Here is a 106,792-nt window from a genome sequence, read left to right as displayed (position 1 = left end):
CAACGGGCCCTAGAGGAGACCCCTGAGGCCCCCCGGCTTTCCTGGGAGGCCATCGCCGAGGTCCACCGGTACAAGACGGACCTCTACCTGAGGCTTTTGCGGGAGGAAGGGGTGGCGTTGCGCCCAGGGGTCCGCCGGGTGCTTGCCGAAGCCCGGGAGGTGGCTGCCCTCCTCCCCCATCTTGGGGAGCCAGGGAACCCGGCCCCTGTGCTCCAAGGGCCAAGGGCGGGGGAAAGGGTGGTGGTGGACCTGGCCTACCTGGAAGAGGTGAGAAGGTGGTGGAGCACCTGATCGTGTTCAACGCCGAGGCCAGCCCGGAGGAGGTGAGGGAGATGGTGCGGAAGGCCCGGGAGGTGTTGCTCCAGATCCCGGGGGTCTGCGGGCTCCGCTACGGGGAGGCCCTTTCCCCAGGGGCCCGTTACCGTTACTGGCTTTCCATCCTCTTTGAGGGGCCGGAGGTGGTGGCCTTCTACCGGGACCATCCCCTGCACGTGGAGTTCGCCAACCGGGTGTTCCGGCCCCTGGCCCCCGACCGGATCACCACCGACTACCTGGTGCTGACGGAGGTGCCATGCGGCAACTAGCCCACCGGGAGGCGGAGGCCAGGGCCGTGAAGGTCCTGGTGGATGGGGTAGGGGAGGGGCTGGTCCTCGAGGGGGAGGGGGGGTACTATGCCCTCTACTACTTCTACAGCTGGTACGGGCGCAAAGCCCCCGATCCCGAGGAGACCCCGGACTGGGTGGAGGGGCCCAGGCCTTCCCCGGAGGGCTTTCGCGAACCTTACGATCAAGCCCGCTGGCTGGAGGACAATGGGTACACCCTCTTCATCAACGAGTCCAAGTAGAGGTGGGTATGGACTACTCGGAGATGCCCTACCAAGAGGCCAAAAAGCAGGCGGTGAAGGTGCTGGAGGATGGCTACGGGGATGCGGTGGTTCTCAAGGATGAGCATGGCTACTGGGTCCTCTACTACCTTTACGGTTTTCAGACCCCGCCCCCAGAGGCCCCGCCCCACTGGATGGAAGGGCCTTTCCCAGGGGAGGAGGGGATCCGTTCTCCCTACGAGATGCAGAAGTTTTTGGAGGAACAAGGGGATTTCACCTATCTCAACGACGTAGACTAAAACGGTGAAGCGGGACGCCTACCAGATCCTGCAGACCACGGAGACGGTCATCTACCTTTTTGCCGGCTTCCTCATCGCCGGGGGGGCGGCGGTTCTCCTCCTTACCACCCTGGTGGAAGGGGTGCACCACCTGATGGCGGGGGATTACGGGGAAGTGGCCCTCGGCCTCCTGGATCGGGTACTCCTGGCCTTGATGCTGGCGGAGATCCTCTACACCCTTTTGCGTTTCGCCCGGGAAGGGAGCCTCGAGGCTACCCCCTTTCTGGTCATCGGCCTCATCGCCGCCATCCGCCGCATCCTGGTCCTGACCGCGGAGGCGGTGGAAAAGTTTGACCTGGCAGACCCCGCCTTTATGGCGGTCCTGGCCGAGCTGGCGCTCCTTTCCCTCATGGTGGTGGCCCTGGCCTTGGCCATGCGCCTCACTAAGAACGCAACAGGGCGATGAGGGCTTGGGCCGCGGGGTTGGCCACGCTCTTGGGGTGGACCAGCCAGAAGTAACGCCTGATCTCCCCCACGGGCTCGGAAAGCCGCAGGGCGCGGAGGTTCCCCACCTTCAGGTTGGGCTGGACCACCACCCGGCTCACGATCCCCACCCCGGCCCCTGCCAGCACCAGGCGCTTGGTGACCTCGTTGTTGTCGGTGTAAAAAATCGGGTTCAGCTCGAGGCCCACCTGCTCAAAGGCCCTTTCCAAGGCTCGCCAGGTCATGGAGCCCGGCTTGCGCACGATGAGGGTTTCCTCCTTTAGCCACCCCGGGGGTACGGCTTCCCGCCCCGCCCAGGGGTGGTCGGGGGGCACGATGAGGACCAGCTCGTCCTCGTAGAAGAGGTGGCGCTCGTAGCCTTCCCAGTGCTCCACCCCTTCCAAGATGGCGAACTCCACCTCCCCCATGCGCAACCTTTCCGCCAGGCGCTCAGAGGAGCCGCTTTCCACATGCACCCGAACCCCCGGGTGGGCCTCGTGGAAATCCTTAAGGAACGCGGGAAGCACGTAGGTGGCCATGGTGGTGGCGGCGCCCAGGGTCACCTCCCCCAACTCCAGCCGGCCCATGGCCTGGGAAACCCGCTGGAACTCCTCCAGGGCCTGCACCACCCGCCTGGCCTCGGGCAGGAGGGCTTCCCCCACCCGGGAGAGAACCAGGTGGCGCCCCTGGCGCTCAAAAAGGGGGTGGCCCACCTGTTCCTCCAGGGCCCTCAGGTACTGGCTCACCGCGGGCTGGGTGATGCCCAGGGCCAAGGCGGCCCGGCCCACGCCGCCTTCCTCCACCACGGTGACAAAAACCCGTAATGCGGCAGGGTTCGGCAGTTTAGCGTTTTTAGATATGAGCATGAGCTTATGTTAGGCCGAGAAACATATGATTGCAATAATAAAACCCCCCTTCTAAGGTAAGCGCATGGCTATGCCCACGCGCAACCTGGGCCTGGACCTGATGCGGGCCACCGAGGCCGCCGCCTTGGCCTCGGCCCGGTATGTGGGCCGGGGGGATAAGGAAGGGGGGGACCGGGCGGCGGTGGAGGCCATGCGCCTTCTCCTGAATAGCCTGGACTTCCGCGGCCGGGTGGTGATCGGGGAAGGGGAGAAGGACCAGGCCCCCATGCTCTACAACGGGGAGGTGCTGGGCCAGGGGGGAGGGCTCCTTTGGGACCTGGCGGTGGATCCCGTGGAGGGCACAAGGCTTTTGGCCCTGGGCCGCCCGGGGGCCATCAGCGTGATCGCCGCCGCGCCGGAGGGCACCCTCTTCAACCCTGGGCCAGCCTTTTATGCGGCCAAGCTGGTGGTGGGGCCTGAGGCCAAGGAGGCCATTGACCTAAGGGCCTCGGTGGCCGACAACCTCAAGGAGATCGCCCGCGCCCTGAAAAAAGAGGTGCGGGAGCTTACGGTTTTCGTCCTGGATAAGCCCCGTCACCAGAGGCTCATTGAGGAGATCCGCCTGGCGGGGGCCCGCATCAGCCTGCAGACCGATGGGGATGTGGGCGGGGCCCTGGCCGCGGTGCTGCCCGACACGGGCATTGACGTGCTCATGGGCACGGGGGGTACCCCCGAGGGGGTGATCGCCGCCGTGGCGGTGCGGGCCTTAGGGGGCGGGATGCAGATGCGCCTGGACCCGCAAAGCGAGGAGGAGCGCTGGAACGTGATCCATGCCGGCTATGACCTGGATCGGGTGTACACCTTGGAGGAACTCTGCTCGGCGGAGGACACCCACTTCGCCGCCACCGGCATCACCGACGGGCCCTTCCTCCGGGGGGTGCGCTACGGGGAAAACCGGGCCTGGACCGAGAGCCTGGTGATCCGCGGGGCCACCCGCACCCTCAGGAAGGTGGAAGCCTGGCACCGGCTTGAAAAGCTTCGGGGCATCAGCCCCGTGGCCTATTAGGAGGGAAGCATGACGGATAAGAAGGCCATCTACAAGAAGGGCGGGGTGGTGGAGTACAAACAGATGGGCTATTGGCAGCCCGACTACGAGCCCAAGGATACGGATACCATCGCCCTTTTTCGCGTGACCCCGCAGCCGGGGATTGAGCCCGAGGAGGCGGCGGCGGCGGTGGCCGGGGAATCCTCCACCGCCACCTGGACCGTGGTCTGGACCGACCGCCTCACCAGCCTGGACCGTTACCAGGCCAAGGCCTTCCGGGTGGAGCCGGTTCCTGGCAACCCCGAGCAGTACTTCGCCTGGATCGCCTACGACCTGGCGCTTTTTGAGGAGGGGTCCATCGCCAACATGACCTCCTCCATCATCGGGAACGTCTTCGGCTTCAAGGCCCTTAGGGCGCTGCGCCTCGAGGACCTCCGCATCCCGGTGGCCTACCTCAAGACCTTCAAGGGCCCGCCCCATGGGATTCCCGTGGAACGGGACATGCTGAACAAGTACGGCCGCCCCCTCCTGGGGGCCACGGTGAAGCCCAAGCTGGGCCTTTCCGGCAAGAACTACGGCCGGGTGGTCTACGAGGCCCTGGCAGGGGGCCTGGACTTCACCAAGGACGACGAGAACACCAACTCCCAGCCCTTCCAGCGCTGGCGGGACCGCTTCCTCTACGCCCAGGAGGCGGTGATGAAGGCGGAGCAGGTCACGGGGGAGCGCAAGGGGCACTACATGAACGTGACCGCCGCCGACATGGAGCAGGTCTACGAGCGCCTGGAGTTCGCCAAGGAGATCGGCGCCATCGTGGTCATGGTGGACCTCACCATGGGCTACACCGCCTTGCAGTCCGTGTCCAACTGGTGCCACAAAAACGGCATGCTCCTCCACATGCACCGGGCTAGCCACTCCACCTTTACCCGCCAGAAGAACCACGGGGTGAACTTCCGGGTGGTGGCCAAGTGGCTTCGCATGCTGGGGGTGGACCACCTCCACGCCGGCACCGCCGTGGGTAAGCTGGAGGGCGATCCCAACCTGGTGCGGGGCTACTACGACATCCTGAGGGAGCAGTACGTGAAGGCGGACCCGGTGAAGGGCATCTACTTTGACCAGGACTGGGGTTACTTGGCCCCGGTTATGCCCGTGGCCTCCGGTGGGATCCACGCCGGCCAGATGCACCTTCTCCTTTCCCTCTTCGGGGACGATGTGGTCCTGCAGTTTGGCGGCGGCACCTTCGGCCACCCCATGGGCATCCAGGCGGGGGCCACGGCCAACCGGGTGGCCCTGGAAGCCATGGTGAAGGCCAGAAACGAGGGCCGGGACATCCTGGCCGAGGGCCCCGAGATCCTCAAGAAGGCTGCCCAGCACTCCCCGGCCCTGGCGGCGGCTTTGGAAACCTGGGGCAGCGTCACCTTTGACTTCGCCTCCACCGATACCCCGGACGTGGTGCCCACCCCCAGCAACTAAGGGAAGGAGGGTGTGAAGATGCGCATTACCCAAGGTACCTTCTCCTACCTGCCCGACCTCACGGACGAGGAGATCCGCGCCCAGATTGAGTACATCATCCGAAACGGCTGGGCGGTTTCCATTGAGTACACCGACGACCCCAGCCCCTACAACGTCTACTGGAACATGTGGGGCCTGCCCATGTTTGACCTGGAGGATGCCGCGGCGGCCATGTACGAGTTCCAGAAGTGCCGCGAGGCCTTCCCCAACTCCTACATCAAGATCAACGGCTACGATTCCTCCCCCATGTGGCAGGCGCAGAGGGTTTCCTTCATCGCTCACCGGCCCAAGAAGGAGCCTGGCTTCCGCCTCCACCGGCAGCTTTGGAGCGATGGGCGCAGGCTGAAATACACCTTGGAACCCTACGCCACCATGAGGCCGGAGGGCGAGCGCTACCAGGAGTAATCCCCGGGATCTAGGGGCCCCGGCCCCGGCCGGGGCCCATTCCCAAAACCCTAAGGAGGGCCATGCAGGAAACCCAAGGCCAAAACCTGGCGGTGGTGAAGAACCCCGAGATCGAGGCGGTGCTGGACACCTTGGATCGGGAGCTGGTGGGCCTTCATCCGGTGAAGCGCCGGATCCGGGAGATCGCCGCCTACCTCTCCGTGGACCGGCTCCGCCGGGAGCTGGGGCTTACCGCCGACCGCCCCACCCTGCACATGGCCTTCGTGGGCCCCCCGGGCACGGGGAAGACCACCGTGGCCATGCGCATGGCCACCATCCTGCACAAGCTGGGCTACATCCGCCGCGACCACCTGGTGGTGGCCAGCCGCGATGACCTGGTGGGGCAGTACATCGGCCACACCGCTCCCAAGACCAAGGAGGTCTTGAAGCGGGCCATGGGGGGTGTCCTCTTCATCGACGAGGCCTACAGCCTCTACCGGGCGGAGAACGAGCGGGACTACGGCCAGGAGACCATAGAGATCCTCCTGCAGGTCATGGAAAACCAGCGGGAGGACCTGGTGGTGATCCTGGCCGGTTACAAGGACCGCATGGAGGAGTTCTTCGCCCTAAACCCGGGGATGCGCTCCCGCATCGCCCACCACATAGAGTTTCCCCCCTACAGCGCCGAGGAGCTCTTCCAGATCGGCAAGCTCATGCTGGAGAGGCAGGGCTACCGCTTCACCGAGGAGGCGGAAAAGGCCTTCCTGGAGTACTTGGAAAGGCGCATGCGGCTTCCCAACTTCGCTTACGCCCGAAGCGTGCGCAACGCCCTGGACCGCTTCAAGCTTAGGCAGGCCTACCGGCTTTACCAGAAGGCAGGCCCCGTGACCCCAGAGGACCTCATGACCATTACCGCGGAGGACATCTACGCCAGCTCGGTATTTAAGGAGGAGGGAAGGGAGGAGGAAGATGCCCCATAGGCCCTTTATGTTAGGCATTGCCGGCGACTCGGGGGCGGGGAAGACCACCATCTCCGGGGGGATCGCCCGGCTTCTTGGGGTGGAGCGGACCACCAACATCTGCGTGGACGACTACCACAAGTACGACCGCAAGCAGCGCAAGGAGCTGGGCATCACCCCCCTGAACCCCGAGTGCAACTACATGGACATCATGGAGCAGCACGTGCGCCTCTTGTCCGAGGGGGAGCCCATCCTGAAGCCCGTGTACAACCACTCCACGGGCACCTTTGACCCGCCCGTCTACGTCCCCGCTCCCCGGGCGGTGGAGGAGGAGGGGAGGCTTGTTCCCCGGGTGGTGATCCTCGAGGGGCTCCTCACCCTGTTCTCCCCTGCCCTTAGGAGCCGTTACCACCTCACCGTCTACTTGGACCCCGAGGAGGAGCTGAGGCGCGAGTGGAAGGTGAAGCGCGACGTGGCCAAGCGGGGCTACACCCCGGAGGAGGTCATCGCCGACATCGAAAGGCGCATGCCCGATTCCCGGGCCTTCATCTGGCCCCAGAAGGAGCACGCGGACATCATCGTGCGCTTCTACCGCCCCGCGGGCTACGACCCCGAGAACCCCAGCACCCTGAACGTGCGCATCGCCCTCAAGCACACCCTGCCCCGTCTGGACCTTTCCGAGGTGCTCCACTCCGCCTACGAGGACGAGGCCCTTATCCGCCTGGAAACCCGGAAGGAGGCGGACATCCTGGACATCACCGGCAACGTGACCCCCGAACGGGCCCAGGCCTTTGAGCGGATCATCTGGGAACACCTGGGGGCTCACGCCGAGCACTTTGACCCCAGCCTGGTGGGCACCTTCTGGGACAAGGCGGGGCAGAGCTACCCCCTGGCCCTGACCCAGCTCATCATCGCCTACTATCTGGTTAAGATGCGGGAGCTGGCCATCGAGCGGGGACACCTGCGGGTGGCCTAGGGGGATGGGAATGCTCAAGTTTGCGCCCTCCATCCTGACGGCGGACCTGGCGAGGCTTAAGGACCAGATCCAGGAGGCGGAGGCGGCCGGGGTGGACTGGATCCACCTGGACGTGATGGACGGGGTCTTCGTCCCCAACCTCACCTTCGGCCCCCTTTTGGTGGAGGCGGTGCGGCGGGTAACCTCCCTGCCCTTGGACGTGCACCTGATGATCGTGCAACCGGAGCGCTACCTGGAGGACTTCGCCCGCGCCGGGGCCGACCTCATCACCGTCCACTACGAGGCCACGCCCCACGCCCACCGGGCGGTGCAGAAGGTGAAGGAGCTGGGGAAGAAGGCGGGGCTGGCCCTTAACCCCGCCACCCCCCTGGAGGCCTTTGAACCCCTTTTGCCCGAGCTGGACCTGGCCCTCCTCATGAGCGTGAACCCGGGGTTTGGGGGGCAGAGGTACATCCCCAGCGCCACGGGGAGGCTTCGCCGCCTCAAGGAGATGCGGGACAGGCTTAACCCTTCCTGCCTCATCCAGGTGGACGGGGGGGTGAACCGGGAGACCGTGGCCGAGGTGTACCGGGCGGGGGCGGACGTGGCCGTGGCGGGGAGCGCCCTTTTCAACCAGCGGCCCGTGGCTGATAACCTTAGGGAGCTAAAGGAGGTGCTGTATGCCCTTGGTGATAGGTAAGGAGGTTCTGGACAAGGCGCGGCGGGAAGGCTATGCGGTTCCCAGTTTCAACACCAACAACCTGGAGATCACCCAGGCCATCCTCGAGGTGGCCGACGAGCTCCGGGCCCCCGTCTTCATCCAGATTTCCGACGGGGCCCGGAAGTACGCCGGGATGGAGAACCTGGCCAACCTGGTGAAGGACATGGCCAGCCGCACCAAGGTGCCCGTGGTCCTTCACCTGGACCACGGGGCCGACTTCAAGATGGTGATGCAGGCTCTGCGGGCGGGCTTCACCAGCGTGATGATTGACGCCAGCCACCACCCCTTTGAGGAAAACGTGGCCGAGACCAAGAAGGTGGTGGAGGCGGCCCATGCGGTGGGGGTGAGCGTGGAGGCGGAGCTTGGGCGGCTTCAGGGCATTGAGGACAACATCCAGGTGTCCGAGGCCGAGGCCTTCCTCACCGACCCCGAGGAGGCGGAGCGCTTCGTGGCGGAGACGGGGATTGACTACCTGGCCATCGCCATCGGCACCAGCCACGGGGCCTACAAGGGGAAGGGGCGGCCCTACATTGACCACAAGCGCCTCGAGGAGATCAGCAAGCGGGTTTCCATCCCCCTGGTGCTCCACGGGGCCAGCGGGGTCCCCGCCTGGCTCAAGGAGAAGCTCCTGGCCACGGGGGCTGAGCTCAAGGAGGCCACGGGCATCCACGACGAGGACATCCGTAAGGCCATCCCCAAGGGGATCGCCAAGATCAACATCGACACCGACCTGCGCCTGGCCATGACCCTGGGCATCCGCGAGGTGGTGCTGGGGAACCCCAAGGAGTTTGACCCCAGGAAGATCCTCGGGAAGGGCAGGGACTACCTGAAGCAGGTGATCCGGGAGAAGTTTGAATTGATGGGCACGGTGGGCCGGGCATAGACCCCCCCACCCTGGCCATGCCAGGGTGGGGACCCAAGCCCAATGACCAAGCCCCGCCCGTTTGGGCGGGGCCTTTTGGTCGGGGAGGCCGGATTTGAACCGACGACCACACGCACCCCAAGCGTGTGCGCTACCAGGCTGCGCTACTCCCCGGCGCGCAAAGGTTAGTCTAGTGCCCTCTGAGGCCTCCGTCAAGTAGACTCGGAAACATGGAGATCAAGGACCTGAAAAGCCTCGCCCGCTTCAGCCCGGAGAAGATGGCCAAGATCCCGGTGTTTGAGTCCGAGCACATGTTCTTTGACCTCTACGCCCTCCTTCCCGGGCAGGCGCAGAAGGTGCACGTGCACGAGGGCTCGGACAAGGCCTATTACGTCCTGGAAGGGGAGGTGGTGGTGAGGATTGGGGAGGAGGAGGCGCTTCTGGTTCCCGGGATGGCGGCCCTGGCCCGCTCCGGGGAGGCCCATGGGGTGCGCAACGAGTCCGCCAACCCGGCCCTTCTCCTGGTGGTGATGGCCCCGAGGCCCTAAGTACCCCGTCGTGGCGCAAGCCACGACGGGGACCCCAGAAAGACTTTGGGCATCGCCCTTCTTCCCGGTCTATTGCGGCAACCTCCACCTTAGGTTTCACAGGGCCTTCACAGGCCCGGGGTAGCCTGAGGACAGATGCTCAAGGCCCCTCCCGCTGACCTGGGTTTTCTCACGCAGCTTCTCCAGCGCTATCCCGTGCGCTTGGTCTTCCGGGGGGAGGTGCTCCCCCAGGGCCCGGTGCGTGGGGAGAAGCTCCTGGAGGAGGGGGACCTGGTCCTCTACTGGGAGGGCCCCGCCCCTTCCCGGGAGGTCCGGGAGACCTTGTCCCTCCTCCTGCGGGCCTTTCGGGAGGTCCTGGAGCTCAGGGAGCGGGAGCTCGCCCTTTTGAAGAGCCAGGAGGAGAGCGCCCGGCTCCTGGGCCTCCTGCTCCACGAGATCAAGAACCCCCTGATGAGCGTGCTGGGGGCCCTGGAGCTGGCCCTGGAGACCGAGGGGCTACCGGAGGAGGCCAGGGAGCTCCTGGGGATCGCCGAGAAAAGCGCCCGGCGGATCCAGGAGCTTTTGCAGAAGGCACGGGAGTACCTGCGCCTGGGGCAGGGGGTGCGGCTCAAAAGCGAGCGGGTGGACCTGAGGGAGCTTCTGCGCCAGGTGGCGGAGGAGATGCGGCCCGTGGCCCGGCGGAAGCGGATCGCCCTGCGCCTGGTCCTGCCCCGGCGGGAGGCCTGGGTCTATGGGGACCGGGAGTGGCTGTACCAGGCGGTCCTCAACGTGGTCAACAACGCGGTGAAGTACACGCCCGAGGGGGGGCGGGTGAGCCTGCGCCTTCTGGTGGGGCAGGACCGCTACGGGGTGGCGGTGTCCGACACCGGCCCCGGCATCCCCGAGGAGGAGCAGGCCAAGGTCTTTGAGCCCTTTTACCGGGCCTCCACCCGTGGGGAGGTGGAGGGGACGGGTTTGGGCCTGGCCTTGGTGAAGCGGGTCCTCGAGGCCCACGGGGGGGAGGTGCGCCTAAAAAGCCGCCTGGGCCGGGGGAGCACCTTTCTCCTCCTCCTGCCCAGGCCTAAGCCCGGCCAGCGGGCTCCCGTGGGCAGGCTCCTCCTCCTGATGGTGGCCCTCATCGCCCTGGCCCGCATGCCCATCTTCCCCGCCCCTTTGGGCTCCCGGGGCTTCGGGGAGGTGCCCGCGGGGGAGGTGGTCCGGCTCCGGGGGTTGACCCTGGCCTTTAGCCCGGAGGCGCAAGGGGAGGTGAAGCGCTGGCGAAGCCTCTTTGGGGGTGGGGAGCGCCTCCAGGTGGCCTTGGAGGCGGGTGGGGTGGAGGCGGTGCGGGAGGCCCCGGTGCCCCTGGCCCTCATCACCCCGGAAGGGGAGGTGCGGCCCACGGGCACCCACCTGCGCCTTTTCCGCGAGGAAACGGCCCGGGTTTCCCTCTACCGGGGGCGGGTGGCCTTGGGCCGGGAGGCCCTGTCCGCCGGGGAGGGGGCGGTGTTGGGCAAGGGGGTGCGGCGCAAGCTCCTCCCCGCGCCCCTGGTGCGCCCGGTGCCGGGGGCGGGGGGGGGGAGGTGGTCTTCCGCCTCCTCCTGCCCGAGGGGGCCAAGGGGTTCCGGGTGGAGGTGCAAAGCGGGGACCGGGTGGTCCTCGCCGCCAAGGGGGAGGGGAGCGTCTTCCGCTACCTGCCCCAGGGGGATCGCCTGAGCCAGGTGCGGGTCATGGCCTTGGACGAGGTGGGCCTGGAGGGCTACCCCTCGGACCCCGTGCCCTTCCGGGAGCGGAGGAGCTTCCACGAGGGCAAAAGGCGGCTTCCCCAGGACCCTAGGGGGGCGGAGGCCTACTTGCGGAAGGCGGTGGCCGCTTTCCCCGACGACGCCGAGGCCATCGGGGAGCTGGCCTTCGCCCTTTACCTCCAAGGCCGCCACGCCGAGGCTAAACCCCTGTTTGAGCGCTCCTTGGCCCTCCTGGACAGCCCCGACGTGCGGGTGCGCTACGCCCGGCTCCTCTACCACATGGGGCGCTATGGGGAGGCGGAGGAGAACTACCGCAGGGTCCTTGGGGAAGACCCGGGGAACCTGGATGCCCGCTGGGGCCTGGCGGAGGTGGCGTTGGCCCTGGGGCGGGCCAAGGAGGCGGAGCTTTTGGCGCGGCAGGTCTTGGCGGTGGCTCCGGACTACCCCTTGGGGCGCTTCACCCTGGCCAAAGCCCTCCTGGAGCAAGGCCGGGTGGAGGAGGCCAAGGAGCTTTTGCAGGCAGAGCTTCGCCTTAGGCCCGACGAGGAGGTGGCGGCGCTGTTGAGCCGGCTTCCCTAAGGAGGATAAGATGAGCGGGATGGCAAAGGTTCTGTTGGTGGAGGACGATCCCACGGTGGCCCGGGTGCTGGAGGTGGCCCTGAAGCGGGCGGGCCACGGGGTGGGGCTTGCCCGGGATTTCCTTGAGGCCCTCGAGGCCCTGGGCCAGGACTGGGACGCCATCGTGCTGGACCTGAACCTGCCCGGAGGGTTCGGTCTGGACCTCCTTCGCCACCTGCGCCAGGAGCTAGGGAAGCCCACCCCGGTCCTGGTGCTTTCGGGTCTCAAGCAGGAGCGCACCGTGGTGGAGGCCCTGCGGCTTGGGGCCCAGGACTACCTCACCAAGCCCTTCAGCCCCCAGGAGCTGGTCCTCAGGCTGGAGCGGTATGTGGCGGCGGGGTGAGCGGCTTTACGCCCTTTTGGTGGCCTTGGTGGTCCTGCTGGAGGCCTTGGCCCTGGGGGGTCTGGCGGTGGCCTTTTCGGGGCGGCTCTTTAACCTCTTTGCCTACCCGGTGGTCTACCGGGCCGTTTTCCAGGCCCTGGTCCTGACCGGGCTGGCCTTAAGTGGCCTCTCCGCCTACATCCTTCTCTACCACGCCTACACCGCCCGCAAGGAGCTTCTGGAGCGAAGGGCGTATGAGGAGTGGCTGACGCGGTTCACCCAAGCCCTCTTCGGCGGGGAGCCGCCCCCGCCGCCCCCTTGGCCCCGGGCGGCCCTCGAGGCCCTTTTGAACCTGCGGGAGATGCTCAAGGGGGAGTTTTCCGACCGGATTGCGGCTTGGCTTCGCCAGGCCAGACCTCCCTGGCCCCGGGTCCTGAGGGCCCGCTACGCCTCCCGGCCCCTGCGGCTTGAGGCCCTAGACGCCCTGGCCCAAGCCCGCTTGCCGGAGACCCTGGAGGTCATCCTCCCCTACCTCGCCCACCCGGATCCGGTCCTGCGCCTGGCGGCGGCCCGGGCCGGGGCCCGGGTGGCCCAGGAGGAGGGGCTCGTACCCTTGGCGGAGGCCCTCCTTCAGGCGGGTCTACCCCGCGGGGCCCTTTTGGAGGTCCTCCTCCTCCTGGAGGAGCGGGCAACCCCCGTGGTGGAGGCTTTCCTCGCCCGAGGGGGAAGGGAGGAGGTGTGGGCAGCCCTGGAGGCCGTGGGCCGGCTGAAGCTTTTGCCCTTGGTGGAAAGGGTTCTTGCCTTCCTGGACCATGCGGATCCAGAGCTGAAGGCGGCGGCCATGCGTGCCCTTTACCGCCTGCGCTACCCACCCCAGGGTTACGAGGGGTCTTTGCTGGCGGCCTTGAAGGACGAGCGGGAGTTCCTGCGGGCCCATGCCGCCAGGCTCATGGGCCTTTTGGGGAACCCCCTGGCCCAGAAGGCCTTGTGGAGGGCCCTTTCCGACCCTTCCTTTTACGTGCGCCGGGCGGCGGCGGAGGGGCTTTGGCTCATGGACCAGGGCCTTTTGGCCCGGGCTGCGGAAAGCCACCCCGACCCCTTTGGCCGGGCCATGGCAGGGCAGGTGCTACGGGAGGGGGCGTGAACCTCCTTTTGGATTTCTTGTTTTTTTACCAGGTGGTTATCCTTTGGTATTTCGCCTTTTTGAACTTCTTTTATGCCCTCTTCGCCTTCTTCGGCCTGGGAATGGTGGCCCGCTATGCCCGGGAGCTTTCCGAGCTTTCCCTAAAGGATCTTCTGGAGCGGGAGGCGTACCTCCCGGTGTCCATCCTGGTGCCCACCTACAACGAGGAGAAGACCATTGTCCCCTCGGTGCGTTCCTTTTTGGCCTTGCAGTATCCGGAGTTTGAGGTGGTGGTGGTGGCGGATGGGCCCAAGGACCGCACCTTGGAGGTGCTCAAGGAGGCCTTCCACCTGGTGGAGGTGGACTGGGTTTACCGCCGGGTTCTTCCCACCAAGCCCGTTCGGGCCGTGTACCGTTCCCTGTCCCATCCCAACCTCATCGTGTTGGACAAGGAAAATGGGGGTAAGGCCGACGCTTTGAACGCCGGGCTCAACCTGGCCCGCTACCCCCTTTTCTGCGCCGTGGATGCGGACAGCCTCCTGGATGCCCAGGCCCTCCTCCGGGCGAGCCGTCTTTTCCTGGAGGAGGACCGGGTTCTGGCGGTGGGGGGAACCATCAGGCCCTTAAACGGGGCGGTGGTGCGGGGAGGTGTGGTGGAAGCCCTGCACCTTCCCCGGGGTTTTCTAGAAATAATGCAAATCATAGAGTACGCCCGGGCCTTTTTCATGGGCCGGGCGGGCTGGAGCGCCATGGGGGCTTTGCTCATCATCTCGGGGGCCTTTGGCCTCTTCCGCCGGGAGGAGGTCCTAAGGGTCGGGGGGTACCGCACGGACACCGTGGGGGAGGACATGGAGCTGGTGGTGCGCCTTCACCGCCGGGCCCGGGAGGAGGGAAGGGAGTACCGCATTCTCTACACCCCGGACCCCATCTGCTACACCGAGGTGCCCACGGACTGGGCCACCCTAAGAAGGCAACGGAACCGCTGGCACCGGGGGCTTTGGGAGGTGCTTTGGACCCACCGGGTCATGCTCTTTAACCCCCGGTATGGCCGGCTGGGCCTTCTGGCCATGCCCTACTTCCTTCTCTTTGAGGCCTTGGCCCCTGTGGTGGAGGTCTTGGGGTATGTGCTTTTGCCCGTTTTCTACCTTCTGGGCCTTTTCAACGCGGAGTTTGCCTTCCTCTTCCTTCTCCTCGCCCTGGCCTACGGGGTGCTTCTTTCCCAGCTGGCGGTGGGCATGGAGACCTTGCTCCTCCAGCGCTATCCCCGGCTCAGGGACCGCTTGGCGCTTTTGCTTTTGGCCATCCTCGAGGGCCTGGGCTACCGGCAGATCCTGGCCTGGGAGCGTTTTCTTGCCACCTTCCAGGTCTGGCGTAAGCGGGGCGTCTGGGGGGAGATGCGGCGCAAGGGCTTAGGGCCTCCGTAGGCGGAGGGCCACCCCAAGCCGCAGGCCTAGGGAAAGCAGGATGGGAAGGTGGTAAGGGCTCGGTCCCCAACCGAGGCTGGCCACGCTCCCCGCCAGCAAGCTTCCCAAGAGGCCTCCCAGGCCCAAGGCCAGCCAAAAGAGGACCAGGTAGCTGTTTCTTACTTCCTTGGGGGCATGGGCCAGGGCGGCGTTGGCCAGGGCGGTGCCCAGACCGCTCCAGGCCAGGGCATCGGCCAGGGCGGAAAGCCATATGGGCCAGGGGAACTCCCTCGAGCCCATGAGCCAGAGCCCCGGCATGAGGGCGGCCACCAGGCTGGTCCACCGGAGGACCACCCCGTGCCCCCTTCGGTCCGCCAGGCGGCCCCAGATGGGGCCAAAGAGGAGGCCGCTGGTGGCGGATATCACCGTCCAAAGGCCCACCTCGGTCATGGAGAGGCCACCCACCCTTACGAAGTAGGGGATGACGTAGGGCCCTCCCACCATGACCGCCCCGTACCAGAGGAAGACGAGCCCCAGGTAACGTCGGTAGGCCAGGTCCTGCCAGGCGATGGTTAACGCCTTCTTGGCGGGCGGGGAGGGGGATTCCGAGGGTTCGCTTTGCAGGCGTAGCAGCAAGACGGAAAGGAGCCCGGCCCCCACCCCCAGGAGGAGGATGGCCTGGTAGCCCAGGGGCAGGGGGAGGCGGTCGGCCACCAGGCCTCCCCCGAGGTTCCCCAGGGTGCCCACCAGGCCCAAGAGGGCGTTCCTGAAGCCGAAATACCGGCCCCGCCGTTCCTCGGGCACCAGGTCCGCCATCCAGGAGAGCCAAAGCACCCCCACCGGGGCCGCCAGAAGCTGGGAAAGACCCGCAAAGAAAAGCAGGGTCGGGACCCTCCAGCCTTCCGGCAAGAAACCGGCCAAGGCCGCGGGCAGGAAAAGCACCCGGGAGAGGAGGTTGAGGCGCCCCGCCAAGGCTTTGCGGTTTCCCCTGAGGAAAAGGGCCAGGGGGGTTAGGAGCTGGGCCAGAAAGGGAAGGGCCCCCAAGAGGGCCAGGGCCTTGGGGGAAGCCCCCAGGGCCAGGGCGTACCCGGTGACCATCACCCCGGTGCTCCAGTTGAGGAAGAGGATTGCCAAGACGCCTTCCCAGATGGAGAGCCTGAGGGAGCGCTCCGGTTCCACCCCACGATTATCCTTGAACCCGGTAAAATCCTCCCCATGGAGACCGCCATCACCCGCATGCTGGGCATCCGTTATCCCATCGTGGCCGCTCCCATGTTTTTGGTGTCTGGGGCCAGGTTGCTCCAGGCGGTGGCCGAGGCCGGGGCCATCGGGGTCATCCCCAGCCTGAACTTCCGCACCCATGCGGGCTTTCGGGAGTTTTTGGAGACCTTTCCCCCAGGGCTTCCCTTCGGGGTGAACCTGATCCTCAAGGACAACCCCCGCCTCGAGGAGGACCTGGAAGCGGTGGCCGAGCGCCGGGTCCCCTTGGTGGTCACCTCCTTGGGGGATCCCACCCGGGTGGTGGAGCGGGTCAAGGCCTATGGCGGGGTGGTCTGGTGCGACGTGGTGGGCCTAAGGCACGGCAAGAAGGCGGTGGAGGCCGGGGCCGACGCCCTGGTGGCGGTGGCCAGCGGGGCCGGGGGGCACGCGGGGACGGTAAGCCCCTTTGTGTTGGGGCCCTGGTTGCGGGAAGAGCTGGGGGTGCCCGTGCTCATCGCCGGAGGCATCGCCACGGGAAGGCAGCTTTTGGCGGCCCTGGCCCTGGGGGACGGGGCCTACGTGGGCACCCGCTTCATCGCCACCTTGGAGTCCGAAGCCCCCTTGGAGTACAAGGAAGCCCTGCTCAGGGCCACCCCCGAGGACATCCAGTACACCCCCGAGGTGACCGGGGTGCCCGCCAACTTCCTAAGGGAGTCCTTGGAGCGCTTCCGCCAGGGTGGGGGCAAGGCCTGGAAGGAGGTCTACTCCGCCGGGCACGGGGTGGCCTTCATCCGGGACCTCCCCTCCGCCAGGGAGGTGGTGGAGCGGCTGGTGGCGGAGTACCAGGAGGCGAAGGCCCACCTCCCTTGAGGTGGGATCCGGGACCGCTGGCCAAGCGCATCGGCCCATGCGTTTTCTTCTCCTAGCCTTTGTTTTGGGGTGGGGTCTGGCCTGGGCCCAGTACGACCTGGTGGTCTACGGGGCCACCCCCCAAGGGGTTATGGCGGCGGTGGCCGCCGCCCAGGAGGGCCTTAGGGTTTTGCTGCTGGAACCCGGCCGGGGGGTAGGGGGGGTGCTCACCCAAGGGTGGTTGGCCACCCTGGACCTGGCCAAGGACCAGGAGGGCCTTCTCCAGGGAGGGCTGTTTCGCGAGTTTTACCGCCGCATTGGGCAAGAGGCCTCCTTTGATGTGAAGCGGGCGGAAGAAGCTTTCTGGGCCATGCTCCGGGAGGCAGGAGTGGAGGTTAGGCTCCAGGCCTTCTTGGACCGGGTGGAGGTGGAGGCGGGCCGCCTGGCCCTGGTGGCGACCCCGGAGGGTCCCGTTTCCGCTCCTTACTTCGTGGACGCCAGCGATACCGCCGAGCTGGCCTTCCGCGCCGGGGCCAGCTTCACCCAGGGCAGGGAGGACACCGGCCTGGACTCGAGGCGCATGGCGGCCACCTTGGTCTTCCGGCTGGAGGGGGTTCCCTGGGGGGCGGTCTTTCTGGCCCTGAACTACGAGGGCCAGGTGCGGCGCACGGGGGCCGGGGCCTGGGGGAGGAGCGGCTGGGGCTTTGCGGGTCTGGTGCGGGGTTACCTTCCCTCCGACCCCAACCGCTATGCCCTCCGGGGCCTGAACCTGGCCCGCCAGGACGACGGCAGCCTCCTGGTGAACGCCCTCCTCCTCTTTGGGTTGGAGGGGGCGGATCCCCTGAGCCTGGAGCGGGTGCGGCAGGAGGCGGCCCTCGAGGCCGAACGGGTGGTGGCCTACCTAAGGGAAAAGGATCCCCTGCTCTTTGGCACCGCCCGCATGAGCGGGGTGGCCCCGGACCTTTACCTCCGGGAAAGCCGCCACCTCAAGGCCCTTTACCGCCTAAGGGCGGAGGAGGTTCTCCTGGGCCGGACCTTTCCCGACGCCGTGGCCTTGGGGGGGTACCCCTTGGACGGCCAGGCTTACTTCCCCGGGGAAACCCCTTACCTCCTGGGTACCCCGGCGCCCTACGGGGTGCCCTTCCGCAGCCTGGTGCCCCAGGAGTTGAGGAACCTGCTGGTGGTTTCCCAGGCGGCGGGGTTTGACAGCGTGGCCGCCTTCTCCGCCCGGGTGGTCCCCTTACAGATGGCCCTGGGGGAGGCGGCAGGGGTGGCGGCGGCCCTCTTGCGCAAGGCGCCCCAGGCGGGGCTTCTAAAGGTGCCCCTGGCCAGCTTCCACGAGCTGGCCCAAAGCCCAGGGGGCCTGGAGGCCTTGCGCAGGCGGCTTCTGGAGCGGGGGGCACGCCTTGACTCCCCGGAGAAGGGGCGGGTGGAGGCGGACCGGCCGGGCTACCGGGAGGCGGTGGCCCTCCTGCGGCGGGGCCTCTTCGCTGGGCCCTACTACCTCAAGGGGTCCTTGGGCCTCTCCCAGCCCATCCTTTTGGGGGATTTCCTGGCCAACCTGGAGCACTACCACCGGGCCAAGGGGTCTGAGGAGCGCCTTAGGGTGGTGTTGAAGGCCCGGGAGCTTTTCCAGGAGGAGTTGCAGAGGCCCATGGGGAGGTCCCTGCTGAACCAGATCCTGCAGGCCTTGGGGGAGGGCAGGTTTTCCGGTGGCGATCCCGTGACCCGGGGGGAGGCCGCCCTTCTCCTCTACCAGCTTCTGCGGTGACGGCCTGCGGTGCTAGGATGGTCCAAAGTGCTGGCCGTTTTGCTCCTTCCCGAGTTTGCCGAGCTGGAAGCGGCCATCGCCCTGGAAGCGAGCCGGCGCTTGGGGCTTCCCGCCTACACCGTGGCCAAGGGACGCAAGGGAACCCCGGCCCTGGCGGGCTCCGTTTGGACCCCCACCTACGCCTTCCCTGCGGCCCCACCCCCGGAAGCCCTCCTCATCCCGGGGGCCCAAAGGCCGGCCCGGATGGCCCGGGACCCCACCTACGTGGCCTTCGTGGAGGAGGTGTGGGAGGGTTTGCGGGCGGTGTTTTTGGGGTTCAACGCCCACCTCTTCCTGGCGGAGGTGGGCCGGCTGCCTCCCCGGGTGGCGGCCAGGGGCGAGGTGGCCCAGGTCTTGGCCAGGCAAGGCTACCAGGTGGTGGAGGCTCCCTTCCACCGGGAGGCCAAGGTCTATTCCACCCTCGGGGGGTTGTCCCTGTGGAAGGCCTTGGAGGATTGGGCACAAAAAGCGATTGAACTATGAGTTTATACGGTAGTACACTACCCCCATGACCGTGAGGGAGTATCAAAAAAAGCGCCGCCGCGAGCGGATTTTTCAGGCGGCCATGGCCCTTTTCCGCCAGCGGGGCTTCCGGGAAACCACCGCCACCGATATCGCCAAGGCCGCCCACGTGTCCCGGGGCACCTTCTTCAACTACTACCCCTACAAGGAGGCCGTGCTCCTGGAGTACGGAAGCCTCCTGTTGGCTGACCTTCGGGAAGAGGTGCGGCGTGGGCTTGCCCAGGGGGAAGAACCCCTGGCCCTGTTGCGCCTCCTCTTCCAGAGGCTTGCCGCCTTTACCCAAGGGGAGAAGGACCTCCTCTTGCCCCTCCTCTATGAGCTTTTAAACCCCGACCCCATCCGGGCCAAGGCGGCCTTCATGGCCCTGCCCTTGGGGGATTTGATCGCCGAGGTGCTCAAGCCCCTGCGGGACAGGGGGGTGGTGCGGCAGGACCTTTCCCTGGAACGCATGGGCCGCACCTTGGCCGATCTCTACTTCCTCGCCGCCTTGCGCTGGGCGGCCTACACCCCTAACCGGGACTTCGGGGAGGAGTTGGAAAAATCCATGTCCTTGGCCCTGGAGGGGATCCTGGCCCGCCACCAGCCTCCCCAGGCTTCCAGGAAATCCGCCAAGGCCTAAGGGTCCCCCTCAGGAGAGGGGCAGTTAATCCGCCGCCACCTTCAGCCTCTCGGCGATTTCGGGGATCTTGGCCAGGAAGAGCCCCGTGGGGCTTCCCGAAAGGGCCACCTCCTCCGGGGTGCCCTCGGCCACGATCTCCCCGCCCCGGTCGCCCCCTTCTGGGCCCAGGTCGATCACCCAGTCAGCGGTCTTCACCACGTCCAGGTTGTGCTCGATGACCACCACGGTGTTGCCCGCATCCACCAGGCGGTGGAGCACGGAGAGGAGCTTGGCCACGTCCTCAAAGTGGAGGCCGGTGGTGGGTTCGTCCAGGATGTAGAGGGTGCGGCCCGTGGCCTTGCGGCCTAGCTCCGTGGCCAGCTTGATCCGCTGGGCCTCGCCCCCGGAAAGGGTGGGGGAGGGCTGGCCCAGGCGCATGTACCCCAGGCCCACGTCCACCATGAGCTGGAGCTTGCGGGCGATGGTGGGAACATTTTGGAAAAACTCCAGGGCTTCCTCGACGGTCATGTCCAGCACGTCGGCGATGCTCTTGCCCCTGAGCTTGACCTCAAGGGTTTCCTTGTTGTAGCGCTTGCCCTTGCACACCTCGCAAGGCACGTAGAGGTCGGGCAGGAAGAGCATCTCGATCTTCACCGTGCCGTCCCCGCCACAGGCCTCGCACCGCCCCCCCTTCACGTTGAAGGAGAAGCGGCCTGGGCCGTAGCCCCGCTTGCGGGCCTCCGGGGTCTTGGCGAAGAGGTCGCGGATCTCGTCAAAGATCCCCGTGTAGGTGGCGGGGTTGGAGCGGGGGGTGCGGCCGATGGGGGACTGGTCGATCTCGATCACCTTGTCCAGGTGCTCGAGGCCCTCCAGGGCGTCAAAGGCTCCGGGGGTGGCCTTGGCCCGCATGAGCCTTTGCGCCAAGGCGGCGTAGAGGATGTCGTGGATCAGGGTGCTCTTTCCCGAGCCCGAAGGCCCCGTCACCGCCACGAAGCGGCCCAGGGGGATGCGCAGGGTGACGTTTTTCAGGTTGTGCTCCCGGGCCCCCCTTAGGACCAGCCACTTGCCGTTTCCCTTCCTGCGCTCCCTGGGCACGGGGATCCGCTTCTCCCCCCGCAGGTAGGCCCCGGTGAGGCTTTTGGGGTTCCGTAGGATCTCCTCCAGGGGGCCTTGGGCCACCACCTCCCCCCCGTGGATCCCGGCCCCGGGCCCCATGTCCACGATCCAGTCCGCGGCCCGCATGGTCTCCTCGTCGTGCTCCACCACGATCAGGGTGTTGCCAAGCCCCTGGAGCCGCTTCAGGGTTTGGATGAGGCGCTGGTTGTCCCGGGGGTGGAGGCCGATGGAGGGCTCGTCCAGCACGTACAAGACCCCGGTGAGCCCCGACCCCACCTGGGTGGCCAGGCGGATGCGCTGGGCCTCGCCCCCGGAGAGGGTGTTGGCCGCCCGGTCCAGGGTGAGGTAGTCCAGGCCCACCCCCACCAAAAACCCCAGGCGCTCCACGATCTCCCGCAGGATGGGCCGGGCGATCTGGGCCTGGAAGGGGCTGAGCTCCTCCTCCAGGTTCTGGAAGAAGGCCAGGGCCTCCCGCACCGGCAGGGCGGAAACCTCGGCGATGTTCTTGCCCGCCACCCGCACCGAGAGCACCTCCTTCTTGTAGCGGGTGCCCCCGCACGCGGGGCAGGGCTTCAGGGACATGAAGCCCTCCAGGAACTCCTTCACCCCCTCGGACTCCGCCTCCTGGTACCGCTTGGTGAGCCAGGGGATGACCCCCTCGTAGTGGACCTCCACCCGGAAGGTCTCCTTTCCCCCGCGGCGGAAGACCACCTCAAAGGGCTCGGGAAGCCCGTGGAGCACCGCCTGCTTGGCCTCCTCCGGCAGGTCCTTGAAGGGGGTCTTGAGGTCAAAGCCCAGGTGCTCCGCCAGGGCCCTAAGCCGGTCCCAAAGGTAGCTACGGCCCGTGTCCCGCCCCCGGGCCCAGGGCAGGATGGCCCCCTCGGCCAGGGAGAGCTCGGGGTTTACGATCAGCTCGGGGTCAAACTCCTGCTTGTACCCAAGGCCGGAGCAGGCGGGGCAGGCCCCGTAGGGGGCGTTGAAGGAGAAGATGCGGGGCTCCAGCTCCTCCAGGACGCTTCCGTGCTCGGGGCAGGCGAACTTCTCGGAGAAAAGCTCCTCCTGGCCGGAGTCCGGGTAGAGGACCCGCATGAGCCCCTCCCCCCGGAGGAGGCAGAGCTCCACCGCCTCGGCGATGCGGGGGCGCTCCTCCTCCTTGAGCACCACCCGGTCGATCACCAGGTCAATGTCGTGCTTCTCGTACTTTTCCAGGTTCAGCCCCTGGGCCTCCTCCAGGAGGTAGATGACCCCGTCCACCCGCACCCGGGCGTAGCCTTCCTTCAGGAGTTGCTGGAAAAGCTTGCGGTACTCCCCCTTCCTGCCCCGCACCAGGGGGGCCAGGAGGATGGCCCGGGTGCCCGGAGGCTTCTGCAGGAGGCGGTCGGTGATCTCGCTGGCGGACTGCTTCTCAATGGGGCGGCCGCACTCCGGGCAGTAGGCGGTGCCGATGCGGGCGTAAAGGAGGCGGAGGTAGTCGTGGATCTCCGTCACCGTGCCCACGGTGGAGCGGGGGTTGTGGCTGGTGGTCTTCTGGTCAATGGAGATGGCGGGGGAGAGGCCCTCGATGCTTTCCACCTCGGGCTTGTCCATGACCCCCAGGAACTGGCGGGCGTAGCTGGAGAGGCTTTCCACGTAGCGCCGTTGCCCCTCCGCGTAGATGGTGTCAAAGGCCAGGGTGCTCTTGCCCGAGCCCGAAACCCCGGTGATGACGATGAACTTGCCCCGTGGGAGCTCCAGGCTGATGTTCTTGAGGTTGTGCTCCCGCGCCCCCCGGATGACGATGCGGTCCATCCGTGGAAGTATACCACCACCTTCGGGCAAGGACCAGGTGGCAAGAGGGAACTTCCCCATGGCCTATAGTGGACTCATGGCCTCTTGGATGCGCGCCGAGGCGGAGGAGGCGCCTAAGGTCATTGAGCATCTCCTTAGGGAAAACGAGGCTGAGGTGCGAAGCCTGGCCCGCTTCCTGAGGCGGCGCCCCCCGGCCCTCACCCTTACCGTGGCCCGGGGGAGTTCCGATCATGCGGCCCTTTTCGCCAAGTACCTCCTCGAGGCCCGCCTGGAATGGCCCGTCCTCTCCTTGGCCCCTTCCGTCCTCACCCTTTACCGGGCCAGGCCCCGGGTGCCCTTTCCTTCGCTTCTCCTGGCCTACAGCCAAAGCGGGGAGAGCCCGGACCTCCTGGAGGCCGTGGCCGCCTACCGGGCCCAGGGGGTTCTCACCGTGGCCTTGGTGAACCGGGAGGATAGCCCCCTGGCCCGCGGGGCGGAGGTGGTCCTTCCCCTCCATGCCGGGGAGGAGAAGGCGGTGGCGGCCACCAAGAGCTTTCTTGCCATGCTGGCCGCCACGGTCCACCTCCTGGCCCACCTGGTGGAGGCCTCCCACCTGCGCCAGGCCCTGCCCGCCTTACCCGAGGCCCTGCACCGGGCCTTGGACACCGTGGGGGAGCTGGATTACCTGGTGGATGCGGAAAACCTTTTCCTCCTGGGGCGGGGGTTCACGTATCCCCTGGCCCTCGAGGCGGCCTTGAAGCTCAAGGAGGTGGCGGGGCTTCATGCGGAGGGGTTTTCGGCGGCGGAGTTCCTGCATGGTCCCCAAGCCCTTTTGGAGGCGGGCTTTCCCGTGCTGGTCTTGGCGCAAAGGGATGAGACCCTGGAGGGCCTGCTGGCCACCTTGGCGGGGCTAAAGGCGAAGGGGGCTCACCTCCTCCTTCTCTCCCCGGAACCCGATGCCCTGGCCCTGGCGGACTCCCCCCTGGCCCTGCCCGTGGCCTCCGAGCCCGAGCTCACCCCTCTTCTTCTGGCCCAGGCCTTCTACCCCAAGGTGGAGGCCCTGGCCCGGGCCCGGGGCCTGGACCCCGACCGGCCCCGGCACCTCACCAAGGTGACCCGGACCCTTTAGAAGACCTTCTCCCCCAGGGGCACCTCCCGCTCCACGGTGAGGAGGACCACCCGGCCCTCCCCATCCTTAGCCCCCAGGACCAGCACCTCGGAAAGGAAGCCGGCAATGGAGCGGCTTCCCAGGTTCACGGCACAGACCACCAGGCGGCCCACCAGGTCCTCGGGGCGGTAGAGTTCCGTGATCTGAGCCGAGCTTTGCTTAACCCCCAAGGGCCCCAGGTCAATCCAAAGCTTGTAGCTGGGTTTGCGGGCTTTCTCGTGGGGTTCGGCCCTCAGGATGCGGCCGATGCGGAGGTCCAGGACTTGGAAGGCTTGCAGGGCGTCCACGCCCTGAGTTTAAAGGTGGGTTCGTGCCCCTTGGGCGCAAGACCCGCCCCCTGGCGAGGGCGGGTCCCGTCCTTGGTGGGCCGTGCAGGACTTGAACCTGCAACCAACCGGTTATGAGCCGGCCGCTCTGACCGATTGAGCTAACGGCCCTAGCCGAAGGCCTATTGTAGCACAAGGGGGCCTGAGGCCAAACTGGGGGTCTAGGGTATAAGCTAAAAGCGGAGGTGGAACATGACGGTGAACGAGAGCACCACCGACCGGGTCATCCGTTTCGTCTTGGCCTTGGTCCTCTTCTACTTCGCCTTCCAGTCGGCCTCGCCCTGGAACTGGATCCTGGGCATCGTGGGCGTGGTTTTGCTCTTCACGGCGGTCACCGGCTTCTGCGCCCTTTACAGGGTCCTGGGCATCAGCACCAAGAAGTAGGCCACCGGGTGCTTTAGGTTTTGCGGATGGGGGCCGCGGTCTGGCCGGTTGCCCCCGGGGATTGGGTACGGGTGGAGTTTTACAAGTACCCCGGGGATAGCCTTCACTACCTCTGGGAGGCCCAGGTGGTGGAGGTGCGGCCCGAAGGCGTCCTGACCCTTTTGCCCCAGGGGGGCGTTTTCCACCACGTGGCCAAGGGCAAGAAGGCGGTGCTGGACCACGATGCCTATGTGGCCTTCTTCCCTGGGGCTTGGTACTCCGGGGGGCCGGACGTGCGCCAAGGCCGGGTGTTGGAGTACTACTGGAACGTCCAGACCCCCGCGGAGTGGACGGGAAGGGGGTTTCGCCAGTACGACCTGGAGCTGGACGTGCGTTGCCGCGCCGACCACGTCTGCCAGGTGTTTGACCGGGAGGAGTTCTTGGCCAAGCTTCCCCTTTACCCCAAGGCTTGGGTGGAGGAAGCGGAAAAGGCCGTGGAGGCCATCTTCCACCACATGCGGCAAGGGAGGTGGCCGGTGCTCCCCCCTGGGGAACCCCTTCCCTGGATGGAGCGGATCTAAGCGCCCCGCCCTGGCTTGGGCCCCAGAAGGGCTTAGGGGGTGAGGGCGGGTAGGGAAGAGGGAGGCGTCTCCTTGGCTCCCGGCCCCCAGGCCTTGAGGGGGATCAGGGTCTGCCCTGCCAAGTGCCAGCGCCCCTCCAGGGCCACTTGGTAAAAGAGGCCCTTGAAGAAGCCGTGGAAGCTGTCCTCCCAGGTTTCCAGGTTCTGGGCCCTAAGGGGGTAGTTGTGCCAGGCGGGGCCCAGGTAGTAAAGCCAGGGGTCCTCCAGGGGGCGGGTGTCCCATGGGGGAAGGCCGAGAAGGGCGTTGAAGTACCCCCGGAGCCGGCTTGCGGTGAAGAGGAGGTTGAGGTAGGGGTTCTCCAGGGCCTTCCTGGCCTCGGTTTCGGTCCTGGGAAAGGGTTGGGCCGGGTCCCAGGCCCCGAAGAGGCGCAGGCGGTCTTGTTGCTTGAGGGCGTCCTCCCAGCTCATCTGGGCCAGGCCCAGGGTGCGGCTCAAGGGGGCGTGGCCCTGGACCTCCGCCAGCCCTTGGGCGAGGCCGTCCGCCGCTTGGCGCACCCCCCGGGAAAGCCCCAGGGCCTTGTCCCCGCCGTACTGCTCGTTGTCCACGATGGCGGCCAGCACCCCGTAAGGGATGCCGAGGGCGTAGGCGGCGGCGCGGATCTCCTGGGCGTGGGGGAGCACGTGGTGGGGGGCGGTGGGCAGGCCCTCGAGGTCCACCTTCTGCCCCCGCCGGGCCTGGCCGATGGCCTCCACCCAGCGCTTGGCGGCCAGGAGGGCGCCCTTGGGCTCCGGGTAGGCGGACCGCTTGCCGGAGCGCTGGTTTCTGAGCTCGAGGCGGAGCAGGCGGTCGTAGGCCCGGGCGGCCTTCTCGTCCAAAAGGAGGTGCAGGCTGGCCTTCAAGCCCAGGTGGAGGCTGACCCAGGCTTCCCGTTGCGCCTTGGGGTAGGGGAGGAGGTCCCTGAGGCTGGGGGAGGGGGGTAGGGTAGGGGGAAGGGGAAGGGCCAGGTACAAAAGGCCCGCTGCCAACAGCACCAGCCAGGGGCCTGGGGGCATGGGTTAGGGCTGGGCGTCCTCCACCGGGGCAGGGAGCACCTCCACCGTGGCCTCCACGGGGTAGCCCACATAGGTGCGGCGCCCCCCCAGGGTTCTCTCCAGCACCTCCCGCCACTCGGGGAGGTTTAGGAAGCGGTCCGCCTGGTTGCGGAGCTCGAGGTCCGCAAGCTCGTGCACGCCCAGGAGGTGGATCTCCTTGCCCATGGCCCGCAGGGCGCTAAAGGTGTGGGCCAGATCCCCCGAGCCGCTGGCCACGATGGCCCGGTCCCAGCGGGGGGCGGTGGTGAGGAGGTCCGTGGCCATCATGGCCTCAAACCGGGCATCCCCCCGCACCAGACGGCTACGCACCGTGTACCCCATGAAGACCAGGGCGTCGATGAAGCGTTGCTGGCGTTCGTCCTCGGGGTCGGTGATGGGGACGTAGTAGAAAGCGTTGTAAAGCTGCTCCGGGGTGGCGAACTGGGTGAGAACCCGGCGGTGGTCCACATTCCAACCCAGGCGTTTGGCGGCCAGGTACATGTACGACCCGTCAATGAAAAGGGCAACCCGCATATGCCCCATCTTAGGACAAAGAGGGGCCCCGGGGTAGCCCGGGGCCTGAAGGGAGGAGGGGTCTTTAAGCGGGGGCTTTCTCCTCGGCCTTTTCCGAGGAGTGGCCGGGGTTGACCTTCAGGGCGGGGTTGGCGTAGGCGGCGGCGTGGTTGGCGGCGATGGCGGCCTCGCCGAAGCCCAACACGATGAGGGGGAGTTTCCCCGGATAGGTGACGATATCCCCGCAGGCGTAGACCCCGGGGATGCTGGTGGCCATGGTGGTGTCCACCTTGATCTTGTTCTTTTCCAGCTCCAGCCCCCAGTTGGCCAAGGGCCCCAGCTTGGTGAGGTAGCCCGCCAGGATCAAGACGGCGTCCACCTCCAGCTCCTTTTCCTCCTGGGTGGCGTTGTGGAAGATCACCGCCTTTTCCACGCGCTCCTTCCCCTCAATCCGCCGCACCTCGTAGGGGGTCAGCACGGTGAGCCGCCCTTCCTCGTGCGCCTTGAGGAGCTCCTTCACGCTGGCCTCGTGGGCCCGGAACTGGGGCCTCCTGTGGATCAGGGTGATCTCCCGGGCGGTACCCAGGAGGTTCAAGGCCCAGTCCACGGCGCTATCCCCACCCCCCACGATCAGGACCCGTTTCCCCTGGAACTCGGCCTTGGTTTTGACCGCATAGTAGACGCCCTTGCCCTCGAGCTCCTTTTCCCCTGGAGCCCCCAGGCGCCGGGGTTCAAAGGCCCCCACCCCGGCGGCGATGATCACCGCCTTGGCGGTGTAGGTGTTGCCGGAGGAGGTGGTCACCTTGAAGAGTTCCCCGTCTTTTTCCAGGGTTTCCGCCCGCTCCCCCAGGCTGTAGATGGGGTGGAAGGGGGCCACCTGCTCCACTAGCCCCTTCACCAGGTCCTTGGCATACACCTTGGGAAAGCCCGCCACGTCGTAGATGTACTTCTCTGGGTAAAGGGCGGCGAGCTGCCCCCCTGGTTCCGGCAGAGGGTCCAGGAAGCGGAAGGTGAGCCCCCGCATGCCCACGTAAAAGCCCGCGAAAAGCCCCGCTGGCCCGGCGCCGATGATGATCACGTCTGTGTGCTCCATGGCCTCACCTCTCCCCGGCATTTTACGCGCTCCGCTAGGGAAACGTGTCCTCAGTCCACCTGCAGGACCACCTTGCCGAAGACCCGCCTCTCTTCCAGGAGGCGGTGCCCCTCGGCCGCCTCTTCCAGGGGGAGTACCTGCCCCACCACCGGCTTGAGCTTGCCTTGCTCCACGAAGCGCAGGATGGGGAAGAGGCGGCTTTTGGAGCCCATGGTGGAGCCTAGGATGGAAAGTTGCCGGAAGAACACATGGGCGAAGGGAAGGGTGCCCTCGTACCCCGAGGAAGCTCCGGCGATGGCAATCCTGCCCCCATTGGCCGTGGCCCGGATCACCCCCTCAAAGTAAAGGGCCCCGGTGTGGTCCACCACCTTGTCGGCGCCCTTCCCGCCGGTTAGGCGGCGCACCTCCTTGGGCCAGTCGGGGTGGGTGTAGTTCACGGTTTCATCGGCTCCCAGCTCCTTGGCCTTCCTGAGCTTTTCCTCCGAGCCTGCGGTGGCGATAACCCTGGCCCCGAAGAGCTTGGCGATCTGGATGGCGGCCACGCTCACCCCGCTGCCCGCAGCCATCACCAATACCTCTTCCCCAGGACGCACCTGGAGCTTGTCCACCACCATCTGCCAGGCGGTGAGGAAGGTGAGGGGAATGGCGGCCGCCTCCACGAAGGAGAGGTTTTGCGGTTTCCTCACGAGATTGACCTCGGGCACCACCAGGTACTCCGCGTAGGCTCCCCAGCGATGCTCCCCCAGGATCTCGTACCGGGAACAGAGGTTATCCTCCCCCGCCAGGCAGCGCTCGCAGTGCCCGCAGGAGAGGCCGGGGTTCACCACCACCTCGTCTCCCGGAGCGAACCCCGTGACCCCAGGGCCCACCGCGTCCACTACCCCGCTGGCGTCAGCCCCTAGCACGTGGGGTAAGGGAAGTTTGGGGCTGGCCACCCCCTTGCGTACCCAGATGTCCAGGTGGTTGAGGGCTGCAGCCTTTACCCGGAGGCGCACCTCTTTGGGACCGGGCTCGGGGGCGGGGACCTCCCCGGGCTTGAGCACCTCCGGGCCGCCTCGAGCCTCCATCAGGATTGCCCGCATGTCCCCTCCTTATAGAGGGGATTTTTCCATGGCCCCCTTCTGGGGTCAAGGTTGGCCCCTCACCCTTGACAGGGTCCAAGGAGTGGGGGTACCTTGACCAGCGTAAGGTTTCGGGAGGAGACCTATGAGGAAAGCTTTCTGGTTGGCGGCGGCTTTAGCTTTAGCCGGCGTGGCCAGCGCCCAGACCTTTGTCTGGCCCCAGAAGTGGACCGTGGCCAAGCCCTCTGAGGTGAAGCGGGGAGGTACCCTGAGGCAAGCGACGATCTCCGACTACCGCACCTTCAACCCCTTCATCACCGCCGAGGCGGATAACGTGCCGGCCACCATCTCGGGGGCCAGGGGCCTGGTCATCCGCGACCCCACCACTGGGGACTGGATCCCCTACATGGCGGAGTCCTTCAGCGTAAGCGCCAACAAGCTGGAGATCACCTTCAAGATCCGCAAGGGCATGAAGTGGTCGGACGGCCGTCCCATCACCGCCGACGACTGGATCATGACCTGGCGCATCCACACGGATAAGGCGGTGGGGTCCAACAGGTACGATGACTTCTTTATTGACGGCAAGCCCATCACCCTGCGCAAGATTGACGACTACACCATCCGCTTCATCTACCCCAGGACGGATGCGGATGCCTTTAGGGTGGCCAGCTTTGCGCCCTGGCCGGCCCACATCTTCGGGCCCGTTTACCAGAAGGATGGGGCGGAGGGCATCAAGAAGATGTGGACCCTGAACGAAAAGCCCGAGAACATCGTGTCCGGGGGTCCCTGGCTCATCGAGAGCTACCGCCCGGGGGAGCGCCTGGTGCTGAAGCGCAACCCCGCCTTCGGGGAGTGGAACAAGGACGCGGCGGGCAACCCCCTGCCCTACCTGGACCGCTACGAGATCAAGATCGTCAAGGACACCAACGCCCAGCTGGCCGAGTTCCTGGCGGGGAACATCGACGTCTTTGCCCCCTCCACCGTGGACCACATCTCCCAGGTGCGCCAGGCCATCCAGCAAGGCCGCTTGGACGCCACCCTCAAGGTGAACGCTTCCCCGGTGGCCAGCAGCCAGTTCATGGTCTTCAACTGGAACAAGGCCTCGGATCCCTTCAAGCAAAGCCTTTTCCGCTCGGATAAGTTCCGCCGGGCCATGAGCCACATCGTGAACCGTCAGGCGGTGGTGGACATCGTCTACGGCGGTCTGGGCACCCCCATGTACACGAGCGTTTACCCCGTGCTTACCCAGTGGATCAACCCCAAGGTGCCCAAGTACGAGTATGACCTCCGGCAGGCGGCCAAGCTCCTTGCCGAGCTCGGCTTCATCAAGAAGGACCGGGAGGGGTACCTGGTGGACTCCCGGGGGCGGCGGATTGAGTTTAACCTCGCCACCAACGCCGGCAACACCCAGCGGGAGCAGATCGCCAAGCTGATCGTGGACGAGGCCAAGAAGGTGGGGGTCAAGGTCAACTTCCAGGCCATAGACTTCAACACCCTGGTGGGCCAGCTCCTCTCCTCGGGCCCCGACCGGCCCTTTGACGCCATCATCATCGGCCTCACCGGCGGCGGCCTCGACTGGCCCTTTGGCCCCAACGTGGTGCCCTGCAAGGGTAACCTGCACATGTGGAACAAGTCGGGCCAGTGCCTGGATCCCAGGGAAACCCAGCTGGATGCCCTTTACTCCCGTGGCCGCACCGAGCTGGACTTCAAGAAGCGGGTGGAGATCGGCTACCGCATGCAGGAGATTGAGGCCCAGCTCCTGCCCGTCATCTACATCGCCGGGCCCAACTACCACCCCGCCTGGAACAACCGCCTGGGTGGGGAGCACCCCGATGCCATCATCAGCAGCATCTGGGGCCAGCGGGAGCTGGAGCTGACCTTCATCAAGAAGTGAGCTAGCCGTAGGGTATCCCCGGGGTCTATCGGCCCCGGGGATACTTTGGGAAGCCATGACCGCATATATCCTTCGCCGAATCCTGTACCTGATCCCCACCTTCTTCGGGGCTACCTTCCTGGCCTTCCTCATCATCCAGCTGGCCCCGGGGGACTACCTGACCCAGCGGGAGCTGGATCCCAAGGTAACCCCGGAGACCATCGCCCGCCTTAGGGCCCAGTTCGGCCTGGACCGGCCCATCTACGAGCAGTACCTCCTCTGGATGAATAACCTCCTCCACCTCAACCTGGGCTACTCCTTCGCCTTCCAGGCGCCGGTCCTGGAGGTGATCTGGCCCCGGGTGGTGAACTCCATGGTAATCGTCATCCCCTCCACCCTTCTTCTGTACCTGGTGGCCATTCCCATCGGCGTCTATGGGGCGGTGCGCCAGTACTCCTTGGGGGACAGGATCCTTTCCTTTCTGGCGTATATCGGGCTTTCCGTGCCCAGCTTTTTCCTGGCGCTCATCGCCATCTACGTGCTTCTCCAGATCAAGTTCCGCACGGGTACCCTTATCTTTCCGGTTTCCGGCATGACCAGCAGCGGCTTTGAGCAGATGCCGCCCTTGCGCCAGATCCTGGACATCGCCTGGCATGCGGTGGTGCCTGTGCTGGTGGCCACCGCCAACGATATCGCCGGGCTTTCCCGCCTCATGCGGGGGCAGATGCTAGAGGTCTTGGGGCAGGACTACATCCGGACCGCCCGGGCCAAGGGCTTGGCCGAGCGGGTGGTCCTCTACAAGCACGCCTTTCGCAACGCGGTGATTCCCTTTGTGGCCACCTTGGGCGGGCTTCTTCCCAGCCTGATCTCGGGAGCGGGGTTCGTGGAGGTGGTTATGGCCTGGCCGGGTATTACCCCCTTTTTCCTGGACGCCATCGCCAACCAGGACCTTTACGTGATCGCCGGTTTTCTCACGGTGAGCCTGGTCCTCTTGATGATCGGCAACCTCATCTCCGATCTCCTCCTGGCCTGGGTGGACCCCAGGATCCGCTACGAATAGGGGTGATCTGTGGAACGCCTTTCGTCTTCTACCGCCCGCACCCAGCTGGTTTTGCGCCAGTTTCGCAAGCACCGCCTGGCGGTCTGGGGCGGGCGCATTCTTCTGGTGCTTTACCTGATGGCCGCCTTCGCCGGGTTTTTCAGCCCCTACGATCCCAACTACTATGAGCTCTATCCCCCCAAGGGGAACCACCCGCCCACCCGAATCCACTTTGTGGACCCCGAAACGGGAAGGCTCAGTCGGCCTTTTGTCTACGCCACCAAACCCAGCATTGATCCGGTAACCCTCCAGCCCCGTTACGAGGAGGATCCATCCCAGGGCAAGTTCTACCTGCGCTTTTTCGTGCGAACCCCCGACCAGCCCTACACCGTCTTCAAGGTGTTCCGCTCCGACCTAAGGCTCATTGGGGTGGATCCCCCGGGGCGCATCTTCCTTATGGGTACGGATAACTTTGGCCGGGACCTCTTCAGCCGCATCGTCTACGGTGGGCAGGTTTCGCTCACCATCGGGATCCTCTCGGCCTTGGTCTCCTTCGCCTTGGGGCTCCTTTTAGGGGGGATCGCCGGCTACTTCTCCGGGCGCCCCTTCGCCCTCTCCCTTCCCCCCAGGGCGTGGCGGGGCCTTGGGTTGGTGCTGGGGCCTTTGGGCCTCCTTCTGTGGGTGGCCGTGGCCATGGGGGCCTTGTACCTGGCCTGGTCCTTCGTGCGGCTGAGCCCGGGCAAGGAGTGGTTCTCCTACGGGATCGACGGCTTGGTTTTGGCCTTGGGGGTGGGGGCGGCGCTGGCGATCCTCCGGCGGGTCTTCCGGGAGCCCCTCCGCTTGGACCCCGACGACCTCATCATGCGCACGGTGGAGATCATTGCCGCCATTCCCAGCCTTTTCCTCCTCATCTCCTTGCGGGCGGTCTTCCCCACCAACGTGGATCCCCTCCTCACCTTCTACCTGGTGGTGGGCCTGCTGGGCTTCATCGGCTGGGGAGGGCTGGCCCGGGTGGTGCGGGGGATCGTCCTCAGCGTGCGGGAGATGGACTACGTGCAGGCGGCCAGGGCCCTAGGGGCCTCGGATTCCCGCATCATCGCCCGCCACATCCTGCCCGCCACCGCCAGCTACGTGATCGTGAGCCTTTCCCTCACCATCCCCGGCTTTATCCTGGGGGAAAGTGGGCTTTCCTTCCTCGGGCTTGGGGTCACGGAGCCCTACACCAGCTGGGGCCTCCTCCTCCAGGCGGCCCAGCAGGGGGGGTTTGCCTCCTTTACCGACCGGCCTTGGGTGTTGTGGCCCGGGTTTTTCATCTTCCTTTCGGTGCTGTCTTGGAACTTTTTGGGCGATGGCCTGCGGGATGCCTTGGACCCCAGGCGGAGGCAGTAGGCCCTTCTCTTTTGGCCCGGTATGGCGTATAACGGGTGAGGTGTTTTGAGGGCAGAGCCCGAAGGAGTGCGCATGGACGAAAAGCGGTTACTGGAGGTGAGAGACCTTAAAGTCCACTTCTTCACCGACGATGGGGTGGTGAAGGCGGTGGACGGGGTTTCCTTCCATGTGGACAAAGGGGAAACCCTGGCGGTGGTGGGGGAGTCCGGTTCGGGGAAGAGCGTGACCGCCCTCTCCATCATGCGGCTCATCCCCACGCCTCCAGGCAGGATCGTGGGCGGGGAGATCCGCTTCCGGGGCAAGGACGGGCAGGTGCGGGACCTGGCAAAGCTTTCGGAGGCGGAGATGCGCCGCATCCGGGGCAACGACATCGCCATGATCTTCCAGGAACCCATGACCTCCTTGAACCCCGTGTACACGGTGGGGGACCAGATCGCCGAGGCCATCATGCTCCACCAGGGGAAAAGCCGCAAGGAGGCCATGGAGCTGGCGGCCCACATGCTGGACCTGGTGGGCATCCCTGAGCCCAAGAAGCGCCTTGCCAACTACCCCCACCAGATGTCCGGCGGGATGCGCCAGCGGGTGATGATCGCCATGGCGCTTTCCTGCAACCCTTCCTTGCTCATCGCCGACGAGCCCACCACCGCCTTGGACGTGACCATCCAGGCCCAGATCCTGGAGCTGATGAAGAAGCTCCAGGAGGAGATCGGCATGAGCATCCTTTTCATCACCCACAACCTGGGGGTGGTGGCGGAGATGGCGGACCGGGTGGTGGTGATGTACGCGGGCCGGGCGGTGGAGCAGGCGGACGTGGTGCCCCTCTTCAAGGAGCCCCTGCACCCCTACACCCGGGGGCTTCTCCACTCCGTGCCCCGGCTGGACCTGGCGGCGGAGCATCGGGAGCGCCTCGAGGCCATCCCGGGCAACGTACCCAACCCCTTGTACCTGCCCCCGGGTTGCGCCTTCCACCCCCGGTGCAAGCACCACGTGGAAGGCCTTTGCGACCGGGAGGTGCCCCCCTTGGAGGAGACGGGTGATGGCCGCCAGGTGCGGTGCGTGCGCTGGCGGGAGATCCGGGAGGTGCGGGCATGAGGGAAAACCATGTCCTCCTGGAGATCCAGGACCTAAAAAAGCACTTCCCCATCCGCGGCGGGATCCTCTCCCGCGTGGTGGGAAGCGTCAAGGCGGTGGATGGGGTTTCCTTCGCCATCAAGAAGGGGGAGGTTTTGGGCCTGGTGGGGGAGTCGGGTAGCGGCAAGACCACGGTGGGCCGCACCCTCCTGCGCCTCATCGAGCCCACGGGGGGGCGCATCCTCTTTGACGGGCAGGACATCACGGACCTTCCCAAGGACAAGCTCCGCCCGTACCGCCGCCGGATGCAGATCATCTTCCAGGACCCCTTTAGCTCCTTGAACCCCCGGATGACCGTGGGGGATATCATCGCCGAGCCCCTCATCATCCACGGGATCGGCAAGACGCCCCAGGAGCGCACGGAGAGGGTGGCGGAGCTTTTGAAGCTGGTGGGGCTTTCCCCGGACCACATGCGCCGGTATCCCCACGAGTTCTCGGGTGGCCAAAGGCAAAGGATCGGCATCGCCCGTGCCCTGGCGGTGGCCCCGGAGTTCATCGTGGCCGACGAGCCGGTTTCCGCCCTGGACGTGTCCATTCAGGCCCAGGTGGTGAACCTCCTCATGGACCTGAAGGAGGAGCTGGGCCTCACCCTCCTCTTCATCGCCCACGACCTGGCGGTGGTGGAGTACATCTCCGACCGGGTGGCGGTGATGTACCTGGGCAAGGTGATGGAGATCGCCTCCTCCCGGGAGCTTTACCGCAACCCCAAGCACCCCTACACCGAGGCCCTGCTTTCCGCGGTGCCCATCCCTGACCCCACGGTGAAGCGGGAGCGCATCGTCCTCCAAGGGGATATCCCCTCGCCCATCAACCCCCCGTCGGGCTGCGTTTTCCGTACCCGGTGCCGGTACGCCCTTCCCGAGTGCGCCCAGGTGGTGCCGGAGCTTAAGGAGGTGGCCCCCGGCCACTTCAAAGCCTGCATCCGGGACGACATCCTGTAGGTCTTGGGGGAAAGGCCCCGGCGGGTCCCGCCGGGGTATACTTTTTTTATGCTGGTTCAGGATGTGATGCGCTTCCCCGTGGTCACGGTGGAGCCCGGGGTGACCCTCGAGGAGGCCTACCGCCTCCTCCTGCAAAAGGGCATCCGCCACCTGCCGGTGGTGGAGGAGGGCAGGCTGGTGGGGATCATCACCGACCGGGATATCCGTTTGGCCACCAGCCGCCTCAACCCCAAGGGCGCCTGCCCGGAGTGCGCCCCGGTGGCGGAGGTGATGACCAAGGAGGTGGTCACCGCCCATCCCCTGGACCCGGTGGAGGAGGCGGCCCGGGTGATGCGGGAAAGGAAGATCGGCTCCCTACCCGTCCTGGAGGATGGTGCCTTGGTGGGGATCGTCACGGGGATAGACCTTTTGGATGCCCTCCTGAAGCTCACCGGGGTCACCGAACCCTCGGGGCGCCTCGAGGTGCGCCTTCCCGACCGGGTGGGGGAGCTGGCCCGGCTTACCGGGTTCTTGGCGGGCCGGGGGATTAACATCCATTCCCTGCTCTCCTATCCGGAGGATGGGGACCGGGTGCGGGCGGTGGTGCGGGTGAACACCTTGGAAACCCACCTTCTTGCGGAGGGGCTACGCCAGGAGGGGTTTGAGGTGCTTTGGCCTCCCAAGAAGCCATGGTGATCTACCGGGACGAGTACCGCCTCTACGACTTCGGGCCCCACCACCCCTTCAGCCCCGTACGCCTGGAGATGCTGGTCTCGCTTCTTAAGGCCCTAGGGGTGTGGCGGGAGCCCTTAGCCCCAGGCGAGGCCACCCGGGAGGACGTGCTTTCCGTGCATTCCGAGCGTTTGGTGAAGCGGGTGGAGGCGGCGAGCCGGGGGGAGCGGGTGCCGGATCTGGAGCACTACGGCCTCGCCACGGGGGACACCCCGGTCTTCCCGGGCATGGACCGGGCGGCCAGGATCCTGGTGGGGGGCACCCTGGAGGGGGCGCGGCGGATCCTGGCCGGGGAGAGGCGGGTCCTGCAACTGGGCGGGGGGCTACACCACGCCCAGTACGACCGCGCTTCGGGTTTTTGCGTGTACAACGACCTCTCCGTGGCCATCCGCCATCTGACCCGGGCGGGCTTGCGGGTGGCGTACCTGGACATTGACGTCCACCATGGGGACGGGGTGCAGTGGATCCACTACGAGGAGAAGGAGGTCCTGACCCTGAGCCTCCACGAGTCGGGGCGCTACCTCTTCCCGGGGACGGGCCACGTGCACGAGATCGGGCGGGGAGAGGGGTTGGGGAGGAAGCTGAACCTTCCCCTGGAGCCCTTCACCGAGGACGAAAGCTACCTGGAGGTCTTTGAGGCCCTGGTGCCCTGGGCCCTAGGGGCCTTCCGCCCAGACGTGCTGGTGGTGCAGGCGGGGGCCGACGCCCACCACCAGGACCCCTTGGCGGACCTTCTCCTCACCACCCGGGCTTATGAGAGGATCTTCCGCCTGATCCTGGAGTATGCGGATGCCTACACGGGGGGCCGGGTGCTCATCACCCTGGGGGGTGGGTACAGCTTGGACGCCGCCGTGCGGGTCTGGGCGCTCCTCTACCACACCGTTCATGGCCTGCCCCTTCCCGGGGCGCTGCCAGAGGGGTGGCTTCGGGCATGGGAGGCCAGGTTGGGGAAGCCCCTTACCCCCACCTTGCACGATCCCGAGGCCCCTTACCCGGAGATCCCCCGGAGGCGGGAGATTGAGAAGCGAAACCGCCTCACCCTGGAAAGGCTCATGGAGCTTTTGCGGACCCACCTGATACACTAGCAGGATGAAGGTGGTGTTGCGCCTGCCCGAGCGCCAGGAGGTGGAGGTGAAGGGGGATAGGCCCCTGAAGGAGGTTCTCCTGGAGCTCGGCCTGAATCCCGAAACGGTGGTGGTGATCCGCGGGGAGGAGCTTCTCACCCTGGACGAGAGGGTGGGGGAGGGGGATACCCTCGAGGTCCTGTCCGCCATTTCTGGGGGCCATGGTGTGTAAGGTCTGCGGCCAAAAGGCCCAGGTGGAGCTCCGGGGCCGGGGCTTTGCCCTGTGCAAGGAGCACTACCTGGAGTGGTTCGTCAAGGAAACCGAGCGGGCCATCCGCCGCCACAGGATGCTCCAACCCGGCGAGCGGGTGTTGGTGGCGGTTTCCGGGGGGAAGGATTCCCTGGCCCTTTGGGATGTGCTTTGGCGGCTGGGCTACCAGGCGGTGGGGCTTCACCTGCAACTGGGGATCGGGGGCTACTCGGAGCGGAGCCTGGAGGTCACGCAACGCTTCGCCCAGGACCGGGGCCTCCAGCTTTGGGTGGTGGACCTCCGCCAGGCCTATGGCTTTGGGGTTCCGGAGCTGGCCCAGCTTTCGGGGCGGGTGGCCTGTTCCGCCTGCGGCCTTTCCAAGCGGTACATCATCAACCAGGTGGCGGTGGAGGGGGGCTTTAGGGTGGTGGCCACCGGCCATAACCTGGACGACGAGGCGGCGGTCCTCTTCGGCAACCTCCTGAACCCCCAGGAGGACGCCCTGGTCCGCCAGGGGCCGGTGCTTCCCGAGAAGCCGGGCCTGGCTGCCCGGGTCAAGCCCTTTTACCGCTTTAGCGAGCGGGAGGTGCTCTCCTACACCCTCCTGAGGGGGATCCGCTACCTTCACGAGGAGTGCCCCAACGCCCTGGGGGCCAAGAGCCTCCTCTACAAGGAGGCCCTAAACCGGGTGGAGCAGGAGCTGCCCGGGGCGAAGCTGCGGTTCCTCGAGGGCTTTCTGGAAAGAATACAGCCCAAACTCCAGGCGGGCGAAGAAGTGGCCCTAAGGGCCTGCGAGCGGTGCGGCTACCCCACCACGGGGGCGGTGTGTTCCTTTTGCCGCATGTGGGATGCGGTCTACCGCCGGGCCAAGAAAAGACGCCTACTTCCCGAGGAGGCCCAGTTTGCACCCCAGGCGCCGCTGGCCTCCAAGGGATGAGGAAACCCCCGGGGCCAGCCCCGGGGGTTCTTGGTGGGCGCGAGTGGACTTGAACCACCGACCCCTACCGTGTCAAGGTAGTGCTCTGGCCACCTGAGCTACGCGCCCACGTTCTGGAGGCGCCGGCCGGATTCGAACCGGCGAATGGAGGTTTTGCAGACCTCTGCCTTACCACTTGGCTACGGCGCCAAGCCGTAAGGTATGGTAACACGCGGGGAAAACCCCTGTCAAGAAAGCCCTTGCCCATGGGTAAAGTGCTATGATGCCAGAGAGTGGCTGAGGTTTTCGTTCGCCTACGCAGAGGAAGGTGGCCCCTTTCCAAGGGCCTCTTGGTGGAGGCCCTCCTGCCCTTGGGGGTGCCCCTGGAGGCCGCCCAGGCCGTGGCCCATACCGTGGAGGAGCGTTTGAAGGCGGAGGGGGCTTCGGCCGTGGCCCCGGGGGTCCTGCGCAAGGTCTTCCTGGAGGAGGTAGCCCGGGCCCTGGGGGAGGAGGCGGCGGGGAGGCTTGCCAGGCAGACCCTTCCCTTTGAGGAGATCCTGGTCCTGGAGGGGAAAAGGCGCCGCCCCTTCTCCAAGGGCCTCTTGGCGAGAAGCCTCGAGGACGCGGGCTTTTCCCTCAAGGAGGCCCACGAGCTGGCCAAGGCGGTGGAGGGGCATCTCAGGCAGGAGGGCGTCAAGCAGATTTCCGCCCGACGCCTGGAGGAGGTGGTGGCCCAGGTGGTGGGCCGGGCCCTGGGGAAGGGGGCCAAAAGGCGCTACCTCCAGCGCCAGGCCTTTGCCGGGGAGCTTTTCGTGGAGGAAGAAAGCGGTGAGCCCCGCATGCCCTTTTCCAAGGGCATCCTGGCCCAGTCCCTGATGGGCATCGGCTTTTCCCCCGAAGGGGCGTACCGGCTGGCCCGGGAGATGGAAAAGGCCCTGCGCCAGGAGGGGCGCAGGGTGATCCGGCGGAATGAGCTTCGGGAAAGGGTGTACCAGGCGCTTCTCAAGGAGGCGGGGGAGGAGGTGGCCAGGCGGTACCTCCTCCTTCGGAGCCTGAGGCGAAGCGCCCGCCCGGTGCACATCCTCATCGGTGGGGTGACCGGGGTGGGGAAGAGTGTCCTGGCCTCGGCCTTGGCCTACCGCCTGGGCATCACCCACATCGTTCCCTCGGACGCCGTGCGGGAGGTGTTCCGGGCCTCCCTTTCCCGGGACCTTCTTCCCACCCTCCACCTCTCCACCTTTGAGGCCTGGAAGGCCCTTTTGCCAGACCTGGGCGGGGAGGAAAGCCACGAGGAGCGGGTGATGCGGGGCTTCCTGGACCAGGTGGCCCGGGTGGCGGTGGGCCTTAGGGCCATCCAGGAACGGAGCGCCCTCGAGGGGACCTCCATCGTGCTGGAGGGGGTTCATGTGGTTCCCCGCTACCTGGACCACCCTTACCGGGACAGGGTGCTCACGGTTCCCATGCTGGTGGCGCTTCAGGACGAGAAGCTCCACCGGGACCGGTTCCTCCTTAGGGACCAGGAAACGGCCCATGCCCGGCCTGGGGAGAAGTACCTCACCCATTTCTCCGAGATCCGCCTTATCCAGGAACACCTCCTCCGTTGGGCCCAGGAGGAGGGGGTTCCCGTGATCCCGGGCGAGGACCTGGATGAGGCGGTGGAGAAGGCCTTGGAGGTCCTGGTGGCCTACCTGGAGGCCCATGGCTCCCGGGAGGTGGCCCGTGCTTGAGGTCTTGGGGTTCGTCCTCCTCCTCTTCCTGGCCTTCCGCTGGCAGCACCGCCTGCCCCTTTGGGCGCTGGGGGTCTGGCTCAACCTGATCTGGTTCGTGTACGAAAACGAGCTGGGCTCGGGGTGGCTGGCCTACCTGAGAGGGCTTGGGGCCGGGGTTTTCCTGGCGGCGGGTTACGGGCAGCCGGGCTTGGCCTGGACCCTTCTCCCTTGGCCCCTCCTGCTCCACCTGCGCCTGGACGTGCGGGAGCTCCTCCTCTACCTGCCCGCCCTGGGGGAGGGGATGCTTCTGGGGGCCCTCCTCTACTTGGCGGGTTTTCGCAGGCGGTAGGCCAGATAGGGGAGGCCCACCCCCAAAGCCCCCCCGGCCAGGAAGGGGAGGGGGTGGCCAAAGAGGAGCTGCAGGAGGAAGAGCAGGGCGTAAAGGCCCAGGAAGAAGGGCACGGGAAAGGGCTTCTCCCCATAGGCCACGCCCATGGTGCCCACGAAGAGGCCCACCGCCAGGGCCATGCCCTCCTGGGTGGGGCGGAGGAAGAGGAAGTAGGCGTAGGCGGCCACGCCCAGGAGGGCCAGGCTTTGGGATAGGCGGTTAGGGTTCATTAGGTCCAGTTGAGGCGTTTGACCAGCACCTGGGAAAGGGCCAGGGCCACCCCGCCCCAGGCCACCTGGGGCTCCTGCCCCAAAAAGCCCATGGCCGCGGAGAAGACCCCCGCCACGAGGAAGAAGGGGACGTACTTGGGGTTGACGGTAAGGCCCAGGACGAAGGCCACCAGGAACCCCGCCACCCCCGCCGGAAGGGTAGCCCCGAGGATCAGGAAGAAGAGCATGAGGGTGAGGGTGATGGCCCCGGCCAGGTAGTAGGCCCCGGGGAAGGGTTCCTTGGGCTTCCTGGGGGTGTTTTTCGCCTCGGACATGGCCCAAGCTTATCACACCAGCCCCGCGGCCTGGGCCACCGCCTCGAGGGTCGCCGGCACCGGGGGCAGGAGCCCCGCCACCTTCTCCGCGGTGGCCGGGTCCTTGAGGCCGTGGCCCGTGAGGGTGAGGACCACGGTGCTTCCCGGATCCAGCCGGTCCTCCCGCAAGAGCTTCCACACCCCGGCCATGGCGGCGGCGGAGGCGGGTTCGCAGAAGACGCCCTCCTCCTCGGCCAGGTAGCGGTAGGCGGCGAGAATCTCCTCGTCCGTCACCGCCTCTATCGTTCCACCGGACTCCTCCTTGGCCCGGATGGCCCCCTGCCAGCTGGCGGGGTTGCCGATGCGAATGGCGGTGGCCAGGGTTTCCGGCTTCTCCACGGGCCGGCCCAGGACCAAGGGGGCGGCGCCCGCCGCCTGGAAGCCCAGCATCCGGGGGAGGCGGCTCGCCTTGCCCAGGGCGTGGTACTCCCTGTACCCCATCCAGTGGGCGGTGATGTTGCCGGCGTTGCCCACGGGGAGGGCGTGGTAGTGGGGGGCATCCCCCAGCTCCTCCACCACCTCAAAGGCCAGGGTCTTCTGGCCTTCCAGGCGGTAGGGGTTCAAGGAGTTCACCAGGGCCACCGGGTAGGCCTCGGTGAGGGCCTTGGTGAGGGCCAGGGCCTGGTCAAAGTTGCCCTCGATCTGGATGACCCGGGCTCCGTGCACCAGGCTTTGGGCCACCTTCCCCAGGGCCACGTACCCCGCGGGCAGGATCACCAGGGCCCGGATCCCCGCCCGGGCGGCGTAGGCGGCGGCGCTGGCGGCGGTGTTGCCGGTGCTGGCGGCCGCTACCGCCTTGGCCCCCTCCTCCACCGCCTTGGACACCGCCAGGGTCATGCCCCGGTCCTTGAAGCTGCCCGTGGGGTTTAGGCCTTCCAACTTGGCGTAGAGGCGTATGCCCCGCCTTCGGGCCTCCTCAGGGCCCTTTAGGGGGAGCAGGGGGGTGGAGCCTTCCAGCAGGGAGATCACGGGCGTGTTCAGGGACACGGGAAGATGGGCCCGGTAGCGTTCCAAGAGGGGAAGTCTCATGGGATCATTCTACCCCGGGAAAGGGGGTTCCCTCGGCCAAGGGCGGGATGGGGGCCGGGGCCGGCAGGTGGCCCAGGCTTCCGGAGAGGAAACGGAAGAGGTCCGCCAATAGGCCGCTGGCTGTGGCCCCGCCCCCCGCCCCCGGCCCGGTCACGAAGGCCTCGCCCAGGGGCCTTGCCCGCACCCATAGGATGTTGCCCTGGGCTTGGGCCAAGGGGTGGTCCTGGGGCAGAAGCCGGGGAGCCACCACAGCCCGCCACCGCCCTCCTTCCCCAAAGAGGCTGGCCACCAGGCGCACCCTCTTCCCTTGGGCCTGGGCCTCCTGGAGGAGGTTGGGGGTGAGGCGGGTGATGCCCTGGGCCTCCACCCTGGGGAAGGGGAAGGCGGGGTCCACCAGGAGCCTGGCCAGGAGGGTGAGCTTGTGGGCGGCGTCTATGCCCTCCACGTCCAAGGTGGGATCCGCCTCGGCGTAGCCCAGGCGCTGGGCCTCGAGGAGGGCCTCGCGGTAGGTCCGCCCCTTTTCCATCTCCTGAAGGATGTAAAGGGTGGTGCCGTTCAGGATCCCGTGGAGCTCCAAAAGCCGGCTTCCCCTAAGGGTTTCCAGGAAGGAGAGGGCCGGGGTGCCGGCCATCACGCTGGCCTCGTGGTAGATGAGCCCCTCCTCGGCGAAGGGGCGCAAGGCCTCCCACGCCTCCGCCAAAAGGGCCTTGTTGGCGGTGATGAGGGGGATGCCTGCCTCCAGGGCGGGGCGCACCCAGCCCAGGGGAGCCTCCACCCCGCCCATGGCCTCCACCACCACGTCCGCCTGCAGGAGGTCCATGTGGGTGCAAAGGAGCTCGGGGGGGATGGGCCTGGGCTTGCCCTTGTCCCGCACCAAGACCCCCAGGAACCGGGGGGAGAAGCCCAGGGCCTGGAAGTCCTCGAGGCGCTCCTGGACCAGGGCGTAGAAGGCGCTTCCCACGGTGCCTCCGCCCAGGAGGGCGATCTTCAGCTCTTCCATGCCGGGGATTATACCGGCTTCCCCTGGGCCTTCGCCCTAAAGTGAAGCCGTGGAGGCCCGCCCGCTTCTAGAGGAAGCCCTTCGGGAGCGGGGGCTTCCTTACGCCTGGGCGCCCCTCGCCATGCCGGAGGAGGCGGAGGGCCGCTTCCGGCGCTTTTTGGCCGAGGGAAGGCACGGGGGGATGGCCTACCTGGAAAGGGAGGTGGAGGCCCGTTTCCACCCGGAGCGCCGCTTTCCCTGGGCGCGAAGCGCCCTGGTGGTCTTCGCCCCCTATGCCTACCCTGACCCCGGGGTGCCCCCTGGGGGAGTCCGGGTGGGCCGGGTGGCCCGGTACGCCTGGGTGCGGGACTACCACCTGCTCCTGGGGGAGGAGATGAAGGCCCTGGAGGCCCTGGCGAGAAGCCTGGGGGTGGAGGCCAAGGGTTACGTGGACCACGGGCCTCTTCCCGAGCGCACCCTGGCGGCCCTGACTGGGGTGGGCTGGATTGGGAAAAGCGGGATGTTCCTCTCCCCGGCCTTCGGCGTGCACGCCCTTATTGGCGTCCTCCTCACCTCCTTGGAGGTGGAGGTTTTCCCTGGGCACCCCAACCGCTGTGGGCGGTGCACCCGTTGCCTGGCCGCCTGTCCCACGGGGGCCCTGCTGGGGGACGGCACCTTGGATGCCCGGGTGTGCGTGGGCTACCTCACCGTGGAGCACAAGGGGTTCATCCCGCCCGAGGTTTGGCCGGGGATAGGGGAGTGGCTTTTGGGGTGCGACCTCTGCCAGGAGGTCTGCCCCTGGGACCGGTTTGGCCGGGTGTGGCCAGGTTTTCGGCCGGAGCCCGAGCTGGCCCATCCCAACCTGGAGGAGTTCTTCCGCCTCTCGGGAAGGGGCTTTCAGCGGAAGTTCGGGGATACCGCCTTCGCCCGCCCAGGAAGGGCCCGCATGGCCCGGAACGCCCTCATCGTCCTGAGCAACCTGGGTTTGGGGGAGGACCTCATGGGGCTGGCGGCGAAGGACCCCCACCCCCTGGTGCGCCGCACCGCCCTCCATGCCCTTCACCGGGCTGGCTTTGGGGTGGAGGGGTTTCTAAGGGACCCCGAGGAAGGGATCCGGGCCGAGGCCCTAGTCCTCCTTGAGGAAGCGCCCCGTGCGGTAGACCCTTTCCAGGACCGGGGGGAGGCCCCAGGCCCTGAGGTCAAAGATCAGGGGGCCTAGGTCGTAGGGCACCTTTAGGAAGCGGACCTCTAGGGTTTCCGTGTCCAGGACCATGGCGTCGGCCCCGGGCTCCCCGCTGAGGCTGAGGCCCACGCTCCCCGGGTCCGCCAAAAGGCCCGTTCCCACCCGCCGGGCAAGGGGGAGGTGCCGGCCTCCTAAGAGGAGGGTGGCGGCATTGTAACGCTCCAGATGGGGCAGGAGTTCCTTGGCGGGGCCCAGGAGGTCCAGGTGCTTCTCGGGGTTTCCCGGAGCGCCGTGGAAGGCCACGAGGCGCTTTTCCCCGTAGGTTTTGCGATGGGAAAGGCGCAAGGAGCGGAGATAAGCCAGTTCTTTTTCCGAGAGCTGGGCCCGGGTCCATTCCAAGGTGGCCTTGCCCACCCCTTCGGGCAGGCTGGCCGGCAAGGGGTAGGCGATCCGCAGGTCCCAGGCCCCGGCGATGGCGGGAAGCCCTTCCTTCATCAGGCGTCCGATGACCTGCTTGGGGTGGGGGCCGTAGCCCACCAGGTCCCCCAGGACCAGCACCTCGTCCACCCCCTCTTGTCTCAGGGCCTCGAGGGCCGCCTCCAGGGCCGGTAGGTTGGCGTGGATGTCGGAAAGGACCCCTAGGCGCATGGGCCCATTTTCTCACGCAAGGGGAGAAAAGCCTGTGAAAAAACCCGTGCCCACCCCTTATGGTAAAGGGGTGCGGTCCTTCCTCCTGGGCCTCCTCCTCGCCCTCACCCTGCCCCCTTTCCCTTTGGGCTTTTTCGCCCCGTTGGTCCTGGCCTTTCTCCTTCGCGGGGGCTTTCGCACGGGCTTCCTCATGGGCCTGGGGTTTTGGGGCCTCCACCTCATCTGGCTTCCCCAGAGCTTTACCCAGCTCTTCGGCCCCTTGGGGGCTCTGCCCTTTCTTCCCCTGGTGCTCTTTAAGGCCCTTTCCTTTGGTCTCCTCTTCGCCCTTACCCCCACGCCCCTGGCCCGGGTGGGGGGATGGGTGGTGCTGGAGTGGCTCACGGAGCAAGGGGACCTGGCCTTCCCCTGGGGGTTCTTGGGCTACAGCCTGGTGGAGGCCCCAGGGCGGGTGCTGGCCGCTTGGGGTGGGGTCTACCTCCTCTCCCTTTTGGTCCTCCTTTTGGCCTGGGGCCTTCGGGAACGCCGCTATGGGCTTCTTCTTCCCTGGGCAGTCCTGTGGTTGGTGCCCCTACCCCCGGCCACGGGGGAGGGGAAGGCCCTGCTGGTCCAGGGCAACATCAACCCCTTGTCCAAGGTCCAGGGGGAGCTGGACGAGGAGGTCTACCTCCGCCTCTCGCGGGAGGGCTTGCAAAGGCATCCCGAGGCCCGGCTGGTGGTCTGGCCAGAGACGGCGGTCTGGGGGATCCCAGGGGGCCTGGACCACCTCCTGGCGGGCCGTTTCCTCCTCACGGGCCTAAACCTCTATGGCCCCAACCGGGCGGCCCTTTACCAGGATGGCAGGGTCCTGGGTCATTACGACAAGGTGCGCCTGGTGCCCTTTGGGGAGCGTTTTCCCTTTCGGGAGGTCCTGGGGGGGGTGTACGGCTATTTCTTTCGCGCCTTTGGCCTGGGGGAGCTTTCGGACCGGACGCCAGGGGACCGGTTGGCCCCCATCGGCCCCTACGGGGTCATGATCTGCTATGAGTCCGTGTTTCCTTCCGTGGCCCGCACCCTGGCCCGGGAGGGGGCTAGGGTGCTGGTTCTCCTCACCAACGATGCCTGGTTTGGGCCTTCCTTTGGGGGCAGACAGCACTTTGCCTTAGGGCGCTTGCGGGCGGTGGAAACGGGGCGCTGGCTCCTGAGGGTGGGAAACGACGGCATCACCGCCAGCATAGACCCCTACGGCCGGGTGGCGGCCCAGATCCCCCCGCACCAGGAGGGGTACTTGCTGGCGCCTTATGGCTTGAGGGAAGGAAGCACCTTCTATGTCCGCTACGGGGACTGGGCGGTGGGGGTGGCGTTGACGCTTTTCCTCTTGGGCCTTATCCTTAGGGTGCGCGCGCCGGGGTGGCGGAACCGGTAGACGCGGCAGACTCAAAATCTGCTGTCCGCAAGGACGTGCGGGTTCGAGTCCCGCCCCCGGCACCAGGGGGGCCAGGCCCTAGGGCCTGGCCCTTTGGCCTTCACACCCCTTCCACCCGGACCCCGCTTAGCCGTACCACTACTCCCTCGTCTGGCCGCAGGCGCAGGATGCCTTCCACCGCCTCCTCCCGGTCCAGGTGGGTGGAGAGGAGGATCTGGCCCTTTTGCGGGAGCTCCAGGGCTTTTTCCCGCTCCGTGAAGTTCAGGGCCACCAGGAAGCCTTCGCCCCGCAAGTAGGCGTAGATCCCGCCCCCTGCCCGAAGGGTGCGGTAGGGGCCATGGAGGAGCCCGGGGTCTTGGCGAAGGCGGATGAGGCGTTTCACCAGATGGAGCATGGATTTCGGATCCTTCTCCTGGGCGGCCACGTTTCGCACCGGCCAGTCGGGATTTAGGGGGAGCCAGGGCTCCACCGTGGAGAAACCGGCGTACGGGGAGGTATCCCAGGGCATGGGGGTGCGCTCCGGGTCGCGGCCCAGGCTGTGGTAGTCCGCAGGGGCGCGGTCCTTCTGCCTTAGGGCTGCGGGGTCTTGGACCCTTTCCGGGGGGATCTCCCCGTTGGGCAGGGCCAGCTCATCCCCGTAATACCAGGTGGGGGTGCCCCGCAGGGTGAAGAGGAGCATGGCGGCCACCCGGGCCTGGGCCTCCCCGAGCCTCGAGGCCAACCGGGGCTGGTCGTGGTTGCCCAAGACCCAGTTGGGCCAGTCCCAGGGGGTGAGGAGGCTTTCGTACGCCTCCACGATGCGGGCGATGGTCTCGGGCTGCCAGTGGGGCAGGCCTTCGGTGATCAGGCTGAAGTTGAAGGGAAGGTGGCACCCCGCCCGGTAGTAGCGCACCAGGCGGTGGAAGGGAAGGTAGATCTCCCCCACCATGACCCGTTCCCGTCCGGGCTGGCTGAACTCGTCCAGGACATACCGCAACTCCCGCACGTAGGCGTAGGTTTCCGGCTGGTCCTCGGTATAGGGGTGTTCGTGGCGCAGGCGGTCGGGAAGCCCGGGCCGCCAGGAGGGGCTACCCGGCTCGTCCCGGAAGAGGGGGTCCTTGGCCAAAAGCCAGAGCACGTCCACCCGAAAACCATCCACCCCCCGCCTTAGCCAGAAGCGCATGGCCTCGTGGATGGCCTCCCGCACCTCGGGGTTTTGCCAGTTGAGGTCGGGTTGCTCGGGCAGGAAGAGGTGGAGGTAGTACTGCCCCGTCCCTTCGTCCAGGGTCCAGGCGGGGCCTCCGAAAAAGCTCTGCCAGTTGTTGGGGGGGCCGCCATCCGGGGCCGGGTCTTTCCAGATGTACCAGTTCCGCTTGGGGTTATCCCGGGAGCTGCGGGACTCCTTGAACCAGGGGTGCTGGTCCGAGGTGTGGTTGGGCACCAGGTCGATGAGGACCTTGAGCCCTAGGGCATGGGCCTCCTTTAGGAGGCGGTCAAAGTCCTCCAGGGTGCCGAAGATGGGGTCCACCTCGCAGTAGTCGGCCACGTCGTAACCAAAGTCCTTCATGGGGCTCTTGTAAAAGGGGGAGAGCCAGAGGGCCCCCACCCCCAGGCCCTTCAGGTAGGGAAGCCTCCGGCGGATCCCCTCCAGGTCGCCGATGCCGTCCCCGTTGGTGTCTTGGAAGCTTCGCGGATAGATCTGGTAGATCACGGTTTCCTTCCACCACATGCGAGGAGTCTACACCCGGAAGGGCGGCTTGGGGATCAGGAGGCGGTCCTGGCCTACTTGAAGTCGTACCTCTAACGGCGCATACTTGGGGACCGTGGATCCCCTTTGGTACAAGGATGCGGTCATCTATCAGCTGCACGTGCGCTCCTTCTTTGACGCCAACGACGACGGCTACGGGGACTTTGAGGGCTTGAGGCAAAAGCTGCCCTACTTGGAGGCCTTGGGGGTGAACACCCTTTGGCTCATGCCCTTCTTCCAGTCCCCCTTAAGGGACGATGGGTACGACATCTCCGACTACTACCAGATCCTGCCCGTCCACGGGACCCTCGAGGACTTCCGGCGCTTCCTGGACGAGGCCCACGCCAGGGGGATGCGGGTCATCATCGAGCTGGTCCTCAACCACACCTCCAGCGACCACCCTTGGTTCCAGGAGGCCAGGAAGCCGGGTAGCCCCATGCGGGACTTTTACGTGTGGAGCGATACCCCGGACAAGTACAAGGGGGTCCGGGTCATCTTCCAGGACTTTGAGCCCAGCAACTGGACCTTTGACCCGGTGGCCGGGGCCTACTACTGGCACCGCTTCTACCACCATCAGCCCGACCTCAACTGGGACAACCCCGAGGTGGAACGGGCCATGCACCAGGTGATGTTCTTCTGGGCCGACATGGGGGTGGACGGTTTCCGCCTGGACGCCATCCCCTACCTCTACGAGCGGGAGGGGACCAGTTGCGAAAACCTTCCCGAGACCATTGAGGCGGTGAAACGCCTGCGCAAGGCCTTGGAGGAGCGCTATGGCCCCGGTAAGGTCCTCTTGGCTGAGGCCAACATGTGGCCCGAGGAAACCCTCCCCTACTTCGGGGAGGGGGACGGGGTGCACATGGCCTACAACTTCCCCCTGATGCCCCGCCTTTTCCTGGCCCTGCGCCGGGAGGACCGGGGCCCCATTGAGGCCATGCTTCAGGAGACGGAGGGCATACCGGAGACCGCCCAGTGGGCCCTTTTCCTGCGCAACCACGACGAGCTCACCCTGGAGAAGGTCACGGAGGAGGAGCGGGAGTTCCTCTGGGAGGTCTATGCCCCTGACCCCAGGTACCGGATCAACCTGGGGATCCGCCGCAGGCTCATGCCCCTCCTGGGTGGGGATAGGCGGCGGTTTGAGCTGCTTCACGCCCTCCTCTTCACCCTAAAGGGAAGCCCCATCCTCTACTACGGGGACGAGATCGGCATGGGGGATAACCCTTTCCTGGGCGACCGCAACGGGGTGCGGACCCCCATGCAGTGGTCGGCGGACCGGAACGCGGGCTTTTCCCGGGCCCCCTACCACCGCCTCTTCCTGCCCCCGGTGAGCGAGGGGCCCTACAGCTACCACTTTGTCAACGTGGAGGCCCAGAGGGAAAACCCCCACTCCCTCCTGAACTTCGTGCGCCGCTTCCTGGGCATCCGGAACCGGTACGCCCGGGTTCTGGGCCGGGGCAGTCTGCGCCTGCTTCCCGTGGAGAACCGGCGGATCCTGGCCTACGTGCGGGAGTACCAGGGGGAGAAGGTCCTGGTGGTGGCCAACCTCTCCCGCTACACCCAGGCCTTTGACCTGCCCTTGGAGGGGTATGAGGGCCAGGTCCCGGTGGAGCTTTTCTCCCAAAGCCCCTTTCCCCCGGTGGAGGGGCGTTACCGCCTGGCCTTGGGTCCCCATGGTTTCAGCCTCTTTGCCCTAAGGCCCAAGGAGGAGGTGGAGCGCCTCCACCTTTCCGACGGGGCCGCGCCCCAGGAGGAGGCAGAGGGACTCCAGGGCCTGCCCTCCGTGCCCCTCTCCGCCGGTGTGGAGGGCCTCTTCATCGATACTTTGGTGGACGAAAGGGCCCGGGCCGCCTTCCTGGGGGCCTTGGGTAAGGCGCTGGGGGAGCGGGCTTGGCTGGCCCTGAGGCCCAGGCGGGTGGAGCTCAAGGACGCCCTTCGTTTCCAGAAGGAACCCCCTTTGTACCTCACCCTCCTGCGCCTCGAGGGGGAGGAGGGTTCCCTTGAGGCCTTTTTGCCCATCGCCCTGCGCCGGGAGGGGGAAGGCCCGGGGCTTTTCGCCCGGGTGCGGGGAGGGGGATACCTCTTTGAGCTCTCCCAGGACCCCGGGTTTTACGCCCTCCTCTTAAGGAGGCTCGCCCAAGGGTTTGAGGGCCGGAGCCTCAGGGCCCACTACCGGGGCCACCATCCGGGTCCCGTTCCCGAAACCCTGGAGCTTCTCCGCCCGGGTCTGGCGGCAGGGGAAGGGGTTTGGCTCCAGGTGGGGTTGGTCCAGGATGGGGGGCTGGACCGTACGGAGCGCCTTTTGTCCCGCCTGGATCTCCCTTGGGTCCTGAAGCCCATAGGGGGGCTTTACTGGGCTCGAGGCCAGGGACGGCGGGCCTTGGCCCTCACCGGTACCCTCCCTTCCCGCCGTCCCCAGGAGGCCTTTGCCCACGCCTTGAGGCTGGCGGGGGAGGGCCTGGCCCGGTTGCAAGACCACCCGGTTGGCGAGGGGGCCTTGGGCCTGGTGGCCGGTGCCCTCGGGGAGCTGGAGGCCCTGGCCCGGCTTCTGGGGGTGCGGCTTGCCCTTTTGCACCGGGCCTTGCGGGAGGCGGAGGGAGAGGGGGAGGGGATACCCCTCCTGAACCGCGGTTTAGAGGCTTTTGTGGAGGCGGAAGGGGAGGTTTTCCTTCTGGCCTTGGGCAGGGAGGGTAGGGGCCATCCCCTTCAGGACCTGGCCCGGCTGGCCTACGACCTGGAGCGGGCCCTTTATCTGGCGGCGGAGGAGGGGCAAGGAGGGGAGGCTTGGGTGGATCTGGCCGCGGACTTTCTGGAGGCGGCTCTTCTTCAGGCCTACCAGGAGGCGGACCAGGGGGACTTGCAGGCCGTGGGGTTCCCCCAGGCCATGCTGGCCTTGGCGGAGGAACAGGCCCTGCGGGAGGGGCTTGGCCGGAAAAGGATCCTGGAGCGTTGGCGGAGGAGGGCTAAGGACCAAGGGGTCCGGTAGCTGCTTCTGGGGCTGGGTCCTCGTCCCTTTGGGCCTAGCCCCTAGGGGGCTGTTTCCAGCTCCCCTTTCTCCGCCTGGAACCCCACCTCCTTGTGGCTCCCGTCGCAGAAGGGTTTGTTTCCGGACTGGCCGCAGCGGCAAAGGGCGAGGTTGGCCCTTTCTAGCCGCATCTCCTCCCCGTTCAGGCGGAAGGGGGTTCCCTCGGGCAGGTCCAGGACGTAGGGGCCGTTTTCCCGGAAGCGAAGCCTCATGGGGTTAGGATACCGCGGCTATAGTGGAAGCATGGTATGCCCGCAAAACGGCAGGGCGGGCCTCGAGGTGCCCCTGAAGGCGGTGAAAAACTTCCTCATGGGGAAAGCTCTTGCCCGGCTGGACCCCGGGAGCCCCCATTACCTCTGCCAGGACCCTGGCTGCCCCGTGGTCTACTACGGGCGGGAAGGGGTGTACACCCTGGAGGAGGTGCGCTTTCCCATCTACGACAAGGGCGCTTCCCTCATCTGCTACTGCTTTGATTGGACCCGGGAGGGGCTGGCGGAGGCCTTGCGGCAGGGCCTGGACCCCGTGGCCCAGGTGGAGGAGGGGGTGAGGGCCAAGCGTTGCGCCTGCGACCAGCGCAACCCCAGGGGCCGCTGCTGCCTTTCCACCTTGAAGGCGGAGGTGGCCCGGCTTGCCTGAGAGGTTTTCCCAGGGCCTGGAGGAGGCCTTCCGGGAGCGGCTTTCCCGGCTTGCTCCCAAGGACCCCTTGGTGCTGGCCGTCTCGGGGGGTGGGGACTCGGTGGCCTTGGCCCACCTGACGAGGCGGGCGGGGAGGGAGGCGGTGGTGGCCCACCTGGACCACGCCCTCCGCCCGGATAGCGGGGAGGATTTGGCCTTCGTGCGGGCCCTGGCGGAAAGGCTCGGCTTCCCCTTCCGGGCCGAGCGGGTGGAGGTGGGGAGGGTTGCCGAGAAGCGGGGGGAGAACCTGGAGGCGGTGGCCCGGGAGATCCGCTACGCCTTCTTGCACCGGGTGGCCAAGGAGGTGGGGGCCAGGGCCATCCTCACCGCCCACACCCTGGACGACCAGGCGGAGACCGTGGTCCTCAAGCTCCTCCAGGGCACGGCCCGGGGCCTGGGCATCCGGGAAAGGGAGGGCCTGGTGGTGCGGCCCCTCCTCCCCTTCCGTCGGGAGGAGCTGAGGGCCTTCCTGCGGGAGCTTAAGGAGGTTTGGCGGGAGGATCCTTCCAACCGGGACCTCGCCCTGGACCGGAACTACCTGAGGCTTGCGGTCTTTCCCCTCTTGGAGGCCCGCTTCCCCCGGGCCAAGGAGGCCCTGGCCCGTTTCGCCGGGGTGCGGGAGGAGGAGGAGGACCACCTGGAGCGGGAGGCCGGGGCTCGCCTTCTCCCCGACCCCCGTTTCTTCGTGCCCGCCTTCCGGGCAGCGCCCCTCCTCAGGGCACCGGCTGTCCTGCGCCGGCGGGCCTTGCGGCGGGTGCTGGAGGCCCTGGACCTCAGGCCCGAGGGAAGGCTCATCGCCCTCCTGGAGGAGGCCTTGGGGGGCAGGGCGGCGACCCTTCCGGGAGGGCATCTGGCCCGGCGCAAGGGGGGCACCCTCTTCCTCATCCCCCCTGACCCCAAACTCCCCCTGCCCCCGGGCTTCCGCCGGCCGGAGCCCGGGGACTACCTGGAAAGGCCTTTTGGGAGGAAGCGCCTGCGGGACTTCCTGGCGGAGAAGGGGGTGCCCAAGGAGCTCAAGGGGCTTTGGCCCGTGCGGGCGGAGGGGAAGCGGGTCCTGGAGGTCTTGGGCCTTTTCCCGCCGCCGGAGGAGGAGGGCTTCATGGCCTTGGCCCTGGGGGAGGCCCGGGCGGCCTTCCAGGAGGGGGAGGTTCCGGTGGGGGCGGTCCTGGTGGTGGGGGAGGAGGTCCACGCCGACCACAACCGGGTGGAGGCCACCCAGGACCCCACGGCCCACGCGGAGATGCTCCTCCTGCGCCGGGTGGGCCGACGGGCCCGGGGGGGGAGGCTTTACGTGACCCTCGAGCCCTGCCGCATGTGCCACCACGCCCTGCAGGAGGCGGGGGTGGAGGTGGTCTACGGGGCGGAGAACCTGAAGGAGGGGGCCTTGACCCGGTTTGGCCACGGGGAGGGGCTGAGGGGTGGCCTCCTGGAGGGGGAGTGTGCTAAGCTCCTAAAGGACTTCTTCGCCCGGCTCAGGGAGGGGTGCCGGAGCGGTTGAACGGGCCGGTCTCGAAAACCGGTAGGCCCCGCAAGGGGCCTCGCGGGTTCGAATCCCGCCCCCTCCGCCAAAGGCGGCCTGCGGGCCGCCCTCTTTTTATATCCCCCAGGCGCACCCCCCTCCGCAAGGAGGTTTAGGGGATCTTCCCCAGGGGGAGCCGGAGGTCGGGGTGGGCATGGACGCCAGGGCCTGGATCGCCCACCTCAAGGCCGCCAGGGCCCGCGGGCCGGTGCGGGCAAGCGCCCGGGTTTGCCCCCGGGGGACCGGACCTGGCTACACCACCTGGAACCCCCACCGCCCCCCCAGCACCCCGAGCTCCCGGAGGAGGCCCTCCACCTCCCCCCGCCCCTCGGGCAGGCCCTGGAGGAGGAGGTAGAGGAGGCCCGCAAGTTCCCCGATCACCACGAAGCCGTGGCGCCGCCTTTCCTCCTCCCAAAGGGCCTCCATGCGGCGGTGGGCCATGCGCCAGGGCACCGCCAGGAAGTGCCCCTTGGGGGTCTTGGCCTCTGGCGCACAAAGGGCGGGGTCCCCGGTGGTGAGGAGGCCCCGGCAGGCCAGGGGCCTGTGGGGGTAGACCCCGCAAAGGCCCCCCTCCAGGAAGGGGCAAGGGGTGCGGCTTTGGAAGAAGCGGCTTGGGAAGCGGGGATCCTCCTTACCCTCCCGGAGGAGGGCCAGGCGCTTGGGGCCTTCCTCCAGGAGGCGGGACTGCTGGGCCTCCGTGAGGTGGGGGAGGAGGGCCTCCCCTTCCAGGCGGGAGAGGGTCACCAGGCCGTGGCAACAGGCGGCGCACCCCGCCCGGCAGGAGGGGACGAGGCCTTTTCGGGCGAGGTAGTCGGCGAGGTCCGCCTCGAGGGCCTCCCAGTTGGCCTCCACCGGGCTCATCGCCGCTGGCGGTACACCCCCTTCCTGGGATCGTAAGGGCAGGCGCGGAAGGCCACGTGGGGGCAGAAACGCCGGTGCCGGGCCACCTCCAGGGCCAGGGCCCGGGGCAGGCCGCACTGGGGGCAGGCGGCGGGCCTCCTGCGCCGGGCGAGGAAATAGGCTCCCCCCGCCAGGAGGGCGAATAGGGCCAGGGCCTCCATGCCCGTCAGTTTACGGGGTGTAGCATGGGGGTATGCCCGCGCCCTTTCTGGAACCCCTGGAGCCGGGGGTGCCCCCGGCGGTCTCCGCCTGGATCAAGGGTCTCAAGGAGGTGGAGGCCCATCTGGAAAAGTGGGCCTTTGATCTCCCTGAGGAGGCTTTTTGGTGGCGGCCGAAGGAGGGGGTGAACCCCATCGGCGGCCTGGTGCGCCACGTGGCGGGAAGCTCCCTGCGCCTGGCCTCTTACGCCCTTTCCTTGGACCTGCCGGAGTGGGCCAAGAGGGGACGGGAGTGGGAGCTTCTGGGGGAGCCCGAGGCCAAGGGGGTGGTGGTGGCCCGCTTCCGGGAGGCCTGGGCCAGGCTCCTTTCCGCCTTTCGGGGGCTTGGGGAGGGGGATCTTTTCCAGGAGGTCCCCGTGGGGGCCCAGGGCTTGCAGGCCCCCAGGGCCCACGTCCTCCACCACCTGGTGGAGCACGCCCAGCACCACGCCGGCCAGGTCATCTACGCCCGCAAGCTCCTGGGCTGAGGACCCCTGTCCCTGGGGGGCAGCCGTAAGATGGGAAGCATGGAACGCGTGGGCTTGCGTGCCTCTCCCAGGCTGACCCTCGAGGCCCTCAAGGAGGCCCTCAAGGGGGTGCGTTTTCCCGAGGCCAAGGTGTACTTCCTCACCGACTGGCAGGACCGCCGCCCCCAGGCCCGTTACGCGGTGGTGATCCACGGGGGCAAGAAGGACCTCCTCACCCCCGACGCCTTTGGCCCGGCCTTCCCGGGAGGGGAGGAGGCGCTTTCGGAGCTGGTGGAGCTTTTGTTGAGGCTTGGGGCTAAGAAGTTCTACGAGGCCGTGGTTTCCCCAGCGGAGTTGCCGGAGCTTTTGGACCTTCCGCCTGAGGCGCTCATCCCGCGGGTGAACGCCATCGCCAACCCCACGGACCCCGGGATCTACCTGAAAAGGGTGGCCTAGGCCCCCCCAGGTGCCCCTGGGCATCGCCCACCAAAGCGGCCCTTAGCCGTAGAGGAGCTTAAGCCGGGCCGCCTCGCCCGCCAGCCCGGGAAGGGCCTTCAGGTCTACCCCCGTGGCGTAGCCTCTTTCCTCCAGGTGGGGAAGCACCCTTTCCGTGGGCAGGTTGCCCACCAGCTCGTCCCCAGCGAAGGGGCAGCCTCCCACCCCCGCCAAGGCCCCCTCCAGCCAGCGCACCCCGCTGGCCAACACCGCTTCCACCTTCTCCAAAACCCCCTCGGGCCGGGCGTGCAGGTGGGCTCCCAGGCCTTCGGGGCCGAAGCGGGCCACCACCCCTTCCAGCACCTGCCGGATGCGCTCCGCTTCCGCCACCCCATAGGTGTCCGCCAGGGCGATCTCCCGCACCCCCAGTTCCCTAAGCCTTCCCATGGCCTCCAAGACGGCTTCCAGGCTCCAGGGGTCCCCGTAGGGGTTGCCGAAGGCCATGGAGAGGTAGACCACGAGGCCAAGCCTCCCCTCCGTGGCCCGCACCATCTCCCCCACCAGGGGCCAGGAGTCCTCCAGGGAGCGGTTCGTGTTCTTGCGCTGGAAGGTTTCCGAGAGGGAAAAGGGGTAGCCCACGTGGGTGAGGTTCTTGGCCGCCAGCGCCCTTTCCAGGCCCCGCTCGTTGGCCACGATGGCCAGGTAGGTGCGGCCCTCAGGGGGCGGCAGGGCGGCCAGGACCGCCTCCGCATCCGCCATCTGGGGAACCCACTTGGGGGAGACGAAGCTGGTGAGGTCCAGGTGGCGGAAGCCGGCTTCTAGAAGCTTCTCAAGGAAGGCCACCTTTTCCTCCGTGGGGATGAAGCGGCTGAAGCCCTGCCAGGCATCCCGGGGGCATTCCACGTAGCGGATGGGGACCTTGGCCATGGCGCTACACCTGGAAGACCCCGGTGCGGAAGGGTTCCCGCTCGGGGTTTAGGGCGCAGGCCTCGAGGGCCCGGATGAGCCACTTCCGGGTCTCGTGGGGGAGGAGGATGCCGTCCACCCAAAGCCTGGCGGCGGCGTACCGGGGGTCTAGGGTCTCCTCGTAGCGCCCCTTGATGCCTTCGTAGAGCTCCTTAAGCTCCTCGTCGGAGGGTTCTTTGCCCTCCCGCCTGAGCTTCTCCACCTCCAGCTCCAAAAGGGTCTTGGCCGCCTGGGCCCCGCCCATCACCGCATACTTGGCGCTGGGCCAGGCGAAGATGAACCTGGGGGCGTAGGCCTTGCCCGCCAGGGCGTAGTTGCCCGCCCCGAAGGAGCCCCCCAGGATCAGGGTGATCTTGGGCACCACGGAGTTGGAAACGGCGTTCACCAGCTTGGCCCCCCGGCGGATGATGCCCGCCTGCTCCGACTCCTTCCCCACCATGAAGCCGGTCACGTCCTGGAGGAAGAGGAGGGGGATATTCATCTGGTTCACCTCCAGGATGAACCGGGCGGCCTTGTCCGCGGCCTCCGCGTAGATGACCCCGCCCACCTCAATCCGACCCTTCTTCTTCAGGATGAGGCGTTGGTTGCCCACGATGCCCACGGGAAACCCCCCGATGCGGGCAAACCCCGTGACCAGGGTCTCCCCATACCCCCCCTTGTACTCCAAAAACTCCGAGCCGTCCACGAGGCGGGCGATCACCTCCCGGAGGTCATAGGGGCGGGACCCGTCGGGGGCGATGAGGCCATAGAGGTCCTCCGCGGGGTAGAGGGGGTCTTTGGGCTCCTTGCGGCCTTCCGCCCAAGGGGCAAGCTTGGGGGGTGGGTAGAGGGCGATGAGCTGGCGGATCCGTTCTATGGCGGCCTCGTCGTTGGGTTCGTAGAAGTCCACGGTGCCCGAGACCTCAAAGTGCATCCTGGCCCCGCCCAGCTCCTCGCTCGTCACCTCCTGGCCAATGGCCGCCTTCACCAGGGCGGGGCCCGCCAGGTAAAGCCCGCTCCCCTCGGTCATGAGGAGGACGTCGGTCATGACGGGCAGGTAGGCGCCCCCGGCCACGCAGTTCCCCATGATGGCGGAGATCTGGGGGATGCCCAGGGCGGACATGCGGGCATTCAGGTAGAAGATGCGGCCAAAGTCGTCCTGGTCGGGGAAGACCTCGTCCTGGAGGGGCAGGAAAACCCCAGCGGAGTCCACCAGGTACAGGGTGGGGATGCGGTTTTCCAAGGCTATGGTCTGGGCCCGGATCACCTTCTTGGCGGTGATGGGGAAGAAGGCCCCCGCCTTCACCGTGGCGTCGTTGGCGATGATCATCCAGGTCTGGCCCTGGATCTGCCCCAGGCCGGTGACCACGCCTCCCGCTGGGGCCCCGCCCCACTCCTCGTACATCCCCCACCCGGCGAAGGCCATGAGCTCATAGAACTCCGTGCCCGGGTCCAAAAGCTTGGCGATGCGCTCCCGGGCGGTGAGGCGCCCCTTCTTGTGCTGGCGCTCCACGGCCTTGGGCCCGCCCCCTTGGCGCACCCTTTCCAGGCTTTCCCTGAACTCCCGCACCAGGGCCACCCAGGCGTCCTTGTTGGCCTTGAACACGGGGCCTTCCCGTTCCTCCGGGCGGAGTTGGCTCTCGAGAGGGCTTTTGGGCTGGCCTAGCATGGCCTCAGTATAACGTTTTTTTACCTAGCGGGGAAAAAGCGTAGCCCCCTTGGGGGGACAAGGGTTCTGGGACCGTTCCCTTTGCCGCTTGGCCTGGCGCCTGGCCTCCCGGTCCACCCGTTCGTTCTCCGGGTGGCCGTGGTGCCCCCGCACCCAGGTGGGGAGGACGCGGTGGCGTTTCAGCTCCTCCAGGATGGCCTCCCAGAGGTCGCGGTTTTCTATGGGTTTCCCGTCTGCCTTGCGCAGGCCCCTTTGCTGCCAGGCGGGAAGCCACTCGGTTAGGGCCCGCACCAGGTACTGGCTGTCCGAGAAAAGGTGCACCTCGCAGGGCTCCTTGAGGGCCCTTAGGCCCTCGAGGAGGGCGGTGAGCTCCATGCGGTTGTTGGTGGTGCAGGCCTCGCCCCCGGAAAGCAGGCGCTCGTGCCCCCCATGGCGCAAAAGGGCGGCCCAACCCCCGGGCCCGGGGTTGCCCAGGCAGGCCCCGTCGGTGAAAAGCTCCACCTGCTTCACGACCAAAGGATAGGCCGATTGGGGAAGGCCAGAGGAGCCTTGGCCTCGCCGGGGAGGAGGATCTCCCTAAGGCGGTAGTGGTCCTCTTGGGGATGGCGGTAGACCTCCAGGAGGTTTTCCGCCAGGTTCACGATCCAGACTTCAGGGATGCCTGCTTTGGCATAAAGTTCCTTTGGCCCCGTGGGGGGGCAGGGCCTCGTCCTTCCCCGTCTGCTCGGGGTTGAAGACCAGGAAGACCCCGCGCCCGGCCCGGAAAAAGGCGTGGCGGGGCGGCTTGAACTGGAAGCAGGGGAGGCCCAGGACCCCCTCGTAAAAGGCCCGGGCCTTTTCCAGGTCCTCGGCGTAGACCGCGGTCTCCAGGACCTCCACTACTTGAGCTTGGCGATGAGGTCGGCCACGGGGATGGCCTCGAGGGTGGTGGTCTTCACGCTCCCCCGCGCCCCGAGGTGGAGCATGGCCCGGGCCACGGCCAAGGCATCCTCCGCCTCCACGATGTTCACGAAGTCATAAGGCCCCAAGACCGCATACTGGGCCACCACCTTGACCCCGAAGTCCCTTTCCAGCTCCTGGTTCACCTCCTTGATGCGTTCGGGGTTCTTCACCAGGGTCTCGGCGCCATCGTCCGTGAGGGTGCTGAGGACGATAAAGGTGGGCATGCTTTACCTCCTTTCCCCTCCAGTCTAACCCGGGCGGGCCTCCAGGTCCACCCCCGCGTAGGCCTCCTCCAGGAGGAAGCCCCCTTCCAGGCAGGGGAGGGGTACCTCCCCCGCCTCGAGGGCCTGGTAGAAGACCTCCCCTCCTTCCTTCCGATAAAGCTCTGCCCGTCGCTCCAGGGCGCTCACCAGGAGGTAGGCCTGGAGGGAAGGAAGGGCCAGGTAGCGCCAAAGCTTTTCCCGCCGGTCCACCCCCTCGGTGCTTTCCGAGAGCACCTCCACCACCAGGCAGGGGGCTTCCTCGTAGTAGGGGTTTTCCGGGGGTGGGGCGCACACCGCCATGAGGTCGGGGTAGTAGACGGTGCGTTCCCCCACCTTGAGCTTCATGTCCGCCACATAGAGGCGGCAGCCCTTGCGCCGGGCCAGGGGGCCTAGGAGAAGGGCCAGGTTAGTGACGATAAGGTTGTGGGCCCGGCTCGCCCCGGCCATGGCGTGGAGGGTACCCTCCACCAGCTCGTGCTTCACCGGGGACCTGGCCTCCAGCTCCAGGTAGGCCTCGAGGGAAAGGGGCTCGAGGCGCCTTGCGGCTTCGGGCATCACTCCCATTCTATGGTGGCCGGGGGTTTGGAGGTGAGGTCGTAGACCACCCGCCCCACCTCCGGTACCCGGCGGGGGATGCGCCTGGCCACCTCGTCCAGGAAGTCCAGGGGGAGCCTGGCCCAGTCCGCGGTCATGAAGTCCTCGGTGGTCACCGCCCGTAGGGCCAGGACGTAGCCGTAGCGGCGCTCATCCCCCGCCACCCCCACGCTCCGCACCGGGGTGAGGACCGCCAGGGCCTGGGCCACCTGTCCGTAGAGGCCCCACTCCTTGAGGAGGCTGATGAAGATGTCGTCCGCCTGGCGGAGGATGGAAAGCTTCTCCTCCGTCACCTCCCCCAGGATGCGCACCGCCAGGCCCGGTCCCGGGAAGGGGTGGCGCAGGCGGATGGGGTCGGGGAGGCCGAGAAGCAGGGCCAGCTCCCGCACCTCGTCCTTGAAGAGGAGGCGGAAGGGCTCCAGGAGCTCAAACTTTAGGTCCTCGGGGAGGCCGCCCACGTTGTGGTGGCTCTTGATCTTAGCCGCCCCATGCCCCCCGGCGGACTCGATCACGTCGGGGTAGAGGGTGCCCTGGGCCAGGAAGCGGAAGGGGCCCCTTTCCCGGGCCACCTGGCTGAAGACCTCCACGAACTCCCGGCCGATGATCTTGCGCTTTTCCTCGGGATCCTCCACCCCCTTTAGGGCTTGCAGAAACCGGTCCTTGGCCTCCACCACCAGGAGGTTCACCCCCAGGGCCCTAAGGGCCCCCTCCACCTCCTCCCGCTCCCCCAGGCGCAGGAGGCCGTGGTCCACGAAGACCGCCAGGTGGTCCACCCCCGCTTTGGCCAGGAGGAGGGCTAGGGTGCTGGAGTCCACTCCCCCGGAGACCGCCAGGAGGACGCGGTCCTGCCCCACCCGTTCTTGCACCTCCTGGAGGAGGCTTTCCAGAACGTGCTCCGGGGTCCAGTCCCGCCTCACCCCGGCAAGCTCCAGGAAGTTTTCCAGGATCTGCATCCCCTTGGGGGTGTGGGCCACCTCGGGGTGGAACTGCACGGCGAAGGCCTTGCCGTCGGGGGCCTCCATGGCGGCCACGGGGTTTTCCTCGGTCTCCGCCGCTACCCGCCACCCCGGGGGAAGCTCGGTCACGGCGTCTTGGTGGCTCATCCAGACCTGGACCTCCCCCTTTAGGCCCCGGAAGAGGGGGCCCTGGTAGCGGGTGAGGAGGGCCTTGCCGTACTCCGCCCGCCCCGCCCGCTCCACCTTGCCCCCAAGCTCCTGGGCCAGGAGCTGCATCCCGTAGCAGATGCCCAGGGTGGGGAGGCCCAGGCGGAGGAGCCTGGGGTCGGGGCGGGGGGCTTGGGGGTCAAAGACGCTGTTGGGCCCTCCGGAGAGGATCAGGGCCTCGGGCCTGTGCTTCAGGGCCTCCTCCAGGGGGGTGTTCCCGGGCAGGATGAGGGAGAAGGCCCTCAGTTCCCGAAGCCTCCTGGCGATGAGCCGCGTGTACTGGGAGCCGAAGTCCAGCACCAAGACCATATGGGCCAGTCTAGCAAGATAGGATGGGGACATGGCCGAGGTGGAGAGCTTTGCCCTGGACCACACCAAGGTAAGGGCCCCCTACGTGCGGCGGGCGGGGAGGAAAAGGGTGGGGGGCGGCTGGGTGGAGAAGTACGACCTGCGCCTGGCCCAGCCCAACCGGGAGGCCCTCCCCACCGCCAGCCTGCACACCCTCGAGCACCTGCTGGCGGGCTACCTGCGGGACCACCTGGAGGGGGTCATTGACCTTTCCCCCATGGGGTGCCGCACGGGGTTTTACCTGGTGGTGGAAGGCCCCCTGGAGGAGGAAGAGGTGTTGGTGGCCTGGGAGCGGGCCCTGAGGGATGTCCTCCTGCACGAGGGACCCGTGCCGGGGGCGGGCTTCCGGGAGTGCGGCAACTACCGGGACCACGACCTCCCGGGGGCCAAGGCCTGGGCGGAGAAGGTGTTACGGCAAGGCCTTAGGGTGCAAAAGACCATCCCCTTGGAGGGCAGGTGAGGGCTTTCTTCGCCGCGGAGCCCGAGGAGGCCCGGGCGCTAAGGGAGGCTTTGGGGGCTAAGGAGGCCCTTGTGGCTCCCTTTCCCCTCCACCAGGCCCCCGGGGTGCTGGTGGCGGAAACCGGGGTGGGGAAGGTGGCGGCGGCCTCGGCGGTGGCCTATGTCCTGGCCCGGTTTTCCCCCCAGGAGAGCTTCTTCCTGGGGGTGGCCGGGGGCTTGGACCCAACCCTTCGTGCCCTGGACCTCCTCTTGGCGGAAAAGGCGGTGCAGTGGGATGTGGACCTCACCCCCTTCGGCCGGGAGCCGGGGGAGACCGCCTTCGGGGTGCGCTTCTTTCCCTCGGACCCTGGCCTTCTGGCCCGGGCCGAGGCGGCGGCTTCCGCCTTGGGCCTTCCCGCCCGGCGGGGGGTGGTGGCCACGGGGGACCGGTTCCTGGCGGATCGGAAGGAGGCGGAGAGGCTTGCCCGGCTCCACGGGGCCCAGGCGGTGGAGATGGAGGGGGCGGCGGCCCTCATGGTGGCCTGGCGCTTCCGCCACCCCATGGCCTTGATCCGCGCGGTGACCGATGGGGCTGGGGAGGGGGCGGCCAGGGACTTCCAGGCCTTTTTGGAGGAGGCCTCGAGGCGGCTTGGTCTTCTGGCCCAGGCCCTTTTGGCATACTGAAAGGGGAGGGGCCCATGGAAATCCGGATCTTCACGGGGAATGCCCACCCCGATCTGGCCCGGCGGGTGGCGGAGGCCTTAGGGGTACCCCTAGGCAAAGCCCTGGTGGATCGCTTCCCCGACGGCGAGGTGCGGGTGCGCCTTCTGGAGAGCGTGCGGGGGGAGGATGTCTACCTCATCCAGCCCACCTGCCCCCCGGTCAACGACCACCTGATGGAACTCCTCCTCCTGGCCGATGCCGCCCGCAGGAGCTCCGCCGGGCGCATCAACGCCGTGATCCCCTACTTCGGCTACGCCCGCCAGGACAAGCAGACCCAGGGCCGGGAGCCGGTGAGCGCCAAGCTGGTGGCGGGCCTCCTGGAGGCGGTGGGGGTACACCGGGTGATCGCCATTGACCTGCACGCTCCCCAGATCCAGGGCTTTTTTGACATCCCCGTGGACCACCTCTCCGCGGTGCGCCTTTTTGCCCGCTACATGCAGGAAAGGGGATATACGGAAAACGCCGTGGTGGTCTCCCCGGATGCCGGCCGGGCGGAGGAGGCGAGGCGGCTTTCCGAACGGTTGGGCCTGCCCTTTGCCATGCTGGCCAAGCGCCGCTATGGCCCCAAGGAGACCGCGGTCACCTACGTGATCGGGGAGGTGGCGGGGAAGAGGCCCCTGATCATAGACGACATCGTCTCCACCGGGGGGACCATCCGGCGGGGGGTGGAGGCCCTTCTCCAGGCGGGGGCCTTGCCCGAGGTGGTGGTCATGGCCACCCACCCCGTGTTGGTGGGGGAGGCCAGGGAGAACCTCGCCCACCCTGCCATCCGGGAGGTGATTTTCACCGACACCATCCCCCTCAAGGACGGGGGCTACACCGTGCTTTCCACCGCCGAACTCCTGGCGCAGGCCATCCAGCACGTGCACACCAACCAGTCGGTGAGCGCCTTGATCTGAGGTGTGGAAGGAAGGCAAGGGGATGTGCTAAGCTTTCCCATAGTGTGCCCCTTGGGGGCCTTCGCCTTTTGCTAGGAGGAGACATGGAATACCGTTTGAAAGCCCAGTACCGGGAAGGGGAGAAGCCCGCCGCCTTGCGCCGTGCGGGGAAGCTCCCCGGCGTCATCTACAACAAGCACCTGAACCGCAAGGTGTACGTGGAGCTAGGGGAGTTTGACAAGGTCTTCCGCCAGGCTTCCATCCACCACGTGATCGTCCTCGAGCTCCCCGATGGCCAGGAGCTTCCCACCCTGGTTCGCCAGGTGAACCTGGACAAGCGCCGCCGCCGCCCCGAGCACGTGGACTTCTACGTCCTCTCCGACGAGCCCGTGGAGATGTACATCCCCTTGCGCTTCGTGGGCACCCCCCAGGGGGTGCGGGAGGGCGGCGTCTTGCAGGAGGTGCACCGGGACATCCTGGTCCGGGTCTCCCCCCGGAACATCCCCGAGTTCATCGAGGTGGATGTTTCCGGCCTGGGCATCGGGGATAGCCTGCACGCCGCCGACCTGAAGCTTCCCGAGGGGGTGCGGCTTGCGGTCTCCCCCGAGGAGACCATCGCCGCCGTGGTGCCGCCCGAGGACGTGGAGAAGCTGGCGGCGGAGGCCCTCGAGGCCCCCGCGGAGCCCGAGGTCATCAAGAAGGGCAAGAAGGAAGAGGAGGAGTGAGGCAGGCCCCACGGGGGGCTTGCCCCTTGAGGGGGTGGGATCCGAGGGCGGTCCCACCTTCTTTTTGGGAGGGGGGCGGATGTTTTTGGTGGTGGGCCAGGGCAACCCGGGGGAAAGGTACGCCAGGACCCGGCACAACCTGGGCTTCATGGTCCTGGACCGTCTGGGCTTCCCCTTCCGGGAGAAGGGGAAGGCCCTTATGGCCGAGGTGGAGGTGGAGGGGAAGAGGGGGATCTTCCTCAAGCCCCTCACCTACTACAACCTAAGCGGGCAGGCGGTGGCTCCCCTGGTGCGCTTCTACAAGATCCCCCCCGAGCGCCTCTTGGTGGTCCACGACGAGATGGACCTGCCCCTAGGCCGCTTGCGCCTGAAGGCCGGGGGTAGCCCCGCGGGCAACCGGGGGGTGGCCTCCATCGCCGAGGCCTTGGGGACGCAGGCCTTCCACCGTCTGCGCTTGGGCATCGGCAAGCCCCCTTCCCGGGAAAAGGGGGCGGAGTACGTGCTTTCCCCCTTCCTTCCCGAGGAATGGCCGGTGGTGGAGAGGGTCCTCGAGGCGGCCAAGGAGGCCGTGCTCTGCTGGGTGAGGGAAGGGCTTCTCCCTTGTGCGGATCGCTTTAACGGCCGGGATCTTTCCCAAGGCTTGGGGGAAAGGGGCTAAGCTTTAGGCATGGCCACGCCCAAGGTCCTTCTCATCGCCGGGGGCAGGAGCCCCGAGCACGAGGTTTCCCTGCTCTCCGCCCGTGGGGTTTTGGAGCACATGCCCTTTCCCACCGAGCTCGCCGTGATCGCCAAGGATGGCCGGTGGCTCCTGGGGGAGGAGGCCATGGCCGCCCTCAGGGCCAAGGTGGCCCCTGCGGGCCGGCATGCCTTCCCCCCTCCGTTGGCGTGGGACCGGTACGATGTGGTCTTCCCCCTGCTCCACGGAAGGTGGGGGGAGGATGGCACCATCCAGGGGTTTTTGGAGCTCCTGGGTAAGCCCTACGTGGGGGCAGGGGTGGCGGCCAGCGCCCTTTGCATGGACAAGGACCTCTCCAAAAGGGTTCTGGCCCAGTCGGGGATCCCCGTGGTCCCGTGGGTGGCCCTCTACCAGGGGGAGCCCCCCTTCATCCCCTTTGACCCGCCCTTTTTCGTGAAGCCCGCCAATACGGGTTCCAGCATCGGCATTTCCCGGGTGGAGCGCCACGCGGAGCTGGAGAGGGCCCTGGAGGAGGCCTTCCGCCACGACCAAAAGGCCGTGGTGGAGCAGGCCCTAAGGGGGGTGCGGGAGCTAGAGGTGGGCATCCTGGGGAACGTTTTTGGCGAGGTGAGCCCCGTGGGGGAGGTGCGCTACCAGGCGGAGTTCTACGACTACGAGACCAAGTACACCCCAGGCCGGGCGGAGCTTCTGATCCCCGCCCCCCTGGACCCCGGCACCCAGGAAACGGTGCAGGAGCTGGCCTTGAAGGCCTACCGGCTTTTGGGCCTTCGCGGCATGGCCCGGGTGGACTTCTTCCTGGCGGAGGGGGAGGTGTACCTAAACGAGGTGAACACCATTCCCGGCTTCACCCCCACCAGCATGTACCCCAGGCTCTTCGCCGCCGGGGGGGTTCCGTACCCCGAGCTTTTAAGGCGGCTGGTGGAGCTGGCCCTGGCGTAGGCCCTCCAACGGGTCCTTTTCTTCCCGCCGGGTCCCTTGGGGTGAAGCGCCCGGGCAGGAGGGTTACCCCTTCGGCAACGAAAAGCTGGCCCTTCCTTGGCCCCCCTCAAGGGGTACCTGGCCCGGAAAGGCCCCCCTTCCCTTTAGAATGGAGCCAAGGGAAAGGAGGAGGCATGGACCTTTTGGAGCGGCTGGGCCTTGGGGGGCGGCGGGTCCTCATCCTGCATCACGACGACCTGGGCCTGACCCACGCGCAAAATGGCGCCTACCAGGCCCTGGGCTTCCCCACGGGGAGCGTGATGGTCCCGGGGGCCTGGGCCAGCGGGGTGCGGGGGGAGGACCTGGGGGTGCACCTCACCCTCACCAGCGAGTGGCCTGCCCCCAGGATGCGCCCCCTCACGGAAGGGGAAAGCCTGAGGGACGAGGCCGGGTACTTTCCCGACTCCTTGGAGGTGCTTTGGCAAAGGGCCCGCCCGGAGGAGGTGGAACGGGAGCTTAGGGCCCAGATCCAGGCGGCCCAACGCCTTTTTACCCCCACGCACCTGGACGTCCACCAGGGGGCGGTGCTCCGGCCCGACCTGGCGGAGGTGTACCTGCGCCTGGCCTGGGAGTACCGCCTGCCCCCGTTGCTGCCGGAAAGCCTCGAGGGCCTGGGGGTACCCCCCGCCTTCCTCCCGGACCTGGAGAGGCTTTTGCGGGAAGCCCCCTTTCCCGCGGTGCGCTTCCTGGACCCCTACGGCCTGCCCCCAGAGGAGCGGCTCGGCTTCTACCTGGACCTTTCCCGCCTCCCCGCGGGGCTTTACCAGCTGGTCCACCACAGCGCCCTCCCCACCCCTGAGGGCCGGGCCCTCCCCGACTGGCGGACGCGGGAGGCGGACTACTTCGCCCTGGCCCACCCGGAGGTGCGCCGGGTGCTCGCTGAGTTCCACCCCCTCACCTGGAGGGCCGTGAAGGAGGTCCTGTGAAACCTTGGCGCTATGCGGCCGGCCAGCTGGGACTCACCCTGGTCTCGGAGAGTTTCGGCACGTACCTGGCCTTCTTCTACCTGGAGAGGCTTGGTCTCTCCGCCACCTTCTACGCCCTGGCCCGCACCGCCTACGCCTTCTGGGACGCGGTGAACGACCCCCTCTTTGGCCACCTTTCCGACCGCACCAAGACCCGCTTGGGCCGCAGGCGGCCCTGGCTTCTTCTGGGCGTTCCCCTTTTCCTCCTCTTCTACCTCCTGGTCTTCTGGGTGCCCGACTGGGCCCGAAGCCCTGGGGTCCTGCCCTACTACTTCGCGGTGGCCATCGTCCTGTACGAGACCATGGCCACGGTGGTCTGGACCAACCACGGGGCCCTCTTCCCGGAGATGTTTCGCGGGCTTTCCGAAAGGGCTGGGGCTGCCGCCTTAAAGCGGGGCGCGGAGCTTTTTGGCCTGATCCTGGGGATAGCCCTAGCCCCTTTGGTCTACGCCCAGGTGGGGTTTTTGGGCATGGCCCTCCTCTTCGCCGGGCTTGCTCTTATGGCCTTCCTCTTCTTTTTCCCGGGGATCCAGGAGGACCCCAAGGCGGAAAGCGGCCTGGGGCTAAGGGAGTCCTTCCGCCTGGTCCTGACCAACCGGGCCTTCTGGGTGGTGGCTTTGGTGGGGCTTCTCTTTGAGTTTGGCCGCATGGTGATCCAGACGGGCATGGCCTTCTACGCCAAGCACAGCCTGGGCCTTCCCGAGGCGGCCACCGCCTTCCTCTTCGCCGCGGTCTTCCTGGTGGCCCTGCCCTCGGTCTTCCTCTGGGGGCGGCTGGCAGGGGCCCTGGGGGGCAAGCGGGCCTGGCGGCTCGCCCACCTCCTCATGGGGCTTGCCGCCCTCCTCCTCTTCCTGCCGCAAAGCCTTTTCCCTGCCCTCCTGGTGGGGGCCCTGGTGGGGGTGGGGTTTGCCGGGGTCAGGGTCACGGGGGAGGTGGTGATGGCTAAGGTCATTGACCTGGACGCGGAGAGGACGGGCACGAGGCGGGAAGGGGCCTACTACAGCCTGGTGGGGCTTCTGGGCCGGGCCTCGGGGGCCTTGGTGGGGCTTGCCTTTGCCCTCCTTGGGCCCCTCTTCGGGTACGTGAGCGGGGAGGAGCCGGGGCCGAACCCGGGGCTCGCCTTCCGCTTCCTGGTGGCGGTGATCCCGGGGGCGGCCATCCTCCTGGCCTACCTCCTCGCTGCCCTTTTCCCCCACGAGGTGCGGGAATGAGGCTGGAACGGGTGCACTTCCTGGCCCACGGGGCCGCGAGGCCGGAGGAGCTTCCGGAGGAGGGGTGGCGGGAGGTGGCGCTTCCCCACCAGTGGAGCCTCGAGGGCCTGGAGGCGGAGGTGGGCTGGTACCGCCTGGCCCTTCCCGAGGGCGGACCCAGGCGCTTCCTCCGCTCCTTTGGGGACTACTACCAGGAGGCCTGGGTGGGGGGCACCTACCTGGGGCGGCACGAGGGGTACTTCTTCCCCTGGCTTTTGGAGCTTCCCCCGGGGCGGGAACTCCTCCTCCGGGTTTCCGCCCCCAAGGAGCCCCTGGGGGTCTGGCCCCGGTTCAAGCGGCAGATCAAAGGGGTCTTTGGCCAGCACGACTGCCGTCCCGGGGGGACCACGGAACGGGGCCAGGAGCGGGGAACGGGGGGGCTTTGGGGTGGGGTGGAGGTCTTTTTCCGGGAGGGGGTGGCCCTCCTCGGCCTCACCCACCGCCTCCACCCCCAGCCCGGGGGCTGGCGGCTTCTGGTGCGGCTCCTGGTGGATGCCCCCAGGGCCTTTCGGGAGCCCCTACGCCTAAGGCTTCTTCCGGAGAACTTCCCGGGGGAGGCCCTGGAGCGGGAACTTTTCCTGGAGGGAGAGGCGGGCCGGGCCTGGCGGGAGGTGGTGTGGGACCTTCCCGGGATGCCCCTTTGGGAGGTGTGGGAGCGGGGCTTCCCCCACCTCTTCCGCCTCGAGGCGGAGGTCCTGGGGGCCAGGCTCAGCGCCCCCTTGGGCTTCCGCACCGTGGAGCTGGACGGGGAAGGCTGGCTCCTCCTAAATGGCAGGAGGCTTTTCCTGAGGGGCACCAACATCATCCCCACCCAGTGGCTTTCGGCCTACACCGAGGACCTGGCCCAAAGGGACGTGGCCCTCCTCAAGGAGGCCAACCTGAACGCGGTGCGGGTCCACGCCCACGTGACCCATCCGGCCTTCTACCGGGCCTGCGACCGGGAGGGGGTCTTGGTCTGGCAGGACTTCCCCTTGCAGTGGGGCTACGCCGCGGACGAGGCCTTCGCGGGGGAGGCCCTGCGCCAGGTGCGGGCCATGGTGGAGCACCTGGGGGCCCACCCTTCCCTTTACCTCTGGTGTGCGCAGAACGAGCCCACCCACAACCGGCACCTCCTCGGGCCCCTTCTGGCGGCGGAACTAAGGGCCCAAGACCCCACCCGGCCGGCGAAGGAGGCCTCGGACTTCCGCGAGCATCCCTACCCGGGCTGGTACTGGGGGCACTACCGGGACTTCCTGGCCCTTCCCGGAGCCCCCTTGCCTTCCGAGTTTGGGGCCCAGGCCCTGCCCCGGGCGGAACTCCTGCGCCGGGTCCTGGGGGAAGCGGCCTGGCCTCCCAGGTGGGAGGTCTACGCCTACCACAACTTCCAGCCCCACGAGACCTTCCGGGTGGCGGGGGTGGAGGTTGGGGGGTCCCTGGAGGAGTTTGTGGAGAACTCCCAGGCCTACCAGGCGAGGCTACTGGAGTTTGCCATCCACGCCTACCGGCGGGGGAAGGGGAGGGTGGTGGGCTACTTCCAGTTCATGTTCGTGGAGCCCTGGGAGGGGATCACCTGGGCGGTGGTGGACGTGGAGCGGGTGCCCAAGAGGGGCTACCACGCCCTGAAGGAGTCCAGCAGCCCGGTTTTGATCTCCCTGGTTCCCTACCGGGAAAGGATGGAGGTGGGAGGGCCTCCCCTGCAGGAGGCCTGGCTCATAAGCGACCTGGAAAGGCCCTTAAGCCTTCGGGTCCACCTTTTCCTGGAAGGCCCGCAAGATCTTTCCCTTTACGAGGAGGAGGTGGCCCTGGCCCCCGGGGAGGCCCGAAGGTTTTTCAGCCTGGGGGAGCTTTGGGAAAGCCCCCTCGAGGTCCAGGCCCGCTTCCTTCCCCTAGAGGAGGCTTTGAGGAAGCTTCCCCCGGGGGTTTACCGCCTGGTGGGGGAGGCCTGGGAAGGGGAAAGGCTTTGGTCCCGGCAGGAGGTGGCCCTGGAGTACCTCTCCCCCCTCCTCCCGGGAGGGGTAGCTTGGTAGCCTGGGGCATGGACCGAGAGGCTTACGGGCGCCTTCGCCGCTTCATGGAGGAGCGGGGCTTTCCCCGCTTCTTCGTGGCCCGGCCCGAGAACTTCGCCTGGCTGGTAGGCGGGGAGAACACCCTGGGGATGGGGGAGAGCGTGGCCTACCTCGAGGTGGGGGAGGAGATGGTCCTCCACACGAGCCGGGTGGAGCACCCGAGGATGGCGGAGGAGGAGGCCTTGGGGCTTCCCGTGCGCGTCCACCCCTGGTACGCCTTTCCTCCGCCCCCAAGCCCAAGCGACCTGGAGCACGACCTCACCCCCCTCCGCCTGGTCCTTTCCCAAGAGGCGCAGGAGGCCTTCATCCACCTCGGGCGGGAGGCGGCGATGGCGGTGGGGGAGGTGGTGCGGGGGCGAGGGGGGAGTGGCGGGAATGCGAGCTTGCCGGGGCTTTGGCCGAGGCCCTCTGGGGACAGGGGATCCGGCCCCTTCTCCTCCTGGTGGCGGGGGAGGAACGGCTTTTCCGGCACCGCCATCCCCTGCCCAAGGAAAGGCCTCTGGGGCGGGCCTTTATGGCGGTGGTCTGCGCGGCCCGGCGGGGGCTGGTGGCGAACCTGACCCGGATGGTTTCCTCCGGCCATCCCAGGGTGGAGGCCCGCTACCGCAGGGTGCTGGAGGTGGAGGAGGCGGCCCTTGCCGCCTCCCGGCCCGGGGCCAGCTTAGGGGAGGTCTTTGCCGCCCTCCAGGAGGCCTACGCCCGGGTGGGCTTCCCCGGGGCCTGGGAGGAGCACCACCAGGGGGGTCTTGGGGGGTACCGGTCCCGGGAGGCGGTGGCCACGCCGGGGCATCCTTTGGTTCTGGAAGCGGGGATGGCCCTCGCCTGGAACCCGAGCCTAGCGGGGGCCAAGGTGGAGGACACCTTCCTCCTCAGAGAGGGAGGGCTCCTGAACCTTACGGAGGACCCCTTCTGGCCGGCGGTGGAGGTGGGGGGGAGGCGGCGGCCCGACCTCTTTCGCTAGGCCAGCTCTGTCTTCAGCCCCGCCTCCTCCAAGGCCTTTAGGGTCTCGCGATGGGCCTTTTTGTCGGTAATGAGTCGGGTGGCCGCGGAGAGGGGCGCGATCTTGGCCGCGGCCACCTGGAGGAGCTTGGAGTGGTCCGCCAGGAAGTAGACCTCCCGGGCCGCCCGGACCATGACCTTCTTGATCTCGGCCTCCTCCAAGTTGGTGTTGGTGAAGCCCCGCTCCGGGTGAACCCCGTTGCACCCCAGGAAGGCCTTGTCGGCGTTCAGCTCCTCCAGGAGGAGGGTGCCGAAGGGGTTCACCAGGGAGTGTTGCAGGGGCCTGAGCCTCCCTCCGGTGACGATCACGGTGATCCCCGGGTGGCTCTCGAGGAGGAGGGCGATGTTGAGGGCGCTGGTGACCACCACCACGTCCCTAAGGGTAGAGGGAAGGGCCTTGGCCATCTCGGTGGTAGTGCTCCCCACGTCCAAGATCACCACATCCCCGTCCTTGACAAGCCCCGCCGCCCGCCTGCCGATGGCCTCCTTCGCCTTGGCGTGAAGGGTACGGGTGACCTCGAGGGGGAGCTCAAACCGCCGGGCCTCCCAAAGCACAGCTCCACCCCGCAGACGCCTGAGCTTCCCCTCCCGCTCCAAGGCCTCGAGGTCGGCCCGCACCGTGACCTGGGAGACCCCGAGGGCCTTGGCCAGGTCGGCCACCCGCACCTGGCCGTCCTGCTTGAGGAGCCTGAGGATCCTTTCCCGCCGGGTCTGGGCCTCGAGGGAGGGCATGGAACCCATTGTGCCATTCCTGCCTTCGGGGTGCGCGGCCTTCGGGGTGCCCAAACGAAAGCTTTAGTAAGACTTGACAACCAAAAAAAGGGACTTAAAATAGAAGACGAAGACCTGCCCAAAACAGTGGGCGCTTACCCTTTGGGGTAGGTCCAGGAGGTGGTGTATGCGCTTGATGGTGCGGATGCTGGCGGTATTGGCGTGCGGCCTTCTGCTTTGGGCTTTGGCCCAGGGGCAGGGGAGGCTGGTTTACAACTCCTACAACGGCGACCCGCTAGCGCGGGCCTCTGATCAGCGGATAGTGGCCCTCTTCAAGCAGAGGTACCCCGGGATCCAGGTAACGCACACGATCGTGGCCCACGAGGATTTCAAGCAGGCGATCCGGACCTACCTGGCCTCGAGCCGTCCCCCGGATGTCCTTACCTGGTTTGCCGGGGAGCGGATGCGGTACTTCGCCGAGCGGGGTCTTGTGGCAGACATCACCGACCTCTGGCGCAAGGAGGGTTGGGAGCGGATCTTCCCCAAGGGCTTCCAGGCCCTTTCCAAGACGGGAGACCGCTACACCTTCCTCCCCACCAGCTACTACTGGTGGGCCGTCTACTACCGCAAGGACATCTTCCAACGCCTGGGGCTTGCGGTGCCCAAGACCTGGAAGGAGTTCGTGGCCGTCTGCGACCGCTTGAACGCCGCGGGCCTTACCCCCATCGCCATCGGGACCAAGTTCCTCTGGCCCGCCGCGGGGTGGTTTGACTACCTCAACCTTCGGGTGAATGGTCCCCAGTTCCACCTGGCCCTCATGGACGGCAAGGTGGCCTATACCGATCCCAGGGTGCGCCGGGTCTTTGACTACTGGAAGGAGCTCCTGGACCACAAGTGCTTCCTGGAGAACCCCGCTTCCTACGACTGGCAGGACGCGGCCAACCTCATGGTCCAGGGCAAGGCGGCCATGTACCTCATCGGCGACTTCATCCGCGACCAGTATCCCGACGACCGCGAGGAGAAGGAGCTGGACTTCTTCCGCTTCCCCATCATAAATCCCAGTGTGCCCTTGGCGGAGGAAGCCCCCACGGACGGGTACTTCATCCCGGCCAAGGCCCCGAACATGGAAAACGCCAAGCTCTTCTTGAGCTTCCTGGCCTCCAAGGAGGTCATGGAGCTTGCGGTGAAGGAGTTCAAACGCCTGGTGCCGCGGAACGACGTGGATCCCAAGCTCTATCCGGCCTACATCCAGAAGGGGCTTAAGGAGATCATTGAGCCCGCCGCCTACATCACCCAGTTCTACGACCGCGATACCGACCCCGAGATGGCCAACAAGGGCATGAACGGTTTCGTGCAGTTCATGGCCAACCCGGGGCAGATCGATGCCATCCTCAGGTCCCTGGAGGAAGAGCGGGCCCGGATTTTTAAGGATAACCGCTAGTCTTAAGGCCCCCGCTTTTCCAAAAAGGCGGGGGCCTTGCTGGAGGTTTTCTTGATGCGAAGGCCAAGCCCTGTCCCCTTTCTTTGGTTACCCCTTGCCCTCTACGCCCTCTGCGTGGTTTATCCCACGCTGGCTACCTTTGCCCTCGCCTTCAGTGACTGGGACGGGGTGTCCCCCCGCTGGAACTGGGTGGGCCTGGAGAACTTCGCCCGCCTCTTCCGCGACCCCGTCTTCTACCAGGCCCTGGGCAATAACCTGATCTGGGTCGCGGTCTTCCTCCTCCTTCCTACCTCGGCCGGGCTGGCCCTGGCCTACCTCCTCAACCACCCCGTCCCTGGGGAGCGGTTCCTAAAGGTGAGCTTTTACCTTCCTCTGGTGCTCTCCCCGGCGGTGGTGGCCGTGGTCTGGTCCTGGATCTACCATCCCCAGCAAGGGCTCCTCAATGCTCTCCTGGCCGCGGTCCTAAAGGGCCTTGCCGCCTTGGGCCTCCAGGTGGACCCCGAGGCCGCCTACCGCATCGGCTGGCTTGGGGACCCCAAGCTCGCTTTAGCGGCCATCCTGGGGGCGGCCTGTTGGCGCCAGGTAGGGTACGTGATGCTCCTGTACCTGGCCGGGCTTAAGACCGTGGATCCCCAGGTGGTGGAGGCGGCCTTGGTGGACGGGGCCACGGGATGGACCCTTTTCCGCCGCATCATCTTTCCCCTTCTCGCCCCTATCACCGTTATCGTGGTGGTGGTGAGCACGGTGGACTCCCTCCGCTCCTTTGACCTCGTTTACGTGATGACGCGGGGGGGTCCCTTCCATAGCAGCGAGGTGCTGGCCAACTACATGTACCTGTCGGCCTTTCACGACTACCGCATGGGCTACGCGGCGGCCATCGCCGTGGTCCTCTTTGCCATCACCTTTGTGCCGATTGCCTTTTTCCTCTGGCGTGCGGTAAAGGAGGAAGTGAAGGAGGAGGGATGAAGGTTAGACTCTCTCCCTTCGTGGTGGGATTGCTTTGGGCTGCGGCCCTCCTCTGGCTTTTTCCCCTGGTGGGGGCTTTCCTCGTCAGCCTGAGAACCCTGGACGACCTCACCCTGAGAGGATTCTGGAGCTGGCCCAGAGAGATTACCCTGGACAACTACGTCCAGGCCTGGGCCGAGGCCGGGATAAGCCGTTATCTGCTCAACAGCTTCATCATCACCCTGCCTTCCCTCTTTGGCATCCTGGTCCTCTCCAGCATGGCCGCCTACGCCTTGGTGCGCTTCCGCTTCCGTCTCGCCCTCCCCATCTTCCTCCTTTTTCTGGGATTCAACATGGTTCCCTTCCAGATGCTCATGCTCCCCGTCTTCCGCTTAGCCAACCAGCTTGGGGTCTATGACACCTATCTTGCCCCCATTCTCTTTCACACGGCCTTCCAGCTCGGGTTTGCCACCTTTGTCTTGCGGAACTTCATGCGCACCATCCCAACCTCCCTGTTTGAGTCGGCGGTGGTGGACGGGGCCGGGGAGTGGACCATATGGCGGCGGATTGCTCTGCCCCTCATGCTTCCGGGCCTGGCCGCCATCGCCACCCTGGAGTTCACCTGGATCTTCAACGATTTTCTCTGGGGTTTGGTCCTGCTGAGCCGGGATGAGCTGAAACCCATCACCACAGGGCTTGCCAACCTGAAGGGGCAGTACATCGCCGACTGGCCCCTCATCGTGGCGGGGAGCCTCCTGGCCACGCTGCCTACATTGATCGTTTTCTTCGGCCTGCAACGCTACTTCATCCAGGGGCTTACCCTGGGCGCCACCAAGGAGTGAGGGATGCTGGGGGTCTGTTACTATCCCGAACACTGGCCCAAGGAGCGCTGGAAGGAAGACGCCCGGCGCATGCGGGAGCTCGGGCTTTCCTACGTGCGCATCGGGGAGTTCGCCTGGGCCCTCTTGGAGCCTGAGCCCGGGAGGCTGGAGTGGGGCTGGCTGGACGAGGCCGTGGCCACCCTTACCGGGGAGGGGCTCAAGGTAGTCCTGGGCACGCCCACGGCCACGCCGCCCAAGTGGCTTGTGGACCGCTATCCGGAGGTCCTCCCCGTGGACCGGGAGGGGAGGAGAAGGCGGTTCGGTGGGAGGCGGCACTACTGCTTTTCCAGCCCGGCCTACCGGGAGGAGGCCCGGCGCATCGTGACCCTCCTCGCTGAGCGGTATGGACGCCTCGAGGGGGTAGCGGGCTTTCAGACCGACAACGAGTACGGCTGCCACGGCACCGTGCGCTGCTACTGCCCCTGCTGTCAGGAGGCCTTCCGGGGGTGGCTTAAGACGCGGTACGGTTCCATTGAGGCCTTAAACGAGGCCTGGGGCACGGCCTTCTGGAGCCAGCGCTACCGGGACTTTGCCGAGGTGGAGCTTCCCCACCTCACCGTGGCCGAGCCTAACCCCAGCCACCTCCTGGACTACTACCGCTTCGCCTCGGACCAGGTGAAGGCCTTTAACCGCATGCAGGTGGGGATCCTCCGAGCCCTTGCCCCGGGCAGGTTCGTCACCCACAATTTCATGGGCTTTTTCACCGACCTAGACCCTTTCGCCGTGGCCGAGGACCTGGACTTTGCGAGCTGGGACAGCTACCCCCTGGGCTTCACGGACCTCATGCCCCTACCTCCAGAGGAAAAGCTCCGCTACGCCCGCACCGGCCACCCTGACGTGGCCGCTTTCCATCATGACCTCTACCGGGGGGTGGGGCGGGGGCGGTTCTGGGTGATGGAGCAGCAGCCGGGTCCCGTGAACTGGGCCCCCCATAACCCGAGCCCCGCTCCCGGGATGGTGCGGCTTTGGACCTGGGAGGCCCTGGCCCACGGGGCGGAGGTGGTGGCCTACTTCCGCTGGCGGCAGGTGCCCTTCGCCCAAGAGCAGATGCACGCCGGGCTCCACCGGCCGGACGGTGCCCCGGACCAGGGCTTCTTTGAGGCGAGGCGGGTGGCCGAGGAGCTTACCGCCCTCGCCCTGCCTCCGGTGGCCCAAGCCCCTGTGGCCCTGGTCTACGATCCCGAGGCGGCCTGGGTCTACGAGATCCAGCCCCAGGGGGCGGAGTGGAGCTACCTGGACCTCGTGTACCTCTTTTACAGCGCCCTACGGCGGCTCGGCTTGGACGTGGACTTCGTGCCCCCGGGAGCGTCCCTAAAAGGCTACGCCCTCATCGTGGTCCCAAGTCTTCCCATCGTGCGAGGAGAGGCTTTGAAGGCCTTCCAGGAGGCGGAGGGGCTCGTCCTCTTCGGCCCCCGCTCCGGGAGTAAAACGGAGACTTTCCAGATTCCTAAGGAGCTCCCCCCGGGCCCCCTCCAAGCCCTCCTCCCCCTGAGGGTGGTGCGGGTGGAAAGCCTTCCCCCGGGTCTTCGGGAGGTGGCGGAGGGGGGGCTCGGCCGCTTCCCCCTGGGCCTTTGGCGGGAGTGGGTGGAGGCCCCTGCCAAGCCCCTCCTTGCCTTCCCTGACGGAAGGGGGGCCCTCTACCGGGAGGGGCGGTACCTCTACCTTGCGGCCTGGCCCTCGCCCGAGCTCGCGGGGAGGCTCCTCGCCGCCCTTGCCGCCGAGGCGGGCCTAAAGGTCCTTCCCCTGCCCGAGGGCCTGAGGCTTCGCAGGCGGGGGCGGTGGGTCTTCGCCTTCAACTACGGCCCGGAGCCCGCCCAGGCCCCGGCGCCTGGGGGGGCGAGGTTCCTTTTGGGGGGGCCTCGGGTGCCGCCCTATGACCTGGCCCTTTGGGAGGAAGCATGAGGAGGATGCTTGGCGGCCTCGAGGTAGGCCTTTTTGCCCAGGACGAGAGGCCCGTGGAGGGAGGCCTGATCCTCCGGGGACAGGAGGTGCGGGCCTTCCCCCCCTTTGCGGCAAGGCGTTTCTTCCGCCACGGCTGGCAGAGCTGGAGCCTTACCGCCTGGGTGGACCTAAACTTTCCCCCGAAGCCCCTTTTCCCCGAGGCCCGCAGGCCCCAGGCGGACGACCCCTTCCTCCTCGAGGCTTCCGAGTGGTGGGGAAGCGGCCTAGGGGCTCTCGAGGGGCCAGATGGGAAGGTGCTCCTCCTGGGGGCCCTGGGCGTGGGGGCGCGGGTCTTGGGGCGCGAGGACCTCCTCCTGGGCCGCTACGCCGAGGGGGAGGGGGAGTGGTTTCTGGGCTACGGGGAGCCAACGGAGGTGTTCGCCGCCTATGGCAGGCTCCTTCCCAGGCGGCTTTCCAAAGGGCCTCCCAGGCTGTGGTGCTCCTGGTATAGCTTCTACAACCGGATCCATGAGGCCTTGCTCCTCGAGGTGCTGGAGGAAGTGGCCGGGCTTCCCTTTGAGGTCTTCCAGATCGACGACGGCTGGCAGCGGGCCCTTGGGGACTGGGAACCCAACGAGCGCTTCGCCCGGGGGATGGCCTTTTTGGCGGAGAGGATCCGGGAAAAGGGCTTCAGGGCGGGGTTATGGCTGGCTCCCTTTTTGGTGACCCCGGATAGCCTCCTAGTGCGGGCCCATCCCGAGTGGATCCTGCGGGACGGGGACGGAAGGCCCATCCCCGCGGGCTTCAACTGGGGGAAACCCCTATACGCCCTGGATTCGGGCAACGAGGAGGTTTTGGACCATGTGGCGGGCTTGGTGCGCAAGGTGCGGGCCTGGGGGTACGACTACCTGAAGCTGGATTTCCTCTACGCCGCCGCTTTACCCGGGGCCGAGGGAGAGGTGCGGTACTGTAAGGCCATGGAGCGGATCCGCGAGGAGGCAGGGGAGGCCTACCTTCTCTTTTGCGGCGCTCCCATCCTGGCCTCCTTGGGGCTTGCCGATGGCCTCAGGGTGGGTCCGGATGTGGCCCCCTACTGGGACAACGAGGACCGCTCCTTCTGGCTACAGGACCCCACGGGCCCGGGGCTAAGGAACGCCCTCCGCACCACCCTGCACCGGCTTTGGCTGCGGGAAAACGTCCAGGTGGACCCGGACGTGGCCTTTTTCCGGAGCCGTTTCTCGTTGCTGTCCCTTGAGGAGATGCGCCTGCAGGAGGCCATGGGGGAGATCACGGGCTTCAAGGCCACCTCCGACCCGCCCTCCTGGCTTTCCCCGGAGGAAAGGGAAAGGCTTTGGGCCTTCCTGAGCCGGGATAAGGAGGTAAAGCCCCTTGGCCCCTACCGTTTCCGGGTGGGGGAGGAGGTGTTGGACTATGCCTTCCTTTTATAAGCATGTGCATCGCAAGAAGGACGGGCGGGAGCTGATCCTTTACGGGCTTCATCCCCTCGAGGTGGAGGTCTTGCCCGTGGCCGAGGAGCCCTCCGTACCGGAGGAGGCGGGGTCCATCTCCCCAAGCCCGCACCTCCGCTACCACCCCTTGCGGGGGGAGTGGGTGGTCTACGCGGCCCACCGCCAGGAGCGCACCTTCTTGCCTCCCAAGGAGCACTGCCCCCTTTGCCCAAGCCAGGAGGGAGGCTTTCCCACGGAGATACCTTTTGACCGTTTTCGGGTGGCGGTCTTTGAAAACCGGTTTCCCTCCCTGGTGCCAAGGCCCACCCCTCCCCCGGATGGGCTTCCCGTTCCCGCGGAGAGGGCTTTGGGCCGGTGCGAGGTGGTGGTGTATACCCAGGCCCACGTGGGAAGCCTGGCCACCCTCACGGAGGAGGAAAGGCTCCTCCTGGCCTGGGTTTGGCGGGACCGGTACCGGGCCTTGTATGCCCTCGAGGGGATCCGGTTCGTCATGCCCTTCGAGAACCGGGGGGAGGCGGTGGGGGTGACCCTCCACCATCCCCACGGGCAGATCTACGCCTACCCCTTTGTGCCCCCCATCCTGGAGTGGGAAAGCCAGGCCTTTAGGGAAAGGCCCGTGCTCCTGGAGCTTTTTCCCCACCTGGAGCCCTACCGGGTGGACCAGGAGGAGGGGTTTTTGGCCTTTGTGCCCCCCTTCGCCCGCTATCCCTATGAGGTCTGGGTGGCTCCTCTGGAGCGCCACCCAGGGCTTTGGACCTTTTCCGAGGAAGAGATGGCCGCCTTCGCCCGGCTTCTGGGCCGGGTGGTGGCCCGCTACGACGCCCTTTTTGGCGAAGCCTTTCCCTACGTCATGGTCTTTCACGCCGCCCCCTTGGGGGAGGAGCGCACCTTCCACTTCCATGTGGAGTTCTACCCGCCCAGGCGCACCCGGGATAAGCTCAAGTTCCTGGCGGGTACGGAGCTTGGGGCGGGCACCTTTGTGGTGGACGCCCTGCCCGAGGAAGCAGCAAAAAGCCTAAGGGAGGCCTTATGAAGTACCTTTTGGCCCTGGACCAGGGCACCACCAGCAGCCGGGCCATCCTCTTCAGCCTGGAGGGGAGGCCCGTGGCCATGGCCCAGAGGGAGTTCCGCCAGCTCTACCCGAGGCCGGGCTGGGTGGAGCACGATCCCCTGGAGATCTGGGAAAGCCAGCTTGGGGTGGCCCAGGAGGCCTTGCGCCAGGCTGGGGTGGAGGCCAGGGAGGTGGTGGCCCTGGGCCTCACCAACCAGCGGGAAACCACCCTTGTGTTTGAAAAGGGTACGGGGAAGCCCCTTCATAACGCCATCGTCTGGCAGGATAGGCGCACGGCCTCCCTGTGCCAGGAGCTCAAGGCCCAGGGCTTGGAGCCCCTCTTCCGGGAGCGCACCGGGCTTCTTCTGGACCCCTACTTCTCCGGCACCAAACTGGCCTGGCTGTTGGCGAACGTGCCCGGCCTTAGGGAGCGGGCGGGGAGGGGGGAGGTTCTTTTCGGCACCGTGGACACCTGGCTCCTCTACCGCCTCACGGGGGGCAGGGTGCACGCCACGGATCCCTCCAACGCCAGCCGCACCCTTCTTTTTAACCTGCATACCCTTTCCTGGGACGAGGAGCTTTTGGAGGTTTTCCGCGTACCCCGGGCCATGCTTCCCGAGGTGCGCCCTTCGGATGGGGAGTTTGGGGAAACCCTGCCGGAGCTTTTCGGCAGGGCCATCCCCATCCGCGGGGTGCTGGGGGACCAGCAGGCGGCCCTCTTCGGCCAGGCGGCCTTGGAGAGAGGGGAGGGGAAGTGCACCTACGGCACCGGGGCCTTCCTGCTCCTGAACACGGGAGAGCGGCCCGTCCCTTCCCCCAAGGGCCTCCTCAGCACCGTGGCCTGGAGCGTGAGGGGCAAGGTCAGCTACGCCCTGGAGGGAAGCGTCTTCATGGCGGGGGCGGTGGTGGGGTGGCTTAGGGATGGCCTGGGCCTGGTCCAAGAAAGCGCCCAGGTGGAGGCCTTGGCCCGGGAGGTGGAGGACAGTGGGGGCGTGTACCTGGTTCCCGCCTTCACCGGCCTGGGGGCCCCCTACTGGGACCCCTACGCCCGGGGGGCCATTTTGGGCCTCACCCGGGGCACCACCAAGGCCCACCTGGCCCGGGCGGCCTTGGAGGGGGTGGCCTTCCAGGTGGTGGACGTGGTGCGGACCATGGAGGAGGCCGGCACCCCTCTAAAGGAGCTTCGGGTGGATGGGGGCATGGTGGAGAACGCCCTCTTTTTGCAGATCCAAGCGGATCTCCTGGGGGTTCCGGTCCTGAGGCCTAAGGTCACGGAAACCACCGCCTTGGGGGCGGCCCTGATGGCGGGGGTGGGGGCGGGGGTCCTGGGGCTGGAGGCGGTGAGGGAAGCCTGGACCCTGGAGGCCCGCTTCACACCCCGCATGCCCCCCTCCCGGCGGGAGGCCCTTTATCGCGGCTGGCGGCGGGCGGTGGAACGGACCCTGGGCTGGGCGAGGGAGGAGGGATGACCCCAAGCCGGGAGGAGCTCTGGGAACGGCTTAAGGAGCCCCTGGACCTCCTCATCCTGGGGGGTGGGGCCACGGGGGCAGGGGTTTTGTGGGAGGCCACCCTGAGGGGCCTAAGGGCGGCCCTGGTGGAGGCGGGGGACTTCGGCATGGGCACCAGCAGCCGCTCCACCAAGCTCCTCCACGGGGGGGTGCGCTACCTGGAGCTGGCGGTGAAGCACCGGGACCCCAGGCAGCTTCGCCTGGTTCGGGACGCCCTTAGGGAGAGAAGGGTGGTGATGGAACTCGCTCCCCACCTGGCAAGGCCCTTAACCCTCCTCACCCCCCTCTTCCGCCCCCTGGAGATTCCCTACTACGGGCTTGGCCTCAAGCTCTACGACCTGCTGGCGGGGGGAAGGCGCCTTTCCCTGAGCCGTTACGTCCCTTCCCAGGAAGTGAAGGCCCTCGTCCCCGGCCTCCCTCCCACCTTGGGGGGCATCCTCTACCAGGATGGCCAGTTCGCCGACTACCGCTTAAACCTAGCCCTCATCCTCTCTGCCCTGAGCCGGGGGGCAGTGGCCCTCAACTACGCCGAGGCCACGGGCTTCCTGGTACGGGAGGGAAGGGTGAAAGGTGCGGTGGTCAAGGACCGCCTCACCGGGAAGGAGGTGGAGGTCTGGGCCCAGGCGGTGGTGAACGCCACGGGGCCCCAGGCGGACCGGGTGCGCGGGCTTTTGGACCCGGAACTTCCTCCCCTCCTCACCCCCTCGAGCGGGGCCCACCTGGTCCTGGACTACCCCTTACAGGTAGGCCTCCTCCTGCCTAAAACCCGGGATGGCCGGGTGCTCTTCCTCCTTCCCTGGCAGGGCAAGGCCCTTTTGGGCACCACCGACCTCCCCGCCGAGGCCACCGCCTGCCCCCTGCCCCGGGAGGAGGAGGTGGCCTACCTTTTGGAGGAGATCCGCCCCTACCTGGGGGACCTTTCCAGCCGGGTTTTGGCGGCCTGGGCGGGTCTCAGGCCCCTGGTGGGAAAGGGGGAGACCAAGAGGCTGGTGCGGGACCACCTCATCGTGGAGGAGAAGGGCCTTTACACCCTTACCGGGGGCAAGTGGACCACCTTCCGCCTCATGGCTTTGGACCTGGTGGAGCGCCTGGCCCGGGACCTGGGCCTTTCCCTGCCTCCTTCAGAAAGCCACCGCACCCCCCTCCTGGGGGCGGGGCCCAGGCCTCCCCTGCCCCTGCCGGAGGGGGTGGCCGAGCACCTCTACACCCACTACGGCACCCTGGCTCCCGAGGTGGCGGCCTTGGGGGATAGGCCCCTTCTCCCTGGGCTTCCCTACCTGGAAGGGGAGGTGGTCTTTGCGGTAAGGGAGGAGCTTGCGCAAAGGCCTTTGGATGTACTGGCCCGAAGGCTTGGCCTGGCCCTCTTGGACCAAAAGGCGGCGGAGAGGGCCCTGCCCCGGGTGGTGGAGCTCATGGCGCCCCTCTTGGGATGGGATGACGGAAGGAAACAGGCCCTCCTACTGGAGGCCAGGAGGGCCCTTCCTGCCCTTTGCTAGGCGCTTTCCTCCGAGGCCCTTTGCACCGCTTGGGCTTCCTTGAGGATGGCCCGCACCCGCTCCCCGGGGATGGTCTCCTCCCTAAGGAGTTCCTCGGCGATCTTGTGCATGGCGGGGGCGTGCTCCATGAGGACCTGGCGGGCCTTGGCGTAGGCTTCGTCCAGGATCTTGCGGATGTCTTGGTCGATGAGGCGGGCGGTTTCCTCGGAGTGGTCCTTCTTCTTGGCGATTTCCTCACCCAGGAAGATGGGGCCGGAGTCCGAACCCCAGGCGATGTTCCTGAAGTGCTCCCCCATGCCCCAGTCCAAAACCATGCGCTTGGCGATCTGGGTGGCCCGCTTGAAGTCGTCCTGGGCCCCGGTGGTTACGGTGCCGGTGAAGAGCTCCTCCGCCACCCGGCCCGCCATGAGGACGGCGAGCTCGTCCATGAGGTGGTCCTTGGAAACCAAAACCCTTTCCTCGGGTTTGCTCCAGCGGGCACCCAAGGCCATGCCCCGGGGGACGATGGAGACCTTCTCCGTCTTGTCGGCGTGGGGCAGGACCTCCCCCACCACGGCATGCCCCGCCTCGTGATAGGCCACGGCCCTTTTCTCCTCCTCGGAAAGCTTTAGGGCGGGCCGCTCGAGGCCCAGGACGATCTTGTCCAGGGCCTTCAGGAAGTGCTCCTTGCGGATTTTCTTGGCGCCATCCCGGGCCGCCAGCAGGGCTGCCTCGTTGACCAGGTTCTTCAGGTCGGCCCCGGAGAAGCCCGGGGTGAGGTGGGCCAGCTCCAGGGCGTCCACGTCCTCGGCGATGGGTTTACCCCGCATGTGCACCAGGAGGATATCCCGGCGCTCCTCCAGGGTGGGTAGGCCCACCACTACCTGGCGGTCAAAGCGCCCGGGGCGCAGCAGGGCAGGGTCCAGGATGTCCGGGCGGTTGGTGGCGGCCAGGACGATCACCGAGGTGTCCTTTTCAAAGCCGTCCATCTCGGAAAGGATCTGGTTCAGGGTCTGCTCCCGCTCGTCATGGCCACCCCCGATGCCTGCCCCCCGTTTGCGGCCGATGGAGTCCAGCTCGTCGATGAAGATGATGCTGGGGGCGTTCCGTCGGGCGTCCTCAAAGAGGCTTCGCACCCGGCTTGCCCCCACGCCCACGAACATCTCCATGAACTCGCTGGCGGAGACGGAGAAGAAGGGGACACCTGCTTCCCCCGCCACCGCCCGGGCCAGAAGGGTCTTGCCGGTTCCGGGAGGGCCCACCAGGAGAACTCCTTTGGGGATTTCCGCGCCCAGCTCCAGGTACTTCTTGGGGTTCTTGAGGAAGTCCACCACCTCCATGAGTTCCCGCTTGGCTTCCTCGTGGCCGGCCACGTCCTTGAAGGTGGTGTTGACCTGCTTTTCCTTCCCGTAAAGCTTGGCCCGGCTCTGCCCGAACTGCATCACCTGCCCGGCCCCGCCCTGGGCCCGCATGAAGAAGAAATAGAAGAAAAGGATGAGGAGCAGGGTAGGGCCGAGGTAGAGGAGGACCTGGGGCCAGAGGGAAGGGGGTTTGGTGACGATCCGGACCCCGTTTTCCTCCAGGAAGCGGAGAAGCTCGGGGTCGGTCACCTGGGCCGGGGGCAGGGGCACGGCGAAGCGCCTGGCCACCTGGCTTCCCCCCTGCGGGGTGGGGAAGCGCTCGGGTTCCTTCAAGGTGCCCAGGATGCGAGTTTCCTCCAGGGTCACCTCGGCCACCTTGCCTTCCCGTACCAGCTTGCGGAACTCCGTGTAGGGAAGGGTGGGGGCTGGGGGGCCCGTGAAGGCGGTATAGGCCAGATAGCCTAGGAGGAGCAAAAAGATCAGGGTGAAAGGGTTGATCCGTTGCGGCAAGGTCTACCTCCCTGGTCCTATGGTAGCGCCTTTAGGCTCAAAGAAGAGGGGGGTGTGGTATCCTCTAGCGGCGATGAAGGGGGTCCTCGAGGCCCTGCACCACGGGGATTACGATACCGCCATTGAGCGCCTCACCCGGAAGGCCCTGTTCGGCTCCAAGGCGGAGGCCCGGGAGGCCCTTCTGCTTTTGGCGGAGGTGCATAGCCTCTACGGGGAGGAGGGGCTGGAAAGGGCCCACCGGGCCCTGGAGGAGGCCTACGAGCTCGGGGGGCTGGAGTACGACCCCCTGTACCGGGCCCTTTTGGGGGAGCTTTTGGCCCTCGAGGGCCGGGGGGAGGGGGAGGTGCGGGCCCTTTTCCTCCCCACGGAGGACCCCCGGGCCCGGTACCACCAGGCCCAGGCCCTCTTCTACCTGGGCCGGTTTGAGGAGGTGCTGAGGACCCTCAAGGAGGGCCTTCCCGCCTTTTTGGCCTGGCGGGCGGAGGGGCTTAGGGGAAGGGCCTTGGAAAGGCTTGGCCGCTTCCGGGAGGCCGCCTTGGCCTACGAGAGGGGGGCGGAGCTGGCCTTGGGCTTGGAGCGCTACTGGCTCCTTCTGGATGCCGCCGCCATGTGGGTGGAGGCGGGGGAGGGGGAGAGGGCCCTATTGGCCCTCGAGGAGGCCTCGGGGGCCGCGGGGGAAGAGCCCGTGGAGGATGCCGCCACCCGCCACTACCTCCTGGCCCGGGCCCATCTCCTTCTGGATAACCCCAACCGGGCCCTGGAGGAGGTGCTGAAGGCCCTGGCCCTGGAGGAGGAAAGCGGCCAAAAGGCCTACGGCACCCCCCTCCTTCAGGGGCAGATCCTCCTCCGCCTGGGCCGCTACGCCGAGGGCATGGCCGCCTTCCAGGAGGCCTTGGCCAGGGCCGAGGGTCTGGAGAGGGGGTACGTGCTTCACGAGATGGCGGTGGCCGCCCTTGACCAGGGGGCCTACCTGGAGGCGGAGGAGTACTTGGAGGCCCTCTTGCGGGAAGAGGGCTACCCCTACCAGGCCCAGGCGCTTGCGGACCTGGCCGAGGCCCTGTACCGCCAGGGGCGGTACCAAGAGGCGGAGGAGGTGGCCCGAAGGGCCATGGGGCAGGGGGCGGAGGCGGCGGGGGAGCTGATCCTGGGCCACATCGCCTACGACCTCATGCACCTGGAGGAGGCCCTGGCCCATTACCGGAAGGCGGCGGAGCTTGCCGAGGAGGGGAGCCGGGAGTGGGTGGGGGCCCAGGAGATGGTGGTGGACACCTTGGCCCAGCTGGGTTACCGCTCGCCCGAGGAGATCCTGGCCCGCACCGAGGCCGTCCTGCCCCACGTTCACCCTGCCGACGAGTGGCACCAAGCCCTCCTGGCCTACCGGGAGCGGGCGGAGGCCATCCTTCGGGAAGGGAGGCGGCCCAACTAAGTGCCCCCTCGAGGCGCGCGCCCCTAGGGAGACCCCGAAAAGCCTTGCGCGTGATCATTTATGGTTCAGGGGCGAAGTCCTCCGGCATGGCCCCTAGCCTCCCCCGCGCCTCAGGGGAGCCAGGGCCTTGAGCACCTCCTGGGCCTTCAGGGGTTTGGGGAGGTGGAGGACCCTAAGGGGCCGGAAAAGGAGCCCCGGCGGGGTTTCGCTCACCAGGTACAAGGAGGCCAGCTTGCCCTCGGGGTGCCCCCTCAGCTTTCGGGCGATTTCCAGGGCTTTTTCCCCTTGGAGGATGATGGCCTTGGGCCTTTCCTTGAGAAGGCGGAGGGCCATCTCCAGGTCCAAGGGGAGCTGGACCCGGTAGCGGTGGGCCTCCAGGAGGTAGAGGAGAAGCCGCCTCACCACCCCGCTTTCCGCCAAGACCAGGACCAGGGGGTCCTCCGCCAGGAGGGTGGAAGGGCGGATCAGCCCGCGGCTTTTCAGCTCAAAGAGGATGTGGTAAACCTCCTCTTCCGGAAGCCCAGAGAGCAAGGCCACGCTTCTCGCCCGGCGCACCCCGTCCAATAGCTCCAGCACCGTCCAGGCCTCCGGGCTCAGGGGATGGCGGGTGGGGTCCTCCACCAGGTGGAAGACCTCGTGGGGCTCCACCTGGCCCTGGCGCCACTCGTCCAGGCGCCGGGCCGCTTCCAGAAGGGTGGACTTGGTTTCCAGGGTCTGGGGAAGGGCCACCTGGCTTCCCTCCTCCAGGGGCTCGGCCAGGATCTCCCCTTCCTTTTCCCAAAGCAGGGTGGCCAGGGCCTCGAGGACCTGGGCCTCCAGGGCCTCCCTTAGCTCCTCCTCCCCGATCAGCCCGAGTTCCAGGGCCAAGGCCCCCAAGGGGGTGCCGGGGTTTTCCCGGCCCTGGCGCTCCACCAACTCTTGAATCTCCTCCAGGGAAAGGTGGCCCAGGCGCACCAGGTACTCCCCCAGGTGGGGTCCTGGTTCGGTGCGGGCGTACAGGATGCGTCCGTGAAGGAGATGGATCCGGCCGTAAAGGCGCCCCCGGAAGGTGACCACGGCGCTTCTACGGTGGTCGGCCAGGGCCTTCAGAAGTTCCGCCAGGTCCAGTTCCTCCAGGGTAGCCCTTACCATGGCTCAAAGGAGGGGTTCCGCGGGAGGGGGGTAGCCCAGGTGGCGGTAGGCCCTTTCCGTGGCCACCCGGCCCCGAGGGGTGCGCTTCAAGAGGCCCTGCTGGATGAGGTAAGGCTCATGGACTTCCTCCAGGGTGCCCGGATCCTCGGAGAGGGCGGTGGCCAAGGTTTGCAGGCCCACCGGCCCGCCCCCGAAGCGCAGGATCAGGGTTTCCAGGATCTCCCGGTCCCGCCTTTCCAGGCCGAGCTCGTCCAGGCCCAAGGCGCTGAGGGCCTCGAGGGCCCTTTCCTGGGTGATGGTTTCCTCCCCCGCCACCTGGGCGAAGTCCCGCACCCTCCGGAAAAGCCTTTTGGCCACGCGCATGGTGCCCCGGCTCCTTTTGGCGATCTCCAGGGCGGCTTCCTCGGCGATGGCCACCCCCAGAAGCCTTGCGTCCCGCCTGACCCCTTCGGCCAGCTCCTCCAAGGAGTAGTACTCCAGGTGCTCCACGATCCCAAACCGGCTCCTGAGGGGGGCGGTGATGAGGCCCGGGCGGGTGGTGGCCCCGATCAGGGTGAAGCGGGGAAGCTCCAGGCGGATGGTGCGGGCCGCGGGGCCTTGGCCGATGACGATGTCCATTTTGAAGTCCTCCATGGCCGGGTAGAGGTGCTCCTCCGCCTGGCGGCTTAGGCGGTGGATCTCGTCGATGAAGAGGATGTCCCCCTCCTCCAGGGAGTTGGCCAGGATGGCGGCCAGGTCCCCGGGCTTTTCAATGGCCGGCCCGGAGGTAACCCGAAGGTTAACCCCCAGCTCATGGGCGATCACATGGGCCAAGGTGGTCTTGCCCAGGCCCGGGGGGCCGAAGAGGAGGAGGTGCTCCAGGGGTTCCCCCCGGGCCTTGGCCGCCTCGAGGTACACCCTGAGCTTCCGCTTAAGCCTCTCCTGGCCGATGTACTCGTCCAGGGTCCTGGGCCTTAGGGCGAGGTCCAAGTGCGCTTCCACGCCCCTTCATGATAGCCTTTTCCCATGCGCCGGACGGTCAAGGAGTTCCGCCAAGCCAAGGGCCAACGCCTGGTCTACCTCACCGCCTACGACTACCCCACGGCCCGCCTGGCCCAGGAAGCCGGGGTGGACGCCATCCTGGTGGGGGATTCCCTGGGCATGGTGGTGCTTGGCTACCCCTCCACGGTCCCCGTCACCCTGGAGGAGATGCTCCACCACACCAAGGCGGCCCGGCGGGGGGCTCCGGATACCTTTTTGGTGGCGGACCTACCCTACCTCTCCTACGCCACCCTGGACCGGGCCCTGGGGGCCGCCGAGAGGCTCCTTAAAGAGGGTGGGGCGGATGCGGTCAAGCTGGAGGGTGGGGAGGAGGTGGCGGAGATCGTCTTTGGCCTCACCCGGGCGGGGGTTCCGGTTTTGGGCCACGTGGGCCTCACCCCCCAGACGGCGAGCCAGCTGGGAGGCTATAGGCTTCAGGGGAAGCGCCCCGAGGAGGCCGAGCGCATCCTGAAGGGGGCCTTGGCCCTGGAGGAGGCGGGGGCCTATGGGGTGGTGCTGGAGATGGTGCCCGCGGCCCTGGCGCAGGAGGTCACGGCAAGGCTGTCCGTCCACACCGTGGGCATCGGGGCCGGGCCCCACACCGACGCCCAGGTCCTGGTTTTCCACGACGTGGTGGGGCTTTACGGGGATTTCAAGCCCCGGTTTGTGAAGCGGTACCTGGAGGGGGGAAGGCTCTTCCGCGAGGCCCTATCCCAGTACGTGCGGGAGGTGCGGGAGGGGGTGTTCCCCGCGGAGGAGCACAGCTTCTGAGGCCCCGGGTCGCCTGGCAGCCAAGCCCCTGGGCTTGACGGGCTTCTTGAAAATGGATTATTGTTACTGTGTGTTGGCCCTCGAGGCCCAAGACCTGTCTGTACGCTTTGGGGAGTTCAAGGCCCTGAAGGGCATCCACCTAAAGGTGCCAGAGGGGGCCTTCGTGGCCGTGGTGGGCCCCAACGGGGCGGGGAAGAGCACCCTTTTGAAGGCCATCCTGGGCCTCGTCCCCTTCCGGGGGGAAGTGAGGGTTTTCGGGCGTCCCTTGGCGGAAAGCGATCCCCTGTGGTTCGGCTACGTGCCCCAGATCAAGGCCTTTGACCGCTCCTTCCCCGCCCTTTCCCTGGAACTGGTGGCCACGGGCCTTAGGCGGCGCTGGCCCTTCCGCCTATCCCCCCGGGAAAGGGAGGAAGCCCTTGCCGCCTTAAGGCGGGTGGGGGCGGAGGCGCTGGCCTTCCGCCCTTTGGGAAGGCTTTCCGGAGGGCAGCTTCAACGGGTCTACCTGGCCCGGGCCCTGATCCGCAGGCCGAGGATCCTCCTTTTGGACGAGCCCGCCACCGGGGTGGACCGGGTGGGGGAGGTGGACCTTTACCGGTACCTGGAGGCCTACCAGCAGGAGTCGGGGGCCACGGTCCTCATGATCACCCACGACTGGGAGGCGGCCCACCACGCCAGCCACGTCCTGGTGATGAACCGGAGGGTGGTGGGCTTCGGCCCCCCGGAGAAGGCCCTCTCCGAGGAGTGCTTGCGCCAGGCCTTTGGACACCTGGGCCATGCCCATGAGCTCTTCCTGGGGGGTGGGCGTGCTTGAGGCCTTGGGTTACCCCTTTTTCCAGAGGGCCCTTTTGGCTGGGCTTTTGGTGAGCCTTCTTTCCGGCTTGCTCTCCCCTTTCGTGGTGCAACGCCGGCTTTCCTTCCTGGGAGATGGGCTGGCCCACGCCGCCTTCGCCGGGGTGGCCTTGGGGCTTTTCCTAAGGGGGGAACCCCTTTGGTTCGCCCTCCCCTTTACCTTTTTGGTGGCCATGGCCATCACCTTTGTGAAGGAGAAGACCGAGCTTTCCGAGGACACCGCCATCGGGGTCTTCTTTGCCCTCTCCGTGGCCCTGGGGGCGGTTTTCCTCTCCCAGGCCAAGGGCTACGTGGGGGACGCCATGGGCTACCTCTTCGGCTCCCTCTTGGCGGTGGGCCCCTCGGACCTGGTGGCGGTGGGGTTGCTCCTGCTGCTTGGCCTCTTCCTTTTGCCCCTTTGGGGGCCTCTGGCCTACGCCACCTTTGACCGGGAGCTGGCCCTTTCCGACCGGGTGCCGGTGGTCTTCCACGATTACCTCCTCTCCGGCTTCATCGCCGTGAGCCTGGTCCTGGCGGTGAAGGTGGTGGGGATCATCCTGGTGGCGGCCTTTTTGGTGATCCCCGGGGCGGCGGCCAGGCTTTTGAGCCCCACCTTCTCCGGCCTTACCCTCCTCTCCCTGGTGCTGTCCGTTTTGTCCACGGTCCTGGGCCTCTTGCTCTCCTTCCTCCTGGACTGGCCCAGCGGGGCCAGCATCGTGCTGTTGCAGGCGGCCTTGTTCGGCCTGGCCTTTGCCAAAACCCTGTTTTCCGGGGGGAAATAGGGCCTTTGCGGTATACTGGGGGCATGTGGGTGTCCACAAAGGCCCAGTATGGCCTCAGGGCCCTGGTGGAGATCGGCCTCAGGGCGCCGGAGGCGGTGCCCCTCAAGGAGGTGGCCGAGGCCCAGGGCATCAGCCAGCACTACCTGGAACAGATCGCCGCCCAGCTTCGGCGTTCGGGGTTCATCCGCTCCGTGCGGGGGGCCAAGGGCGGGTACCGCCTGGCCCGTCCCCCTGAGAGGGTGACGGCCCTGGAGGTGGTGGAGGCCCTGGAGGGCAGCCTGGCTCCCGTCTCCTGCATCGAGGACCCCGAGGCCTGCGCCAAGGTGGGGCAGTGCTCCACCGAGCTCCTTTGGAAGCGGGTGGACTTGGCCATGCGCCAGGTCCTGGGCGGCACCACCTTGAAGGACCTGATTGAGGAGCGGAAGCTCATCGAGGCCCGGCGCTTGATCCAGCTCCAGCCCGCGGGCTAGGTACCCTGGGGCGGCTTGCGCCAGGATGGGGGCCCCAGGAAGGCTTTTGGCATCATAGGTACGGGGCTCTGGGGGAGGTGGCCAGGGCCTGCCCTGGTCCCCCTGGTTAAGGGGATCCACGGAAAGGAGGCAACCTTGGCTTTGGTCTATTTGGACTACGCCGCCACCACCCCCCTGGACCCGGAGGTCCAGGAGGCCATGCGCCAGGTGGAGGGGATCTTCGGCAACCCAAGCAGCATCCACCGCTTTGGCCAGGAGGCCAGGAGGGTGCTGGAGGGCGCCCGGGAGCGGGTGGCGGACCTTTTGGGGGTGCGCCCCCGGGAGGTGGTCTTTACCGCCTCGGGCTCCGAGGCGGACGCCCTGGCCCTCCTGGGGGTGGCCTTGGCCAAGGGGAAGGGGCATGTGGTGAGCACGGAGGTGGAGCACTCCGCGGTCTTGGGGGCCTTGCGCCTTCTGGAGGGCCTGGGCTTTGCCGTGACCCGGCTCAGGCCCGACCCTCTAGGCCTGGTTTACCCGGAGCAGGTGGAGGAGGCCCTAAGGCCCGACACCATCCTGGTGAGCGTCATGGCCGCCAACAACGAGCTGGGAACCCTTTACCCCATCCGGGAGATGGCCCGGATCGCCCACGCCCACGGGGCCCTCTTCCACACGGATGCCGTGCAGGCCGTGGGCCAGGTGCCCTTCCGGGTGGAGGAGGTGGGGGCGGACCTGGTCTCCTTAAGCGCCCACAAGTTCTATGGGCCGAAGGGGATCGGGGCCCTTTTGGTGCGCCAGGGTGTGGACCTCTTCCCCTTGGTGCCGGGCAAGCAGGAGGGGGGGAGGCGGGGGGGCACGCAAAGCCCGGTCCTGGCCCATGGGATGGCGGTGGCCCTGGAGAAGGCCTTGAGGCTTCTTCCCCAGGAATCCTCCCGGCTTTTGGCCTTGCGCAGGCGCCTCGAGGCGGGCCTGCTTTCCGTGGAAGGGGTGGAGCTCAACGGCCACCCCGAGCACCGCCTGCCCAAGCTGGTCAACGTGACGGTGAAGGGAGCGGATGGGGAGGCCCTGCTCTTGGCCATGGACCTCCTGGGGGTGGCGGTCTCCTCGGGCTCGGCGTGCTCCGCGGGGAGCCTCGAGCCCTCCCATGTCCTCCTGGCCATTGGCCGCTCCCCCAAGGAGGCCCGGGCCTCCTTGCGCTTCTCCCTGGGCCGCTACACCACCGAGGCCGAGGTGGACCGGGCGGTGGAGGCCTTCCGGGAAGCGGTGGCCCGGGCCCGGGCCTAGGGTTGCCTTTTGGCGAACTCCTCGCGAAGCTCCCGCCTGAGGATCTTGCCCACGCTGGATTTGGGGAGGCTATCGCGGAACTGGATGATGCGGGGGACCTTGTAGGCGGCGAGGTTTTGCCGGCAGAAGGCCTCGAGGTCCTTTTCCGAGACCTTGCCCTTATAGGCCTCCTTGAGGACGATGAAGGCGGCCACGGTTTCCCCGCGGTAGGGGTCGGGCACGCCTACCACGGCGGCCTCCTGGACGGCCTCGTGCTGGTAGAGGACCTCTTCCACCTCGCGGGGGTAGATGTTGTAGCCGCCGGCGATGATCATGTCCTTTTTGCGGTCCACGATGTAGAAGTGGCCGTCTTGGTCCATTCTGGCCATGTCGCCGGTGAAGAGCCAGCCTTCCTTGAGGGTCCTTTGGGTTTCCTCGGGGCGGTTCCAGTAGCCTTTCATGACGTTGGGGCCTTTGACGATGAGCTCTCCCACCTCGCCCAAGGGGACCTCCTGGCCCTCCTCGTCCACCACCTTGGCCTCCACGCTGGGGAGGGGCATGCCGATGGAACCCTTTTTGATCTCCCCCAGCACGGGGTTGGAATGGGTCACGGGGCTCGCCTCGGAGAGGCCGTAGCCCTCGATGAGCCGGGCCCCGGTGATCTCCTCGAAGCGCTTGGCCACCTCCACCGGCAGGGGGGCGGCTCCCGAGAGGCAGATGCGGATGCTCTTTACGTTTCGTTTTTCAATGCCCGGGAAGGTGTTGAAGGCCACGTAGAGGGTGGGCACCCCGGGGAAGTGGGTGACCTGATGCTTCTCAATGGCCTCCACAATGGCCTGGATCTCCGGCCTGGGCAAAAGGACGATCTTGTACCCGGAGTAGATGCCGTAGTTCATGGCCACGGTCATGCCGTAGACGTGGAAGAAGGGCAGGGCGCCCAGCATGACCCCTTTGCCCTGGAGCTCCTTGGAGGTGGAATCCCAGGCATCGATCTGCAGGACGTTGGCCACCAGGTTCCGGTGGGTGAGCATGGCCCCCTTGGAGATGCCCGTGGTACCCCCCGTGTACTGCAGGAGGGCCAGGTCCTCGGGGTCGGCCGGGTGGGGGGTGGCGGGGGGGTGTTTCAGGAGGTCCAGGAAGGCGTGGAAACCGTCCCGTTTGGGGAAGCCCAGGGGGAGCTTGTCCTTCCTGGCCTTCAAGGGGTAAAGGAGGTTCTTGGGGAAGGGGAGGAAGTCCTTGATGCCCGTGACCACGGTGCGCTTCACCGGGGTTTCCCCTTCCACCTCCAGGAAGCGGGGCAGGAGGTGGTCCAGGATGACCAGGGTCTCCGCCCCGGAGTCCTTGAGCTGGTGCCTTAGCTCCCTGGGGGTGTAGAGGGGGTTCACGTTGACGCCCACACCCCCCGCCAGGAGGGTGCCGTAGAAGGCGATGACGAACTGGGGGGAGTTGGGGAGCATGATGGCCACCCGGTCGCCAGGCCTCACCCCTAGGGCCTTGAGCCCCTCGGCGAAGCGTCGGGATTTCTCCCATAGCTCCCCATAGGTCAGGGTTTTGCCCAAGAACTCCAGGGCCACATGCTGGGGGTAGCGGTTGGCGCTGTTTTCCAGGAAGCGCCACAGGGGGATGGGGGGGACCTCCACCTCTGGGGGAACGCCAGGATCGTAGTGGGCGAGCCAGGGCTTGGAGCCTGCTTGGTCCATGCTGACCTCCTTTGGCCCCAGGTTACCAAAAACTTTATACCGCGTTCAAGACCACGGGCCGGTGTAGCATGGATGGGGAGGTTTCCTATGCGCTTCCGCGACCGCAGGCACGCCGGGGCCCTTTTGGTGGAGGCCCTGAAGCCCTTGGGTCTTGAACGCCCTGTGGTGTTGGGCATCCCCCGAGGCGGGGTGGTGGTGGCCGATGAGGTGGCTAAAGGCCTAGGGGGGGAGCTGGATGTGGTCCTGGTGCGCAAGGTGGGGGCCCCGGGGAATCCCGAGTTTGCCCTGGGGGCGGTGGGGGAGAAGGGGGGCATGGTGTTGAAGCCCTATGCCCACCAGTACGCCGACCCAAGCTACCTGGAGCGCGAGGCGGCCCGGCAGAAGGACGTGATCCGGAGGCGGGCCGAGCGCTACCGCAAGGTGCGGCCCAAGGTGCCCCTTGCGGGCCGGGATGTGGTGCTGGTGGATGACGGCATCGCCACCGGCTCCACCATGGAGGCGGCCTTGGCCGTGGTTCTTTCGGAGAGCCCCCGGCGGGTGGTGGTGGCGGTGCCCGTGGCCAGCCCCGATGCCCTGGAGCGACTGAAGAATCAGGCCGAGGTGGTGGTGCTCTCCACCCCACCGGACTTCGCCGCCGTGGGGGCGTACTACATGGACTTCGGCGAGGTCACGGATGAGGAGGTGGAGGGCCTTTTGCTACAATGGGCGGCATGAAGCCCGTGGTCAAACAGGGGGCCAGCGTGGAGGCCCGTCCCGTGGAACGGGGGGAGAAGGCCTTCATCCAGGTGCTCATCGGTCCTGAGGATGGAGCCCCCCACTTCATCACCCGAAAGTTCACCATCCTGCCGGGTGGCAGGATCCCCAAGCACAAGCACCCCACCATTGAGCACGAGCAGTACGTGCTTTCTGGGCGCATGAAGGTGCTTTTGGGCGACGAGGTGAGGGAGGTGGGGGCTGGGCAGGCGGTCTACATCCCCCCGGACACGCCCCATGCCTACGTGAACGAGGGGGATGAGCCGGTGGAGTTCCTCTGCGTCATCCCCAAGACCAACGCCTACGCCACCGAGTGGCTGGAGGAATAAGTACCCCGTCGGGGCTTGCGCCACGACGGGGGACCAAAAAGGCCTTGCTTTGCCTTGGTCAGGGGCGAGGCCCCCATCTGGCCACCCCCATGACCGGCGCTTTGGGTTCCAGGGGGCGAGCCCCAAGGGGGTTTCTCAGGCCCGGACCTCCTGGCGCTGGAAGCTCACGTAGGCCAGGGTGAAGAGGAGGATGACCAAGGACACGAGGCCGGTGAGCTGGGGCCAGATGAGGAGGAGGCTCTGGGAGAGGGGAAGGGGGGTTCCCAGCACCGCACCCTCCAGCTGGGTGATGAGGATGGGGCCCAGGGAGCGCACCGCCGGGTTCAGGACCGCGGTGAGGGTTTCCGCATAGAGGGTGTTGGGGGAAAGCCGGGAGATCCAGAGGGCCAGGCTTGCCTGCCTGAGCTGGCTTTCCGGGTCAAAGGGGTCAGCCCGCAGGAGGAGGGCATTGGCCGCAAGATCCGTGAGGATGGGGAAGAAAACGGCGAAGAAGAGCCAGACCCCGATGGCCGCCAAGGCGGCGGTGGCCGGCTGGCGGAACAGCACGGAGAAAAGGAGGCCCAGGGCGAGCCAGAAGCCCGCGTAGGCCAGGGTGGCCAGGAGGAAGAGGAGGGCCCGGGCCATCTCCTCGCCTTCGGGGGGCACCCCCAGGGTGAAGAGGCCAAGGCCCACCACCAGGAGGAAAAGGGCGGTGAGGAGCACCGCCAGGGTGCCGAGGCCTGCCAGGAACTTGCCAAAGAGGAGGGCGTCCCGGTAGATGGGTTGGGAGAGGATACGGGAAAGCGTCCCCCGGACGTGCTCCCCGTTCACCGCATCAAAGGCCAAGGCGATGGCGGCCAGGGGCACGAAGAAGGAGAGGAAGCCCACAAAGGAGGGCAAGGGGTCCTGGGCGGTGGTGAGGAGCTTGAGGTAGAGGAAGGGGTCCTCCCCCACGGTCTGGCGCAGGGTCCGGGTGCCGGTGTAGACGGCGGCCAGGGCGGAAAGGAGGATCAGCCCCTCTAGAATCCGCATCCTCAGGCCCGTGAGGTGGTCGGCCATCTCCTTGAAGAAGACCGCCCAGAGCCCGGTCCAAGGGGAGCCTTCACGCCGCATGGGCCACCTCCTTGAAGTAGTGGGCGTACACCTCGTCCAGGCTGGGGTGGTGCAGCGAGAGGCTTAGGAGCTCGCCCTGCTCCGTGGCCATCCGGGCCAGCTGGGGGCGGAGGTCCCGGGTGGCTAGGACCCGGTACCGCCCGCCCTCCGCCACCACCCGGACCACGCCCTCCAGGCGGCGGAAGGCCTCCTCGAGGCCCGGGCTGGCCTCCATCTGGATCTCGTACCCGCCCCCTAAGACCCGCTGCGCCAGCTCCTCCACCGTGCCCACAAGGGCCAGGCGGCCCTTGTGGAAAAGCCCCACCCGGTCGCAGACCTCCTGCACCTGGTGCAGGAGGTGGCTGGAAAGGAGGACGGTGATGCCCTCCGCCTTCAGGCCCTTAATGAGCTCCAGAAACTCCCGGGCGGCCTCCGGGTCCAGGCCCAGGGTGGGCTCGTCCAGGATGGCCACCTTGGGCCTCTTCAGGAGGACCTCGGCAAGCCCAAGCCGCTGCCGCATCCCCCGGCTGAAGGCGGAGACCCTTCGGTCCCGCACCTCCCACAGGCCCATGCGCTTGAGCACCTCTTCTATGCGGGCCTTGGCCTCGGCCTCGGGAAGGCCCAGAAGGCGGGTGGTGTAGCGCAGGTTCTCCCAGGCGGTGAGCTCCCCATAAAACCCCACCTGGTCGGGGAGGTAGCCCACCCGGGCCTTGACCTTGAGGGGCTCCCGCATGGGGTCCAGGCCCAGGACCCGGGCCTTGCCCCGGGTGGGCTCGGTGAGGCCCAGGAGCATGAGGATGGTGGTGGTCTTTCCCGAGCCGTTGGGGCCCAGGAGGCCAAACACCTCCCCCTCCTGCACCTCCAGGTTCAGGTCCTCCACGGCCACCACCCGGCCGTAGCGCTTGGTGAGGCCATGGGTTTCGATGACCGCCATGCTACCTCCGGCCGAAACGGTTCACGGCGAAGGCCAGGACCAAAAGGGCCACGGCCATGATGCCCACCCCCACCAGGCCCCAGAGGCTGGAGCGCACCACCGTGGCCCGGTAGTCCAGGCTCTCGGAGAGGCCCTCGGCCCCGGAAAGGCTAAGGGTCACCATGTAGTCCCCGGTGACCGCCTTGGGGGAGGGCTTGATGCGGGCGGTCACCTCCTGCTCCTGGCCAGGGTCCAGGGCCTCCAGCTTGTCGGGCTCAAACTTCACCTCCCAGCCCGAGGGCTCCATGGCGCTAAAGGACAGGTTCTTGGCCGGGGCGCTCCCTTCGTTCTTCACCAGGAGCTTGACCGCGTTCTCCCGGCCCGCCACCACCTGGCCGGAAAGCCGCCCCTCCTTGGTGGTGAAGCGGACCTCCGGCCGGCCCGTGACCTCCAGGGTAAGCCCCAGCTCCGCCTTGGCCTCCCCGGCCACGGCCCTCAGGGTGAGGCCGTAGGTGTCCGCCTTGGTGTCCTTAGGCAGGGAGACCTCCACGTCCAGGTCCTTGCTCTCCCCGGCCTTGATGGGCAGGCTGGTCACCTGCTGGCTGGAGAAGGCAGGGGTGAAGGACACCTGCCACCCCTTGGGGGCCTCGTACTCCAGGGAGACCAAGAGGTCGCGGTCGGATTCGTTCTTCAGGGTCACCCGGTAGCGGAAGGAGCTGGTGGGAGGACCCTTGAGGATGGGGAGCTCCGCCTCGAGGCTCAGCCTCTGCGGCAGGCCCTGCCCCACCACCAGGCCGATGGGAAGGCTGGCGGTATGGCCCAGCCCCTCGGCCCGCACCAGGAAGCGGTAGGTGCCGGGCTTCACCTCCTTGGGGGGCTGGAGGCGAAGGGTAAGGGTGGTTTCCCCGTCCGGGCTCAGGTAAACCGCCCGCACCAGACGGCCTCCGCCGATGAGGCTGGCCTGCCAGCCCTGCGGGGCCTCCGCCACCTGGACCCGGACCACCCCCGGGGGAAGGCCATGGTTCTTGAGGGTGAGGGTGAGGTTGACGCTCTCCCCGGGTTGCACCCCGATCTCCGGATAGGGGGTGCCTAGGGAAAGGCCGCGGAAGCCCTGGGCTAAGGCCACGCCGAGGACTAGAAGAACCAGGGTGAGCACCTTGCGCACCATACCTAAGCCTCCTCCTATAACCTAGAGAGGAAGGATGAGCCCAAAATGAAAAACCCGGGGCAAGCCCGGGAAAGGGGGTGCCTTTTCCTTAGCCCACGCGGGCCTCGAGGTATTCCCGCTCCCCCAGGACGATCTTCCGGGCCAGCTCGGGGTCCTTGGGGAACTCCTTGCCCCGGTTGATCATGTAGGTTTCGTAGCGGCCGATCTCAAAGACCGCGGTGAGCTTTCTCAGCACCTGGGCCATGTCAAAGGCCTTGCAGGAGAAGATGTCTATGGAAAGGAAGCGCTTTTTGGGGAAGGTGTGGATGGCGATGTGGCTTTCGGCGATGATCACCACCCCGGTCACCCCATCCTCCCCTTGAGGCCCGTAGCTGTAGACGAAGGGGGGGAGCACCTTGGTCATCTCCATTTCCTCGGGGAGCTCGTCCAGGACACGGCGCACCAACTCGGCATCCCGGAGCTTTTCGGGGTTGGCGTCGTAGCCGTCCACCATGAGATGCGGGCCGAACCCAAAGAGTTCCATCCTAACCACCTCCTTCCCGTGCCCCCCGGGGTATCCCCCCGCGGCACGCCCCCCATTATGCCCCCCCTCCCCCCCCTGTCAATACCACGTCTCCAGGCGGGAAAACCCCGGGGGCTTGCCCGGGGAACCTGGCCCTGGGGGGGGCTTGGGGGTGGGAAGAGGAAAATCCCTTTCCTTGGACCCAAAATAGGGGTAGGGGGTATAAAGGGCAGCTTGGCACCCTGGGGGCGATGGGGGAGCCGGGCGGGTGCCCCGCCTCGCCTTGGGCTGGGGTGGTATAAGCTGTGTCCCACACTCTCCTTAAGGAAAGTGGTATGATGGCGGCCGGTAAGGAGGTGCCATGTACAGGGGAAGAGAAGGGCAGTGGGCGTTTTACCTGCACCGGCTCTCGGGTCTAGGGATCCTGGTTTTCCTGATGCTTCACGTGGCCAACATTTCCAGCGCCATGTGGGGACCGGAGGTGTCCAACGCCCTTATGAAGTTCTACCATCAACCGGTCTTCCAGCTTGGGCTACTTCTCCTCATCGCCGGGGTGATCTACCACGGGTTCAATGGCCTCCGGATCATCCTCATGGACTTCACCTCCTGGGGGGTGCGCTACCAACGTCAGCTTTGGTACGGGGTCTGGGTTCTTTTCGTGGTCTTCTACCTGCCCTTCTTGGTGAAGATCGGGGGCGGGATTCTTGGGGGTAGCCATGGCGATTAGGTCCAAGCGGTATCAGGAGGCGAGGCTCGAGGCCAGCACCAACCTCGAGCTCTACTGGTGGGTTTTCATGCGCATCTCCGGCGTGGTCCTGGTCTTTTTGCTCCTGGGCCACATGTGGATGAACGCCATCCTTATGGACCTCAACAAGATCGACTACGACTACGTGGCCAAGCGGCTTTCCCAGACCACCTGGAAGATCTACGACCTCTTGATCCTGGCCCTGGGTCTGTTGCACGGAGCCAATGGGCTTCGCTATGTCTTGGACGACTGGGTTCGTAACCCCTCCAGGCGGTTTTGGACCAAGGCGGTGCTCTACAGCCTGATAGCCTTTCTTTTCCTTCTGGGGAGCCTTTCCCTTTTCAACCATGATTTTGGGGTGAACTAGTATGGCGCACAGACACGAGGTCATCGTGGTAGGCGCAGGCGGCGCGGGCCTGGCTACAGCCCTTTATGCGGCCCGGGAAGGCGCGGACGTGGCGGTGATCACCAAGCTCTACCCCACGCGAAGCCACACCGGGGCCGCCCAAGGGGGGATAGGGGCGGCCTTGGGCAACGTGGAGGAGGACCACTGGGAGTGGCACATGTTTGACACGGTGAAGGGGGGGGACTACCTCACCGACCAGGACGCCGCCGAGGTCTTCGCCAAGGAGGTGATCGAGGCGGTCCTGGAGCTGGAGCACATGGGCCTCCCCTTTGACCGGCTCCCGAACGGCAAGATTGCCCAGCGCCGCTTCGGCGGCCACACCAAGGACTGGGGCAAGGCCCCGGTGCACCGGGCGGCCCACGCCGCGGACCGCACCGGGCACATGATCCTCCAGACCCTCTACCAGCAGTGCGTGAAGCATAACATCACCTTTTACAACGAGTTCCATGTGACCGACGTCATCCTGGAGGATGGGGTGGCCAAGGGGCTGGTGGCCTACGAGCTCGCCACCGGGGAGCTTCACCTCTTCCAGGCCAAGGCCATCGTCATCGCCTCGGGGGGCTTTGGCCGCATCTACAAGGTGACCTCCAACGCCTACACCCTCACCGGGGACCTGCAGGCCATCCTCTACCGCAAGGGGCTCCCCCTGGAGGACATGGAGTTCTACCAGTTCCACCCCACGGGCCTCTACCCCTTGGGCATCCTCCTCACCGAGGGGGCCCGGGGGGAGGGGGGCATCCTGAGGAACGCCCTGGGGGAGCGCTTCATGGAGCGCTACGCCCCCACCATCAAGGACCTGGCCCCCAGGGACATGGTCTCCCGGGCCATGTACCTGGAGGTGCGGGAGGGCCGGGGGGTGGGTCCTAAGAAGGACCATGTGCTCCTGGACCTCACCCACCTGCCGCCAGAGGTCATTGAGAAGAAGCTTCCCGACATCACCGAGTTCAGCCGCATCTACCTGGGGGTGGACCCCCTGAAGGAGCCGGTGCCGGTGATGCCCACCGCCCACTACGCCATGGGGGGCATCCCCACCACCCTTTGGGGCCAGGTGATCCAGGACGAGAAGAACACCGTGGTGCCCGGGCTTTACGCCGCCGGGGAGGCGGCTTGCGTGAGCCTGCACGGGGCCAACCGCCTGGGGACCAACTCCTTGGGGGACCTGGTGGTCTTTGGTCGGCGCGCGGGGATCCATGCCGCCCGCTTCGCCAAGGACGCCGACTACCACGAGCTTAAGGCCGACCACCTGGGCGAAAGCCGCGAGCGCATTGAGCGGATCAAGAACTCCACCGGCAAGGAGAAGGTGGCGGTGCTTCGGGCCGAGCTCCAGCAGTCCATGATGGACCACGCCTCCGTCTTCCGCACCGGGGAACTCCTCGCCAAGCAGGTGGAGATCCTGAAGGAGCTCATGGACCGCTACCGGAACATCTCCATAGAGGACAAGGGGGATGCCTACAACACCGAGCTGGTGGAGGCCCTGGAGCTGGGGTACCTCCTCGAGGTCTCCGAGGCCCTGGTGCACTCCGCCTTAAACCGCACCGAGTCCCGCGGGGCCCACGCCCGGGAGGACTACCCCGAGCGGGACGACGGGAACTGGCTCAAGCACACCCTGGCCTACAAGGTGGCCGATGGGAAGGTGGCCTTCCGCTACAAGCCCGTGGTCCTGGGCCGCTTTGAGCCCAAGGCCCGCACCTACTAGGAGGCGCCATGCAGGTTACCCTGAAGATCCTCCGCTTTGACCCCGCCAAGCACGAAAAGCCCACCTGGCAGACCTACCAGGTGGAGGCCGAGCCCACCGACCGGGTCCTGGACCTCCTGCACAAGGTGAAGTGGGACCAGGACGGCACCCTGGCCTTCCGTCGCAGTTGCGGCCACGGCATCTGCGGCTCCGACGCCATGCTCATCAACGGGAAAAACCGCCTGGCCTGTAAGACCCTGGTGAAGGACCTGGGAAGCGTGATCACCGTGGAGCCCATCCGGGGCCTGCCGGTGGAGAGGGACCTGATCGTGGACATGGAGCCCTTCTTCGCCGCCTACCGGGCGGTCAAGCCCTACCTCATCAACGAGGAGCCCCCTCCCGCGCGGGAGCGCCTGCAAAGCCCCGAGGAGCGGGAGCGGTTTGACCACGGCACCAAGTGCATCCTCTGCGCTTCTTGCACCACCAGCTGCCCGGTCTTCTGGGTCAACGGGACGTACCTGGGCCCCGCGGCCATCGTCCAGGCCCACCGCTTCATCTTTGACTCCCGCGACCGGGGGAAGAGGGAGCGCTTCAAGGCCCTGGGCTCCGGGAGCGGGGTGTGGCGGTGCCGCACCGCCTACAACTGCACCGAGGCCTGCCCCCGGGAGATCCCCGTGACCCAGCTCATTGAGGAGGTCAAGCGGGCCATCCTCTTTGACCGCTTCTAAGGGCCGTTGCGTGCGGGTTGCCGCAATAGACGGGTAGAAGCTGCCCGAAGCCTTTCTGGGGCCCCCGTCGTGGCGCAAGCCACGACGGGGTAGTTAGCAGGCTTTTCCTTAGGGCCTCGTTGGGGCGGAGGCCCCAGCGGGGTTTACGGGGTTAGGCGGTGCCGGTCCCGGGGGAAGGCCCGGGCGTAGCGCACGTTGGGCAAGCCTAGGAGCTTTTGCGTGAGCCTTTCCGCCCCGATGGCGAACCCCCCGTGGGGGGGCATCCCGTACTTGAAGACCTCCAGGTAGCCCTTGAAGCCCTCCAGGTCCATGCCCTTGGCCTTTAGGCTTTCCACCAGGTCCGGGTAGCGGTGGATCCTCTGGCCCCCGGAGGTGATCTCCAGGCCCCGGAAGAGGAGGTCAAAGCTCCGGGTGGTGCCGTCGGGCTCGGGAAAGGTGTAAAAGGGCCGGAGGGCTTTGGGGTAGCGGGTGATGAAGAGCCAGTCCGAGCCCCAGCGCTCCTTGGCGTACTGGCCCAAAAGGCGCTCCGCCTCCTCGGAGAGGTCCTGACCCACGGGGTAACCCAGCTCCTCCCTGAGGATTCTCCGGGCCTCGGCGTGGGTCAGGCGGGGCACGTCCTTGGGGAAGGAGGGCCATTCCGCCCCCAGAAGCTGGATCTCGCTTCCGGCGCTTGTTAGGGCCTCCTCCAGCATCTCCTGGAGGAGGTTTTCCTCAAGGCGCATGAGGTCCTCCTCCTCCCCGATGAACCCCATCTCCACATCCAGGGAGAGGTACTCGTTCAGGTGGCGGCTGGTGTTGTGCTCCTCCATGCGCCAGACCGGGGCCACCTCGTAGACCCTTTCAAACACCCCCACCATGATCTGCTTGTAGAGCTGGGGGGACTGGGCCAGGTAGGCCCGGTGCTCAAAGTAGTCCACCCCGAAAAGCCCCGAGCCGCCCTCGGCCCCCGCCCGCACCACCTTGGGGGTGAAGATCTCCGTGAAGTCCTGCCGGTCCAAGTAGCGCCTAAAGCCCCGCACCAAGGCCGCCTGCACCCTAAGAGGGGCGCGGGCCTTTTCCCCCCTTAGGGTGACGTAACGGTATTCCAAAAGGGTGTCGGGGCTGGCCCGCCACTCCTCCTTGGGGATCTCCACCGGGGTGGGCTCCAGGGCGGGGGAGAGGACCTCCATCTCCTTGGCCTGCACCTCGAGGCCCCCGGGGCCTTGGGGTTGGCCACCACCTGCCCCCTTACCCGCAGGCTGCTTTCGGGCAAGGGGAGTTTCTGTCCCCCGGTCACCACCTGCACGATGCCGCTTCGGTCCCGTAGCAGAAGGAACTGCACCCTGCCCAGGTCCCGCCGCCAGTGGAGAAAGCCCAAAAGCTCCACCTCTTCGCCGAGATGCCGCCTCAAGTCCTTGACCAGAACCCGCATGCTCCCTCCTCCTAAGGTCCAGCCCCCCGGCCATGGGGGACCGGGGGGCTGGACGGCCTTGCCCCCCGTCTAGGCGTTGTTACCCTGGGGCAGACGCATATTGCCCCTGAGTTTAGGGGGTTTCTTTCCCCAGGTCAAGGCGCTCAAAGGCCAGGACCAAGGAGGGCAGGTCCTCCAAGGGCACCACGGCAAAGAAGTTCTCCTCCAGTTGGTACCGGGCCGCCCACTCTCCTTCCACCCCGGCCAGGCTTAGGGGCCTGGCTTCCTCCTTGAGGAAGCGGAGGCGCCTTAGGCGCACGTCCCCCCCTTCCGCGTAGAAAACCTGGTAGACCAGGCCCCCTCGGCGCTTTTCCCCGTAGAAGCCCCCTTCTATGGGGCTCACCTCGTAACCCAGGGCCCTAAGGGCTTCCATCCAGCACCTCGAGGGCCGAGGGATCCTCCAGCACGATCTCGTAGTACCCGGCGTAGAGGACGATGCGCCCCCTGGCCCTGACCTTCTTCCCCAGGTAGCTTTGGGGGAAGGGTTGGCGGAAGAGGGCGTAGCTTTTGGGGAAGACCACCAGCCTGAGGTCGCTTTCCCCCGTACCAAACCGGAGGAAGGCCACGGTGCCCCTGTCCTCCACCTGCTGGATCACCCCCTCCACGGTGGCGATGCGCCCGAAATGCTTGGGGGCCTCCTGCCAGGGGATGGTTTCGGCCAGGGGCGGCAGGGCGAAGGGGTTTTCCCTGAGGCCCGCCTGGAAGTCCCTTTCCATCACGGAAAGGAGCCTGGCGAAGGCCTCCGGGGCCTCTTGGCGGGTGAAGCGCACGGCGAGCTCCCGGTTGGCGTTCAGGGAGTTGGCGCTCAGGTTCAGACTCCCCAGAAGGGCCACCTCCCCGTCCACCACCAGGGCCTTGGCGTGCACGTAGGGGTCGGGTAGGAAGCGGAGCTCCGCCCCCGCCTGACTGAGCTCTTCCGCCCCCGCCAGGAAGTAGGTGTCCCCGGGTTCCTGGGGGCTGCCCACCAGGCGGACCCGGATCCCCTTGGCCAGGGCCTCCTTGAGCGCGGCCACCACCTCGGGATCGGCCATGGCCTGGTGCTCCAGGAAGACCTCCCTCTTGGCCCCGCGGATGAGGGCGAGGAGGGTTTCCCGGGCGTTGCCCTCCTTGACCCCGCCCAGGGTGCGGCTGGGAGCCCATACGAGAAGCGCCTTGGAGAGGTCCAGGCGTCTACCCTCCCAGTCCGCTTCAAAGACCTGGACCACCTCGGCCACCTGCCTGGGGTCGTCCAGGAGGAGGGCGTACTCCCGGTTGGCGCTAAAGGAGCTGCCCGTGAGGTTCATGGTGCCCACCCAGGCCAGCTTCCGGTCCACCACCAGGCTCTTCTCGTGGACGAAGACGAAGCGGAAGGGGGTGGTGAGCCGGACCTCCACCCCCCGGTCCTTAAGGGCCTGGTAGACCGAGAGGTCCACCCGCCCCCCGGAGGGCTCCCGCTCCAGGAGGACCCGCACCTTCACCCCCCGGGCCACGGCCTCCCCCAAGGCCTCCACCACGTCCAGGCGGCTTGGGGTCCAGAGGTACATCTTCACCAGGACCTCCTCCTTGGCGGAGGCGATGAGGTCCAGTAGCGGCTTGACCCCGTCCTCCGGTTCCACCACCAGCCTGGGGGCGGCCAGGGCGGGTAGGAGGAGGAAGAGGAGTAAAAGGAACCTTCTCATGCCGCTCTCCATTCTGCCCCATGGGGATCTGGCGGGGGGCTTTACGTCCACCGGAAGCAGGTGGCCGCGTTCTCGTCGGTGATGGACTCCATTTCCGCCCAGGCCATCCCCCGCACCTCCGCCAGCTTGGCCAGGGTGTGGCGCACGAGGTGGGGGAGGTTGCGCCTTCCCCGGTGGGGCTCTGGGGGCAGGAAGGGGGAGTCGGTCTCCACCAGGAGCCTGTCCAGGGGGAGCCTTTGGGCGGCTTCCCGCAGGGCCTGGTTTTTCCTGTAGGTGAGGGGTCCCGCGAAGCTGAAGTAGGCTTCCACCCGAAGGCCCGCCGCCTCGAGGGCCGGGTGTCCCCCGAAGGCATGGAGAACCACCCTCTTGGGGCGGTGGGCCATAAGCCAGGCGGCCAGGTCCTCCTCCGCCTGCCCGTCCTTGCTCCGCACGTGGAGGACCAGGGGAAGCCCCAAGGCCTCCGCCAAGGCCGCTTGGAAGTCCAGGGCCTTGAGCTGGGCGGGCTTGGTCTCGGGGGTCCAGTAATAGTCCAGGCCGCTTTCCCCGATGGCCCGCACCCGGGGGTGGCGGGCGTAATGCCTCAGGGCCTCTTCCACCTCGGGGGAGAGGAGGTGGGCCGAGGTGGGGTGGAGGCCCACGGCGGCGTAGACGTTCCCTTCCGCTAGGGCCAGGGTCTTCTCCCAGCGGCCCGGGTCCACCCCCAGGGTCAGGACGGCCTTGAGCTCGGGGAGGTGGGCCTTGGCCTCGGCCAGCTCTTCCTCCTCCAGGAAGTCCAGGTGGGCGTGGGTGTCGGTCATGCCCCCCAGTCTACGGCCAAGGCCACACAAGCCCGGGCGCTTCCCGGATAGAGTGGGGTTGTGCGGCGCCTCCTCTTCCTCCCCCTGCTCCTTGGGGCCTGCGCCCCCGCCCTCCTGGGGGTGGACCCCAAGAGGCTTCCCGATCCCAGGGACTGGGACCCCAGGCCGGCGCAGGTGGAGTGGTGGTACGCCTCGGGGTGGGCGGAGCCTTACGCCTTCCACTACGCCTTCTTCAAGGCTTATCCTCCCCCTGGCTACCGCATCCTGGGCCTTCCGGGAAGCCTCTTCGGGGCCTTCCACGCCATACATTTGGCCCTCACCGACCTGCGCACGGGGGAGAGGGTGTTTTTGGAGGTTTCCGACCAGGACCTCTGGGCTCCCCGGGGCCAGGCGGCGCCGGGCCCCTTCCTGGAGGTTTCCGGCTGGCGGTTCTGGCGGGAAGGCGAGGCCTTCCGCCTCGTGGCCGGTCCTTTGGACCTCACCTTCCTTCCCCTGAAGCCTCCCGTGGTCCACCCCCCCGGCTACTCGGGCACCCAGGAGACGGGGCGGCTCTACTACCAGTCCTACACCCGGGCGGAGGTCCGGGGCCGCATCCGGGAAGAGGAAGCCCAGGGGGAGGCCTGGCTGGACCACCAGTGGGGGGAGCAGTTCGCCGGGGTTTCCGCCACCTGGGACTGGTTCGGCCTCCACCTCTCGGACGGCTCCGAGCTCATGGCCTACCAGGTGAAGGGCCGGTCGGGGGAGGTGGTCCAGGTTCTGGGGAGCCGGGTGGATCCCCTGGGGCGGGCGGAGGCCCTGGAGCTGGCCTTCGTGCCCCTCGAGGCCTGGACCAGCCCCTCGGGGCGCACCTACACCCTCTCCTGGCGCCTTCTGGGGCCGGGGTTGGACCTGGTGCTCCGCCCCCTCTTCCGGGAGGGCGAGATCCTTTCCCGCACCACCCGGGTGGCGTACTGGGAGGGCCCGGTGGTGGGGGAGGGGGCCTTCAGGGGGTATCCGGTGCGGGCCCGGGGGATGGGGGAGTTTGTGGCGGGGCCTTGGCGGCCTTAGGGTGCGCATGCTATGCTAAAAGGGGTTTAGTGTTTGGGTGATAGGTATGGGCTTACGCGTGCTCGGCGTTAACGCATCGGCACGGACGGACGGGTTTACGGCGGAGTTGCTGGACGAGGTGCTGGAGGCGGCCAGACGCAAGGGGGCCACCACGGAGCGCCTGGACCTGGTGAAGCACCCCTTTCCCTTCTGCGTGGGGAACTATTCCCTGGACCCCACCGCCTGCGGCCCCGAGACCTGCGTGCAGGGGCCCTGGGACGGGTTTGGCAAGGTGGCGGAGAAGCTCCTGAACGCCGACGCCGTGGTCTTCGCCACCCCGGTTTACTGGTTCAGCGTTTCTGCCCGGATGAAGGCCCTCCTGGAGCGCATGACCTCCATGGAGAACCAGGGCCTCTTGAACCTGGGCAAGCCCATGGCCCTTCTGGCGGTGGCGGAAGAGGAAGGGGCCAGCCAGGCCCTTTCCCAGATGCTCCTGCCCCTCAGCTACATGGGTTTCGTTCTGGCCCCCCTGGGCCT

The 106,792-nt window shown here is 67.0% G+C and carries 111 protein-coding genes, 6 tRNA genes and 2 pseudogenes (2 of these 119 only partly in view); 77 read left to right on the top strand and 42 right to left on the bottom strand.

The features are described from left to right. The 5 genes in view from BS74_RS08500 to BS74_RS08480 are tightly spaced (at most 8 nt apart) and all read left to right on the top strand, a layout consistent with a single transcriptional unit that may run on beyond the window. On the top strand, positions 1-291 hold the 3' portion of the coding sequence (locus BS74_RS08500; protein WP_038057891.1) for an HAD family hydrolase. The gene continues 174 nt to the left of window position 1, outside the view; 291 of the gene's 465 nt are visible here — the last part of the coding sequence; its start codon lies off the left edge, out of view; the stop codon is at positions 289-291. Beyond that, positions 279-584, top strand: coding sequence for a Dabb family protein (locus tag BS74_RS08495; protein ID WP_245606100.1), 306 nt, complete (start codon positions 279-281; stop codon positions 582-584). The genes BS74_RS08500 and BS74_RS08495 overlap by 13 nt, the downstream gene beginning before the upstream one ends. Continuing rightward, on the top strand, positions 572-844 hold the full coding sequence (locus BS74_RS08490) for a hypothetical protein (protein ID WP_038057887.1): 273 nt from the start codon (positions 572-574) through the stop codon (positions 842-844). Before BS74_RS08495 ends, BS74_RS08490 begins: the two co-directional genes overlap by 13 nt. Before the next feature lie 8 nt (positions 845-852). Continuing rightward, a complete protein-coding gene (locus BS74_RS08485; RefSeq protein ID WP_038057885.1) occupies positions 853-1,122 on the top strand; it encodes a hypothetical protein in 270 nt (89 codons plus the stop codon). 4 nt (positions 1,123-1,126) lie between these two features. Next, positions 1,127-1,567: a phosphate-starvation-inducible PsiE family protein gene (locus BS74_RS08480; RefSeq protein ID WP_081914573.1), complete on the top strand. Its 441-nt coding sequence runs from the start codon at positions 1,127-1,129 to the stop codon at positions 1,565-1,567. Here BS74_RS08480 and BS74_RS08475 read toward each other — a convergent pair. Next, positions 1,545-2,450: a LysR family transcriptional regulator gene (locus tag BS74_RS08475; RefSeq protein ID WP_038057883.1), complete on the bottom strand. Its 906-nt coding sequence runs from the start codon at positions 2,448-2,450 to the stop codon at positions 1,545-1,547. The genes BS74_RS08480 and BS74_RS08475 overlap by 23 nt on opposite strands. Positions 2,451-2,520: 70 nt before the next feature. On the opposite strand from BS74_RS08475, the gene glpX reads away from it, so the two are divergent. The 7 genes from glpX (at position 2,521) to fba (ending at position 8,885) form a co-directional block, all read left to right on the top strand. Then, positions 2,521-3,495: a class II fructose-bisphosphatase gene (glpX, locus tag BS74_RS08470; RefSeq protein ID WP_081914572.1), complete on the top strand. Its 975-nt coding sequence runs from the start codon at positions 2,521-2,523 to the stop codon at positions 3,493-3,495. Between the two features lie 9 nt (positions 3,496-3,504). Further along, positions 3,505-4,944: a ribulose-bisphosphate carboxylase large subunit gene (locus BS74_RS08465; protein ID WP_038057879.1), complete on the top strand. Its 1,440-nt coding sequence runs from the start codon at positions 3,505-3,507 to the stop codon at positions 4,942-4,944. Between the two features lie 18 nt (positions 4,945-4,962). Further along, on the top strand, positions 4,963-5,388 hold the full coding sequence (locus BS74_RS08460; protein ID WP_038057877.1) for a ribulose bisphosphate carboxylase small subunit: 426 nt from the start codon (positions 4,963-4,965) through the stop codon (positions 5,386-5,388). Positions 5,389-5,450: 62 nt separating this feature from the next. Then, complete coding sequence (cbbX, locus tag BS74_RS08455) at positions 5,451-6,347, top strand: CbbX protein (RefSeq protein WP_038057875.1); 897 nt, start codon at positions 5,451-5,453, stop codon at positions 6,345-6,347. A gap of 7 nt (positions 6,348-6,354) precedes the next feature. Then, a complete protein-coding gene (locus tag BS74_RS08450) occupies positions 6,355-7,302 on the top strand; it encodes a phosphoribulokinase (RefSeq protein ID WP_245606099.1) in 948 nt (315 codons plus the stop codon). Between the two features lie 10 nt (positions 7,303-7,312). Then, complete coding sequence (gene rpe / locus BS74_RS08445) at positions 7,313-7,981, top strand: ribulose-phosphate 3-epimerase (RefSeq protein WP_038057871.1); 669 nt, start codon at positions 7,313-7,315, stop codon at positions 7,979-7,981. Further along, a complete protein-coding gene (fba, locus tag BS74_RS08440) occupies positions 7,962-8,885 on the top strand; it encodes a class II fructose-1,6-bisphosphate aldolase (RefSeq protein ID WP_038057869.1) in 924 nt (307 codons plus the stop codon). Before rpe ends, fba begins: the two co-directional genes overlap by 20 nt. 76 nt (positions 8,886-8,961) lie before the next feature. On the opposite strand, the gene BS74_RS08435 is transcribed toward fba, so the two are convergent. After that, positions 8,962-9,038 (bottom strand) — tRNA-Pro (locus tag BS74_RS08435). Between the two features lie 56 nt (positions 9,039-9,094). Between BS74_RS08435 and BS74_RS08430 the strand changes: the two genes are divergently transcribed. The 6 genes from BS74_RS08430 to BS74_RS08410 all read left to right on the top strand — a co-directional run bounded on the left by BS74_RS08430 (position 9,095) and on the right by BS74_RS08410 (position 14,620). Then, positions 9,095-9,412, top strand: coding sequence for a cupin domain-containing protein (locus tag BS74_RS08430; protein ID WP_038057867.1), 318 nt, complete (start codon positions 9,095-9,097; stop codon positions 9,410-9,412). Between the two features lie 135 nt (positions 9,413-9,547). Next, a complete protein-coding gene (locus BS74_RS08425; RefSeq protein ID WP_245606098.1) occupies positions 9,548-11,104 on the top strand; it encodes a sensor histidine kinase in 1,557 nt (518 codons plus the stop codon). A gap of 14 nt (positions 11,105-11,118) precedes the next feature. Continuing rightward, positions 11,119-11,712 carry a tetratricopeptide repeat protein gene (locus BS74_RS12560; RefSeq protein ID WP_245606140.1) on the top strand — a complete coding sequence of 198 codons (594 nt, stop codon included), beginning with the start codon at positions 11,119-11,121 and terminating at the stop codon, positions 11,710-11,712. A 19-nt stretch (positions 11,713-11,731) separates the two neighbouring features. Further along, the gene (locus tag BS74_RS08420; protein WP_038059079.1) at positions 11,732-12,094 is read left to right on the top strand and encodes a response regulator transcription factor; all 363 of its coding nucleotides are present in this window, start codon (positions 11,732-11,734) and stop codon (positions 12,092-12,094) included. Further along, positions 12,078-13,217 (top strand): HEAT repeat domain-containing protein, encoded by a 1,140-nt coding sequence (locus BS74_RS13025; protein ID WP_038057865.1) that lies wholly within the window; start codon positions 12,078-12,080, stop codon positions 13,215-13,217. The genes BS74_RS08420 and BS74_RS13025 overlap by 17 nt, the downstream gene beginning before the upstream one ends. Then, positions 13,214-14,620, top strand: coding sequence for a glycosyltransferase family 2 protein (locus BS74_RS08410; protein WP_038057863.1), 1,407 nt, complete (start codon positions 13,214-13,216; stop codon positions 14,618-14,620). Before BS74_RS13025 ends, BS74_RS08410 begins: the two co-directional genes overlap by 4 nt. Here BS74_RS08410 and BS74_RS08405 read toward each other — a convergent pair. Beyond that, a complete protein-coding gene (locus tag BS74_RS08405) occupies positions 14,606-15,778 on the bottom strand; it encodes an MFS transporter (RefSeq protein ID WP_038057861.1) in 1,173 nt (390 codons plus the stop codon). The genes BS74_RS08410 and BS74_RS08405 overlap by 15 nt on opposite strands. Positions 15,779-15,814: 36 nt before the next feature. Here BS74_RS08405 and BS74_RS08400 point away from each other — a divergent pair, with 36 nt between their 5' ends. Genes BS74_RS08400 through BS74_RS08385 form a run of 4 tightly spaced genes read left to right on the top strand, consistent with a single transcriptional unit; the run spans position 15,815 to position 19,599 of the window. Next, positions 15,815-16,669: an NAD(P)H-dependent flavin oxidoreductase gene (locus BS74_RS08400; protein ID WP_038057858.1), complete on the top strand. Its 855-nt coding sequence runs from the start codon at positions 15,815-15,817 to the stop codon at positions 16,667-16,669. A 37-nt stretch (positions 16,670-16,706) separates the two neighbouring features. After that, entirely contained in the window at positions 16,707-18,419 is a 1,713-nt protein-coding gene (locus BS74_RS08395; protein WP_038057856.1) for an FAD-dependent oxidoreductase, read from the top strand. Positions 18,420-18,446: 27 nt separating this feature from the next. Next, positions 18,447-18,941, top strand: a complete 495-nt coding sequence (locus tag BS74_RS08390) for a hypothetical protein (protein WP_038057854.1) — start codon at positions 18,447-18,449, stop codon at positions 18,939-18,941. Between the two features lie 25 nt (positions 18,942-18,966). Next, a complete protein-coding gene (locus tag BS74_RS08385; RefSeq protein WP_038057852.1) occupies positions 18,967-19,599 on the top strand; it encodes a TetR/AcrR family transcriptional regulator in 633 nt (210 codons plus the stop codon). A 24-nt stretch (positions 19,600-19,623) separates the two neighbouring features. Here the strand turns inward: BS74_RS08385 and uvrA are convergent, their stop codons facing one another. Then, a complete protein-coding gene (gene uvrA / locus BS74_RS08380; protein ID WP_038057850.1) occupies positions 19,624-22,482 on the bottom strand; it encodes an excinuclease ABC subunit UvrA in 2,859 nt (952 codons plus the stop codon). Positions 22,483-22,558: 76 nt separating this feature from the next. Between uvrA and BS74_RS08375 the strand changes: the two genes are divergently transcribed. Beyond that, entirely contained in the window at positions 22,559-23,590 is a 1,032-nt protein-coding gene (locus tag BS74_RS08375) for an SIS domain-containing protein (protein WP_038057848.1), read from the top strand. On the opposite strand, the gene BS74_RS08370 is transcribed toward BS74_RS08375, so the two are convergent. Together BS74_RS08370 and BS74_RS08365 are read right to left on the bottom strand one after the other, a co-directional pair. Then, on the bottom strand, positions 23,587-23,916 hold the full coding sequence (locus tag BS74_RS08370; RefSeq protein ID WP_038057846.1) for a tRNA-binding protein: 330 nt from the start codon (positions 23,914-23,916) through the stop codon (positions 23,587-23,589). The two genes, BS74_RS08375 and BS74_RS08370, sit on opposite strands and share 4 nt — an antisense overlap. A gap of 73 nt (positions 23,917-23,989) precedes the next feature. Then, positions 23,990-24,066 (bottom strand) — tRNA-Ile (locus BS74_RS08365). 81 nt (positions 24,067-24,147) lie between these two features. On the opposite strand from BS74_RS08365, the gene BS74_RS08360 reads away from it, so the two are divergent. Both BS74_RS08360 and BS74_RS08355 read left to right on the top strand, forming a co-directional pair. After that, positions 24,148-24,339, top strand: a complete 192-nt coding sequence (locus BS74_RS08360; RefSeq protein WP_038057842.1) for a YgaP family membrane protein — start codon at positions 24,148-24,150, stop codon at positions 24,337-24,339. A 26-nt stretch (positions 24,340-24,365) separates the two neighbouring features. Continuing rightward, a complete protein-coding gene (locus tag BS74_RS08355; protein ID WP_038057838.1) occupies positions 24,366-24,899 on the top strand; it encodes a ribonuclease FAU-1 family protein in 534 nt (177 codons plus the stop codon). A 32-nt stretch (positions 24,900-24,931) separates the two neighbouring features. On the opposite strand, the gene BS74_RS08350 is transcribed toward BS74_RS08355, so the two are convergent. The 4 genes from BS74_RS08350 to BS74_RS08335 all read right to left on the bottom strand — a co-directional run bounded on the left by BS74_RS08350 (position 24,932) and on the right by BS74_RS08335 (position 28,657). Continuing rightward, positions 24,932-25,951 (bottom strand): hypothetical protein, encoded by a 1,020-nt coding sequence (locus BS74_RS08350; RefSeq protein ID WP_038057836.1) that lies wholly within the window; start codon positions 25,949-25,951, stop codon positions 24,932-24,934. 3 nt (positions 25,952-25,954) lie between these two features. Beyond that, positions 25,955-26,503, bottom strand: a complete 549-nt coding sequence (locus BS74_RS08345) for a LabA-like NYN domain-containing protein (protein ID WP_038057834.1) — start codon at positions 26,501-26,503, stop codon at positions 25,955-25,957. Between the two features lie 64 nt (positions 26,504-26,567). Next, on the bottom strand, positions 26,568-27,575 hold the full coding sequence (locus BS74_RS08340) for an NAD(P)/FAD-dependent oxidoreductase (protein ID WP_038057831.1): 1,008 nt from the start codon (positions 27,573-27,575) through the stop codon (positions 26,568-26,570). Between the two features lie 50 nt (positions 27,576-27,625). Beyond that, a complete protein-coding gene (locus tag BS74_RS08335; protein ID WP_038057829.1) occupies positions 27,626-28,657 on the bottom strand; it encodes a zinc-binding dehydrogenase in 1,032 nt (343 codons plus the stop codon). Between the two features lie 124 nt (positions 28,658-28,781). Between BS74_RS08335 and BS74_RS08330 the strand changes: the two genes are divergently transcribed. The 9 genes from BS74_RS08330 (at position 28,782) to ttuA (ending at position 37,971) form a co-directional block, all read left to right on the top strand. Further along, positions 28,782-30,530, top strand: coding sequence for an ABC transporter substrate-binding protein (locus tag BS74_RS08330; RefSeq protein ID WP_038057827.1), 1,749 nt, complete (start codon positions 28,782-28,784; stop codon positions 30,528-30,530). A 55-nt stretch (positions 30,531-30,585) separates the two neighbouring features. Further along, positions 30,586-31,569 (top strand): ABC transporter permease, encoded by a 984-nt coding sequence (locus tag BS74_RS08325; protein WP_038057825.1) that lies wholly within the window; start codon positions 30,586-30,588, stop codon positions 31,567-31,569. 9 nt (positions 31,570-31,578) lie between these two features. Next, positions 31,579-32,937 (top strand): ABC transporter permease, encoded by a 1,359-nt coding sequence (locus BS74_RS08320; RefSeq protein WP_038057823.1) that lies wholly within the window; start codon positions 31,579-31,581, stop codon positions 32,935-32,937. 72 nt (positions 32,938-33,009) lie between these two features. Further along, a complete protein-coding gene (locus BS74_RS08315) occupies positions 33,010-34,029 on the top strand; it encodes an ABC transporter ATP-binding protein (RefSeq protein ID WP_038057821.1) in 1,020 nt (339 codons plus the stop codon). Further along, positions 34,026-35,009: an ABC transporter ATP-binding protein gene (locus BS74_RS08310; RefSeq protein ID WP_038057819.1), complete on the top strand. Its 984-nt coding sequence runs from the start codon at positions 34,026-34,028 to the stop codon at positions 35,007-35,009. Before BS74_RS08315 ends, BS74_RS08310 begins: the two co-directional genes overlap by 4 nt. Before the next feature lie 48 nt (positions 35,010-35,057). Further along, a complete protein-coding gene (locus tag BS74_RS08305; protein ID WP_038057817.1) occupies positions 35,058-35,684 on the top strand; it encodes a CBS and ACT domain-containing protein in 627 nt (208 codons plus the stop codon). Beyond that, positions 35,678-36,805, top strand: a complete 1,128-nt coding sequence (locus tag BS74_RS08300) for an acetoin utilization protein AcuC (protein WP_038057815.1) — start codon at positions 35,678-35,680, stop codon at positions 36,803-36,805. The genes BS74_RS08305 and BS74_RS08300 overlap by 7 nt, the downstream gene beginning before the upstream one ends. 4 nt (positions 36,806-36,809) lie before the next feature. Further along, the gene (ttuB, locus tag BS74_RS08295; RefSeq protein ID WP_038057812.1) at positions 36,810-37,016 is read left to right on the top strand and encodes a sulfur carrier protein TtuB; all 207 of its coding nucleotides are present in this window, start codon (positions 36,810-36,812) and stop codon (positions 37,014-37,016) included. Further along, entirely contained in the window at positions 37,006-37,971 is a 966-nt protein-coding gene (gene ttuA / locus BS74_RS08290) for a tRNA-5-methyluridine(54) 2-sulfurtransferase (protein ID WP_038057810.1), read from the top strand. The genes ttuB and ttuA overlap by 11 nt, the downstream gene beginning before the upstream one ends. A 31-nt stretch (positions 37,972-38,002) precedes the next feature. Here ttuA and BS74_RS08285 read toward each other — a convergent pair. Both BS74_RS08285 and BS74_RS08280 read right to left on the bottom strand, forming a co-directional pair. Further along, positions 38,003-38,079 (bottom strand) — tRNA-Val (locus BS74_RS08285). Positions 38,080-38,085: 6 nt separating this feature from the next. Next, positions 38,086-38,160 (bottom strand) — tRNA-Cys (locus BS74_RS08280). 83 nt (positions 38,161-38,243) lie between these two features. On the opposite strand from BS74_RS08280, the gene BS74_RS08275 reads away from it, so the two are divergent. Together BS74_RS08275 and BS74_RS08270 are read left to right on the top strand one after the other, a co-directional pair. After that, entirely contained in the window at positions 38,244-39,677 is a 1,434-nt protein-coding gene (locus BS74_RS08275; RefSeq protein WP_038057808.1) for an ATP cone domain-containing protein, read from the top strand. Further along, positions 39,670-40,008 carry a hypothetical protein gene (locus tag BS74_RS08270; protein ID WP_038059076.1) on the top strand — a complete coding sequence of 113 codons (339 nt, stop codon included), beginning with the start codon at positions 39,670-39,672 and terminating at the stop codon, positions 40,006-40,008. Before BS74_RS08275 ends, BS74_RS08270 begins: the two co-directional genes overlap by 8 nt. Here BS74_RS08270 and BS74_RS08265 read toward each other — a convergent pair. Genes BS74_RS08265 through BS74_RS08250 form a run of 4 tightly spaced genes read right to left on the bottom strand, consistent with a single transcriptional unit; the run spans position 39,981 to position 42,659 of the window. Then, positions 39,981-40,277: a hypothetical protein gene (locus BS74_RS08265; RefSeq protein WP_038057806.1), complete on the bottom strand. Its 297-nt coding sequence runs from the start codon at positions 40,275-40,277 to the stop codon at positions 39,981-39,983. The two genes, BS74_RS08270 and BS74_RS08265, sit on opposite strands and share 28 nt — an antisense overlap. Then, positions 40,277-40,591: a hypothetical protein gene (locus BS74_RS08260; protein ID WP_038057804.1), complete on the bottom strand. Its 315-nt coding sequence runs from the start codon at positions 40,589-40,591 to the stop codon at positions 40,277-40,279. Before BS74_RS08260 ends, BS74_RS08265 begins: the two co-directional genes overlap by 1 nt. 12 nt (positions 40,592-40,603) lie before the next feature. After that, a complete protein-coding gene (gene thrC / locus BS74_RS08255; RefSeq protein WP_038057802.1) occupies positions 40,604-41,659 on the bottom strand; it encodes a threonine synthase in 1,056 nt (351 codons plus the stop codon). 4 nt (positions 41,660-41,663) lie between these two features. Continuing rightward, a complete protein-coding gene (locus BS74_RS08250) occupies positions 41,664-42,659 on the bottom strand; it encodes a homoserine dehydrogenase (RefSeq protein ID WP_038057799.1) in 996 nt (331 codons plus the stop codon). Between the two features lie 49 nt (positions 42,660-42,708). Here BS74_RS08250 and queG point away from each other — a divergent pair, with 49 nt between their 5' ends. Continuing rightward, the gene (queG, locus tag BS74_RS08245; protein WP_038057797.1) at positions 42,709-43,857 is read left to right on the top strand and encodes a tRNA epoxyqueuosine(34) reductase QueG; all 1,149 of its coding nucleotides are present in this window, start codon (positions 42,709-42,711) and stop codon (positions 43,855-43,857) included. On the opposite strand, the gene BS74_RS08240 is transcribed toward queG, so the two are convergent. Then, positions 43,765-44,469 (bottom strand): metallophosphoesterase family protein, encoded by a 705-nt coding sequence (locus BS74_RS08240; protein ID WP_038057795.1) that lies wholly within the window; start codon positions 44,467-44,469, stop codon positions 43,765-43,767. The genes queG and BS74_RS08240 overlap by 93 nt on opposite strands. Positions 44,470-44,539: 70 nt before the next feature. Between BS74_RS08240 and lnt the strand changes: the two genes are divergently transcribed. Together lnt and BS74_RS08225 are read left to right on the top strand one after the other, a co-directional pair. Beyond that, on the top strand, positions 44,540-45,871 hold the full coding sequence (lnt, locus tag BS74_RS11730) for an apolipoprotein N-acyltransferase (RefSeq protein WP_081914590.1): 1,332 nt from the start codon (positions 44,540-44,542) through the stop codon (positions 45,869-45,871). Further along, positions 45,850-45,936 (top strand) — tRNA-Leu (locus BS74_RS08225). Before lnt ends, BS74_RS08225 begins: the two co-directional genes overlap by 22 nt. A gap of 35 nt (positions 45,937-45,971) precedes the next feature. Here the strand turns inward: BS74_RS08225 and BS74_RS08220 are convergent. Next, positions 45,972-47,579: an alpha-amylase family glycosyl hydrolase gene (locus BS74_RS08220; RefSeq protein ID WP_038057789.1), complete on the bottom strand. Its 1,608-nt coding sequence runs from the start codon at positions 47,577-47,579 to the stop codon at positions 45,972-45,974. Positions 47,580-47,673: 94 nt separating this feature from the next. Between BS74_RS08220 and treS the strand changes: the two genes are divergently transcribed. Further along, positions 47,674-50,580, top strand: a complete 2,907-nt coding sequence (gene treS, locus BS74_RS08215; protein ID WP_038059072.1) for a maltose alpha-D-glucosyltransferase — start codon at positions 47,674-47,676, stop codon at positions 50,578-50,580. Positions 50,581-50,621: 41 nt separating this feature from the next. Here treS and BS74_RS08210 read toward each other — a convergent pair whose 3' ends face one another. Next, positions 50,622-50,831: a CDGSH iron-sulfur domain-containing protein gene (locus BS74_RS08210; RefSeq protein ID WP_038057787.1), complete on the bottom strand. Its 210-nt coding sequence runs from the start codon at positions 50,829-50,831 to the stop codon at positions 50,622-50,624. A 31-nt stretch (positions 50,832-50,862) separates the two neighbouring features. Between BS74_RS08210 and BS74_RS08205 the strand changes: the two genes are divergently transcribed. The 3 genes from BS74_RS08205 (at position 50,863) to BS74_RS08185 (ending at position 52,862) form a co-directional block, all read left to right on the top strand. Next, positions 50,863-51,255, top strand: a complete 393-nt coding sequence (locus BS74_RS08205) for a hypothetical protein (protein ID WP_038057786.1) — start codon at positions 50,863-50,865, stop codon at positions 51,253-51,255. Further along, complete coding sequence (gene tilS, locus BS74_RS11725; RefSeq protein ID WP_081914570.1) at positions 51,248-52,792, top strand: tRNA lysidine(34) synthetase TilS; 1,545 nt, start codon at positions 51,248-51,250, stop codon at positions 52,790-52,792. Before BS74_RS08205 ends, tilS begins: the two co-directional genes overlap by 8 nt. Next, a tRNA-Ser gene (locus BS74_RS08185) sits at positions 52,771-52,862 on the top strand. The genes tilS and BS74_RS08185 overlap by 22 nt, the downstream gene beginning before the upstream one ends. 203 nt (positions 52,863-53,065) lie before the next feature. On the opposite strand, the gene BS74_RS08180 is transcribed toward BS74_RS08185, so the two are convergent. Together BS74_RS08180 and BS74_RS08175 are read right to left on the bottom strand one after the other, a co-directional pair. Continuing rightward, positions 53,066-53,674 carry a YkgJ family cysteine cluster protein gene (locus BS74_RS08180; protein ID WP_038057776.1) on the bottom strand — a complete coding sequence of 203 codons (609 nt, stop codon included), beginning with the start codon at positions 53,672-53,674 and terminating at the stop codon, positions 53,066-53,068. Then, complete coding sequence (locus tag BS74_RS08175; protein ID WP_038057774.1) at positions 53,671-53,874, bottom strand: hypothetical protein; 204 nt, start codon at positions 53,872-53,874, stop codon at positions 53,671-53,673. The genes BS74_RS08180 and BS74_RS08175 overlap by 4 nt, the downstream gene beginning before the upstream one ends. A gap of 32 nt (positions 53,875-53,906) precedes the next feature. On the opposite strand from BS74_RS08175, the gene BS74_RS08170 reads away from it, so the two are divergent. Together BS74_RS08170 and BS74_RS08165 are read left to right on the top strand one after the other, a co-directional pair. Continuing rightward, positions 53,907-54,398 (top strand): DinB family protein, encoded by a 492-nt coding sequence (locus BS74_RS08170; RefSeq protein ID WP_038057772.1) that lies wholly within the window; start codon positions 53,907-53,909, stop codon positions 54,396-54,398. Positions 54,399-54,437: 39 nt separating this feature from the next. Continuing rightward, a complete protein-coding gene (locus tag BS74_RS08165; RefSeq protein WP_038059069.1) occupies positions 54,438-54,833 on the top strand; it encodes a DUF3197 domain-containing protein in 396 nt (131 codons plus the stop codon). 42 nt (positions 54,834-54,875) lie between these two features. On the opposite strand, the gene BS74_RS08160 is transcribed toward BS74_RS08165, so the two are convergent. From BS74_RS08160 to guaA, 8 genes and pseudogenes are all read right to left on the bottom strand, one after another. Then, entirely contained in the window at positions 54,876-55,739 is an 864-nt protein-coding gene (locus tag BS74_RS08160; protein ID WP_038057770.1) for a hydroxymethylglutaryl-CoA lyase, read from the bottom strand. A 4-nt stretch (positions 55,740-55,743) separates the two neighbouring features. Next, positions 55,744-57,426: an acyl-CoA carboxylase subunit beta gene (locus BS74_RS08155; RefSeq protein WP_038057768.1), complete on the bottom strand. Its 1,683-nt coding sequence runs from the start codon at positions 57,424-57,426 to the stop codon at positions 55,744-55,746. A gap of 24 nt (positions 57,427-57,450) precedes the next feature. Continuing rightward, entirely contained in the window at positions 57,451-57,936 is a 486-nt protein-coding gene (gene rnhA, locus BS74_RS08150) for a ribonuclease HI (RefSeq protein ID WP_038057766.1), read from the bottom strand. Next, entirely contained in the window at positions 57,933-58,067 is a 135-nt protein-coding gene (locus BS74_RS11720; protein ID WP_425427251.1) for a hypothetical protein, read from the bottom strand. The genes rnhA and BS74_RS11720 overlap by 4 nt, the downstream gene beginning before the upstream one ends. A 31-nt stretch (positions 58,068-58,098) precedes the next feature. Beyond that, positions 58,099-58,305 (bottom strand): annotated as a pseudogene (locus BS74_RS08145) (VOC family protein); the annotation flags it as partial. After that, positions 58,305-58,592 carry a glutamine synthetase/cystathionine beta-lyase binding protein gene (locus BS74_RS08140; protein ID WP_038057764.1) on the bottom strand — a complete coding sequence of 96 codons (288 nt, stop codon included), beginning with the start codon at positions 58,590-58,592 and terminating at the stop codon, positions 58,305-58,307. The gene BS74_RS08140 and the pseudogene BS74_RS08145, both read right to left, overlap by 1 nt. 24 nt (positions 58,593-58,616) lie before the next feature. Next, the gene (locus tag BS74_RS08135; RefSeq protein ID WP_038057762.1) at positions 58,617-59,186 is read right to left on the bottom strand and encodes a Uma2 family endonuclease; all 570 of its coding nucleotides are present in this window, start codon (positions 59,184-59,186) and stop codon (positions 58,617-58,619) included. Beyond that, positions 59,186-60,697, bottom strand: coding sequence for a glutamine-hydrolyzing GMP synthase (gene guaA, locus BS74_RS08130; protein WP_038057761.1), 1,512 nt, complete (start codon positions 60,695-60,697; stop codon positions 59,186-59,188). Before guaA ends, BS74_RS08135 begins: the two co-directional genes overlap by 1 nt. 31 nt (positions 60,698-60,728) lie before the next feature. Here guaA and BS74_RS08125 point away from each other — a divergent pair, with 31 nt between their 5' ends. The 10 genes from BS74_RS08125 to BS74_RS12545 all read left to right on the top strand — a co-directional run bounded on the left by BS74_RS08125 (position 60,729) and on the right by BS74_RS12545 (position 70,396). Then, positions 60,729-61,196: an S-ribosylhomocysteine lyase gene (locus BS74_RS08125; RefSeq protein ID WP_038057759.1), complete on the top strand. Its 468-nt coding sequence runs from the start codon at positions 60,729-60,731 to the stop codon at positions 61,194-61,196. Continuing rightward, the gene (gene mtnN / locus BS74_RS08120; protein ID WP_038057757.1) at positions 61,193-61,858 is read left to right on the top strand and encodes a 5'-methylthioadenosine/S-adenosylhomocysteine nucleosidase; all 666 of its coding nucleotides are present in this window, start codon (positions 61,193-61,195) and stop codon (positions 61,856-61,858) included. Before BS74_RS08125 ends, mtnN begins: the two co-directional genes overlap by 4 nt. A gap of 14 nt (positions 61,859-61,872) precedes the next feature. Beyond that, entirely contained in the window at positions 61,873-62,796 is a 924-nt protein-coding gene (locus tag BS74_RS08115; RefSeq protein ID WP_038057754.1) for a ribose-phosphate diphosphokinase, read from the top strand. 83 nt (positions 62,797-62,879) lie between these two features. Next, positions 62,880-63,500 carry a 50S ribosomal protein L25 gene (locus BS74_RS08110; protein WP_038059063.1) on the top strand — a complete coding sequence of 207 codons (621 nt, stop codon included), beginning with the start codon at positions 62,880-62,882 and terminating at the stop codon, positions 63,498-63,500. Positions 63,501-63,579: 79 nt separating this feature from the next. Beyond that, the gene (pth, locus tag BS74_RS08105) at positions 63,580-64,158 is read left to right on the top strand and encodes an aminoacyl-tRNA hydrolase (RefSeq protein WP_038059061.1); all 579 of its coding nucleotides are present in this window, start codon (positions 63,580-63,582) and stop codon (positions 64,156-64,158) included. 9 nt (positions 64,159-64,167) lie between these two features. Beyond that, a complete protein-coding gene (gene ddl / locus BS74_RS08100) occupies positions 64,168-65,136 on the top strand; it encodes a D-alanine--D-alanine ligase (protein ID WP_038057752.1) in 969 nt (322 codons plus the stop codon). A gap of 173 nt (positions 65,137-65,309) precedes the next feature. Next, positions 65,310-66,101, top strand: a complete 792-nt coding sequence (locus BS74_RS08095) for a carbohydrate deacetylase (RefSeq protein WP_038057751.1) — start codon at positions 65,310-65,312, stop codon at positions 66,099-66,101. After that, entirely contained in the window at positions 66,098-67,351 is a 1,254-nt protein-coding gene (locus BS74_RS08090) for an MFS transporter (RefSeq protein ID WP_038057750.1), read from the top strand. The genes BS74_RS08095 and BS74_RS08090 overlap by 4 nt, the downstream gene beginning before the upstream one ends. Then, complete coding sequence (locus tag BS74_RS08085; RefSeq protein ID WP_038057749.1) at positions 67,348-69,396, top strand: glycoside hydrolase family 2 TIM barrel-domain containing protein; 2,049 nt, start codon at positions 67,348-67,350, stop codon at positions 69,394-69,396. Before BS74_RS08090 ends, BS74_RS08085 begins: the two co-directional genes overlap by 4 nt. A gap of 433 nt (positions 69,397-69,829) precedes the next feature. Beyond that, positions 69,830-70,396: a M24 family metallopeptidase gene (locus BS74_RS12545; RefSeq protein ID WP_342666027.1), complete on the top strand. Its 567-nt coding sequence runs from the start codon at positions 69,830-69,832 to the stop codon at positions 70,394-70,396. On the opposite strand, the gene BS74_RS08075 is transcribed toward BS74_RS12545, so the two are convergent. Further along, entirely contained in the window at positions 70,393-71,166 is a 774-nt protein-coding gene (locus BS74_RS08075; RefSeq protein WP_038059059.1) for a DeoR/GlpR family DNA-binding transcription regulator, read from the bottom strand. The two genes, BS74_RS12545 and BS74_RS08075, sit on opposite strands and share 4 nt — an antisense overlap. A gap of 166 nt (positions 71,167-71,332) precedes the next feature. On the opposite strand from BS74_RS08075, the gene BS74_RS08070 reads away from it, so the two are divergent. From BS74_RS08070 to BS74_RS08035, 8 genes are all read left to right on the top strand, one after another. Beyond that, complete coding sequence (locus BS74_RS08070) at positions 71,333-72,586, top strand: ABC transporter substrate-binding protein (protein WP_038057748.1); 1,254 nt, start codon at positions 71,333-71,335, stop codon at positions 72,584-72,586. Positions 72,587-72,700: 114 nt separating this feature from the next. Next, complete coding sequence (locus BS74_RS08065) at positions 72,701-73,552, top strand: carbohydrate ABC transporter permease (RefSeq protein ID WP_245606095.1); 852 nt, start codon at positions 72,701-72,703, stop codon at positions 73,550-73,552. Further along, positions 73,549-74,373, top strand: coding sequence for a carbohydrate ABC transporter permease (locus tag BS74_RS08060; protein ID WP_038057746.1), 825 nt, complete (start codon positions 73,549-73,551; stop codon positions 74,371-74,373). Before BS74_RS08065 ends, BS74_RS08060 begins: the two co-directional genes overlap by 4 nt. Before the next feature lie 3 nt (positions 74,374-74,376). Further along, on the top strand, positions 74,377-76,314 hold the full coding sequence (locus BS74_RS08055) for a beta-galactosidase (protein ID WP_038057744.1): 1,938 nt from the start codon (positions 74,377-74,379) through the stop codon (positions 76,312-76,314). Then, positions 76,311-77,741: a glycoside hydrolase family 36 protein gene (locus BS74_RS08050; RefSeq protein WP_038057743.1), complete on the top strand. Its 1,431-nt coding sequence runs from the start codon at positions 76,311-76,313 to the stop codon at positions 77,739-77,741. The genes BS74_RS08055 and BS74_RS08050 overlap by 4 nt, the downstream gene beginning before the upstream one ends. Then, entirely contained in the window at positions 77,725-78,795 is a 1,071-nt protein-coding gene (galT, locus tag BS74_RS08045) for a galactose-1-phosphate uridylyltransferase (protein WP_038057742.1), read from the top strand. The genes BS74_RS08050 and galT overlap by 17 nt, the downstream gene beginning before the upstream one ends. After that, positions 78,792-80,282, top strand: a complete 1,491-nt coding sequence (glpK, locus tag BS74_RS08040; protein ID WP_038057741.1) for a glycerol kinase GlpK — start codon at positions 78,792-78,794, stop codon at positions 80,280-80,282. The genes galT and glpK overlap by 4 nt, the downstream gene beginning before the upstream one ends. Beyond that, on the top strand, positions 80,279-81,817 hold the full coding sequence (locus BS74_RS08035; protein WP_038057735.1) for an FAD-dependent oxidoreductase: 1,539 nt from the start codon (positions 80,279-80,281) through the stop codon (positions 81,815-81,817). Before glpK ends, BS74_RS08035 begins: the two co-directional genes overlap by 4 nt. On the opposite strand, the gene ftsH is transcribed toward BS74_RS08035, so the two are convergent. After that, on the bottom strand, positions 81,814-83,667 hold the full coding sequence (ftsH, locus tag BS74_RS08030) for an ATP-dependent zinc metalloprotease FtsH (protein WP_038057733.1): 1,854 nt from the start codon (positions 83,665-83,667) through the stop codon (positions 81,814-81,816). The genes BS74_RS08035 and ftsH overlap by 4 nt on opposite strands. A 73-nt stretch (positions 83,668-83,740) precedes the next feature. Between ftsH and BS74_RS08025 the strand changes: the two genes are divergently transcribed. Continuing rightward, complete coding sequence (locus BS74_RS08025; protein ID WP_038057731.1) at positions 83,741-85,093, top strand: tetratricopeptide repeat protein; 1,353 nt, start codon at positions 83,741-83,743, stop codon at positions 85,091-85,093. A 93-nt stretch (positions 85,094-85,186) separates the two neighbouring features. On the opposite strand, the gene BS74_RS08020 is transcribed toward BS74_RS08025, so the two are convergent. After that, the gene (locus BS74_RS08020; RefSeq protein ID WP_038057730.1) at positions 85,187-86,224 is read right to left on the bottom strand and encodes a DUF4388 domain-containing protein; all 1,038 of its coding nucleotides are present in this window, start codon (positions 86,222-86,224) and stop codon (positions 85,187-85,189) included. A gap of 3 nt (positions 86,225-86,227) precedes the next feature. Then, positions 86,228-87,205 (bottom strand): Holliday junction branch migration DNA helicase RuvB, encoded by a 978-nt coding sequence (gene ruvB / locus BS74_RS08015; RefSeq protein WP_185747716.1) that lies wholly within the window; start codon positions 87,203-87,205, stop codon positions 86,228-86,230. A 24-nt stretch (positions 87,206-87,229) separates the two neighbouring features. On the opposite strand from ruvB, the gene panB reads away from it, so the two are divergent. From panB to BS74_RS07990, 5 genes are all read left to right on the top strand, one after another. Further along, on the top strand, positions 87,230-88,015 hold the full coding sequence (gene panB / locus BS74_RS08010; RefSeq protein ID WP_038057728.1) for a 3-methyl-2-oxobutanoate hydroxymethyltransferase: 786 nt from the start codon (positions 87,230-87,232) through the stop codon (positions 88,013-88,015). A gap of 70 nt (positions 88,016-88,085) precedes the next feature. Then, positions 88,086-88,826, top strand: a complete 741-nt coding sequence (locus BS74_RS08005; RefSeq protein WP_038057726.1) for a metal ABC transporter ATP-binding protein — start codon at positions 88,086-88,088, stop codon at positions 88,824-88,826. Next, positions 88,819-89,625, top strand: coding sequence for a metal ABC transporter permease (locus BS74_RS08000; protein WP_038059053.1), 807 nt, complete (start codon positions 88,819-88,821; stop codon positions 89,623-89,625). The genes BS74_RS08005 and BS74_RS08000 overlap by 8 nt, the downstream gene beginning before the upstream one ends. A gap of 23 nt (positions 89,626-89,648) precedes the next feature. Next, the gene (locus BS74_RS07995; RefSeq protein WP_038057724.1) at positions 89,649-90,095 is read left to right on the top strand and encodes an RrF2 family transcriptional regulator; all 447 of its coding nucleotides are present in this window, start codon (positions 89,649-89,651) and stop codon (positions 90,093-90,095) included. A 198-nt stretch (positions 90,096-90,293) separates the two neighbouring features. Continuing rightward, positions 90,294-91,355 carry a cysteine desulfurase family protein gene (locus BS74_RS07990; RefSeq protein WP_425427256.1) on the top strand — a complete coding sequence of 354 codons (1,062 nt, stop codon included), beginning with the start codon at positions 90,294-90,296 and terminating at the stop codon, positions 91,353-91,355. On the opposite strand, the gene BS74_RS07985 is transcribed toward BS74_RS07990, so the two are convergent. Then, positions 91,352-93,034, bottom strand: coding sequence for a long-chain-fatty-acid--CoA ligase (locus BS74_RS07985; protein WP_038057723.1), 1,683 nt, complete (start codon positions 93,032-93,034; stop codon positions 91,352-91,354). The genes BS74_RS07990 and BS74_RS07985 overlap by 4 nt on opposite strands. 87 nt (positions 93,035-93,121) lie before the next feature. Between BS74_RS07985 and BS74_RS07980 the strand changes: the two genes are divergently transcribed. Next, positions 93,122-93,748, top strand: a complete 627-nt coding sequence (locus BS74_RS07980) for a phosphoribosyltransferase (protein WP_038057722.1) — start codon at positions 93,122-93,124, stop codon at positions 93,746-93,748. Further along, positions 93,736-94,116: a cupin domain-containing protein gene (locus tag BS74_RS07975; RefSeq protein WP_038057720.1), complete on the top strand. Its 381-nt coding sequence runs from the start codon at positions 93,736-93,738 to the stop codon at positions 94,114-94,116. The genes BS74_RS07980 and BS74_RS07975 overlap by 13 nt, the downstream gene beginning before the upstream one ends. A gap of 135 nt (positions 94,117-94,251) precedes the next feature. Here BS74_RS07975 and BS74_RS07970 read toward each other — a convergent pair whose 3' ends face one another. The 4 genes from BS74_RS07970 to speD form a co-directional block, all read right to left on the bottom strand. Then, positions 94,252-95,208 carry an ABC transporter permease gene (locus BS74_RS07970; RefSeq protein ID WP_038057719.1) on the bottom strand — a complete coding sequence of 319 codons (957 nt, stop codon included), beginning with the start codon at positions 95,206-95,208 and terminating at the stop codon, positions 94,252-94,254. Next, positions 95,198-96,121 (bottom strand): ABC transporter ATP-binding protein, encoded by a 924-nt coding sequence (locus BS74_RS07965; protein WP_038057718.1) that lies wholly within the window; start codon positions 96,119-96,121, stop codon positions 95,198-95,200. Before BS74_RS07965 ends, BS74_RS07970 begins: the two co-directional genes overlap by 11 nt. A gap of 1 nt (position 96,122) precedes the next feature. Beyond that, positions 96,123-97,268: an NEW3 domain-containing protein gene (locus tag BS74_RS07960; RefSeq protein ID WP_038057717.1), complete on the bottom strand. Its 1,146-nt coding sequence runs from the start codon at positions 97,266-97,268 to the stop codon at positions 96,123-96,125. An 88-nt stretch (positions 97,269-97,356) separates the two neighbouring features. Next, entirely contained in the window at positions 97,357-97,791 is a 435-nt protein-coding gene (gene speD, locus BS74_RS07955; RefSeq protein WP_038057714.1) for an adenosylmethionine decarboxylase, read from the bottom strand. Positions 97,792-98,131: 340 nt separating this feature from the next. On the opposite strand from speD, the gene sdhC reads away from it, so the two are divergent. From sdhC to BS74_RS07935, 4 genes are read left to right on the top strand one after another with little or no spacing between them, the layout of a single operon-like run. After that, the gene (gene sdhC, locus BS74_RS07950; RefSeq protein WP_038057711.1) at positions 98,132-98,497 is read left to right on the top strand and encodes a succinate dehydrogenase, cytochrome b556 subunit; all 366 of its coding nucleotides are present in this window, start codon (positions 98,132-98,134) and stop codon (positions 98,495-98,497) included. Next, entirely contained in the window at positions 98,487-98,882 is a 396-nt protein-coding gene (locus BS74_RS07945; RefSeq protein ID WP_038057705.1) for a succinate dehydrogenase hydrophobic membrane anchor subunit, read from the top strand. The genes sdhC and BS74_RS07945 overlap by 11 nt, the downstream gene beginning before the upstream one ends. A 1-nt stretch (position 98,883) precedes the next feature. Further along, entirely contained in the window at positions 98,884-100,617 is a 1,734-nt protein-coding gene (gene sdhA, locus BS74_RS07940; RefSeq protein WP_038057703.1) for a succinate dehydrogenase flavoprotein subunit, read from the top strand. Positions 100,618-100,625: 8 nt separating this feature from the next. Then, the gene (locus BS74_RS07935; protein WP_038057701.1) at positions 100,626-101,324 is read left to right on the top strand and encodes a succinate dehydrogenase iron-sulfur subunit; all 699 of its coding nucleotides are present in this window, start codon (positions 100,626-100,628) and stop codon (positions 101,322-101,324) included. Positions 101,325-101,467: 143 nt separating this feature from the next. Here the strand turns inward: BS74_RS07935 and aspS are convergent. The 4 genes and pseudogenes from aspS to BS74_RS07915 form a co-directional block, all read right to left on the bottom strand. Further along, a pseudogene (gene aspS, locus BS74_RS07930) lies at positions 101,468-102,735 on the bottom strand (aspartate--tRNA(Asn) ligase). A gap of 112 nt (positions 102,736-102,847) precedes the next feature. Then, a complete protein-coding gene (locus tag BS74_RS07925; protein ID WP_038057699.1) occupies positions 102,848-103,147 on the bottom strand; it encodes a hypothetical protein in 300 nt (99 codons plus the stop codon). Continuing rightward, entirely contained in the window at positions 103,134-104,432 is a 1,299-nt protein-coding gene (locus BS74_RS07920) for a phospholipase D-like domain-containing protein (RefSeq protein WP_038059046.1), read from the bottom strand. The genes BS74_RS07925 and BS74_RS07920 overlap by 14 nt, the downstream gene beginning before the upstream one ends. Positions 104,433-104,473: 41 nt before the next feature. Continuing rightward, complete coding sequence (locus BS74_RS07915) at positions 104,474-105,229, bottom strand: TatD family hydrolase (RefSeq protein WP_038057697.1); 756 nt, start codon at positions 105,227-105,229, stop codon at positions 104,474-104,476. Between the two features lie 60 nt (positions 105,230-105,289). On the opposite strand from BS74_RS07915, the gene BS74_RS07910 reads away from it, so the two are divergent. Together BS74_RS07910 and BS74_RS07905 are read left to right on the top strand one after the other, a co-directional pair. After that, the gene (locus BS74_RS07910) at positions 105,290-106,276 is read left to right on the top strand and encodes a lipocalin family protein (RefSeq protein WP_038057695.1); all 987 of its coding nucleotides are present in this window, start codon (positions 105,290-105,292) and stop codon (positions 106,274-106,276) included. 46 nt (positions 106,277-106,322) lie between these two features. Continuing rightward, positions 106,323-106,792, top strand: the 5' portion of a protein-coding gene (locus BS74_RS07905; RefSeq protein WP_038057693.1) for a flavodoxin family protein. Its footprint extends 184 nt past the window's final position; the window shows 470 of its 654 coding nt (coding positions 1-470); the start codon lies at positions 106,323-106,325; the stop codon falls past the right edge of the window.

Origin of the sequence: Thermus amyloliquefaciens, from assembly GCF_000744885.1 — a bacterium.
GTDB lineage: Bacteria > Deinococcota > Deinococci > Deinococcales > Thermaceae > Thermus > Thermus amyloliquefaciens.
The sequence above is the reverse complement of the archived record's forward strand: the minus strand, read 5'-3'. Positions and strand labels throughout refer to the sequence as shown.

What these genes read in the sequence shown, in the direction of transcription:
- BS74_RS08450 (WP_245606099.1), top strand. Translation starts at nt 6,355, where the DNA reads ATGTTAGGCATTGCCGGCGACTCGGGGGCGGGGAAGACCACCATCTCC.
- BS74_RS08460 (WP_038057877.1), top strand. Translation starts at nt 4,963, where the DNA reads ATGCGCATTACCCAAGGTACCTTCTCCTACCTGCCCGACCTCACGGAC.
- BS74_RS07935 (WP_038057701.1), top strand. Translation starts at nt 100,626, where the DNA reads ATGCAGGTTACCCTGAAGATCCTCCGCTTTGACCCCGCCAAGCACGAA.
- BS74_RS08345 (WP_038057834.1), bottom strand. Translation starts at nt 26,503, where the DNA reads ATGCGGGTTGCCCTTTTCATTGACGGGTCGTACATGTACCTGGCCGCC.
- guaA (WP_038057761.1), bottom strand. Translation starts at nt 60,697, where the DNA reads ATGGTCTTGGTGCTGGACTTCGGCTCCCAGTACACGCGGCTCATCGCC.
- BS74_RS08395 (WP_038057856.1), top strand. Translation starts at nt 16,707, where the DNA reads ATGCGTTTTCTTCTCCTAGCCTTTGTTTTGGGGTGGGGTCTGGCCTGG.
- BS74_RS07920 (WP_038059046.1), bottom strand. Translation starts at nt 104,432, where the DNA reads ATGAGAAGGTTCCTTTTACTCCTCTTCCTCCTCCTACCCGCCCTGGCC.
- sdhC (WP_038057711.1), top strand. Translation starts at nt 98,132, where the DNA reads ATGTACAGGGGAAGAGAAGGGCAGTGGGCGTTTTACCTGCACCGGCTC.
- rpe (WP_038057871.1), top strand. Translation starts at nt 7,313, where the DNA reads ATGCTCAAGTTTGCGCCCTCCATCCTGACGGCGGACCTGGCGAGGCTT.
- BS74_RS08085 (WP_038057749.1), top strand. Translation starts at nt 67,348, where the DNA reads ATGAGGCTGGAACGGGTGCACTTCCTGGCCCACGGGGCCGCGAGGCCG.
- BS74_RS08160 (WP_038057770.1), bottom strand. Translation starts at nt 55,739, where the DNA reads ATGGCCAAGGTCCCCATCCGCTACGTGGAATGCCCCCGGGATGCCTGG.
- BS74_RS08165 (WP_038059069.1), top strand. Translation starts at nt 54,438, where the DNA reads ATGGAACGCGTGGGCTTGCGTGCCTCTCCCAGGCTGACCCTCGAGGCC.
- BS74_RS08175 (WP_038057774.1), bottom strand. Translation starts at nt 53,874, where the DNA reads ATGGAGGCCCTGGCCCTATTCGCCCTCCTGGCGGGGGGAGCCTATTTC.
- BS74_RS08420 (WP_038059079.1), top strand. Translation starts at nt 11,732, where the DNA reads ATGGCAAAGGTTCTGTTGGTGGAGGACGATCCCACGGTGGCCCGGGTG.
- BS74_RS07980 (WP_038057722.1), top strand. Translation starts at nt 93,122, where the DNA reads ATGCGCTTCCGCGACCGCAGGCACGCCGGGGCCCTTTTGGTGGAGGCC.
- BS74_RS07960 (WP_038057717.1), bottom strand. Translation starts at nt 97,268, where the DNA reads ATGGTGCGCAAGGTGCTCACCCTGGTTCTTCTAGTCCTCGGCGTGGCC.
- BS74_RS08335 (WP_038057829.1), bottom strand. Translation starts at nt 28,657, where the DNA reads ATGCGGGCAATCCTGATGGAGGCTCGAGGCGGCCCGGAGGTGCTCAAG.
- BS74_RS08315 (WP_038057821.1), top strand. Translation starts at nt 33,010, where the DNA reads ATGGACGAAAAGCGGTTACTGGAGGTGAGAGACCTTAAAGTCCACTTC.
- BS74_RS08020 (WP_038057730.1), bottom strand. Translation starts at nt 86,224, where the DNA reads ATGGTAAGGGCTACCCTGGAGGAACTGGACCTGGCGGAACTTCTGAAG.
- BS74_RS07995 (WP_038057724.1), top strand. Translation starts at nt 89,649, where the DNA reads ATGTGGGTGTCCACAAAGGCCCAGTATGGCCTCAGGGCCCTGGTGGAG.
- BS74_RS07915 (WP_038057697.1), bottom strand. Translation starts at nt 105,229, where the DNA reads ATGACCGACACCCACGCCCACCTGGACTTCCTGGAGGAGGAAGAGCTG.
- uvrA (WP_038057850.1), bottom strand. Translation starts at nt 22,482, where the DNA reads ATGGACCGCATCGTCATCCGGGGGGCGCGGGAGCACAACCTCAAGAAC.
- glpX (WP_081914572.1), top strand. Translation starts at nt 2,521, where the DNA reads ATGCCCACGCGCAACCTGGGCCTGGACCTGATGCGGGCCACCGAGGCC.
- BS74_RS08110 (WP_038059063.1), top strand. Translation starts at nt 62,880, where the DNA reads ATGGAATACCGTTTGAAAGCCCAGTACCGGGAAGGGGAGAAGCCCGCC.
- BS74_RS13025 (WP_038057865.1), top strand. Translation starts at nt 12,078, where the DNA reads ATGTGGCGGCGGGGTGAGCGGCTTTACGCCCTTTTGGTGGCCTTGGTG.
- BS74_RS08050 (WP_038057743.1), top strand. Translation starts at nt 76,311, where the DNA reads ATGAGGAGGATGCTTGGCGGCCTCGAGGTAGGCCTTTTTGCCCAGGAC.
- BS74_RS08180 (WP_038057776.1), bottom strand. Translation starts at nt 53,674, where the DNA reads ATGAGCCCGGTGGAGGCCAACTGGGAGGCCCTCGAGGCGGACCTCGCC.
- BS74_RS07975 (WP_038057720.1), top strand. Translation starts at nt 93,736, where the DNA reads ATGGGCGGCATGAAGCCCGTGGTCAAACAGGGGGCCAGCGTGGAGGCC.
- BS74_RS08490 (WP_038057887.1), top strand. Translation starts at nt 572, where the DNA reads ATGCGGCAACTAGCCCACCGGGAGGCGGAGGCCAGGGCCGTGAAGGTC.
- BS74_RS08025 (WP_038057731.1), top strand. Translation starts at nt 83,741, where the DNA reads ATGAAGGGGGTCCTCGAGGCCCTGCACCACGGGGATTACGATACCGCC.
- BS74_RS08350 (WP_038057836.1), bottom strand. Translation starts at nt 25,951, where the DNA reads ATGCCCCCAGGCCCCTGGCTGGTGCTGTTGGCAGCGGGCCTTTTGTAC.
- BS74_RS08425 (WP_245606098.1), top strand. Translation starts at nt 9,548, where the DNA reads ATGCTCAAGGCCCCTCCCGCTGACCTGGGTTTTCTCACGCAGCTTCTC.
- sdhA (WP_038057703.1), top strand. Translation starts at nt 98,884, where the DNA reads ATGGCGCACAGACACGAGGTCATCGTGGTAGGCGCAGGCGGCGCGGGC.
- BS74_RS08375 (WP_038057848.1), top strand. Translation starts at nt 22,559, where the DNA reads ATGGCCTCTTGGATGCGCGCCGAGGCGGAGGAGGCGCCTAAGGTCATT.
- ddl (WP_038057752.1), top strand. Translation starts at nt 64,168, where the DNA reads ATGGCCACGCCCAAGGTCCTTCTCATCGCCGGGGGCAGGAGCCCCGAG.
- BS74_RS12560 (WP_245606140.1), top strand. Translation starts at nt 11,119, where the DNA reads ATGGCCTTGGACGAGGTGGGCCTGGAGGGCTACCCCTCGGACCCCGTG.
- BS74_RS08135 (WP_038057762.1), bottom strand. Translation starts at nt 59,186, where the DNA reads ATGCCCGAAGCCGCAAGGCGCCTCGAGCCCCTTTCCCTCGAGGCCTAC.
- BS74_RS07985 (WP_038057723.1), bottom strand. Translation starts at nt 93,034, where the DNA reads ATGGACCAAGCAGGCTCCAAGCCCTGGCTCGCCCACTACGATCCTGGC.
- BS74_RS07965 (WP_038057718.1), bottom strand. Translation starts at nt 96,121, where the DNA reads ATGGCGGTCATCGAAACCCATGGCCTCACCAAGCGCTACGGCCGGGTG.
- BS74_RS08250 (WP_038057799.1), bottom strand. Translation starts at nt 42,659, where the DNA reads ATGGAAGAGCTGAAGATCGCCCTCCTGGGCGGAGGCACCGTGGGAAGC.
- BS74_RS08060 (WP_038057746.1), top strand. Translation starts at nt 73,549, where the DNA reads ATGAAGGTTAGACTCTCTCCCTTCGTGGTGGGATTGCTTTGGGCTGCG.
- BS74_RS08170 (WP_038057772.1), top strand. Translation starts at nt 53,907, where the DNA reads ATGCCCGCGCCCTTTCTGGAACCCCTGGAGCCGGGGGTGCCCCCGGCG.
- ttuA (WP_038057810.1), top strand. Translation starts at nt 37,006, where the DNA reads ATGGTGTGTAAGGTCTGCGGCCAAAAGGCCCAGGTGGAGCTCCGGGGC.
- BS74_RS08070 (WP_038057748.1), top strand. Translation starts at nt 71,333, where the DNA reads ATGCGCTTGATGGTGCGGATGCTGGCGGTATTGGCGTGCGGCCTTCTG.
- BS74_RS08095 (WP_038057751.1), top strand. Translation starts at nt 65,310, where the DNA reads ATGGACCTTTTGGAGCGGCTGGGCCTTGGGGGGCGGCGGGTCCTCATC.
- BS74_RS08220 (WP_038057789.1), bottom strand. Translation starts at nt 47,579, where the DNA reads ATGTGGTGGAAGGAAACCGTGATCTACCAGATCTATCCGCGAAGCTTC.
- BS74_RS08155 (WP_038057768.1), bottom strand. Translation starts at nt 57,426, where the DNA reads ATGCTAGGCCAGCCCAAAAGCCCTCTCGAGAGCCAACTCCGCCCGGAG.
- BS74_RS08305 (WP_038057817.1), top strand. Translation starts at nt 35,058, where the DNA reads ATGCTGGTTCAGGATGTGATGCGCTTCCCCGTGGTCACGGTGGAGCCC.
- BS74_RS08360 (WP_038057842.1), top strand. Translation starts at nt 24,148, where the DNA reads ATGACGGTGAACGAGAGCACCACCGACCGGGTCATCCGTTTCGTCTTG.
- BS74_RS08210 (WP_038057787.1), bottom strand. Translation starts at nt 50,831, where the DNA reads ATGAGGCTTCGCTTCCGGGAAAACGGCCCCTACGTCCTGGACCTGCCC.
- BS74_RS08205 (WP_038057786.1), top strand. Translation starts at nt 50,863, where the DNA reads ATGGTATGCCCGCAAAACGGCAGGGCGGGCCTCGAGGTGCCCCTGAAG.
- BS74_RS08465 (WP_038057879.1), top strand. Translation starts at nt 3,505, where the DNA reads ATGACGGATAAGAAGGCCATCTACAAGAAGGGCGGGGTGGTGGAGTAC.
- BS74_RS08430 (WP_038057867.1), top strand. Translation starts at nt 9,095, where the DNA reads ATGGAGATCAAGGACCTGAAAAGCCTCGCCCGCTTCAGCCCGGAGAAG.
- BS74_RS08265 (WP_038057806.1), bottom strand. Translation starts at nt 40,277, where the DNA reads ATGAACCCTAACCGCCTATCCCAAAGCCTGGCCCTCCTGGGCGTGGCC.
- galT (WP_038057742.1), top strand. Translation starts at nt 77,725, where the DNA reads ATGCCTTCCTTTTATAAGCATGTGCATCGCAAGAAGGACGGGCGGGAG.
- BS74_RS07945 (WP_038057705.1), top strand. Translation starts at nt 98,487, where the DNA reads ATGGCGATTAGGTCCAAGCGGTATCAGGAGGCGAGGCTCGAGGCCAGC.
- BS74_RS08075 (WP_038059059.1), bottom strand. Translation starts at nt 71,166, where the DNA reads ATGCCCTCCCTCGAGGCCCAGACCCGGCGGGAAAGGATCCTCAGGCTC.
- BS74_RS08485 (WP_038057885.1), top strand. Translation starts at nt 853, where the DNA reads ATGGACTACTCGGAGATGCCCTACCAAGAGGCCAAAAAGCAGGCGGTG.
- BS74_RS08240 (WP_038057795.1), bottom strand. Translation starts at nt 44,469, where the DNA reads ATGCGCCTAGGGGTCCTTTCCGACATCCACGCCAACCTACCGGCCCTG.
- BS74_RS07970 (WP_038057719.1), bottom strand. Translation starts at nt 95,208, where the DNA reads ATGCGGCGTGAAGGCTCCCCTTGGACCGGGCTCTGGGCGGTCTTCTTC.
- BS74_RS08300 (WP_038057815.1), top strand. Translation starts at nt 35,678, where the DNA reads ATGGTGATCTACCGGGACGAGTACCGCCTCTACGACTTCGGGCCCCAC.
- BS74_RS08310 (WP_038057819.1), top strand. Translation starts at nt 34,026, where the DNA reads ATGAGGGAAAACCATGTCCTCCTGGAGATCCAGGACCTAAAAAAGCAC.
- BS74_RS07925 (WP_038057699.1), bottom strand. Translation starts at nt 103,147, where the DNA reads ATGGAAGCCCTTAGGGCCCTGGGTTACGAGGTGAGCCCCATAGAAGGG.
- BS74_RS08055 (WP_038057744.1), top strand. Translation starts at nt 74,377, where the DNA reads ATGCTGGGGGTCTGTTACTATCCCGAACACTGGCCCAAGGAGCGCTGG.
- BS74_RS08035 (WP_038057735.1), top strand. Translation starts at nt 80,279, where the DNA reads ATGACCCCAAGCCGGGAGGAGCTCTGGGAACGGCTTAAGGAGCCCCTG.
- cbbX (WP_038057875.1), top strand. Translation starts at nt 5,451, where the DNA reads ATGCAGGAAACCCAAGGCCAAAACCTGGCGGTGGTGAAGAACCCCGAG.
- glpK (WP_038057741.1), top strand. Translation starts at nt 78,792, where the DNA reads ATGAAGTACCTTTTGGCCCTGGACCAGGGCACCACCAGCAGCCGGGCC.
- BS74_RS08125 (WP_038057759.1), top strand. Translation starts at nt 60,729, where the DNA reads ATGGCCGAGGTGGAGAGCTTTGCCCTGGACCACACCAAGGTAAGGGCC.
- BS74_RS08140 (WP_038057764.1), bottom strand. Translation starts at nt 58,592, where the DNA reads ATGCCCACCTTTATCGTCCTCAGCACCCTCACGGACGATGGCGCCGAG.
- BS74_RS08325 (WP_038057825.1), top strand. Translation starts at nt 30,586, where the DNA reads ATGACCGCATATATCCTTCGCCGAATCCTGTACCTGATCCCCACCTTC.
- fba (WP_038057869.1), top strand. Translation starts at nt 7,962, where the DNA reads ATGCCCTTGGTGATAGGTAAGGAGGTTCTGGACAAGGCGCGGCGGGAA.
- pth (WP_038059061.1), top strand. Translation starts at nt 63,580, where the DNA reads ATGTTTTTGGTGGTGGGCCAGGGCAACCCGGGGGAAAGGTACGCCAGG.
- panB (WP_038057728.1), top strand. Translation starts at nt 87,230, where the DNA reads ATGCGCCGGACGGTCAAGGAGTTCCGCCAAGCCAAGGGCCAACGCCTG.
- BS74_RS07990 (WP_425427256.1), top strand. Translation starts at nt 90,294, where the DNA reads ATGCGCCAGGTGGAGGGGATCTTCGGCAACCCAAGCAGCATCCACCGC.
- BS74_RS08355 (WP_038057838.1), top strand. Translation starts at nt 24,366, where the DNA reads ATGGGGGCCGCGGTCTGGCCGGTTGCCCCCGGGGATTGGGTACGGGTG.
- speD (WP_038057714.1), bottom strand. Translation starts at nt 97,791, where the DNA reads ATGGAACTCTTTGGGTTCGGCCCGCATCTCATGGTGGACGGCTACGAC.
- BS74_RS08330 (WP_038057827.1), top strand. Translation starts at nt 28,782, where the DNA reads ATGAGGAAAGCTTTCTGGTTGGCGGCGGCTTTAGCTTTAGCCGGCGTG.
- BS74_RS08340 (WP_038057831.1), bottom strand. Translation starts at nt 27,575, where the DNA reads ATGGAGCACACAGACGTGATCATCATCGGCGCCGGGCCAGCGGGGCTT.
- BS74_RS08400 (WP_038057858.1), top strand. Translation starts at nt 15,815, where the DNA reads ATGGAGACCGCCATCACCCGCATGCTGGGCATCCGTTATCCCATCGTG.
- BS74_RS08385 (WP_038057852.1), top strand. Translation starts at nt 18,967, where the DNA reads ATGACCGTGAGGGAGTATCAAAAAAAGCGCCGCCGCGAGCGGATTTTT.
- BS74_RS08475 (WP_038057883.1), bottom strand. Translation starts at nt 2,450, where the DNA reads ATGCTCATATCTAAAAACGCTAAACTGCCGAACCCTGCCGCATTACGG.
- thrC (WP_038057802.1), bottom strand. Translation starts at nt 41,659, where the DNA reads ATGAGACTTCCCCTCTTGGAACGCTACCGGGCCCATCTTCCCGTGTCC.
- BS74_RS08260 (WP_038057804.1), bottom strand. Translation starts at nt 40,591, where the DNA reads ATGTCCGAGGCGAAAAACACCCCCAGGAAGCCCAAGGAACCCTTCCCC.
- ttuB (WP_038057812.1), top strand. Translation starts at nt 36,810, where the DNA reads ATGAAGGTGGTGTTGCGCCTGCCCGAGCGCCAGGAGGTGGAGGTGAAG.
- BS74_RS08115 (WP_038057754.1), top strand. Translation starts at nt 61,873, where the DNA reads ATGGAAATCCGGATCTTCACGGGGAATGCCCACCCCGATCTGGCCCGG.